Annotated in this window: 104 protein-coding genes, 8 pseudogenes and 1 other annotated feature; of the genes and pseudogenes, 52 read left to right on the plus strand and 60 right to left on the minus strand. The window is 65.9% G+C overall.

Annotated elements, in window-relative coordinates:
* Positions 1 to 156 precede the first annotated feature (156 nt).
* Positions 157 to 1,386 (plus strand): annotated as a pseudogene (locus tag BLU62_RS04250) (Nramp family divalent metal transporter).
* Here the strand turns inward: BLU62_RS04250 and BLU62_RS33665 are convergent.
* Together BLU62_RS33665 and BLU62_RS04260 are read right to left on the minus strand one after the other, a co-directional pair.
* Positions 1,376 to 1,753 (minus strand): signal peptidase II, encoded by a 378-nt coding sequence (locus BLU62_RS33665; protein ID WP_244278063.1) that lies wholly within the window; start codon positions 1,751 to 1,753, stop codon positions 1,376 to 1,378. The pseudogene BLU62_RS04250 and the gene BLU62_RS33665 overlap by 11 nt on opposite strands.
* Before the next feature lie 151 nt (positions 1,754 to 1,904).
* Positions 1,905 to 2,308 (minus strand): annotated as a pseudogene (locus tag BLU62_RS04260) (ArsR/SmtB family transcription factor).
* 56 nt (positions 2,309 to 2,364) lie between these two features.
* Here BLU62_RS04260 and BLU62_RS33670 point away from each other — a divergent pair.
* The 5 genes and pseudogenes from BLU62_RS33670 to BLU62_RS04280 all read left to right on the plus strand — a co-directional run.
* A pseudogene (locus tag BLU62_RS33670) lies at positions 2,365 to 2,682 on the plus strand (class I SAM-dependent methyltransferase); the annotation flags it as partial.
* A 62-nt stretch (positions 2,683 to 2,744) separates the two neighbouring features.
* Entirely contained in the window at positions 2,745 to 3,089 is a 345-nt protein-coding gene (locus BLU62_RS33675) for a class I SAM-dependent methyltransferase (protein ID WP_244278067.1), read from the plus strand.
* Between the two features lie 172 nt (positions 3,090 to 3,261).
* Positions 3,262 to 4,434, plus strand: a complete 1,173-nt coding sequence (locus BLU62_RS04270) for a L,D-transpeptidase (RefSeq protein ID WP_011161128.1) — start codon at positions 3,262 to 3,264, stop codon at positions 4,432 to 4,434.
* 115 nt (positions 4,435 to 4,549) lie between these two features.
* A complete protein-coding gene (locus BLU62_RS04275) occupies positions 4,550 to 4,969 on the plus strand; it encodes an ArsR/SmtB family transcription factor (RefSeq protein WP_011161129.1) in 420 nt (139 codons plus the stop codon).
* Positions 4,962 to 7,154 (plus strand): heavy metal translocating P-type ATPase, encoded by a 2,193-nt coding sequence (locus BLU62_RS04280; RefSeq protein WP_011161130.1) that lies wholly within the window; start codon positions 4,962 to 4,964, stop codon positions 7,152 to 7,154. The genes BLU62_RS04275 and BLU62_RS04280 overlap by 8 nt, the downstream gene beginning before the upstream one ends.
* A gap of 15 nt (positions 7,155 to 7,169) precedes the next feature.
* On the opposite strand, the gene lnt (BLU62_RS04285) is transcribed toward BLU62_RS04280, so the two are convergent.
* Positions 7,170 to 8,672, minus strand: a complete 1,503-nt coding sequence (lnt, locus tag BLU62_RS04285) for an apolipoprotein N-acyltransferase (protein ID WP_011161131.1) — start codon at positions 8,670 to 8,672, stop codon at positions 7,170 to 7,172.
* A gap of 217 nt (positions 8,673 to 8,889) precedes the next feature.
* Here lnt (BLU62_RS04285) and BLU62_RS04290 point away from each other — a divergent pair, with 217 nt between their 5' ends.
* Both BLU62_RS04290 and BLU62_RS04295 read left to right on the plus strand, forming a co-directional pair.
* On the plus strand, positions 8,890 to 9,534 hold the full coding sequence (locus BLU62_RS04290) for a DsbA family protein (RefSeq protein WP_011161132.1): 645 nt from the start codon (positions 8,890 to 8,892) through the stop codon (positions 9,532 to 9,534).
* 65 nt (positions 9,535 to 9,599) lie between these two features.
* Positions 9,600 to 10,172 carry a vitamin K epoxide reductase family protein gene (locus tag BLU62_RS04295; RefSeq protein WP_011161133.1) on the plus strand — a complete coding sequence of 191 codons (573 nt, stop codon included), beginning with the start codon at positions 9,600 to 9,602 and terminating at the stop codon, positions 10,170 to 10,172.
* Between the two features lie 98 nt (positions 10,173 to 10,270).
* Here the strand turns inward: BLU62_RS04295 and BLU62_RS04300 are convergent, their stop codons facing one another.
* The 3 genes from BLU62_RS04300 to BLU62_RS04310 all read right to left on the minus strand — a co-directional run bounded on the left by BLU62_RS04300 (position 10,271) and on the right by BLU62_RS04310 (position 12,900).
* Entirely contained in the window at positions 10,271 to 11,212 is a 942-nt protein-coding gene (locus BLU62_RS04300; protein ID WP_011161134.1) for a cation diffusion facilitator family transporter, read from the minus strand.
* Positions 11,213 to 11,470: 258 nt separating this feature from the next.
* A complete protein-coding gene (locus BLU62_RS04305; RefSeq protein ID WP_011161135.1) occupies positions 11,471 to 12,283 on the minus strand; it encodes a cytochrome c biogenesis CcdA family protein in 813 nt (270 codons plus the stop codon).
* Positions 12,280 to 12,900, minus strand: coding sequence for a TlpA family protein disulfide reductase (locus BLU62_RS04310; RefSeq protein WP_082652992.1), 621 nt, complete (start codon positions 12,898 to 12,900; stop codon positions 12,280 to 12,282). The genes BLU62_RS04305 and BLU62_RS04310 overlap by 4 nt, the downstream gene beginning before the upstream one ends.
* A 391-nt stretch (positions 12,901 to 13,291) precedes the next feature.
* On the opposite strand from BLU62_RS04310, the gene BLU62_RS04315 reads away from it, so the two are divergent.
* The 3 genes from BLU62_RS04315 to BLU62_RS04325 all read left to right on the plus strand — a co-directional run bounded on the left by BLU62_RS04315 (position 13,292) and on the right by BLU62_RS04325 (position 16,516).
* Positions 13,292 to 14,224 (plus strand): M23 family metallopeptidase, encoded by a 933-nt coding sequence (locus BLU62_RS04315; RefSeq protein WP_058253290.1) that lies wholly within the window; start codon positions 13,292 to 13,294, stop codon positions 14,222 to 14,224.
* A 232-nt stretch (positions 14,225 to 14,456) separates the two neighbouring features.
* A complete protein-coding gene (ctaD, locus tag BLU62_RS04320; RefSeq protein WP_011161138.1) occupies positions 14,457 to 16,247 on the plus strand; it encodes an aa3-type cytochrome oxidase subunit I in 1,791 nt (596 codons plus the stop codon).
* Positions 16,244 to 16,516: a hypothetical protein gene (locus BLU62_RS04325; protein WP_011161139.1), complete on the plus strand. Its 273-nt coding sequence runs from the start codon at positions 16,244 to 16,246 to the stop codon at positions 16,514 to 16,516. The genes ctaD and BLU62_RS04325 overlap by 4 nt, the downstream gene beginning before the upstream one ends.
* A 381-nt stretch (positions 16,517 to 16,897) precedes the next feature.
* Here the strand turns inward: BLU62_RS04325 and BLU62_RS04330 are convergent, their stop codons facing one another.
* Together BLU62_RS04330 and BLU62_RS04335 are read right to left on the minus strand one after the other, a co-directional pair.
* The gene (locus BLU62_RS04330; protein WP_011161140.1) at positions 16,898 to 17,830 is read right to left on the minus strand and encodes a M56 family metallopeptidase; all 933 of its coding nucleotides are present in this window, start codon (positions 17,828 to 17,830) and stop codon (positions 16,898 to 16,900) included.
* A gap of 4 nt (positions 17,831 to 17,834) precedes the next feature.
* Positions 17,835 to 18,206: a BlaI/MecI/CopY family transcriptional regulator gene (locus BLU62_RS04335; protein ID WP_005199796.1), complete on the minus strand. Its 372-nt coding sequence runs from the start codon at positions 18,204 to 18,206 to the stop codon at positions 17,835 to 17,837.
* Between the two features lie 219 nt (positions 18,207 to 18,425).
* Here BLU62_RS04335 and BLU62_RS04340 point away from each other — a divergent pair, with 219 nt between their 5' ends.
* Both BLU62_RS04340 and BLU62_RS34495 read left to right on the plus strand, forming a co-directional pair.
* On the plus strand, positions 18,426 to 20,060 hold the full coding sequence (locus tag BLU62_RS04340; RefSeq protein WP_342028579.1) for a heavy metal translocating P-type ATPase: 1,635 nt from the start codon (positions 18,426 to 18,428) through the stop codon (positions 20,058 to 20,060).
* Positions 20,061 to 20,077: 17 nt separating this feature from the next.
* Complete coding sequence (locus BLU62_RS34495) at positions 20,078 to 20,614, plus strand: HAD-IC family P-type ATPase (RefSeq protein WP_342028581.1); 537 nt, start codon at positions 20,078 to 20,080, stop codon at positions 20,612 to 20,614.
* Here the strand turns inward: BLU62_RS34495 and BLU62_RS04345 are convergent.
* Positions 20,552 to 22,641: pseudogene (locus tag BLU62_RS04345) on the minus strand (cytochrome c oxidase assembly protein). The gene BLU62_RS34495 and the pseudogene BLU62_RS04345 overlap by 63 nt on opposite strands.
* A gap of 30 nt (positions 22,642 to 22,671) precedes the next feature.
* Between BLU62_RS04345 and BLU62_RS04350 the strand changes: the two are divergent.
* The gene (locus BLU62_RS04350) at positions 22,672 to 23,331 is read left to right on the plus strand and encodes a DUF5134 domain-containing protein (RefSeq protein ID WP_139179992.1); all 660 of its coding nucleotides are present in this window, start codon (positions 22,672 to 22,674) and stop codon (positions 23,329 to 23,331) included.
* A gap of 68 nt (positions 23,332 to 23,399) precedes the next feature.
* On the opposite strand, the gene BLU62_RS04355 is transcribed toward BLU62_RS04350, so the two are convergent.
* Together BLU62_RS04355 and BLU62_RS04360 are read right to left on the minus strand one after the other, a co-directional pair.
* Positions 23,400 to 23,768 (minus strand): DUF3703 domain-containing protein, encoded by a 369-nt coding sequence (locus BLU62_RS04355; protein ID WP_074848365.1) that lies wholly within the window; start codon positions 23,766 to 23,768, stop codon positions 23,400 to 23,402.
* On the minus strand, positions 23,755 to 24,105 hold the full coding sequence (locus tag BLU62_RS04360; protein ID WP_074848367.1) for an ArsR/SmtB family transcription factor: 351 nt from the start codon (positions 24,103 to 24,105) through the stop codon (positions 23,755 to 23,757). The genes BLU62_RS04355 and BLU62_RS04360 overlap by 14 nt, the downstream gene beginning before the upstream one ends.
* Before the next feature lie 237 nt (positions 24,106 to 24,342).
* On the opposite strand from BLU62_RS04360, the gene BLU62_RS04365 reads away from it, so the two are divergent.
* The 3 genes from BLU62_RS04365 (at position 24,343) to BLU62_RS04375 (ending at position 26,413) form a co-directional block, all read left to right on the plus strand.
* Positions 24,343 to 24,588: a hypothetical protein gene (locus BLU62_RS04365; protein ID WP_244278064.1), complete on the plus strand. Its 246-nt coding sequence runs from the start codon at positions 24,343 to 24,345 to the stop codon at positions 24,586 to 24,588.
* 125 nt (positions 24,589 to 24,713) lie between these two features.
* Complete coding sequence (locus BLU62_RS04370) at positions 24,714 to 25,382, plus strand: type IV toxin-antitoxin system AbiEi family antitoxin domain-containing protein (protein ID WP_011161147.1); 669 nt, start codon at positions 24,714 to 24,716, stop codon at positions 25,380 to 25,382.
* On the plus strand, positions 25,382 to 26,413 hold the full coding sequence (locus BLU62_RS04375) for a nucleotidyl transferase AbiEii/AbiGii toxin family protein (RefSeq protein WP_011161148.1): 1,032 nt from the start codon (positions 25,382 to 25,384) through the stop codon (positions 26,411 to 26,413). Before BLU62_RS04370 ends, BLU62_RS04375 begins: the two co-directional genes overlap by 1 nt.
* Positions 26,414 to 26,417: 4 nt before the next feature.
* On the opposite strand, the gene BLU62_RS04380 is transcribed toward BLU62_RS04375, so the two are convergent.
* On the minus strand, positions 26,418 to 26,909 hold the full coding sequence (locus BLU62_RS04380; RefSeq protein WP_011161149.1) for a hypothetical protein: 492 nt from the start codon (positions 26,907 to 26,909) through the stop codon (positions 26,418 to 26,420).
* A 31-nt stretch (positions 26,910 to 26,940) separates the two neighbouring features.
* The gene (locus BLU62_RS04385; protein ID WP_011161150.1) at positions 26,941 to 27,195 is read right to left on the minus strand and encodes a hypothetical protein; all 255 of its coding nucleotides are present in this window, start codon (positions 27,193 to 27,195) and stop codon (positions 26,941 to 26,943) included.
* A 118-nt stretch (positions 27,196 to 27,313) separates the two neighbouring features.
* Between BLU62_RS04385 and BLU62_RS04390 the strand changes: the two genes are divergently transcribed.
* The 7 genes from BLU62_RS04390 (at position 27,314) to BLU62_RS04420 (ending at position 30,610) form a co-directional block, all read left to right on the plus strand.
* Positions 27,314 to 27,988 (plus strand): DUF6349 family protein, encoded by a 675-nt coding sequence (locus BLU62_RS04390; RefSeq protein ID WP_139179993.1) that lies wholly within the window; start codon positions 27,314 to 27,316, stop codon positions 27,986 to 27,988.
* On the plus strand, positions 27,985 to 28,359 hold the full coding sequence (locus BLU62_RS04395) for a helix-turn-helix domain-containing protein (RefSeq protein ID WP_011161152.1): 375 nt from the start codon (positions 27,985 to 27,987) through the stop codon (positions 28,357 to 28,359). Before BLU62_RS04390 ends, BLU62_RS04395 begins: the two co-directional genes overlap by 4 nt.
* A gap of 305 nt (positions 28,360 to 28,664) precedes the next feature.
* The gene (nrdH, locus tag BLU62_RS04400) at positions 28,665 to 28,901 is read left to right on the plus strand and encodes a glutaredoxin-like protein NrdH (RefSeq protein WP_011161153.1); all 237 of its coding nucleotides are present in this window, start codon (positions 28,665 to 28,667) and stop codon (positions 28,899 to 28,901) included.
* Positions 28,902 to 28,979: 78 nt separating this feature from the next.
* Complete coding sequence (locus BLU62_RS04405; protein ID WP_011161154.1) at positions 28,980 to 29,393, plus strand: hypothetical protein; 414 nt, start codon at positions 28,980 to 28,982, stop codon at positions 29,391 to 29,393.
* A complete protein-coding gene (locus BLU62_RS04410; protein ID WP_011161155.1) occupies positions 29,390 to 29,812 on the plus strand; it encodes a hypothetical protein in 423 nt (140 codons plus the stop codon). The genes BLU62_RS04405 and BLU62_RS04410 overlap by 4 nt, the downstream gene beginning before the upstream one ends.
* A 3-nt stretch (positions 29,813 to 29,815) precedes the next feature.
* The gene (locus tag BLU62_RS04415; RefSeq protein ID WP_011161156.1) at positions 29,816 to 30,382 is read left to right on the plus strand and encodes a DnaB-like helicase N-terminal domain-containing protein; all 567 of its coding nucleotides are present in this window, start codon (positions 29,816 to 29,818) and stop codon (positions 30,380 to 30,382) included.
* 21 nt (positions 30,383 to 30,403) lie between these two features.
* Positions 30,404 to 30,610, plus strand: coding sequence for a hypothetical protein (locus BLU62_RS04420; RefSeq protein WP_011161157.1), 207 nt, complete (start codon positions 30,404 to 30,406; stop codon positions 30,608 to 30,610).
* A 154-nt stretch (positions 30,611 to 30,764) separates the two neighbouring features.
* Here the strand turns inward: BLU62_RS04420 and BLU62_RS04425 are convergent, their stop codons facing one another.
* The 4 genes from BLU62_RS04425 to BLU62_RS04440 form a co-directional block, all read right to left on the minus strand.
* Positions 30,765 to 31,304 carry a hypothetical protein gene (locus BLU62_RS04425; protein ID WP_011161158.1) on the minus strand — a complete coding sequence of 180 codons (540 nt, stop codon included), beginning with the start codon at positions 31,302 to 31,304 and terminating at the stop codon, positions 30,765 to 30,767.
* 128 nt (positions 31,305 to 31,432) lie between these two features.
* On the minus strand, positions 31,433 to 31,945 hold the full coding sequence (locus BLU62_RS04430; protein ID WP_011161159.1) for a hypothetical protein: 513 nt from the start codon (positions 31,943 to 31,945) through the stop codon (positions 31,433 to 31,435).
* A gap of 285 nt (positions 31,946 to 32,230) precedes the next feature.
* The gene (locus BLU62_RS04435) at positions 32,231 to 32,806 is read right to left on the minus strand and encodes a hypothetical protein (protein ID WP_011161160.1); all 576 of its coding nucleotides are present in this window, start codon (positions 32,804 to 32,806) and stop codon (positions 32,231 to 32,233) included.
* A gap of 17 nt (positions 32,807 to 32,823) precedes the next feature.
* On the minus strand, positions 32,824 to 33,228 hold the full coding sequence (locus tag BLU62_RS04440; RefSeq protein WP_074848371.1) for a hypothetical protein: 405 nt from the start codon (positions 33,226 to 33,228) through the stop codon (positions 32,824 to 32,826).
* A 331-nt stretch (positions 33,229 to 33,559) separates the two neighbouring features.
* Here BLU62_RS04440 and BLU62_RS04445 point away from each other — a divergent pair, with 331 nt between their 5' ends.
* The 4 genes from BLU62_RS04445 to BLU62_RS04460 all read left to right on the plus strand — a co-directional run bounded on the left by BLU62_RS04445 (position 33,560) and on the right by BLU62_RS04460 (position 41,005).
* On the plus strand, positions 33,560 to 33,901 hold the full coding sequence (locus BLU62_RS04445) for a hypothetical protein (RefSeq protein WP_244278065.1): 342 nt from the start codon (positions 33,560 to 33,562) through the stop codon (positions 33,899 to 33,901).
* Between the two features lie 5 nt (positions 33,902 to 33,906).
* Entirely contained in the window at positions 33,907 to 40,125 is a 6,219-nt protein-coding gene (gene mobF / locus BLU62_RS34320) for a MobF family relaxase (protein ID WP_011161163.1), read from the plus strand.
* Positions 40,126 to 40,226: 101 nt separating this feature from the next.
* Entirely contained in the window at positions 40,227 to 40,544 is a 318-nt protein-coding gene (locus BLU62_RS04455; protein WP_074848374.1) for a hypothetical protein, read from the plus strand.
* A 71-nt stretch (positions 40,545 to 40,615) separates the two neighbouring features.
* A complete protein-coding gene (locus BLU62_RS04460; protein WP_139179994.1) occupies positions 40,616 to 41,005 on the plus strand; it encodes a hypothetical protein in 390 nt (129 codons plus the stop codon).
* Between the two features lie 56 nt (positions 41,006 to 41,061).
* Here the strand turns inward: BLU62_RS04460 and BLU62_RS04465 are convergent, their stop codons facing one another.
* The 31 genes from BLU62_RS04465 to BLU62_RS04620 form a co-directional block, all read right to left on the minus strand.
* The gene (locus tag BLU62_RS04465) at positions 41,062 to 42,096 is read right to left on the minus strand and encodes a hypothetical protein (RefSeq protein WP_011161166.1); all 1,035 of its coding nucleotides are present in this window, start codon (positions 42,094 to 42,096) and stop codon (positions 41,062 to 41,064) included.
* An 84-nt stretch (positions 42,097 to 42,180) separates the two neighbouring features.
* Positions 42,181 to 43,005 carry a hypothetical protein gene (locus tag BLU62_RS04470; RefSeq protein ID WP_011161167.1) on the minus strand — a complete coding sequence of 275 codons (825 nt, stop codon included), beginning with the start codon at positions 43,003 to 43,005 and terminating at the stop codon, positions 42,181 to 42,183.
* 199 nt (positions 43,006 to 43,204) lie between these two features.
* The gene (locus BLU62_RS04475) at positions 43,205 to 43,588 is read right to left on the minus strand and encodes a PLD nuclease N-terminal domain-containing protein (protein WP_011161168.1); all 384 of its coding nucleotides are present in this window, start codon (positions 43,586 to 43,588) and stop codon (positions 43,205 to 43,207) included.
* Between the two features lie 25 nt (positions 43,589 to 43,613).
* A complete protein-coding gene (locus BLU62_RS04480) occupies positions 43,614 to 44,045 on the minus strand; it encodes a hypothetical protein (protein ID WP_011161169.1) in 432 nt (143 codons plus the stop codon).
* A 197-nt stretch (positions 44,046 to 44,242) separates the two neighbouring features.
* Complete coding sequence (locus tag BLU62_RS04485) at positions 44,243 to 44,659, minus strand: hypothetical protein (RefSeq protein WP_011161170.1); 417 nt, start codon at positions 44,657 to 44,659, stop codon at positions 44,243 to 44,245.
* A gap of 326 nt (positions 44,660 to 44,985) precedes the next feature.
* Positions 44,986 to 49,878, minus strand: a complete 4,893-nt coding sequence (locus BLU62_RS04490; RefSeq protein ID WP_011161171.1) for a helicase-related protein — start codon at positions 49,876 to 49,878, stop codon at positions 44,986 to 44,988.
* A 9-nt stretch (positions 49,879 to 49,887) separates the two neighbouring features.
* A protein-coding gene (locus BLU62_RS04495; protein ID WP_099047828.1) for an IS3 family transposase occupies positions 49,888 to 51,188 on the minus strand; the annotation gives its coding sequence in 2 pieces (ribosomal slippage) (positions 49,888 to 50,915 and positions 50,915 to 51,188; 1,302 coding nt in all).
* Positions 50,785 to 50,916, minus strand: a sequence feature (AL1L pseudoknot). It overlaps the preceding gene by 132 nt.
* Before the next feature lie 18 nt (positions 51,189 to 51,206).
* A complete protein-coding gene (locus tag BLU62_RS04505; protein WP_011161174.1) occupies positions 51,207 to 52,004 on the minus strand; it encodes a helicase in 798 nt (265 codons plus the stop codon).
* 128 nt (positions 52,005 to 52,132) lie between these two features.
* Positions 52,133 to 52,711, minus strand: coding sequence for a hypothetical protein (locus BLU62_RS04510; RefSeq protein ID WP_011161175.1), 579 nt, complete (start codon positions 52,709 to 52,711; stop codon positions 52,133 to 52,135).
* Between the two features lie 284 nt (positions 52,712 to 52,995).
* Positions 52,996 to 53,265 (minus strand): hypothetical protein, encoded by a 270-nt coding sequence (locus BLU62_RS04515; RefSeq protein ID WP_011161176.1) that lies wholly within the window; start codon positions 53,263 to 53,265, stop codon positions 52,996 to 52,998.
* A 119-nt stretch (positions 53,266 to 53,384) separates the two neighbouring features.
* Positions 53,385 to 54,302: a hypothetical protein gene (locus BLU62_RS04520; RefSeq protein ID WP_074848380.1), complete on the minus strand. Its 918-nt coding sequence runs from the start codon at positions 54,300 to 54,302 to the stop codon at positions 53,385 to 53,387.
* 106 nt (positions 54,303 to 54,408) lie between these two features.
* Positions 54,409 to 54,870, minus strand: coding sequence for a hypothetical protein (locus tag BLU62_RS04525; protein WP_011161178.1), 462 nt, complete (start codon positions 54,868 to 54,870; stop codon positions 54,409 to 54,411).
* A gap of 179 nt (positions 54,871 to 55,049) precedes the next feature.
* Positions 55,050 to 55,457: a DUF4913 domain-containing protein gene (locus tag BLU62_RS04530; protein WP_011161179.1), complete on the minus strand. Its 408-nt coding sequence runs from the start codon at positions 55,455 to 55,457 to the stop codon at positions 55,050 to 55,052.
* Positions 55,457 to 57,388, minus strand: coding sequence for a type IV secretory system conjugative DNA transfer family protein (locus BLU62_RS04535; protein ID WP_074848382.1), 1,932 nt, complete (start codon positions 57,386 to 57,388; stop codon positions 55,457 to 55,459). Before BLU62_RS04535 ends, BLU62_RS04530 begins: the two co-directional genes overlap by 1 nt.
* Positions 57,385 to 58,098, minus strand: a complete 714-nt coding sequence (locus BLU62_RS04540; protein WP_011161181.1) for a hypothetical protein — start codon at positions 58,096 to 58,098, stop codon at positions 57,385 to 57,387. Before BLU62_RS04540 ends, BLU62_RS04535 begins: the two co-directional genes overlap by 4 nt.
* 43 nt (positions 58,099 to 58,141) lie before the next feature.
* Positions 58,142 to 58,690, minus strand: a complete 549-nt coding sequence (locus BLU62_RS04545; RefSeq protein ID WP_011161182.1) for a hypothetical protein — start codon at positions 58,688 to 58,690, stop codon at positions 58,142 to 58,144.
* Positions 58,687 to 60,711 (minus strand): transglycosylase family protein, encoded by a 2,025-nt coding sequence (locus BLU62_RS34325; RefSeq protein WP_011161183.1) that lies wholly within the window; start codon positions 60,709 to 60,711, stop codon positions 58,687 to 58,689. The genes BLU62_RS04545 and BLU62_RS34325 overlap by 4 nt, the downstream gene beginning before the upstream one ends.
* Positions 60,704 to 61,102 (minus strand): hypothetical protein, encoded by a 399-nt coding sequence (locus tag BLU62_RS04555; protein WP_011161184.1) that lies wholly within the window; start codon positions 61,100 to 61,102, stop codon positions 60,704 to 60,706. Before BLU62_RS04555 ends, BLU62_RS34325 begins: the two co-directional genes overlap by 8 nt.
* Entirely contained in the window at positions 61,099 to 63,057 is a 1,959-nt protein-coding gene (locus tag BLU62_RS04560) for a hypothetical protein (protein WP_011161185.1), read from the minus strand. The genes BLU62_RS04555 and BLU62_RS04560 overlap by 4 nt, the downstream gene beginning before the upstream one ends.
* A gap of 19 nt (positions 63,058 to 63,076) precedes the next feature.
* The gene (locus BLU62_RS04565) at positions 63,077 to 64,135 is read right to left on the minus strand and encodes a hypothetical protein (protein ID WP_011161186.1); all 1,059 of its coding nucleotides are present in this window, start codon (positions 64,133 to 64,135) and stop codon (positions 63,077 to 63,079) included.
* 27 nt (positions 64,136 to 64,162) lie between these two features.
* On the minus strand, positions 64,163 to 65,659 hold the full coding sequence (locus tag BLU62_RS04570; protein WP_011161187.1) for an SCO6880 family protein: 1,497 nt from the start codon (positions 65,657 to 65,659) through the stop codon (positions 64,163 to 64,165).
* A 44-nt stretch (positions 65,660 to 65,703) separates the two neighbouring features.
* Positions 65,704 to 67,158: a TrbL/VirB6 family protein gene (locus BLU62_RS04575; RefSeq protein ID WP_139179995.1), complete on the minus strand. Its 1,455-nt coding sequence runs from the start codon at positions 67,156 to 67,158 to the stop codon at positions 65,704 to 65,706.
* Between the two features lie 53 nt (positions 67,159 to 67,211).
* A complete protein-coding gene (locus tag BLU62_RS04580; RefSeq protein WP_011161189.1) occupies positions 67,212 to 68,114 on the minus strand; it encodes a DUF8175 domain-containg protein in 903 nt (300 codons plus the stop codon).
* Positions 68,115 to 68,118: 4 nt separating this feature from the next.
* Positions 68,119 to 68,721: a DUF8175 domain-containg protein gene (locus BLU62_RS04585; RefSeq protein ID WP_139179996.1), complete on the minus strand. Its 603-nt coding sequence runs from the start codon at positions 68,719 to 68,721 to the stop codon at positions 68,119 to 68,121.
* A 29-nt stretch (positions 68,722 to 68,750) separates the two neighbouring features.
* The gene (locus BLU62_RS04590) at positions 68,751 to 69,020 is read right to left on the minus strand and encodes a hypothetical protein (RefSeq protein ID WP_011161191.1); all 270 of its coding nucleotides are present in this window, start codon (positions 69,018 to 69,020) and stop codon (positions 68,751 to 68,753) included.
* 25 nt (positions 69,021 to 69,045) lie between these two features.
* Positions 69,046 to 69,336, minus strand: a complete 291-nt coding sequence (locus BLU62_RS04595; RefSeq protein ID WP_011161192.1) for a hypothetical protein — start codon at positions 69,334 to 69,336, stop codon at positions 69,046 to 69,048.
* A 46-nt stretch (positions 69,337 to 69,382) separates the two neighbouring features.
* Complete coding sequence (locus BLU62_RS04600; protein ID WP_011161193.1) at positions 69,383 to 70,015, minus strand: hypothetical protein; 633 nt, start codon at positions 70,013 to 70,015, stop codon at positions 69,383 to 69,385.
* A 5-nt stretch (positions 70,016 to 70,020) separates the two neighbouring features.
* Positions 70,021 to 71,388, minus strand: coding sequence for a hypothetical protein (locus tag BLU62_RS04605; RefSeq protein ID WP_074848384.1), 1,368 nt, complete (start codon positions 71,386 to 71,388; stop codon positions 70,021 to 70,023).
* Positions 71,389 to 71,405: 17 nt separating this feature from the next.
* Positions 71,406 to 72,242, minus strand: coding sequence for a DUF8176 domain-containing protein (locus BLU62_RS04610; RefSeq protein WP_011161195.1), 837 nt, complete (start codon positions 72,240 to 72,242; stop codon positions 71,406 to 71,408).
* Positions 72,239 to 72,658: a hypothetical protein gene (locus BLU62_RS04615; RefSeq protein WP_074848386.1), complete on the minus strand. Its 420-nt coding sequence runs from the start codon at positions 72,656 to 72,658 to the stop codon at positions 72,239 to 72,241. Before BLU62_RS04615 ends, BLU62_RS04610 begins: the two co-directional genes overlap by 4 nt.
* A gap of 252 nt (positions 72,659 to 72,910) precedes the next feature.
* Positions 72,911 to 74,464, minus strand: a complete 1,554-nt coding sequence (locus BLU62_RS04620) for a cutinase family protein (protein ID WP_244278066.1) — start codon at positions 74,462 to 74,464, stop codon at positions 72,911 to 72,913.
* Positions 74,465 to 75,290: 826 nt separating this feature from the next.
* On the opposite strand from BLU62_RS04620, the gene BLU62_RS04625 reads away from it, so the two are divergent.
* Together BLU62_RS04625 and BLU62_RS04630 are read left to right on the plus strand one after the other, a co-directional pair.
* A complete protein-coding gene (locus BLU62_RS04625) occupies positions 75,291 to 75,698 on the plus strand; it encodes a helix-turn-helix domain-containing protein (RefSeq protein ID WP_342028580.1) in 408 nt (135 codons plus the stop codon).
* A gap of 291 nt (positions 75,699 to 75,989) precedes the next feature.
* Positions 75,990 to 76,670, plus strand: coding sequence for a helix-turn-helix domain-containing protein (locus tag BLU62_RS04630; protein ID WP_011161097.1), 681 nt, complete (start codon positions 75,990 to 75,992; stop codon positions 76,668 to 76,670).
* A 236-nt stretch (positions 76,671 to 76,906) separates the two neighbouring features.
* Here BLU62_RS04630 and BLU62_RS04635 read toward each other — a convergent pair.
* Positions 76,907 to 78,051 (minus strand): IS3 family transposase gene (locus BLU62_RS04635; RefSeq protein ID WP_099047829.1). Its coding sequence is split into 2 segments (ribosomal slippage): positions 76,907 to 77,784 and positions 77,784 to 78,051, totalling 1,146 coding nucleotides; the frame shifts between segments, so codons are not numbered across the junction.
* Positions 78,052 to 78,139: 88 nt separating this feature from the next.
* On the opposite strand from BLU62_RS04635, the gene BLU62_RS04645 reads away from it, so the two are divergent.
* Positions 78,140 to 78,406 carry a hypothetical protein gene (locus BLU62_RS04645; RefSeq protein WP_011161099.1) on the plus strand — a complete coding sequence of 89 codons (267 nt, stop codon included), beginning with the start codon at positions 78,140 to 78,142 and terminating at the stop codon, positions 78,404 to 78,406.
* Here BLU62_RS04645 and BLU62_RS04650 read toward each other — a convergent pair.
* A complete protein-coding gene (locus BLU62_RS04650; RefSeq protein WP_011161100.1) occupies positions 78,389 to 79,582 on the minus strand; it encodes a DUF6545 domain-containing protein in 1,194 nt (397 codons plus the stop codon). The two genes, BLU62_RS04645 and BLU62_RS04650, sit on opposite strands and share 18 nt — an antisense overlap.
* A complete protein-coding gene (locus BLU62_RS04655) occupies positions 79,579 to 80,109 on the minus strand; it encodes an ImmA/IrrE family metallo-endopeptidase (RefSeq protein ID WP_011161101.1) in 531 nt (176 codons plus the stop codon). Before BLU62_RS04655 ends, BLU62_RS04650 begins: the two co-directional genes overlap by 4 nt.
* A 106-nt stretch (positions 80,110 to 80,215) precedes the next feature.
* Here BLU62_RS04655 and BLU62_RS04660 point away from each other — a divergent pair, with 106 nt between their 5' ends.
* From BLU62_RS04660 to BLU62_RS04700, 8 genes are all read left to right on the plus strand, one after another.
* Complete coding sequence (locus BLU62_RS04660) at positions 80,216 to 81,061, plus strand: alpha/beta fold hydrolase (protein WP_011161102.1); 846 nt, start codon at positions 80,216 to 80,218, stop codon at positions 81,059 to 81,061.
* Between the two features lie 490 nt (positions 81,062 to 81,551).
* Positions 81,552 to 83,591, plus strand: a complete 2,040-nt coding sequence (locus BLU62_RS04670; RefSeq protein WP_011161104.1) for a hypothetical protein — start codon at positions 81,552 to 81,554, stop codon at positions 83,589 to 83,591.
* Positions 83,592 to 84,029: 438 nt separating this feature from the next.
* Positions 84,030 to 84,743 (plus strand): ParA family protein, encoded by a 714-nt coding sequence (locus BLU62_RS04675; RefSeq protein ID WP_011161105.1) that lies wholly within the window; start codon positions 84,030 to 84,032, stop codon positions 84,741 to 84,743.
* Positions 84,740 to 85,228, plus strand: a complete 489-nt coding sequence (locus BLU62_RS04680; RefSeq protein WP_074848390.1) for a hypothetical protein — start codon at positions 84,740 to 84,742, stop codon at positions 85,226 to 85,228. The genes BLU62_RS04675 and BLU62_RS04680 overlap by 4 nt, the downstream gene beginning before the upstream one ends.
* A 193-nt stretch (positions 85,229 to 85,421) precedes the next feature.
* Positions 85,422 to 86,240, plus strand: a complete 819-nt coding sequence (locus tag BLU62_RS04685; RefSeq protein ID WP_223213833.1) for a DUF2637 domain-containing protein — start codon at positions 85,422 to 85,424, stop codon at positions 86,238 to 86,240.
* Between the two features lie 192 nt (positions 86,241 to 86,432).
* Entirely contained in the window at positions 86,433 to 86,759 is a 327-nt protein-coding gene (locus tag BLU62_RS04690) for a hypothetical protein (RefSeq protein ID WP_011161108.1), read from the plus strand.
* Positions 86,756 to 86,962 (plus strand): hypothetical protein, encoded by a 207-nt coding sequence (locus BLU62_RS04695; RefSeq protein WP_011161109.1) that lies wholly within the window; start codon positions 86,756 to 86,758, stop codon positions 86,960 to 86,962. The genes BLU62_RS04690 and BLU62_RS04695 overlap by 4 nt, the downstream gene beginning before the upstream one ends.
* 86 nt (positions 86,963 to 87,048) lie before the next feature.
* Positions 87,049 to 87,699, plus strand: coding sequence for a hypothetical protein (locus BLU62_RS04700; protein ID WP_011161110.1), 651 nt, complete (start codon positions 87,049 to 87,051; stop codon positions 87,697 to 87,699).
* 315 nt (positions 87,700 to 88,014) lie between these two features.
* Here BLU62_RS04700 and BLU62_RS04705 read toward each other — a convergent pair whose 3' ends face one another.
* The gene (locus BLU62_RS04705; protein WP_011161111.1) at positions 88,015 to 88,248 is read right to left on the minus strand and encodes a hypothetical protein; all 234 of its coding nucleotides are present in this window, start codon (positions 88,246 to 88,248) and stop codon (positions 88,015 to 88,017) included.
* 486 nt (positions 88,249 to 88,734) lie between these two features.
* On the opposite strand from BLU62_RS04705, the gene BLU62_RS04710 reads away from it, so the two are divergent.
* From BLU62_RS04710 to BLU62_RS04720, 3 genes and pseudogenes are all read left to right on the plus strand, one after another.
* Positions 88,735 to 89,085, plus strand: a complete 351-nt coding sequence (locus tag BLU62_RS04710) for a M15 family metallopeptidase (RefSeq protein ID WP_223213834.1) — start codon at positions 88,735 to 88,737, stop codon at positions 89,083 to 89,085.
* Positions 89,086 to 89,394: 309 nt separating this feature from the next.
* Positions 89,395 to 89,664 carry a hypothetical protein gene (locus BLU62_RS04715; RefSeq protein ID WP_011161113.1) on the plus strand — a complete coding sequence of 90 codons (270 nt, stop codon included), beginning with the start codon at positions 89,395 to 89,397 and terminating at the stop codon, positions 89,662 to 89,664.
* 84 nt (positions 89,665 to 89,748) lie between these two features.
* Positions 89,749 to 91,090 (plus strand): annotated as a pseudogene (locus BLU62_RS04720) (IS256 family transposase).
* Positions 91,091 to 91,214: 124 nt separating this feature from the next.
* Here BLU62_RS04720 and BLU62_RS34845 read toward each other — a convergent pair.
* Positions 91,215 to 91,595, minus strand: coding sequence for a DUF2690 domain-containing protein (locus BLU62_RS34845; protein ID WP_223213835.1), 381 nt, complete (start codon positions 91,593 to 91,595; stop codon positions 91,215 to 91,217).
* On the opposite strand from BLU62_RS34845, the gene BLU62_RS34850 reads away from it, so the two are divergent.
* From BLU62_RS34850 to BLU62_RS04735, 3 genes are all read left to right on the plus strand, one after another.
* Positions 91,596 to 92,039 (plus strand): hypothetical protein, encoded by a 444-nt coding sequence (locus BLU62_RS34850; protein ID WP_176453429.1) that lies wholly within the window; start codon positions 91,596 to 91,598, stop codon positions 92,037 to 92,039.
* Between the two features lie 245 nt (positions 92,040 to 92,284).
* The gene (locus BLU62_RS33185; RefSeq protein WP_011161116.1) at positions 92,285 to 92,719 is read left to right on the plus strand and encodes a hypothetical protein; all 435 of its coding nucleotides are present in this window, start codon (positions 92,285 to 92,287) and stop codon (positions 92,717 to 92,719) included.
* Positions 92,720 to 92,978: 259 nt separating this feature from the next.
* A complete protein-coding gene (locus BLU62_RS04735; RefSeq protein ID WP_011161117.1) occupies positions 92,979 to 94,154 on the plus strand; it encodes a HEPN-associated N-terminal domain-containing protein in 1,176 nt (391 codons plus the stop codon).
* A gap of 90 nt (positions 94,155 to 94,244) precedes the next feature.
* Here BLU62_RS04735 and BLU62_RS33190 read toward each other — a convergent pair whose 3' ends face one another.
* Positions 94,245 to 94,802, minus strand: a complete 558-nt coding sequence (locus BLU62_RS33190) for a hypothetical protein (protein WP_011161118.1) — start codon at positions 94,800 to 94,802, stop codon at positions 94,245 to 94,247.
* A gap of 277 nt (positions 94,803 to 95,079) precedes the next feature.
* On the opposite strand from BLU62_RS33190, the gene BLU62_RS04745 reads away from it, so the two are divergent.
* Positions 95,080 to 95,739, plus strand: a complete 660-nt coding sequence (locus tag BLU62_RS04745) for a hypothetical protein (protein WP_011161119.1) — start codon at positions 95,080 to 95,082, stop codon at positions 95,737 to 95,739.
* Positions 95,740 to 95,868: 129 nt separating this feature from the next.
* On the opposite strand, the gene BLU62_RS04750 is transcribed toward BLU62_RS04745, so the two are convergent.
* On the minus strand, positions 95,869 to 96,837 hold the full coding sequence (locus BLU62_RS04750) for an endonuclease/exonuclease/phosphatase family protein (RefSeq protein ID WP_011161120.1): 969 nt from the start codon (positions 96,835 to 96,837) through the stop codon (positions 95,869 to 95,871).
* 901 nt (positions 96,838 to 97,738) lie between these two features.
* Here BLU62_RS04750 and BLU62_RS04755 point away from each other — a divergent pair.
* Positions 97,739 to 98,404, plus strand: coding sequence for a M23 family metallopeptidase (locus BLU62_RS04755; RefSeq protein ID WP_099047831.1), 666 nt, complete (start codon positions 97,739 to 97,741; stop codon positions 98,402 to 98,404).
* A gap of 275 nt (positions 98,405 to 98,679) precedes the next feature.
* Here BLU62_RS04755 and BLU62_RS04760 read toward each other — a convergent pair whose 3' ends face one another.
* A complete protein-coding gene (locus BLU62_RS04760) occupies positions 98,680 to 98,994 on the minus strand; it encodes a DUF4229 domain-containing protein (RefSeq protein ID WP_011161122.1) in 315 nt (104 codons plus the stop codon).
* Positions 98,995 to 99,117: 123 nt separating this feature from the next.
* Positions 99,118 to 100,770 carry a cytochrome c biogenesis protein ResB gene (gene resB / locus BLU62_RS04765; protein ID WP_370659211.1) on the minus strand — a complete coding sequence of 551 codons (1,653 nt, stop codon included), beginning with the start codon at positions 100,768 to 100,770 and terminating at the stop codon, positions 99,118 to 99,120.
* Between the two features lie 378 nt (positions 100,771 to 101,148).
* Here resB and BLU62_RS04770 point away from each other — a divergent pair.
* Positions 101,149 to 102,392, plus strand: a pseudogene (locus tag BLU62_RS04770) (Nramp family divalent metal transporter).
* Positions 102,393 to 102,418: 26 nt separating this feature from the next.
* On the opposite strand, the gene lspA reads toward BLU62_RS04770, so the two are convergent.
* Together lspA and BLU62_RS04780 are read right to left on the minus strand one after the other, a co-directional pair.
* On the minus strand, positions 102,419 to 102,862 hold the full coding sequence (lspA, locus tag BLU62_RS04775; RefSeq protein ID WP_084811730.1) for a signal peptidase II: 444 nt from the start codon (positions 102,860 to 102,862) through the stop codon (positions 102,419 to 102,421).
* Positions 102,863 to 102,912: 50 nt separating this feature from the next.
* Positions 102,913 to 103,317 carry an ArsR/SmtB family transcription factor gene (locus tag BLU62_RS04780; RefSeq protein ID WP_074848398.1) on the minus strand — a complete coding sequence of 135 codons (405 nt, stop codon included), beginning with the start codon at positions 103,315 to 103,317 and terminating at the stop codon, positions 102,913 to 102,915.
* Between the two features lie 56 nt (positions 103,318 to 103,373).
* Between BLU62_RS04780 and BLU62_RS04785 the strand changes: the two genes are divergently transcribed.
* From BLU62_RS04785 to BLU62_RS04800, 4 genes and pseudogenes are all read left to right on the plus strand, one after another.
* Positions 103,374 to 103,988, plus strand: coding sequence for a class I SAM-dependent methyltransferase (locus BLU62_RS04785; protein WP_203235850.1), 615 nt, complete (start codon positions 103,374 to 103,376; stop codon positions 103,986 to 103,988).
* Positions 103,989 to 104,272: 284 nt separating this feature from the next.
* The gene (locus BLU62_RS04790; RefSeq protein WP_011161128.1) at positions 104,273 to 105,445 is read left to right on the plus strand and encodes a L,D-transpeptidase; all 1,173 of its coding nucleotides are present in this window, start codon (positions 104,273 to 104,275) and stop codon (positions 105,443 to 105,445) included.
* Between the two features lie 115 nt (positions 105,446 to 105,560).
* On the plus strand, positions 105,561 to 105,980 hold the full coding sequence (locus tag BLU62_RS04795) for an ArsR/SmtB family transcription factor (RefSeq protein WP_011161129.1): 420 nt from the start codon (positions 105,561 to 105,563) through the stop codon (positions 105,978 to 105,980).
* Positions 105,973 to 108,164 (plus strand): annotated as a pseudogene (locus BLU62_RS04800) (heavy metal translocating P-type ATPase). Before BLU62_RS04795 ends, BLU62_RS04800 begins: the two are co-directional and overlap by 8 nt.
* Before the next feature lie 15 nt (positions 108,165 to 108,179).
* On the opposite strand, the pseudogene lnt (BLU62_RS04805) reads toward BLU62_RS04800, so the two are convergent.
* Positions 108,180 to 108,969, minus strand: a pseudogene (lnt, locus tag BLU62_RS04805) (apolipoprotein N-acyltransferase); the annotation flags it as partial.

Below are 108,969 nucleotides of genomic sequence, written 5' to 3' on the forward strand. Positions count from 1 at the left end.
GCTGCGGCGCACTCGCACTTACAGGCCGTCGAAGACCTCGCCCCACCAACCAAGCTCCCCAAGTCTCGTCATGTGCCGACCCATGAACTACGGTGTATCGAATAGTTTTATTCGTAGACCGAACTTTGTGATTGAGGGGCGGCAATGCGAGAGGTCATGGCTTCGGCTCGTCCGCGGCTCGCGCGAGCTCGGTCTGGGTCCCTACTGCTTGGTCCGGCCTTCGTCGCAGCCATCGCCTATGTTGATCCCGGCAATGTCGCGTCCAATATCAGCGCCGGCGCCCAGTTCGGCTACCTCCTCGTGTGGGTGATCGTGGTTGCGAACGTGATGGCGGGTTGGTGGGCAGTTCCTTTCTGCCAAGCTCGGGGTGGTCACGGGCAGGTCATTGCCGGAGACGGTGCGTCTGCGCGCGTCGCGGACCGCCAGGCTCTCCTACTGGGTGCAGGCTGAGATTGTCGCTATGGCAACCGATCTCGCCGAAGTGGTCGGCGGAGCTATCGCGCTGAATCTGCTCTTCGACCTGCCGTTGCTCATCGGTGGCGTCATCACAGGTTCGGTGTCGATGGTCTTGCTTCTTGTCCAAGACCGCAGAGGGCAGCAACCGTTCGAGCGGGTGATCATTGGCTTGCTGGCTGTCATTGCCATCGGTTTCTGACAAGCACCGTGGTGGCACCACCTCCCCCGGGGCTGTCGTGGGGGGCCTCTTGCCGCGGTTCGATGGCACGGAAAGCGTGCTGATCGCGGCCGCCATGTTGGGTGCGACGGTGATGCCTCACGCGGTGTATCTGCATTCAGGTCTGGTGCGGGATCGACACGGCCATCAACCGGAGGGGCCGATCCGGTCGCGGCTGTTGCGTGTGACGAAGATCGATGTCGGTCTGGCGATGCTGCTGGCGGGCGCGGTCAACCTGTCCATGCTGCTGGTGGCAGCAACCACTTTGCGTGGCCGTGAAGGGGTCGATTCGATCGACGGAGCGCATGCGGCGGTCGCCGACACCTTGGGGCAAGTGGTGGCGTTGCTGTTCGCGCTGGGGCTTCTTGCCTCGGGGCTGGCATCAACCTCGTCGGGGCGTACGCCGGCGCGATGATCATGGACGGGCTGTTGCAGCGCAGGATCCCGCTCATACTCCGACGCCTGATCACCCTGATACCTGCCATCACAGTGTTGGCCATCGGAATCGATCCAGCCGAGCTCTGATTGTCTCGCAGGTCGTTCTGTCCTTCGGCATCCCCTTCGCACTGGTTCCGTTAGTGCGTTTCACCAGCGACAGGATGCTGATGGGCGAGGATGTGAACAATCGACTCACCACGTCGCTGGCCTGGCTGACTGCAGCGGTCATCATCGTGCTCAACGTCGCCTTGATCTACCTGACAGTCACCGGTTAAGCGAGTCCGCGCGACGGTTCGATCCCCTAGGCGTCGCGCGGAGCTGACCATTCTTGCGCAACACATCTAGCACGATCAGGACGACGCCGATGGTGATGAATGTGTCCGCGAGGTTGAACGTGGGGAACCAGCCGGTATGGAAGTAGTCGGTGACGACGCCGTCGGCGGCGCGGTCGATCAGGTTGGTGAGTGCGCCGCCGAGGACTGCAGCAAATCCGATCCGGCCGGCGACCCCCGCGTCGGGTGCGACGTGCACTGCGTAGCCGGCCAGTGCGAGGGTGATTAACCCGGCCACGGCGAGTATGGCCCAGCTGGGCAGCTGATCACCGAGGCTGAATGCAACACCGGGGTTGAACGCTAACCGCAATTGGAGCACTCCCAGATCGGCCGTACTGCCTCGGTGAGTCGGCTGACAACGAAGGAGTTGACTGCCAGCCCGACGGAGGTCACCACGACAACCAGGACCAAGAGAACGCCTCGGGGGTGGAGTGTTTTCGTCACTGCCGGCGTCGCGTCGGTCACGTAAATGCTCCAGCCGGGGTAGAACTCGCTGACGCTGCGGCGGCGTCGCCGGCATAGTTCGGGCACAGCGCTACCGCGCTACCAGTGGCCGCCAGCAGGGTCTCCGCGAGGCCAGCAGATCCATCAACTCGGGCCGAGTGAGGCGGTAGAACACCTGCCTACCCTGTGGGCGTCCCTCAACGAGCCCGCAGTCGCGCAGACATGCCACATGCGCCGACACTGTCGACTGCGCCAAACCCAACTCCCCTACCAGGTCGGCGACCCTGACCTCCCCGCCGGCAAGACGACGCACAATCGACAAACGGGTGCTATCGGACAGGCTGTGAAACAACGCCACCGCCGCGTCCACATTCGTTCCGGCTCTCGACGTGGGACACCCATCCATGCTATTGATCGTCACCAGACGATAATAAGCGGTCTCCGCCGATGAATGAGGGAGGGTGGTCAACAATGTTGATGAACCGCGTGGAGACTGTTCTGGTGAACTCGCCGCCCCGGCGGTGGCTGCAGCGCTACGAGGCGCGTGTATTGACCGCGTTGGGCGGACGGACCCCGGGAGCGCACGTTGCTGAGCTGGGGTGCGGGTCGGGTTACGGCACCCGGCTGATCCTCGACGAGTTCGGCGCCGCGCGCGTCGACGCGGTAGACCTCGATCCGGCGATGATTTCTCGCGCTCGCCACCGCCTGCGCCGACACACCGGCAGGGCACACCTCGCCCGAGGTAGCGCAACGGACCTGCGTTCAGCATTTCACGACGTCGGCGGAGGGCAGAACGGTACTTATGACGCAGTCTTCGACTTCGCGATCATTCACCACATCCCGAACTGGCGGAAGCCTTGGACGAGGTGGCCCGCGTACTCAAACCGGGTGGGCGGTTCTTCTTTGACGAGGTCACCGCGACCGCCCTTGCTCGGCCGACCTACCAAGTGCTGTTTGACCATCCGAGCGAGGATCGGTTCACCGCCGGTGAATTCCTGCACGAGTTGTCCCACCACGGTCTCGACGTCGGCGAGCGGTGGCAAACACGCATCGGCGGGATTACCTGTTGGGTGTCGCCACACGGCAATAGTGAGGTCGACGTGGTGGCTCGGCGGTGGCCCACCACGAAGACGTTTCGAACCTTCTCTCACGCGGTGCAGCGGGTAAAGGAGCGCACAGCCTTCAACTACTATCGTGGTTAGTAAAGCTAGTCCAGCGCCGAGTGGGAGGGTTCGACAATCGATGGGCCGCGTAAGAGGGACTCGAGCTACCGAAGAGCCACGTGATCGCCGATCGACTCACGGTGGGCAGCCGCAGTGCTCGGGCTCTCGTGAATGCCGCGGGTCGGTCCGGTCCGGTATCCCGCGACTGCTGATGCTCGCAACGCTGACGGCGGTGGTGATGGTGTTGACCTCGTGCAGCTCGACCGGAGGTGCCGTCTACAGCAACGAGATTCGGGCCGTTGACAGCTTCGCCGACATCACACACCCTTCCATCGCTGTGGCCACTGAAGGTGGCGGGCGACTTGCGCCCAACGCGGTTGTCGAACCTGGGCTTCCTATTGTTGTCACGGCCAGTCGCGGCGCGTTGACTAACGTCCGTATTCCCACAGCCAGCGGCCGTCCCTTGGCGGGCTCCCTGAGCGAGGACGGCTCAACGTGGACAAGCACCCAGCCCCTGGGGTATTCGAAGCGATACGTGGTTCAAGCCGAGGCCGTGGGCGTGGGCGGTCGATCGGTCGTCTCGCAGCGTTTCACCACGACCTCACCGGAATCGTTGACCAGCGCGGCCATTCTCGGCGAGAAAACCGTCGGGATCGCCCACACGATCGGCGTGCGGTTCGCCGATCCCATCCCTGACCGAAAGAAGGCACAGGCGGCGATCACCGTGTCGTCTGACCCCCAGATGCAGGGTGCGTTCTATTGGATCAGCGACTCTGAGGTCCGGTGGAGGCCCGAACGCTTCTGGACACCGGGCACCAAAGTCAGTGTCGCCGTCAACATTTACGGAGTCGATCTCGGCGACGGGCTCTACGGCGACGAGAACTTGTCCTACGACTTCACGATTGGCCGAGCTCAGGAAATCGTTGCCGACGACAACACCAAAACGATCGTCGTCAAACGAGACGGCAAGGTCATCCGCACGATGCCGACCTCGTTCGGCAAAGACAGCACTCCGACGCCCCGCGGCATCTACATGATCGGAGATCGCGTCGAGCACATCATCATGGACTCGTCCACCTACGGAGTGCCTGTCGAGTCCGCAGCGGGATACCGCACACCCGTTCAATGGGCGGTGCAAATGTCCTACAGCGGCATTTACATGCACGGCGCACCGTGGTCGATGTCGGCGCAAGGCAACAGCAACGTCAGCAACGGTTGCCCAAACCTGAGTCCCGCAGACGCGGAATGGCTCGTGAAGAACACCCTGCGCGGTGACCCCGTCACGGTCAAGAACACCAACGCCGACACGCTCTCGGGAGTCGATGGACTCGGCGACTGGAACATCCCGTGGTCACAGTGGAAGAAGGGCAACACCGACACCTAGGCGCCCCCCGCCGGGCTGGAGCTTGTCGACGCCAACTCGCCATATCGATGGGTGTTGAGGTATTCGCGCCGGCGCGCCTACAATGGGCCATATCAATGAACGTAAGGATGTTGATATGACTCAGGAGTCGGTGGACACATGCGACCTGCTGTGCCTCGATCTGCCGCACGCAGAAACTATCCGGACTGCGCTACCCGAGGTGACCGCGGTCGACCGTGCCGCCGCCGGAGCTCGCGCACTCGGTGATCCCACCCGGCTACGTGTAGCGACGGCGTTGCTGTCGGGCGAGGAATTATGCGTCTGCGACCTCGCGTGGGTGGTAGGCCTGGCGCAGAACCTTGTCTCGCACCATCTGCGCTTACTCAAGGGCGCCGGCCTGGTGACCGGGCGCCGGCACGGACGGTTGGTGATGTACGCGTTGACCCCCTCCGGCCACGCTCTCGTGACAGCCGTTCTAGCGATTGCATGTGTCTCCGTACCAGCCACGACGACGTCATCGGCGGCGGCCACAGTGCAGGGGCGAGCTCATGGCTGACGCATGCTGCGGACCATCAGATCCCGCCGACCTCGACGCCGAGGTCGATCAGGGCCCGGTTCGGTTGTGGCAGGTGCGCGAGCTGCGTTTCGCCGCCGCCGCAGCAGTGTTCCTCGCGCTCGGCTGGATCATCGGAGGCTCTCTGTCAGAGACCGCGGGCATCGTCGTGGAACTGGTCGCGGTCGTCGTCGCTGCCTCAACGTTCGTGCCGTCGACGCTGAGGTCGCTGCGCCACGGGCGCATCGGTGTCGGAACGCTGATGACGATCGCCGCGATCGGGGCTGTGGCGCTGGGCCAAATACCCGAGGCTGCGCTGCTGGGAATCTTGTTCTCGGTCGCTGAAGGACTCGAGCATTACGCGGTCACCAAGACCCGGCGCGGGCTGCGGGCACTGCTCGCGCTGGTTCCACCGACCGCGTCGGTGATTCGTGAGGGTCGCGAGATCACCGTGTCCCCTGATGAGTTGATCATCGGCGATGTGCTGGTGGTGCGTCCCGGTGAGCGCGCGTCGACCGACGGGACGATCACCGCGGGCACTACCAGCGTGGATATGTCGGCGATCACCGGCGAATCTGTTCCGGTGGAGGCGGGTCCGGGCGACTTGCTCTACGCCGGCGCCATCAACGGTGGCGGTGCGATCGAAGTCCGCGTGACCGCCCGCGCCGCGGATAGTTCCCTGGCCCGCATCGTTCACATCGTCGAGCAAGCGCAGGAACGCAAAGGCGCCGGCCAACGTCTCGCCGACCGCATCGCCCGCCCCCTGGTCCCCGCCATCATGGTGCTCGCGGCGCTCGTGGCAGGTATCGGTGCGCTGCTCGGTGATCCCCTGCTGTGGCTCGAACGCGGCCTGGTAGTCCTCGTTGCCGCGTCCCCGTGTGCGTTAGCGATCGCGGTGCCGCTGACGGTGGTCGCCGCGATCGGCGCCGCCAGCCGCCATGGCGCACTGGTCAAAGGCGGTGCTGCACTAGAGGAGTTGGGACGGGTCCGCGTCGTCGCACTGGACAAGACCGGCACCTTGACCCGCGGCACTCCGGAGGTCATCGCCGTGGTGAGCACACCCGAGATCACCCGCGAAGACGCGTTGTCCTATGCCGCCGCGCTCGAGGCACGCAGCGAGCACCCGCTGGCGAGCGCCATTCTCGCGGCCGCACCTGCCCTGGACTCACCTGCCGAGGACGTCACCGCGATCGCCGGTCACGGACTCACCGGCCAGATACGCGGACAGCAACTGCGCCTGGGCAAACCCGGGTGGCTCGATCCTGGCGCGCTCGCCGGCGAGGTCACCCGGTTGCAGAGCGACGGTGCCACCGTCGTGCTGATCGAACGCGATGGCACCGTCGTCGCCGCCATCGCCGTCCGCGATGAGCTTCGCCCCGAGGCCGCTGAAACGGTCGCTCAGCTGACGGCGCTGGGTGTCAACTCGGTCATGCTGACCGGGGACAACGATCGCACCGCACACGCCTTGGCCACGGCGGCCGGAATCAGCACCGTCCATTCCGAACTGCTTCCCGAAGACAAAGCCGACTTGCTGCCCACGCTGGCGCGCGGGCGGGCGATCGCCATGGTCGGCGACGGCGTCAACGACGCCCCAGCGTTGGCCACCGCCGATGTCGGAATCGCAATGGGAGCGATGGGTACCGACGTCGCCATCGAAACCGCCGATGTGGCGTTGATGGGCGAAGATCTCCGCCATCTCCCCCACGTGCTGTCCCACGCTCGGCGCGCACGCCGAATCATGGTGCAGAACATAGGATTCTCTCTGGCCATCATCGGTGTGCTGATTCCGCTGGCCGCCACGGGCGTCCTCGGCCTGGCCACGGTGGTCTTCGTCCACGAACTCGCAGAAGTGCTGGTGATCGCCAACGCGATTCGCGCTGCCCGGACGAAAGCACTGCCAGGCACCGGTGCCATGCCCCGGGTAACCCCCGGCAAGCTCAACATCTCGGTGGCGCCCTACAACGACACAGGCGACGCCTGCTGCGCCCCGGTATCCGCCACCACCACCGATCAGCCACGGCCGGTGCCCGAGGTGCCCCTGCTGCCGACTCCACGATTACGCGGCGCGGCGACCAGCACGAGTTGTGCTGCCACTACAGAACCAGGGTGCAGCTGCTGTTCGAGCCCGTCGGATGACGCCGATGACGCACCGAGTAGCTCACCAACGCCCCATCGCGAACGCCACTGAAGCAACCACGCCGCGTCAGGTGCGTTGGCGTGATCTCCACGTGCGTACAACCAGTGCCGCCAGGACCGCGGCAGCACAGATCCCTTCTCCTGCTGCTCCGATCCGCGTCGCCAGAGTCGTCGTTGTCCCCAGCGGCACCCGCGCGATGAGGACATCAGGGGTGAACAGCGCTGTGCGTTGTGCAACGGTCCCATCAGGCTCGATGATCGCGCTCACCCCACTGGTTGCTGCGATGACCACCGCCCTACCGTGCTCGACTGCCCGCACCCGCGACATCGCGAGTTGCTGGTAGGTCATCTCGGTGCGCCCGAACGTCGCGTTGTTGGTCGGTACGGCGATCAGTTGCGCGCCGGCGCGCACCGAGTCGGTCACCAGATCGTCGAACGCGACTTCGTAGCAGGTCGCCACCGCCACCGGTACACCTGCAAGATCGACGACACCATTGCCCGTGCCAGGAACGAAGTTGCCGGCCCGGCTGGCGTAGGACGACAGCTGTGTCATCAGTTCCCGCAGCGGCAAGTACTCCCCGAACGGCACCAGCTGACGTTTGTCGTGCTCCTGACCAGGACCGGTAACCGGATCCCACACCACCAACGTGTTGCGGGACGTGCCGTTGCTCCCGGCGATCACCGCTCCCACCAGGATCGGCACCCCGATCGCCCGCGCGGCACGATCAATCTGCGCCGCAGCATCGCGGTTACCGAACGGGTCGATGTCGGATGAGTTCTCCGGCCACACCACCACATCGGGACGCACGACCCGCCCAGAGCGGACCTGCTCTGCCAGGTCGAGGGTGCGTTGGACATGATTGTCGAGCACTGCGCGCCGCTGAGCATTGAAATCCAACCCCAGCCGCGGCACATTGCCCTGCACCACTGCCACCGTCACCGACCGCTCCCCCGCGTCATCGCCTCCCCCCGCGGGCGTCATCGTCCACACCAGCAGTCCAATCACGGCAACCGTGGCCGCAGGCCCGGCCAACGTTTGAGGCTGCCGGCGGACCACCGCCCCCGCCGCCGCGGCCAGGGCCGCGCCGAGCAGCACCACAACGAACGACAACCCCGGCGCGCCGGCCAGCGCCGCCAACGGCAGGAGCAACCCGTCGGGTTGACCGAATGCGATTCGGCCCCAAGGGAAACCGCCAAACGGTATCCGGGAACGAACAGCTTCGACTGCCACCCAGGCGCCTGCCAACCACACCGGCGCGCCGCGCCATCTGCCCAGTGCCGCTGCCAACACCCCGAAGACCCCGAACGCCACCGCCTGGACTGCTGCCAAGACCAGCCACGGCACCGCACCCACATAGATGCCGACCCACGGCAGCAAAGGCACGAAAAACCCCAGCCCAGCCAGATAGCCATAGCCGGATGCCGCCCACAACGACCGCCCCCGCAGCGTCACCACCAGAACCGCGATAGCCAACGGGGCCAGGAACCACAGCTGACGCGGAGGGAAACTCACATACAGCATGCCGCCGGCGCCGACCGCAGCAGCGCTGCGCAACACCGGATGAAGCATCGGTGGAAACGACGCACCGGCCCGCCGAGCACCCGAAGAACTCACCACCGCGCACCGCACCCCTCACCGAAGTTTGTCGAGCGCACCGATCCGCCCGCGGGCGCCCGGCCGGGGCCGCGCGCCTGTAAACTACTAGCTAACGTAGTAGTAGTTTGACGGGAGTGAACATCGTGGCAGGTCAAGCGCTGAAGGTTCGACTCGAGTCGAGGGTGCCCCGGTGAGCCGCAACGTCAAGATCTCACTCGCCGTGGTGATCGTGTTCTGCCTGGCGCTGACAGTGGTGTTCGTGGTGTCCCGGGCCGGCGACAGCGAACAGGCCGACGCCCAGGCGAGCATGACGGTACGGGATGATTCCCCACGTCTATCGACTCCGACCGAGTCCAAGGCAACATTCGTGGAATTCCTGGACTTCGAATGTGAAGGGTGCGGGGCGGCATACCCGGCGGTGGAGCAGCTTCGCCAAACATACGGCGATCAGGTCACGTTCGTGGTCCGCTACTTCCCGCTCCCCGGGCATTTCAACGCTGACCGCGCGGCACGGGCCGTTGCCGCCGCGGCCGAGCAAGGCCAGTTCGAACCGATGTACCGCAAGATGTTCGACACCCAACGCAGCTGGGGTGAGCAGCGGGTACCGCTGGACGATCTGTTCTTCTCCTATGCCCAGGAGCTCGGTCTGGACATGGATCGATTCGCCGCCGACTACAACTCGCAGGCCACCCGCGAACTCATCGACCGCGATGTCGCTGACGGCAAAGCGCTAGGTGTCACCGGCACACCCACCTTCTTCATCAACGACGAACTCATCAAACCCGAGAGCTATGACGATCTGAGCTCGGCGCTCGAATCCGCACTACGCCAGTGACCGTCCCACCACCACCCCGCCAGGCCTCGCCATCCTCGCCCACGGCGGCAGCTACACGATTCCCAGTGTCTCCGCGACTGCTCGCGTGGATCCTTGCGGTCTGCGGAAGTATCGGGCTCATCGCTGCGTTCACGCTGACGGTTGAAAAGTTCGAACTGGCAACCGATCCGGCGTACACACCGACCTGCAGTATCAACCCGATCGTCAATTGCGGATCGGTGATGGACACCCCCCAGGCGGTCGTCTTCGGGTTTCCCAACTCACTGATCGGAATTGCCGGCTTCTCCGCGCTGATTGCTGTCGCGGTCCTGATGGGGAGCCGGCCGCCCACCTGGGTCATGATCGGGCTGCAGAGTGGGTTGACGGGTGCGGTGGTGTTCGTCCATTGGCTGATCTTCCAGAGCCTGTACCGAATCAACGCGCTCTGTCCGTACTGCATGGCCGTGTGGGTGGTTGTCGTGGTTGCCTTTTGGTATGTGAGCCTGCGCAATGCCGACCATTTCTGCCCACCCGGGACAGCGCGCCGAGCCCTCGATGCGATCCTCACGGTGCACACCGTGGTACCGCTGGTGTGGGTGCTGGCAGTGATCGCCCTGATCGCCCACCGTTTCTGGTGGTACTGGTCGACGCTGATGTGACACCTCCGGGGCAGCGCCCGGCCCGAGACGGCAGACTCGCGTAGCAGAGATCCGCACTCGCGCAGACCGCAGGTGTGGTGTGACGCCGATGTGATCCCTCACGGGTGATGGGTGGCTAACGCTTCCTCGTGGTGGCGCTGGGCGCTGGTCTCGAGCTGGAAGGTGGAATGCTCGAAGGAGATGGCGAAGTGGGTCGCCACGCAGGTCCGGATGTCATCCAACATGGTGGGGGCGTGGCCGTCCTGGAAGCAGTCGTCATCGACCACAATGTGAGCGCTGATGATCGGTAGGCCCGTGGCCACCGTCGATGCGTGAAGGTCGTGCACGTCGTGCACACGGTCCATCTCGAGGATGTGGGCCCTGACGTCGTCGAGATCGATCCCTTTCGGGGTGAATTCCATCAGCACCCGCGTCGTCTCGGCCATGAGTTTGAGGGCGCGGGGTGCGATGAGCGCGGCGATGAACAACCCGGCCAGCGCGTCAGCTTGTTGGAAACCGGTGGTAGCGATGACGATTGCGGCGACGATCACACCCAGCGATCCCAGTGCGTCGTTGAGGACCTCCAGAAACGCCGCTCGCATGTTGAAGTTGGCGCCGCGTCCCGAGGCGAGCACGAGCATGGCGACGATGTTCGCCACGAGTCCGATGACTCCGAAGAGCAGGAGTTCGGTCGAGGGCACCTCGGGTGGCGAGAACAGTCGTCGTACGCCTTCGACAGCAGCGTAGAGGCCCACAGCGAGCAGCAGCGAGGCCTGCCCCAGAGCGGCGATGACCTCGATGCGCCGCAGTCCCCAGGTGCGGGTTTTGTTGACCGGGCGGTGCATCACGGTTGCTGCGACGAGCGCGACCGCTAAACCGATCGCATCTGTCGCGGCGTGCGCGGTGTCGGTCAGTAGCGCCAGACTTCCCGTGATCACCGACCCGACAAGCTGGGCCACGACAATGATCCCCGTCAGAGCAAACGCGATCGCCAACCGGACACGCAGCGACGAGTCGCTGGATGCGGGGTCGGTTGGTCCGTGATTGTGTCCGGCTCCCATGCGTCGTACTCCCTCTCATCCACACCCAGATAGCTACGCTGTCCACATATATCAATACATGCGCATGTGACTATATGACAGACCGGGGCGGAACGGAACCGGCGGATCACGTCACGACTGAATCGGGATGTGCTGAGATGGCCCGACGTCGGCGGCGTGACGCCGGTGGTGTTGGGTCTCGTGACGGTGCGGTGACCGGAAGCCGGTGGTGTTGGGTCCGTCGAACCGGCGCCGCCACTACAGGCCTCAGATGGGTAGTCAGATGGGTAGTTGGGTATCGGTGATGAACGCGTCGCGGACCCACACGATGAATTGATCCCACAGGCCGGTGATCAAGGCGATACCTACCGCGATCATCATGGCGCCGCCGACGATCTGGATCATGCGGGCGTGGGTCCGCAACCAGCCGAGGCTGCGCAACGCCCATGCCGAGGAAAACGCAAGCACGACAAAAGGAATACCAAGGCCCGCGCAGTACGCCACGATCAGCGCGACGCCCTTGGCTGCGGTGGCACCTTCGGTGCCGCTGGCCGTCGCAATGACCGCCGCGAGCGTGGGCCCTAGGCATGGGGTCCACCCGAGTGCAAAGACCCCGCCGAGCAGCGGAGCGCCGGCGATGTTGGAGACGCGGCGGGGGGCGAACCGTCGTTCCTGTTGCAGTGCCGGCACCAGCCCGATGAACACCAGGCCCATGATGATGGTGACCACGCCGCCGATGCGTTGGAGGACTTCACGATTCACCACGAAAGTGGTGGTGACTCCGAGTACGGTGGCGGTCGCTGCCACGAAGACCACCGTGAAACCGAGGACGAACAGGCCTGCGGCGAGCGCCACGCGCGAACGACCCCGCTTGTTCGGCTCCCCCACCGACACCGCAGGCGCCTCGGCGCCGACCACGCCAGCCAGATACGACAGATACCCCGGAACGAGGGGGACCACGCACGGTGAGGCGAACGACACCAGCCCGGCGATCACACACGCAAGCAGCGCCAGCAGGAGCGGACCGCTGGCGACGAGGTCGGCAAACGTCTCGCCGACCGCAGCCTGCACTTCGACCGACTGCGGGGTCATTGGGGTTGTGCCACAGGCTCAGCGAGGACTCGCTGAACTGTTGACCCGAGTTCGTCGGCGGTAATGGCCTTGAGGAACACCGCGGCCGGACGGTGGTCGCGGTCGAGCACGATGGTGGTCGGCACCACCGACGTTGGGGTGGTCAGCGCAGCCAGGGTCAGACCGGCAAAGTCGTAGATCGAGGGAAAGGCGACCTTTCTGTCGATCATGAAGTCCTTCGCCGCTTGCCGGTTATCGCGCAGATTGATACCGAGGAACTCGACTCCCGAGGCCTTGTTCTGGGCGTAGACATGCTCGAGGTCGTCGGCTTCTCCCCGGCAGGGTCCACACCACGAACCCCAGACGTTGATGACGACGACTTTGCCTGCGAAGTCGTCGAGTCCGATGGTCTGGTCGGTCACCACGTCAGGGCCGGAGACGTCAGCGATCCGCTGACGGCTCGAGGGCGGATCGTAGGTGATGACCGTCTGCCCGCCGGGCGAGACGAACTGAAAGGTTCCCCCCTGCGCAACGGCGTCGTCGCCAGCGCTACCACAACCCGACGCTACCCACGGCACCACGCATATCAGCGCCAGGACCGCCGCCCGCACCGCGGATACCCTTCTCCCCTGCTGCACCAGCACTCCTCGACGTTGATCTACTACGCAGCGTGGTAGATCACCATTCGAATTGTCAACATGACCATAGTTTTTGTGACATCCACCGACCGGAACCCCACTTCTCGCGACGTGCATTTTGCGGCGTCACCTCGTGTAAGAGATGCGCTCACCTGCAATTACCCTGTGTTCAGGGCGAGTTTCCGGCTTGGCAGTCACTGCGCATCCGCAACTACATCACCTAGTAGTAGAGGCCCGCGATTGCGATGGGCACTCAATCAGATCGTGTTACTGCTGTGACCTGTGGGGCCTATGGTTCGAACGGAGGGCTGCCGATCGTGGCCTCATGTGCACCTGGCGTGTGGTGCTGAACGTCAGTGCGTCGCGCCCGTCTCCGGAAGGTCTCGCTGGCATGCCTATGTCGTCCCTCACCCGCCGCTGCGGCGCTCCACGGCCCTGTCTGAGACTGGGGGTCGCGGGAATCGTTGCTGCGGTTCTGCTGAGCTTCTCAATTGACGCTCGAGCGCGAGCCGACGCCGATGCCACCCACGTGACTCAGCAGTTCGCCCAACTGGTCGCCGAGACGATCTCGGCGACACTGGGCGGCCCGGCGATGGGAACCCTCGCCGACGAGATCCGAACAGTCAGCACATGTCTGGCCGATCGAGCGCGCCCAGTCGAGCCGCCAGTGCCAGCCGAGGATCCCATCACTGCGGTGGGATGCTTCGCCGCCGTGCTCGGCGCGGGACGAGCAGCCGCCGAACTGATTGTCGACGCGCTGCCGATCGGGCGGCTGCTGGCGCTTCTGGCTTTCGAGATGCGTCCCCACGATCCCGCGGCTGCGCACCCGGCACCAGCTGGTCCACCCGTCTATTCGTCGCCGTCGCCGGGGTCGGTGGTCGCTCCCACGAACGGCCGAGTGACCTCCACCTTCGGTGACGGCCGCGGCCATCAGGGTATGGACATCGGCAACGACCTGGGGGCACCGATTTTCGCGGTCACCGACGGCGAAGTGATCAACTCGGGGCCAGCTGAAGGCTTCGGGTTGTGGGTACGCATCCGGCATGCCGACGGAACAATCACGACCTACGGCCACAACGACGACAATCTCATCGACGCGGCAGCGCCGGTCACGGTCGGTCAACCCATTGCCACGGTGGGCAATCGCGGTAACTCGACCGGGCCTCATCTGCACTTCGAGGTTGCTGATGCATCCGGCGCCGCCCTCGACCCGGTGCGATGGCTCGCCGAACGCGGCGTCAGTCTGCCCTCCGACAGCGACGCCGAACCTACTATCACGCCCAACGAACCGTCGGGCACCGGAAGCGCAGACCTCTGGCGGTAAGGGTGGGCGCGGCGCACGGCCGCGGCGGACCGGTCGGGCCGATCTCAATGAGGGAGGCGACCTTTCGTCGCGGTCCTGTCGCCTCCCGGTTGCGACTCGGAATTCCAGTATCAACTATGCTACCTAGTAGTTAATCGACTACAGTCCGTAGTAACGGCCCGGGAAGTCGCACGCACGATGCGCGTGTTGCTTCGATCAGGGCCGCCATTTTTTCAAGTCAGATGGAGGCCTCATGACCGCGGTGTCCCCGCGCCCGCCCGAGGTGGTCGCCACGCGGCCCTATCCCGAGCGGCGAAAGGCCAAAGGGTCATTCATCTACACGATGCTGACCACGACCGATCACAAGCTGATCGGCATGATGTACATCGTCGCGTGCTTCGGGTTCTTCCTCATCGGCGGACTGATGGCGCTGCTGATGCGCGGAGAACTCACGACGCCGGGCATGCAATTCCTCTCGACCGAGCAGTACAACCAGCTGTTCACCATGCACGGCACGATCATGCTGCTGATGTATGCCACCCCCATCGTGATCGGCTTCGCCAACTTCGTACTGCCCCTGCAGATCGGCGCTCCCGACGTCGCCTTCCCGCGGCTCAACGCACTGGGTTTCTGGCTGTTCGTCTTCGGTTCGACCATCGCGATTGCCGGCTTCATCACCCCAGGTGGCGCCGCGGACTTCGGCTGGACCGCCTACACCCCGCTCAGCGACGCCATCCACTCACCCGGCGTCGGCTCCGACATGTGGTTCCTCGGACTGACCGTGTCTGGTCTGGGCACCATCCTGGGCGCGGTCAACATGGTCACCACGGTCATCTGTCTGCGCGCACCGGGAATGACGATGTTCCGTATGCCGATCTTCACGTGGAACATCCTGGTCACCAGTGTGCTGATCTTGCTGGTGTTCCCGCTGCTCACCGCGGCATTACTCGGCGCCGAAGTCGACCGCCAGTTCGGCGCGCATCTGTTCGATCCGGCCAACGGCGGCGCCATTCTCTGGCAGCACATGTTCTGGTTCTTCGGTCACCCCGAGGTGTACATCATCGCGCTGCCGTTCTTCGGCATCGTCTCCGAAATCTTCCCGGTCTTCAGCCGTAAACCGTTGTTCGGGTACTCAGGACTGGTCTACGCCACCCTCGCCATCGCCGCCCTGTCGGTCGCGGTGTGGGCACACCACATGTACGTCACTGGCGCCGTGCTGTTGCCGTTCTTCTCCTTCATGACCTTCCTGATCGCGGTACCCACGGGCGTGAAGTTCTTCAACTGGATCGGCACAATGTGGCGGGGCCACATGACCTTTGAAACCCCGATGCTGTTCTCGGTCGGCTTCATGGTCACCTTCCTGTTCGGCGGACTCACCGGTGTGCTCCTGGCCAGCCCGCCGATCGACTTCCAACTCTCCGACAGCTACTTCGTGGTCGCCCACTTCCACTACGTGCTGTTCGGCACGATCGTGTTCGCCACCTACGCCGGCATCTACTTCTGGTTCCCGAAGATGACCGGACGACTGCTCGACGAACGCTTGGGCAAAATCCATTTCTGGCTGACGTTCATTGGCTTTCACCTCACCTTCTTGGTGCAGCACTGGCTCGGAGCCGAAGGCATGCCCCGCCGATACGCCGACTACCTGCCCTCAGACGGCTTCACCACGCTCAACATCATCTCCACCGCCGGCGCGTTCGTCCTCGGCGTCTCGACACTGCCGTTCCTGTGGAACGTTTTCCGCAGCTACCGCTACGGCGAGGTCGTCACCGTCGACGATCCATGGGGCTTCGGCAACTCCCTGGAGTGGGCCACCAGCTGCCCGCCGCCGCGCCACAACTTCACCGAACTGCCCCGCATCCGGTCGGAGCGTCCGGCGTTCGAACTGCACTACCCGCATATGGTGGAGCGGCTGCGCGCCGAAGCCCACGTCGGCACACGGCACGGTGAACCCAGCGAGGCGGCCGAAGAAGTCCGCCGTGCGCCGCTGACCACCGGAGACCACGAAGCATCTACAGATCCCGACCCGGAGAGCCGACCGTGAGCAACTACCCCTACCCTGCCCTCGACCAGGCCGTCCCGCGAACGCGCCGCCCGCTGACCGTTCCGCGGTGGTTCGCCATCCTCGCAGTCGGCTACACCGCGGTGATGACCTTTGCGCTGACCCTGCTCGCAGGTTCTGTCCTCGCTCAGGGCACTCCCCTGCTGCTGTGGCTGATCGCGGCGACCGCGGCAACGTGTGCGGCCCGCGGTGCGGCCGCGGTCGCGACCCGCGCAATGCAACCAGCACGAGGCCGTGCGGCGCGGCCGTAGCCGAAGCACCTCACCACCGACCCCCGCGGCCGCGGAGAGACCCGTCGCTACGCCGCGTCAGGCGAGACCACGAGCCACCGGGCCTTTCCCAAGATCACCGGGCCTGACCGAGAGCGAATCGGCTGGTGGAGCAAGGGTTAGCGGTCCCGGTCGAGCATCGGTTGGCGCTGCTCAGCACCGCACACCATGTATTTGGTACCGAACACGCAGGGTGTCGCGATAGCGCGACTGACTGGGTGTGCCGCCCGCGCAGGCAGCTGCGATCGACACGCTGAGACGAGCACCCGGTGAACAGCCTCCGCTACCGGTGGCGCAGCCAGGCGCGACACCCACGGGCGTCGAGCCGCAGCCACTGAGGAGCGAACAGGGCGTGACCGGGACTTATGCGGTAAGCCCATGCACGAGAACCGACAACACCGGAAGTGCCGCAGCCGTACACAACGCAGCACCCAGGAGGGGCAACACGCTCGCCGCAGCGTAGGTCGACTTCGTCGGCTCGATCGCGCCGTTCTCGAGCATTAGCAATCGGTAGCGCGTCGAGTGCGGCATGGGGGTCCCGGGGCCTACACCCTGGCCGGTCACATGCGCGAGTGCGCTGCGCACGGCAGCCGTGCTGGTCACCCGAGCAGCCGACATGTCGGCATCTGCTTCGATCAAGGCCGCGACTGCCGTCGGCGCCCGGCGAAACAGCGGCACAAAGGGCAGAGCACGTGCCATCACATCGCAGACCGCCAGAACGCGGTCATGCCGCGACCTCAGATGGGCGAACTCGTGCGCCAGTACTGCGGCCCGCGCCTCGGCGGGCACGTCTGTGCGCAGCGCACTTGTTGCCACAACGAAACCACTGCGCCCGCCGACGCAGTACGCCATGGGGTGGGGATGATCGATCCAGAGCACGTCGGGGGTGTCGGGTTCGGTACTGCCCACCACAGCAACGACATCGCGATGAAGACGGTGCACGCGATGCACATCGCGGGTGTGACGAGCGCACGACATCGCGGTGCGAGCGACCGCGGCGATCACCACCACGGCCACGGCAATGCCATACACCTGGCTGAAATCGTCGCGCACCGCGTGCAGGACAGCTCCCGCGCACCGAGCCAAGGTGTCAACGAAGCGTTCGGCCGGCGGCGGATCCGGCCACAACGCCGACAGCGCCGACAGAATCAACAATCCCACCGCCGTGGCGATACTGCTGACCCAGGCGGTGATCAGTACCCGCGGTGACCATCGCTGGGGCAATCGGTCGAGAACGTAGGGACCCAACACGCCCAGCACGGCCGCGCCCACCAGGTGGGCCAATGCGACGCTCACACTCTCAGCGCTTCCTCGGACGATCCGTCCGCGTCCGGGACAGGTGCTCGCTGAGGACCGCGCGCTCCTCGGGAGTAACCATCCGGGCGAAGTGCATCAGCACCGCCGTCGAATCGCCGCTGGCATCGAGCACCTGCCGCAGTGTCTGCGACGTCGCCTCCTCCCGCGACTGCAACGGGAAGTACCGATAGGCGCGGCTGATCTTCTCGCGACCCGCGAAGCCCTTCTTGTGCAGATTGGTGACCACGGTCAACACCGTCGTGTACGCCAAGTCGCGGTCGGCCAGCGCATCGACGATGTCGTGCACACTCATCGCCGCCGAAGCGCCCCACAGCACATCCATCACCGCGCGTTCCAACGAACCCAACTGAGTCACCGTCGCCTGCCTGATCGCCTCGTATTTGCTGCCAGTCTAGAACAAACTACCCTGCTTAGTAGCCGAAGCCTGGTTGCCTCAGCCCTGCTGCCACTGCCCCACGGGGGCCCTCGCATCTTGCGGTGCCGGACCCTCACCGCCTACTGAAAGCGCCCACCCGTGACCGACCTCGTTGACCACACGCACCCAACACGCCGCATCCAACTCGATGTGGGCGGGATGACCTGCGGTGCGTGCGCAGCTCGGGTGGAACGCAAACTCAACAAGCTCGACGGCGTGCGCGCCTCGGTCAACTACGCCACACGGCGAGCCACCGTGGAACTCGATACCCACGCACACGTCGCCGATGCTATCGACGCCGTGCACACAGCAGGGTATGCGGCTGCGGAACTGTCCGAGCAGGCCCCTGCCGTCAACGAAGATTCAGCGACTGCGAAGGCACTGTTCACCCGGCTGATCGTCGCGCTAGCCCTGTTCGTGCCCCTGGCCAACCTCTCCGTGGTGCTTGCTGTCGTCCCCGACCTTCGCTTTCCCGGCTGGCAAGCAGTGTTGGTGGCGCTTGCCGCGCCGGTGGTGACCTACTGCGCGTGGCCCTTCTACCGCACCGCGGTGCGCACGTTGCGGACCGGCGTGGCCACGATGGACACCCTCGTCTCGCTGGGAGTGCTGGCCGCGACCGCACTGTCGGTGTACTCGATGTTCTCGGCCGAAGCGACCTCGACCGCAGGCCAGGGGGTGTGGTCGGCAATCTTTTCCAGCGACTCCATCTATCTCGAAGTTGCAGCCGGTGTCACCGTCTTCGTGCTGGCAGGACGCTACTACGAGGCGCGTGCCCGGGCACAAGCTGTTCAAGCACTGACGGCGCTGGCCGCTCTGCGTGCCACCGACGCCCGAGTCGAGTGCGCAGGGGACACGACCATGCTCATACCCCTCGCGGAACTCAAAGTGGGGCAACGACTCATCGTGCTGCCGGGAGAGACCATTCCATCAGATGGGCAGGTGATCGAGGGCGCCGCCAGTGTGGACCTCAGCGCCATGACCGGTGAGACGACGCCGGTTCAGGTGTCAGCCGAGCAAGGCTCCACCGCCGTCGGGGGCACGACGTGCCTCGACGGGCGACTACGCGTCGAAGTCACCGCAGTCGGTGACGACACCCGCCTGGCCGAGATGATCGCGCTGGTCGACAGCGCGCAGACAGCCAAGGCTCGCGCTCAACGCGTCGCCGACCGTATCGCCGCGATCTTCGTTCCGTGTGTCATCGCCCTAGCCGCAGCCACTCTCGTGGGTTGGTCGCTCACCGGGGCGTCATGGGAGCACGCCGTGAGTGCCGCGGTGGCCGTGCTGATTATCGCCTGTCCGTGCGCCCTGGGCCTGGCCATGCCCATGGCGTTGGTGATCGCTACCGGGCGAGGCGCTCAACTGGGCATCTTCCTCAAAGGACACGCCGCGTTGGAACTGTCCGGGACGATCGATGTGGTGGTCTTCGACAAGACCGGCACCCTCACCAACGGGCAGCCACACGTCACCGGCGTGTACACCGTCGACGACGACAGTGCCGAGCTGATCCTGGACTGGGCGGCGACACTCGAGCAGCACACCAGCCACCCCATCGCCACCGCTATCGCTGCCGCGGCCGGTTCGCAGTCGCTTGCCGCACCGGTCGACGAGGTGGTCACCGACGTTGGTAGCGGCGTGCGAGGGGTGATCGACGGTGTGAAGGTGCAGGTGGGTTCCCCGGCATGGATCGCCAGTAGCGCCGCGGTGCCCGCCGTGATCGACGCGCGGCGCGCTGACATCGAGCGCTCTGGGGCACCGCGGTCTATGTCGCAGCCGATGATGCAGTCCGGGGCCTGATCGACATTCGGGATGGCATCAAACCCTCTGCCCGCCAGGCGGTCGATGAGTTGCACCGCATGGGAATTCGCACGTTCCTGGTCACCGGTGATAACGCCGGCGCAGCGCAGCGCACCGCGGAGCAGGTCGGCATCGACGACGTGATCGCCGGGGTGCTCCCGGCCGAGAAAGTGGCCATCATCGACAACGTGCGCAGTAGTGGCGCCGGTGTGGCGATGGTCGGCGACGGCATCAACGACGGGCCTGCACTCGCCTCGGCTGATCTGGGCATTGCGATCGGACGCGGCACCGATGTTGCTATCGGCGCCGCCGACATCGTGTTAGTGCGCGATGACCTCACCGCCGTCGCTCTGGCGCTGCAACTCGCCTCGGCCACACGACGCACGATGCGCACCAATCTGGCATGGGCGTTCGGCTACAACCTCGCCGCGCTGCCGCTGGCTGCCGCTGGACTGCTCAATCCTCTGATCGCCGGGGCCGCAATGGCTTTGTCATCGTTCTTCGTCGTCTCCAACAGCCTGCGTTTGCAGAACTTCGCGCGTATAGACCGCTGAGGGTGACAGAGGCTGGGGCTGGGCCAACTGCGAGACCATCGCAGCGACGGTGTGGGAGGTGCCGGCATCAATGGCCGCGGACTCGGACCGATCGGGTCGGCGTTCGGCACGCACCCACTGCGCCGACAGCACCACGCAAACCAGCACCATCGGAATCTCACTGATCACCGCAGCCACCACACCACCCACCCATTGCGTGCGAGCTAGATCGGGATTCCACGGCAGCTGCAACTGACTGTAGAAGGACTCCCGATCACCGTGGTGGAGGTCATCACCGCGATACCAAAGAAGGCATGAAAAGGCATCACGGCGAACAGCAGACCAAGCCGCGCCAGAAATGGTAACCGCCTGGGTCCAGGATCGATCCCCACAGTCACCCAGAAAAACAGGTAGCCGGTGGCCAGGAACACCACGCTCATCACGACGTGCCCCCAGTGGTAGCGGACGAGGACGTCGAACACCGGTGTGAAGTACACCAGATACGACGAGCCCACGAACAACGCGAACGCGGCAACCGGATTGAGCACCAGCTGCAGGCCCCGCGAGCTGAGCACGATCAGCAGCGCCCGCCGGCACGCCGCGCCACCGGTGGTTCCGGTCGTCGGCAGCACCCTCAACAGCAAAGTGATCGGTGCACCACCCACCAGCAGGACGGGCGCGATCATGGTCAAAGCCGTGTGTTCGGCCATGTGCACACTGAACAGCGCGTTGCCGTAGGCTTTCAGCCCCGAGCTGGTGGACACCACCACCACAGCGCACCCCACCACCCACGACACCGTTCGCCGGATCGGCCACCGGTGTCCACTTGCCCGCTCCCGCCGGGCGGCGACGACATACCCCACGGCACCCACCACCGCCGCCACACCCACCACGAGATCAACACGCCACAGCGAAACCAGCGATACGACATCAGGCGGGCCAGGAAGGGAATAACCCAGGTAGACATCCCACGCCGTGAATGGGTGGGCAATCAACCCGGGTGCGACCCTGGTGTCCATCACCGCCCAGCAGGCCACGGCCACCAGTGCGGTCCCCGCGGCAAGGACAGAAGCAGTTACCGGCGTCACCACACCCCGGCGCAAACGCACAAGGTCGGCAATCACCAGCACCGTCAGTACAGCCACCAACAGGCCCGCGGCGCGACCGAACGCCGACGACCACACATCGGGAGTCCGCAGCAGCAGCGTCACAGCCACCGCGCCCGCCAGTGCCGTCACATCGGCGCCCAGGACGACGCCACCAACACGTCGGTCGGCCGCCTCGTCGATGGTCGCCGACCCCAGACCGCGAACCCGGTACCGGTCAGCCCACCGCAGCCCCACCGACAACGCCAAGCTCACCGCGAAGACGATCACCGCGCCGGTCGTGTAATCGTGGTCAGGTCCCTGCGCGGCATTGCCGACCACGGGCAGGGCGAGCACACAAACCGCCGCGGGAACCACCAGCGCCACCTGGGCCGACCACCGCAGCGACACCGAACCGATCAGCACCACAACACCCGCTGTCGCCACCACCAGCCACGCCAGCGCCGGCAAACTCACACTGAACGCGTAACCGACCTTGCCGCTCGAGACCATCGCGCCCACGGACACACCAGTGGTGTCCGCGGCCGCGGTGAAAGCCATGAATAGCGCAACAACCACAGAGCACCCCGCGGCGCGACGGACGCGGCGAAACACCGGATACACCGCAGCGTCGATAAACCCCTGCGAGTCAGGTACAGCGGTGAGCACCACCGAGACCAGTTCCCCGAGCACCACCGCAGCCAATGCAAAGCCAACAAAATTGCCCACCACATCGGCCACAGCTGTGCCCACCCCAGGATATGGATCCGCACTCTCGACGTAGCGACCGGCGCCGGACACCCAGGCATAGACCGCCAACAACAGCATCAGCCCACCGAACAGCAACGGCGCCACCACCACCCGAAGAGAAATTGCGCGTTGCGGTCGCGACTCGATTGACGGGGTAACCGCCTCCGTCAACGCCTTTGATTCACCCACCAACCGTATGCTACTACTGCGCATAGTAGTTAACTCGTGAGGATCGAGGACCCGGTGATCGACGACGTACTGCTGCGGTGGATCGTCACCGCCCTTTTCGCGGTGGGCGCTATCGACAGCATCCGCACCCTAGCCGCCCGTCGCACCGAGCTGAGACTGTCGATCACGCACTGCCTCATGCTCCTGATGTCACTGGCGATGATCGTCATGGCGTGGCCACAAGGCAATCAGCTACCACTCCTACCGCTGCAGCTGCTCTTCGCTCTCGGCACTGTGACCGCGGTCGTCTTCGCGATGCGGGGGACGGACGACCGCCTACTCCACGTCTATACCGCAGTGATGATGGCCTCCATGGTCTGGATGTACGCGGTGATGGGCTGGCACACTGCCACCTCCGCAGCTCCTGCTACCGCTACCCCCGCCCACCACGGCAGCCCGCCGGGAACCGATGCCCTCAGCGACATGGCGCAGATGCACGGCGCCTCATCAAATCCCATGTGGATGGGGTCGGTCACGCTGCTACTTGTGCTCGGTTTCCTCGCGCTCACCATTTACTGCGCAGCCCGGTCGGTTCAGCTGCCACGCACCGCGGCCCCAGCGCCACCAATGTCCAACGCTGTAACGACACTTCGCCGCCCCCGTCTCAGATCCCCGTGGATATGCCACGCATTGACCGCCGGTGGAACAGGCATCATGTTCGCAGCTCTGCTTTAGCAGGCCGCCCGAGCCTCAGTGGTGAGCCGCCATTCCCGGTACCACTGCCGCCAACGCGCAGCGCGAGCTCAGCCTTGCTGTGTCTGCGTAGGCGACGGCGACCGCAACGCAGAAGCGATATCGCCGGGAATCGGCATCGGGCGCATCAGACCGACGGAAACCCGTCCCGTGTTGCCCTCGGGGTAACGTCCGCTCAACGACCCCGGAGCGGCGACGATGATGCGCACCACCTGGCCGAGTGCTTCGCGCCGATCATGCTGGCGCACAGCGAACCTGAACATGGCAATGTGATTCTGGGTGTGTAACCACGGGTCGGGTTGGGACACGATGTGCGCGCGTTCAAGGTGGCGCCAGCGCTGCTCGGCCACCCCAGTGACAGCTGCCGCTGCCATCTCTGCCCGGTAAAGGTCACGGGCTGCCTCACTAATGCGCGCCATCGCAAGCCTCCTCGGAGCAGCACGGAGCATCCAACGCAAGTACCAGCCCGAGTAGATCGTCGAGCGCATGACCAATCCGGCTGTCAGCCAGTTCATACCGACTCCGACGGCCCTCAGGTATCGCAACCACCAGACCGCATCCCCTTAGGCAGGCCAGGTGATTCGACAACGTCTGCCGCGACACCCCCATCGCCTCAGCTAAATCTGCCGGATAGGCCCCACCATGGCGCAACCGCACCAACACCTGCGTGCGCGTCGAGTCGGATAGTGCGTGTCCAAACCTCGTCAATGCGTCATGCTGCGCCTCAACCACTATGTCCACATCCGAACAGTACATGAACTGATGTATTCAAGGAAGGCTGAACAGTCGATGCAATACGACCGCTCGACAACCTCGGTGTGCGCCAGCTCGGGCATCGCTTGCTCGACCAGCCCGACAAGGGCGGCCGCCGCGTCATGTTCAGCGTCGACACTGCCTGCGAGGCCGCAGGCTCGGCGCCACTGCTCGATGCTTGCGGCGATCGCTCGCGATGAACGCGCATCGGTGTTGCCACGCAGGTGGTTTCGGTGGTCGTTGCCTCACTGGCGCGACGCCCTCGCCGACATCCCGCTCGATGAGTGCTTCTTCCGCATGATGACCCCGCACGAGGTCGGCCGCGGCTGCGGATTCGATCCCGACTTCGGCGACCACAAAGGCACCTTCACCGTCTGGGGCAAAGGCCGCGACCAGATCGACGGCTACGGCAACGCCGTCACCCCACCCGTCCCGCTGTGGATCGGCACCCGCCTACGCGAAGTTCTCCACCCCACCAGCGGATGACGACGTCGACCGCCCCGGCACACCGTGACCACCGTGCCGGGGCACGCGGCCCAGCCCGCACGAACGGGCCGCGCTCGGACAGCTCGGAAAGCCCCACCGATCACTCACGTTGCTATTATTGCTGCATGATCGACGCTGACCGGTGGGGCGCGATCCGCGGGCTGGCGGATCGCCAGTTCGGGCTGTTCACCACCGCCCAGGCCCGCAACCTCGGCGTCGCACCGTACGTCCTGGCCCGCCTCGCTGCCCGTGAGGCCATCGTCCGGATCCACCACGGCGTCTACGAGCTCCCCGAGTCCTCGGCCTGGACGACCCTCGGTGACTGGGCGGCACAGTGGTTGGCGCTACACCCCGACGCCGATATCGACGAACGCCGCACCCACCCTGACAGCGTGGTGAGCCACGCCGCCGCCGCCCAGGTGCTTCGATTGGGAACGATCACCGCATCCGGTCTCGAGCTGAGCAGCCCGCACCGCATCAACGTCCGCGACCCCTCGGTGCGCACCTGGCGCCGGCCGATCGGTGACCGCGGCCGCGACTGGCACCTCGTCGACGGACTGCCGGTGACCACCCCCGCACGCACCGTGGCCGACCTGCTGCTCACCCACGGCGACGGCGGGCACATCGGGACCGCGCTACACACCTGCCTGACCGAATCGCTGGTCGACGCCGACGAGCTGATCGCGGCATGTGATCGGGCCGCACCGCGCTGGAACTACGCTTCGGGCGTCGAGCTGTTCACCTCGTTGCTCGATCAGGCCCAGATGCCGGCCGAACCGGTGCTGGTCGGCTGATGCCGTATGCATCCGAAGAAGCGTTCCGCGCCGGGCTGAAAGCCCGCCTGTCCGCTCAAGCGCGGACGAGCAGGTTCAGTCGCGACGAGCTCGCTCAGACCGTGACCCTCCAGTTGTTCCTGGCCCGGCTGTTCCGCTCCCCCGACGCCGAGCAGTGGATCCTCACCGGCGGCAGCGCCCTGCAATTCCGGGCGCCGACCCAGGCCCGCCCCACCACCGACGCCGACCTGGCCACCCGCCTCGACGCCGAACACATGCACCACTCGCTGCGCCAGGCCGCCCACCCCGGACCCGGCGACTTCGGCGAGTTCGACATCACGATCACCGCGACCCGCAGCCCGGGCTTGTTCGCCGGGCGTATCCGTTACAACATTGCCGGACAACGCTTCTCCGATGCCACGCTCGACATCGCCACCCACCGGGAGATGCTGCTACCGCCCGAGACGATCAGCCCGCGCCCGGTGCTGGCGCTCGACGAACTCGACCCCATGCCCGTGATCCGGATGCAGGCCGCCGCCGAAGCAGTCGCCGACAAAGTCGCCGCCCTCTACGAGCTGCACGGCACCCACGGCGACAGCCCCTCCACTCGCGCCCACGATTTGGTCGACCTCGTCATCCTCGCCCGCACCCAGAACTTCGACGCCGAGCAGCTTCATGCTGCGATCCGCCACCAGGAACAGCGCCGCGACCTGACGATCCCGGTGCCGCTGGTGCTGCCCAACCCGACCTGGGAGCGCGACTACCCAGAGCGCGCCGCGCACAGCGGCTTGCCGGCGCACCTGCACCAGGCCGACGCCGCGCTCGCGGCCGCCAACAGCCTCATCGAACCGATCCTGACGGACGCGACCGAGAACGGTCAGTGGAACCCCGTCGACGGTGCGTGGACCTCGCAGAGAACGCGCTCGATCGGAGAACTGCTCGGTGACACCCGCGCCCCACGCTCGGCGCCGAGCACACCCGTACCCGAGACATCCAGTGGGACGTCGGCACCGAGGGTGGAACGTTCCCGGGATCACGGACCCGAGTTGTAGGCCGTTAGGGCTCCTGGCGGTAGATCGGGCAGCCGCACGAGGTGTTGCAGGCGAAGCTCCAGGTGGGGTGGGCGGCGTGGGTGTGTACTCCCCAGGGGTGCCCGCATTCGCAGTCGGGGAAGAACTGGCGGTCCCAGCGGTCGCAGAGGTCGTCGACGGTGAGCGTGCTTGACGGGTAGCCCACGGCGCCTCGGAAGCCGACGCACTGGTATGTCGACCAGGTGGGGTCGACCTCGACCGGGCAGCCGAGGTAGCCCAGGTCGTGGTTGATGACCAGCCCGTAGTCGAAGGTGTTCTGCCCGCAGCGGCCACACCAGTCCTCGCCGGTCGGTACGGGTTGGCCGTCGGGTCGACCGGCGCGACGTTGCTCCCACAGCTGGCGCAGGGTCGCGATTTCGGCTTCGAGGCGACGTTGCTGCTCGATGCGCTCGGCGGTGCCGTCGAGCAGATCGAGCAGGTCGATGTCGTCGTGGTCGGACGATGTGCGGCGCGTCATGGGGTGTCCTCTCAGATGACGTCGTGGGGCGTCAGTTGGCGGCGTAGATCGGGGTGCGGGTCAGGAACAGGCATTCGCGGTTCTCGTCATCGGCCACGATGATCCCGATACCGGTGGTGAGGATTTCGGCGAGACCGAGCGCCCACTGGGACCAGGTCAGATCGACCATGGCGTGCACGTGCTCGATGGGTACCAACTCAGGATGTCCGCTCTGGAGCACGTTGGTGGCGCGGATGATCTCGCGTGCGCTCGGGCTGGCGGCGATGTTGCTGTAGCTCCACGACATGCGAGGCTCCCTTTGTGTCGAATGTTGCTGTGGTGGTGCATGTTCTGAGCGTCTTACCCACCAGAGTGCTGCACCTTATAGGGTTCACATTATGCACCCTATGGGGTACAGTCAAGTCATGACCACAACCACTCTCCCGATGAAGCCGACCGCGCCGTCCTCGCACGGCCTGCAGCTCGACATGTTCGCCGAGGCGGCACGCGATGAGCGTGCGCACGCTGAACGCACGACCGGTGTCCCTCGCTTGTATGCGTTGCGGTGCAACACGATTGCCGACTACGAGCACGCGATGACGCAGTGGAGGAAGGCGTGGCCTGATCTCGCCTGCCTGCGCGACTCGCACGGCTGGCACGTCGCGATCGGTGAGTACGCGAGCAGCCGCGAACCGACCGACACGTGCATCCCGATCACCCTGCAAACCGACCTCCGATGCAACCGGACCTCGCACCGCGGTTGCCTGTGCGTGGGTGATCTGGTCTCGCGCAGCTTCTGCCGAGGCTGCGGCTGGCATTCGGAGGTTGTCGGCGACGACACCGACGCTGCGTTGCTGGGCCTGGATCACTGCTTCCCGGGATGGCGCGACGACCCGATCGTGCCCTCGGCGCCCTACGACGACGGACCCAAGCGCCGCACCCGCCGCAATTGGGAAACCACTGTCACCGAGCTACACGGCACCGAACGGCCCCAGGGCTACCCGATGATCACCCGACGGGGACCGCACGGGTGGCGGGCGGTGCCAGGCCGATCGCTGTGGGGCGGCTACGACGTCGCCGCCGAAACGCTCGGCCGATGACCGACACCACCGATCGAGCCGTGCCCGGCCTGCGTGCCGGGCACGGCACGCACTCGTCTTCGGTCGGCTCTGGCAAGCTCGACACCACACAACCACCCACCGCCCCCGAGAGGCCCGAATCCATGTCGAGCGACCCGTCCGCCATCAGCGTCGACGAGACCGCCGTCATGACCGCCGTCGGAGCAGCGATCATCGCCCGCCGCACCGAACTCAAGATCAGCCAGCAAGCCCTGGCCCGCACCGTCGGCACCAGCCGGACCTTCCTGCGCGGCATCGAGGCCGGTGAGCGCGCGCCGACCGTGGTCACCCTCACCCGGATCGCTCGCGCCCTGCACACCACACCCAGCGCACTGATCACCACCATCCGCTGACCCGACCCTGCCACTCTCTGGCGCCGCCAGCAGCCATCTAACGAGGGCCAGAGCCCTCTTGCCTACCGGCGCAACCACGCAACCCCCTGCAATTCCGAAGGTATTCGGTGCGCGTTTCTGTGGAGATTTCCGAACGCACAAAAAGAATCCCGGAATAGACGAGGTGGAGGGCATTCAAAGGACCCCTAACAGCAGGTCGCGGGGTATTTCCTTAGACCCTGAAATATGTTGCAGCCCTTGCATATACAGACCATTAGGTCTAGAATAGAAGAAAGCAAACAACCACCGAAAGAAAGGTCTTAGAAATGACGATCACCGTGTACACCAAGCCCGCGTGCGTCCAGTGCCACGCCACCTACAAAGCGTTGGACAAGCAGGGCCTGACCTATCAGGTGGTCGACATCAGCGCCGACGACGAGGCCCGCGACTACGTGATGAGCCTGGGTTACCAGCAGGCTCCGGTCGTGGTGATTGACGACGGTCAGCAGTCATGGAGCGGGTTCCGCCCCGACCGAGTCAAGGCGCTCGCCACCGCCGCTTGACCCGCAAGCCCCCCCATCGGGTGTCGCACTTGCCGTCGACGACACCCACCCCCGCAACGCCGACCAAGGAGACCCAGGATGAGCCGTCCATCCACCACCCGCGCCACCAGCGACCACACCCAGTGGACCTTCGGTGGCCTCGTGATCGCCGCCGACAACGCCTCACTGTGGGCAACCCAAGCCGCAGCGGATCCCGCCGACACCTCCGCACCTCAGGTGCAGGCCACGCTCGCCGACGTCGAGGGCGACCTTGTCGTCAGGATCGCCGTTCCCGCCGGCCTCACCTTCGTGGCCAACTTCGACGACGGCGTCATCCAGATCACCATGGCCAACATCCATTCGGACTGCTGCCAGAGGTGCGGGGAACACTTCAGCGATCCGCACGCACCGGAATGCGAGATCGGCGCCGCCGAGGAGGCCGCACGCGCCGCCCAGGACGACACCGCCATGCTCGCCGCTCTCGAGGCCCGCGCCGAACGGCGACTGCGATGAGCTACACCCTCGACGCCGCTCTCGCCGACATCACGGCCACCACCGGGTTGGTGTTCACCCGCGCCACCTTCGGCCCGCAGCGCAGCGGGCACCTCGCCTACACCCGCACGCGCGACGCCGTGGTGATGATCGACAACGACTGGCAGGCACTCATCGACAACGGCGCCGGTGTCTTCGCGCCGAGCAACCCGCGATGGACGCCCGTCCACCCGATCGTCATCGCCGTCTACAGAGACGGTGACCTTACCGGCCTCCCGCTCACGGAGGTGTCCACCCGCCGCGCCGACATTGCTGTGCTTCCCCACCTGCTCGACCAGGCTCTCGAACTGGCCGAGCGCGCCCGCCCGGAGTACCGCCACTTCCTCGGCTACGACTACGACTGCCGCGGCGACACCGAACGACGCCGCCAGGTGATCTGACCCATGCCCGCCGAGACCCCACCCGACCCGTCGGTGACCGCCGCCGCCCACGACGACGTGGCGCTCGCTGATGGTCACGGGTGGGCCAGCGACACCGGCCACGCCGAGGTCCTGTTCCTCTCGGCGCTGCTGTGGGCGACACCCTCCCACCACGACGACCTCGCCGCCATCGTCGGCCTGGTCCGCGCTAAGGACTTCTACGTGCCCGCCCACGGCGCACTGTTCACGATCATCGCCGAACTCATCGCCGACGGCGCCCACCGCGCGCACGACGCCACCACCGTCGCCCACGAACTACGCCGCCAGGGACGTGCGGCCACCCTCGGCGCCGAGCACCTCACCCGTGCGCTCGTCGCGGCGACCTCCGCCGGCGCCGACGGTATCCAGGCCCGCCACTACGCGGCGATGGTCGTCGCCGACGCCTACCGCCGCCGCTACCGCGCCGCCGGAGACGGCATCACCCACGCCGCCGACCACCTCCCCGAAGCCGAACTGTGGGACTACATGTGCGCCCACGGCATCGCACTACGCGAGCACCGCACCCGCCTGTCCACCCTGCGCCCGAACTGACACACCGAAAGGAACACCGCCATGACCGTCGACATTCGATACCTGGCCGCCGATCTGGCCAAGCTCCACGCCGACGCCTACACCCTGCGCCACGTCGACAACCTCACCTGGGACCAAGTTGCCACCGCACTCGACGAACCCGTCGCCGTGGTCAAGGACTGGGCACAGACCTACATCGACCGCACCGACGCCGCCGCCGCCGAACAGCAAATGTCGCTGTTCGGCTGACCCCTCGGCCACCAACTTTCACCAGCCGCAGATGGCGCGGCCCGGCCACAGCCGCGTCGACGCAGCGATCCGGTACCAGCACGCGGGAGATCGTGCGGAATTGGCTCGGCGCGCATGGCACGGTAACGGCATTACCGCGACGCGTGAGGCGCGTTCACTCGCCCTCCATCACGGGCTCGGGCTGCTCGCCGTGCCGCCGCCTCCAGACGTCGCCCATGTCGTCGGCGAACTGGATGTCGGCGCGGACCTCGGCGGCCCCGGGGGCGCTGTAGGCGACCTCGGCCGATTGATCCCTCCGAATTACGCTCGGGTAGCTCTCGACCATCTGTTGCTGCAAATTCCGCATGAATGCCGAGAATCCAGGGGCCGAGCCGGCGTACCCCGCCAACGCGCCGCCATACGAGCCGAGGTTTGACGGCACCCCCATTACCAGCCCGGAGCCGTACATAGACTGGGCCTGGTCGCCGATTGCGTCGAGCATTCCTCCGAAGGCCCCGGTCAGCCCCTCCTTGATTATCTGCTCAAGCGAGATCTCGCCCTTGGCCGGCCGGCAACGGTCCGGTAGCCGGTTGCCCTTGGCGTCGACCCCGTAGACGTCGACCGTTAGGTCGGTGATCGGCCCCGAACTTGCGTTATCCACGGTGACCGACCACAGGTCCTTGCCGATCGGAATGGGCTTGGTCGAGGCCGTCACCGCGCGGATTCGACCACCGCTGTTGCCGGTCTCCGTGGCTCCCACAGAGTAGTAAGTGTTGTTATCCCGGCCCACGATGACGTTCTTCTGGGTCGAGGTGAGCGAATGCGCGGAAGCAGACGGATCGCCTACTGCTCCCGCGCCCGTGCGGGGTGGGGCGGCCCCTGGGGGGCGCGCGCCGCGACGCCGCTGATCCGCAGGTCCCCGCCAGCCGCCACGTCCTCGGCCAGGACGCCCGTCCCGCCGTCGACCGCGACGTCCACCACCTCGATATCCCCACCGACTGATGCGCGCCAGATCTTCACGCCGATGGTGGCCGGGAGCTCAGGGGCGTCCTGCTCGACGGCCGCGAGCAGCGCCCGCGACAGCTCCACCAGTTCGCCGTCGGCGTCCGCGCCAGCCTGGCCCAGCTTCTTGCCAAGCAGCTGGCGGCGTAGTTCCTCGTCGGGCTCACGCTCGAGCGCCTCAACCTCGGCGCTGACTGAGCCAAACCGGTTCGAGATCCGGCGCTTGATCGCCTCGTAGCCGTCGGCAATCGCCGTCTTGGTCGTCTCCCGCACACCGTCCGACGCGCCCAGCGCGATCGCAGCGACTATTAACGTGACAGGGTCCATCAACTGCCTCCAGTCCAGGTCCTGCACAGCGCCGGACCGCCAAGAATCTATCGCCCAACTCAGACATTGCTCATCGCCGCGGAGACCTGTCCGGCGTTGATTCCCTATGCCAGGCTTGCCCGTATGTCCCACACCGCAGAGCAGCTAGGCGAGGGGTCACCACGCAGCCAGTCGAACCGTGCCTGACGGATTCCAGCAACGCCGAGAAGCTCGTCGCACAGGTCGAGGACGTAGTGCTCGTCGGAGGCTCTGCGGTCGGCCACGATGCGATTCTGCACTCGCCAGCCACTAACACAAGGCGGTCTTGCTGTTTCAGAACAGGCCGAGTTGGTCTGCGGGTGTGGACGGCACGGGTTGGAACAGCCGGTGTGCTTGTTCGGGGTCGCCGCCGTCGCGTAGGTAGGTGCGCAGCATCACTGAGCGTGCGGCGCGGTCGATGGCGGTGGTTGGTCGTGATCCGCGGTGGCGGCCGAGGCCGACTGCGTAGGTGAGGTTGTTGGTCTGGGTGCCGATGCGCACGTGTGCGGAATCGACACGGACGCACAGCGGTTCGTTGCAGTAGTGCTCGCCGATGTCGGCGGCGTCGGCACCGAGGTCGGGGTGCACCAGCAGCAGCGCGAGACGGTGCGCGCTGATCGCTCGCTGACGGTTGTTGCGGCGGAAGGTGAATCGGCCGTACCCGTCGGGGGAGCTGATCGCACCGATCCAGTACCAGCAGCCACGCGGTGTGAGGACGACGTGCTGCCAGAAGTGTTGCTCGGCGCGAGCATCGGGCATCAGCGTTGGGTCGGTGACCACACCCGGCACCGGTGTCGCGGTGCCGACCGCCAGGTGGGTGGCCGGCACCGCGAACAGGCCGAGTTGATCGTGGTCAGGGTCGACACTCATGGCCGAACCGTAGAACCCTAGGCCGACATCACCGCGGGATCGGATGGTTCGGTGTGGCTCTCATCGGTGGCCGCGTCGGGGGTGGCTGGGGCCGGTGTCGACTCCTGGCTCGAGGCGGCCTTCTTCGTCGCGACGGACAGGCCCGCCTCGCGCAGCAGCGTCTTGGCTTTCGCGGCACTGATCTCCACGAGATCGGCCGCGCCACTAACACTTCCTACTCGCTCGGCGATCGCGGCGAGCGCGGTGGCTTTCGCCTTCGCTGACCGCTCGGTGATCACTCGCAACTCTGCTTCGGCAGCGGCGAGTTCGGAGTCGGCTTGCAGGAACTCGGCGATGTTGGCCTCGTTGGCTTCCATCACCCGCAACTCAGCTTCGAGTCTGCGTTCGAGTTTCTCGCGTTCCGCGGCTCGGCGCGTCTCCAACGCCCCGAGCGTTCGTTTGCGCGCAGCAGCGCGCGCCTGACTGGCAGTGAGTTTTGAATTGTTCGACGGCATACCCGACACGATAACGCCGGCCAACGCCCACTCGCCACCGCCACACGCGGCTTCTCCGTGAGCATTTCACTGCCACTTCCCTTCCAATCGCCCTCCGTTCCCGCCTCCCCATTCCGTTCATCCCCACCCTCACCTGCACCAACGCCCCCGAACTACTCCCGCACCACACCTCACCCCATGAACCCGAAACACCTTTAACTTCCACACACCTCTTGCATACTGGATTCGTCCGACGAAATTAATGTGTCAGAATGCAGCCATGGCCGGTGCCGGGGCGTGCGATCACTGCGGTGGCGTGCTGCCCGGAGACGGCTCGCCGCGGCGCGGGCGGCCGCGGCGATGGTGCTCGACGGACTGCCGTCGCGCGGCGTGGGTCCGCCGCCACGACCGGCCCGCCGCGACTGGGATGACCGCCCAGGATGCGGTCGCCCAGGTGCTGGACTCCCCTACCGCCACAGCCGAACTCCTCGCGGGGTTGACCGCGCGGATCGAGGGCGGCGACGAGGTTGCCAGCGGAGTCATCGCCGAGCTGGTCCGGGCGCACCGCGCGAGCGTCACTGCGGTGGCCCGGGCCAACGAGCTGCGTCCGTTCCGGCGGTGACCTGAGTGACCGCGACCATCCACAAACTGACCGCCGGCGACGGGTATGAGTACCTGACGAAATCCGTTGCGGCGATGGACGCCACCGACAAAGGCCGGGTCTCGCTGGCCGACTACTACAGCGCCAAAGGTGACTCGCCGGGGCAGTGGATCGGCTCCGGCTTGGCCGGATTGGCGGACGTCGGTTCGGGTCTGGACGTCGCTGATGAGCTCGCCGAGGCGCGCACCGTGGAGGCCGGGTCGATGGTGTCGGCGGCGCAGATGAAGGCCCTGTTCGGTGAGGGGCGCCACCCCAACGCGACCGCGATCGAGCAGCACGCCGTGGCGTCCTCGGACTGCCGAACGGCCGAGGCGTTGGCGGCGACGAAACTGGGCAACGCCTACGCCGTCTACAACGAATTCCCGGAGTTTCTACAGGAACTCGCGGTGGTGTTCCGTGACCACAACCTCGCTCGCGGCGAGCGGTGGGATGCGGTCATCGACGACGACACCCGGGCGGCGTTGCGCACGGAGTTGGGCCGCGAGCGATTCACGAAAACCTACCGTCGGCCGCCGCGGGATTCGCGTGAGCTGTCGGGTTTCATCGCGCAGGAAAGCCGTCGGCGTCAGTCGGCGGTTGCCGGTTACGACATGACGTTCAGCCCGGTGAAATCGGTGTCGGCGTTGTGGGCCGTCGCCCCGCTGCCGATGGCCGAGAAGATCGAGGCCGCCCACCGTCAGGCGGTCGCTGATGCACTGGCGTTCATCGAACGCGAAGCGTGCCTGTCGCGGTTGGGAACCGACGGCATCGCCCAGGTCGACACCGACGGTCTGATCGCAGCAGCGTTCACCCACCGCGACTCCCGCGCCGGGGACCCGGACCTGCACACCCACGTCGCCATCTCCAACAAAGTGCGGGTGCGTGACGCCGCCGGGATCACCCGGTGGATGGCCCTGGACGGTACCCCGTTGTTCAAGGCCACCGTGTCGGCCTCGGAGGTGTACAACTCGCGCATCGAGCTGTACCTCCAACGCGATTTGGGGGTGTCGTTCAGCGAACGGTTCTCAGCCGATGTGCGCAAGCGACCTGTCCGCGAGATCGACGGTGTGTCCGCCGAACTGATGGCCCGGTGGTCGTCGCGGCGCGCGGCGATCGAGGAACGGATCGATGAACTGTCGAAGCAGTTCCTCGCCGATCACGGCCGCGAACCCACCACCGGTGAGGCGTTCGATCTGGCCCAGCAAGCCACCCTGGACACCCGCGAAGCCAAACACGAACCACGCTCCTATGCCGAGCAGCGCCAGGCGTGGCGGGCCGATGCACGACGCATCCTCGGCGGCGATCGGGCGATCAGCGACCTCGTGCACGAGGCCACCCATCCTCGCCCCCGCACCCGTGAACATCCGGAGTTCACCGACGAGTTGTGCACCGAGCTCGCCGCCAATTGCATCGAGAACATCTCGGCCACGCGCGCCCGCTGGCAGCGTCCGCATCTGCGTGCCGAAGCCGAACGCCAACTGCGCGCACGCGACTTCGCCGGCATCACCGACACCGACGAACTCGCCGCCGCCGTGGAGCGCATCGTCGACACCGCACTGGCCGCCGACACCAGCGTCGCGGTGTCCTCTGACGCCCTCGACGGCGACCTCAACGAACCCGAGGTGTTGCGTCGCGCGAACGGCGAATCAGTGTTCGTGCGCCACGACGTCGCCCTGCACACCAGCACCGACATCCTCGCCGCCGAACACCGCATCGTGGCCGCCGCCAAACGCACCGACGGCCGCCGACTCGACGAGACCACCGTCGACATCGCATTGCTCGAGCAAGCCGCCAACGGCCGCGAACTCAACGCCGGCCAAGCCGCCATGGTTCGCGAACTGGCCACCTCCGGGCGCCGTGTGCAACTGGTCCTGGCGCCCGCCGGTACCGGCAAAACCACCGCCATGCGCACCCTCGCACGAGCGTGGACCGACAGCGGCGGCACCCTCATCGGCCTGGCCCCCACCGCTGCCGCCGCGGCAGTGCTGCGCGACGAACTCGACACCACCACCGACACTGCCGCCAAACTCGTCCAACTCGCCACCGCGGAACGCGAACTCGCCCAGACCCGCGCCCTGGCCGCCACACCACGCTGGCGCACCATCGGTAAACCCGAGCTCGCCAACAAGGTCGCCGCCGCCAAGAAAACGCTGGCCGACCCGACATATCAAAACCTCACACTGCCCGACTGGTACACCCAGATCGGCCCCGACACCCTCGTCGTGGTCGACGAAGCCGGGATGGCCTCGACCTCCGATCTCGACGAGGTCATTCGGTGCGTGGCCGCCCGCGGTGGCAGTGTGCGTCTGGTCGGCGACGACCAACAGCTCGCCTCGATCTCGGCCGGCGGTGTGCTGCGCGACGTCGCGCACGAGACCGGCGCGCTGACCCTGAGCCAGGTGGTGCGGTTCTCCGATGCCGCCGAAGGTGCGGCGTCGCTGGCGCTGCGTGACGGTGACCCCGCCGCCCTCGGTTTCTACGCCGACCACGGCCGCATCCACGTCGAATCCGATGCTGCCGCCGCAGATGACGCCTACCGGGCATGGGCACGTGACCGCGCACAGGGCCGCGACACCGTGATGATCGCCGCCACCCGCGACACCGTCAACGCTCTCAACGAACGCGCCCGCGCCGACCGCCTGGCCGCCATCGACCCACACCTGCACGGGCCGGAACTGCGGCTGTCGGACGGGTTGTCGGCCAGCGTCGGCGACATCATCAGCACCCGCAGCAACCGCCGGGACCTACGCGTGTCGGCCACCGACTGGGTCCGCAACGGCGACCGGTGGCGGGTCACCCACATCGGCGCCGACGGCACCCTGACCGCCCAGCACCTCGATCTCAACCGGCACGTGCAGCTACCCGCTGACTACGTCGCCGAACACACCACCCTCGGCTACGCCTCCACCATCCACGCCGCCCAGGGCATGACCGCCGACACCTGCCACGTCATCGGCTCCGACGCCCTGGACCGACAGCTGCTCTACGTCGCGATGACCCGCGGCCGCCACGGCAACCACATCTACCTGCCCACCACCGAAACCGACCCGCACAACGCCACCACCCCCAAGGCCCGCCACCCCCAGACGGGGCTGGAAACCCTGGCGGCGATCCTCGGCCGCGACGGCGCCCAACAGTCGGCGACCACCGCTCAACGCGATGCCGTCGACCCGTTCCTGCGTCTGTCCCGGGCCGCGGCCGCCTACGACCACGCACTGGGTGCCGCCGCCGAACACACCCTCGGCGCCAAAGCGCTGCGCGACCTCGAACACGACGCTGACGCCCTCTACAGCACCCACACCGGCACCCCCGCGGGCACGCTCACCGCGTGCGCGGCCTGGCCCACCCTGCGCACCCACCTCGCCACGCTGGCCCTCGGTGGCGACGACCCGATCGCGCGGCTGCAGGCCGCGATCACCCACCGCGAACTGGCCACCGCCGCCGACCCGGCCGCCGTGCTCGACTGGCGACTGGACCCCACCCAGCAACACTCCGCAGGCGGCGGGCCCCTACCCTGGCTGCCGCGGGTCCCCGCCGGGTTCGACGACCCCCAGTGGGCGCCCTACCTCACCCGCCGCGACGCCCTCGTCACCGACCTCGCCGCCGCTGTCACCGAACGCGCCACCGCCTGGGACGCCACCACCGCCCCGATGTGGGCGCGTCCGCTGCTGCTGGCTGACCCCGACCGCGGCCGCGAACTCGTCGCCGAACTCGCCGTGTTCCGCGCCGCCCGCGGCGTCGACGACACCGACCGACGTCCCGCCGGACCGCGCCCGGATTCCATCGCCCTGGCACGGCGCCACGCCGCGCTGACCGAACGTGCCGACGCGCTCATCACCACCACCGCCGAGGCCGCCCGCTACGCCGACCTCGCCCGCGACCTCGACCCCCACCTCCTCGCCGACCCGTACTGGCCTGAACTCGCCGACCACCTGTCCCTGGCCGCCCGCGCCGGCCTCGACGTCGACGCCCTGGCCCGCGACGCCCTCGCCGACAACCCGCTGCCCACCGAAATGCCCGCCGCCGCACTGTGGTGGCGCCTGTCCGGACAGCTGGCGCCCGCCGCGGCCGAAGCGACCAACACCGGACTGCGCCCCGACTGGGCTGACGCACTCGTCGGGATCGTCGGTGACCGCGCCGCCGAAGCGATCCTCACCGACCGGGCCTGGCCCGCACTCGTGGCCGCGGTCAACGCCGCCGACCCCGCCCAGTGGACCCCCCACAACCTGCTCGACCTCGCCGACACCCTGCTCCACCACGGCGCCGACGACGACCACACCGTCCGCCTCGACGAATACGCCCGCCTGCTCACCTGGCGCGTCGAACTACTCGTCACCCACAGCAGCCACGCCACCGACCTCGCCCCACCGGCCGAGGCTCCCCCCACCCCCGAAGACGAAGCCGCCGCCGAAGCAGCAGCCGAAGCAGCCGGACTGTCCGACCCGTGGGCGCAGGTCCCTGCCAGCGGTCCCGTGGCCGACGCCGACCACGAGCTCGCCGGCGTCGACGAGGACTACCTCGCCGCGCTCACCGCCACCGAACCAGCCCCCGAACCCGGCGTCGACGACCTCGACGTCGAGGAGTTGGACCGCTACGAGGATCTGGCCTTCGCCGAGTTCGCCGCCGACGTGGTCGCCGCGCCCGATCGGTTCGCCGCGCCGAGCGATCTCGCCGAATGCATCGCGCTGCGTTACGAACTCACCGCCCAGCTCGCCGAGCTCGCCGCCGACATGATGCAGCTACGCGAAGCGATCAACGCTGGCACCAGCGCCCACCAGCAAGCCATGGCCCCGCACGTCCTGGCGTTACGCGCCGCTGCCGACCACCAGTTCGCCGCAGCCGCCGACACCGCAGGCCACCATCACGACCTGATGATGGCCGAACAACTCATCGAAGACCTCACCAACCAGGCAACCGCCCTGCGCCGCACCGCCGCCCAACTCCGCGCCACCGACACCACCGACCTCGACCCCCTCAGCGACGCCGAAGCACCCGACCTCGCCGCGCTACGCGCCGAGGCCGATGCCACCGCCCTGGAGTGGCGCATCACCGCCGCGACCGCCGACCGCGACGCCCTCACCGCCGTCTACGACGAGGCGAACGCCCGCCTCGAGTCCGCGATCGCCCAATCCGGCGGCGTCCGCGTCACCGACACCGACGTCGAACTCATGCGCCTACAAGCCAGCGAACTCGACGAACTCAACCTCGCCGACCTACGCGCCCGCCGCGCCGACCTCACCACCCGCATCTACCGAATCGACAACCGCCTCAACCACGTCCACGCCCTCACCCACACCGCCCACCACCACCGCGACACCTACCTCATGCCCACCACCGCCACCGGACCCGTCGCCACACCCGACCCGGTCGCACCGTCTGCAACCCACCCCGCCACCGAAGCCACTGCCACCGCGGTCGTTGAAGATGTCGATGCCGAGCTGCGCGACTGGCTGCGCGCGGACCCACTCCGTGCCATGAGCGACGACCAGCTCACCACGCACCTACGCACCCTCACCCGCCGCCACACCCTCGCCGTCGACGACCTGAGAACCAGCCGACCAGCGCCCGAGCGGACGCCGCGGGTGCGCGCCGAGCACGCCGAACTCGCCGACACCGTCGACCGCATCGCCACAGCCCGCACAGCGGGACGCGCTCTCGCAGACGCCGCTACCCGTGTCGCCGGCGCGCGCGCCGAGCTGGCGGGACTGCCGCCTGCCGGGCGTGGCCGCAAAGCGCGCGTCGAGCACGACCAGCATCACCAGCGCCTCGCAGAGGCGGTCGCCGCGGCTGAGCGTCAGCACCAGTATCTCGCCGCCGCCCACGAGCAGACCCGTCGGGACGTCGGCGTCCCCGAACACCAATGGGACGATCTGAGCGCTCGCGCCGCCGACACCGCCACGCTCGCAGGCGAACTCGCAGCCGCCGAGCAGACCGACGCCCGAGCTCGCCAGCTCCACCAGACGGCCATCGACGACCGCGACGCCGCCGCCGCCGCCATCGCCGCAACCCGAGCCGAAGTGGCCCGCCGTCACGACCTCCCCGGCAGGGCCCGGGCCGTCGAAGACTCCATCCGCGCGACACTCGACGACACCGGAACCCAAGCTGAACCTGCGACCGTCACTTCCGCGTCGGCCGCGCTGTCACCCCGCACCAACGATCTACCGCCGGACACTGCACCACGCCGAGACTCCGGATACGACATCTGATCTGAGCCTCCTGCTGGTATCGCTGTCGCGTCGCGTACACGCGCCGTGTCTGCCCCCCCAGCTAACCTCTCGGGCAGCCGATGCACCCGAAGGAGCGCACAATGACCGAATCCATGCCCGCACCCGTTCTCAACGATGGAGGCGACTGGTGGATGCTGATCGAGGTCGGCTACACCGACAATCCGGACCCCGTGCTGAACTACTGCAAAGTGCTGCAATGGGAACGCACAGTCGACACGCATGGCGAACCGATGATGGCCGCCTGGCTGGCCGGCTCCCCGCCAGTTCGATCTGACCTCGACGTCGCACCGGGCAGGACGGGTGTGCGATACATCCACAGGGGACAGTTCGTCCGCCTCACCCGAGACGACATCGATCGACTCATCCAAACCAACAAATGGCACACTTTCACGTTCTGAATTTGCCCTGCGTAGAGGGTTGCGCTCGATGTCCGCAGGGGTGAGCGCAAGTGGTGCTTACGATGACTGACATGAGTTCGGACTCGTTGCCGCAGATCGCGATCGCAAAAGTTGAAGTCGAAGAGGGTGTGCCGTACTCCGCGGAGCGCGAACTGACCCCTTGGTTCAACCACCCACCGCACCTGCTGTGGGGACACTTCTACCGCGCAGCGTGTACCGAAACGCTCGGCGACGACTGGAAAGGTGCGGGGTTCGCGGTGTGTGAACCAAGCGAGGTGGAGCGTGTTGAGCGAGTCCTTAGGGATGCTGCCCAATCGGCCAACCAAGCATTCGCAGACCACGTGGATCGACTCCCGGACCCAGAGGTAACCAAGGTGCTGGAGGGCATCACAGCGGCGTCTAATCCGCTCGACGACGGTCCGTACGCCCTCCCTCCCGGTCCGCCCACTCGACTCGATTGACGTCAGGCGAGGTCTCGCGCACACACGACCCGAAAGCGGTGCCCCATGGCCTGGGTTTAGAGCTTCTTGAAGTGCTGGAGTATCCGCACGGTGTAGTAGCCGTCGATGAGCATGTACCGCCGACCATAACCCGGCTGCTGCGCGTACACGCTCAGCATCTTGGCCACGGGCGCGGTGATCCGGTGGCAATGCTGCACAACGAGGAGACCCGCCTCAGTATCAGCGAGGCGACTGATCTGATCCCCGTTTTTCCCCAGGTCCGCAATCTTCATGGGGTGAAACTTTGCAGGGCCTTTGAGTAGGAACGCCGACTGGAAACGGACTCCGTCCACGGTGACGCGATCAGTCCAGATATCGAACTGTTCACCGCCCCAATCCTTATCCTCATCGGGATCACCCAGTATCTCCAGGAGTGCCTTCTTGGTGTCGGCCTCAGAAAAATGCCTCAACAAATTGAGTTCACTCCGGCTCGGCTTGCTCGAAAAGTCCACACCCTCGAACTGATCGACTTGTTCGGGCCAGATCCTGCGGTTGGTGTCGACAAAATCGGCATGGTGGCGCTTTCCGCGGTGCGCGATGATCACCGGCCGCAGACCGACGTCAGTATCTGTGACCCGGGTGACATAACCGAGAATGAACACAGTCTCCCTGCGAGTCAGGACCGACAAGCTCGTTGTCGAGGTCAGGTGCGAGGCATTGAAATGCCCTGCCACCTTCACATTTCGACCGACATCAACCTTCCAGTGAAACTTCGCTCCCTCGGGGTCATCCCCAGCCTCGTATGCGCGGGCGACGTCCTTGAACCACACATCGTCCTCGAACCATACGAGGTCGCCAACCTTGATCTCACCAGAGGCGATCAACGCCACACCGCTGGGCACCTTCTGCCGGGAGATCACCTCCCACACGGCCTCGGTCAACGCAGCGTCGTTGGCCGCCTGCGCAATTGAACTACCACCGGGATGCCATGGGATGCGGCCACTCCTCTCGGTGCCGATCACTCCCAACGCGAGCTTGCGGTGCAAAAACCACTCAATCAGAGTGGAGTCATCAGACAACGGCGCCCGGCGGCCGGTTGAGGTCGTGGTCATGTCGTCCGTGCCCCTGTCAGTGAGATCGAGCTTTCAATACCCCGGCTCAGCAAAGCTCGCACAGACCCGACGTCCGGCGCCGGATTACGGGCGCGGTTGAGTCGCCAACACCCCGCGAACCCGGGACACACTGTGCACCGCGATATGGGCGTTGATGTTGATCGCTCGGATCACATACATCGCGTCCCGATGCCGGTCGGTGTGGCGAACTCGGAAGGTCTGTTCGTGATGTCCCACCCGGTTGCGAAGTCGACGCAACCGTTCCAGTGCAGCAGCCAGCGCATACCCCGGTGCGACTGCCTCGGGTACTGGGGTGTGCGGTGGGTACTTGGCCCACCGCCGGTTCCCGCATACCTGGTCCAGGTTGGGGAACGCTGTCTTCGTAGCGTTGAGCCACAACTGCTCATGCTTGGTATAGCCCGAACGCAGTGACTTTCGCTTCTCCTCGCTGGGCGGATCGTTAGGTAGCAGGTGCACCAAATTGCCGAACGTCAGCTGCGCGACCAGATCGTCATGAACCACCTCGTGACCACTGCGGGGATGTACACCGAAGTCCGGGTCGTGCTCCGACCGCTGATCGCTGGCTTTGCCGGCCTCGTAGGCGACCCGTTTGAGCGTGCGCGACCCCAAGACTCCGCTGAGCGGTGTCGCTGGCTTACGTAGCCAATCAGGGCCGCATCCCGGCTGCGCGGCGTTCCACTTGCGCAGCTCGGTGTCGAGGCTATGGCGTACCGCCATCTCGGTGAACGCCAGCACCTCGTACCAGGCAGCACTCATGCCGACCTGCCATAAGTACAGTGCTGCGATCGCCGCCTCACTGCCGGCCACGCCGCCCGACTGCGCAGTCCAGTGGTCCCGATACGGCTGCAACCGGGCGGGCGACACAACAGCGGTGATTCTCTGCGGCACCCACCGACCATACAAAAGCAAAGCGCCCCAGCCCTGCGGCTGAGGCGCTTGCACAATAACGACCGATCCTGTCGGCACGTTTTCCAGTAGTAGAATAACACGGCTGACTTTCCCGAAACCACAAACCCAGGCCACGCTGGGCCGACTTTGCGAAATCGGGCACACGTTGGGTTGCTCCGCTCTTGAACGCTGATCGGTTCTAGCCGGGACCGTTGTCGTCTGGGCGGTCAGATCGGTCGGCGGCGCGTTGCTGTTCGCGGGCGGTCTGGCGTTGCTGTTCGGCGCGATCTCGCAACTGCTGGAGGAACTCTCGGTCTGCCTCGGGGTCTTGCGGGATGTAGCGGCCAGGGTGGTCGTATTCCGGGAACTCGCTGGCCGCACCCGCATGCTGCCGGTGTGGTCGTTCATCGCCTACGGGCCGCCCGACTGCCAGCCACACCAGCGCGCCGACCAACGGCAGCATCACCACCAGGATTACCCAGGCGAACTTGGGCAGCCCCCGCACGGCGGCGTCGTCGGTTTTGATGATGTCGATCAGCGCGATGACCAGGATCACCAGGTAGATCAACCCGAGATACGGCACGTCTGCTCCTTCGTCGGTGAGTCGGTCACCAGACCTGCTGTATCCACAGCGGATGTCCGTTCAGGCTCTTGGTTCGATCAACGTAGACCGCGATCACGACCCGCCCGCCCGGGTGGGCGGCGGCCTCGGAGATGACCTGGTGGCCGGTCACGTCATTCCAGCTGGCGGCCTTGTCCGGACGGTAGTACGCCCCGGCGCGATAGCGGGAGTCGGTTTCCAGGATGACGCCCCAGTAGTCGTTGCCCAGAACAGCGTTGATGACCCGACCGGCGCCGAGGTGGGCGGCGGCCACGGTGTCGGCGTGGCTGAGTTCGATCACCACCACACCCGGTTGCGACGTCTCGACGATCCGCGCGGCCTGCGCCGGCGGACTGGACAGCACCGCCCCGCCGGTAGCTATCGCGAGACTGAGCGCCGCACCCGCGACCCCCGCGCGTATCCCCGACCTCGTCAGCATCGTGTATTCCCTTTCGTAACCCCAGCCTTTGCCATCGAGAATGGTAGTGCCAGGACGTCTACCTCGTCGGCGCCTCAGTCGGAACGCGGTGAACGTCACTGTTGGCCAGCACCGCCAGGCCCGACAGCGCCGGTCCGCCCGATCGCACCGAACGGCAAAGGGTCGCACAGGCACTTCCTGCGCGACCCTTTGTGTGCTCAGCGGACTTTACGTAGGTAGACGTCGCCGGTGGGAACGCCTCCGGCGAACAGAACACCTTTGTAGCCGTGTGGTGTCTTGCGTAGTTCGATGCGGGAGTACCAGTGCGCGACTGGGTCACCGGCGATCGAGACGATGCCGCCGTTGCGGGTCTGGGTGATGTGGCTGTTGGTGGCATTCCACGGTCCGACGCCGTAGATGTCTTGGAACAGACGGTTGCCGATCACTCGCGCGTTGGATTCCGGGTAGGGGATGACGCCGTACATGACCAGCTGGTACTTATATCGGCCGTCGTCGATCTTCGCGTGCGCTTGCCCACTACCGAGGCCGAGGCCAGTGGCGAGGCCGGCGGTGATGAGAAGTCCGGCGACGATGGTTTTGACGGCGGTGGAGAGTCGAGCTGTGTGCAAAGGCATGAAGTCACGTCCTGTTCGGTATCGGTTGCTGGTGATGGGTGCGCGGGTGTGGCGGTTCGCTTCTATCACGAACCAGGGACAGGCGATGCTGGTCGCGCGTGGCGAGCCACGCCTGTCCGGTGGGTCACCGCCGCGGGGCGGGCTTCTGGGGGCCAGGCGATCTTGACGTGGCAGGTTCTTGTGCGCGGTTGCCCCTTGTCGAGTCAGGTCCGAGGCGGCCTGCTTGACCTGCACGCCGGCCGGGCCGAGAACCGCATCGGAGGTGCGACAGCGAGCTCGCACCCGCCAACGCCTCCGCCTGAGCGCGGTGAACGTCCCTGTTGCGCTCACAAGTCCAGGTCCGGGTCGCGTTGGGCCTGTGTCCCGTCATCGAGCGGGTCGTGTGGCGGGGGCTGCGATCCGGTGTTCTCGGTGCGTTCTGCTTCTGGTGGGGGTCGGGTGTCGGCGAGCAGTGTCCCGATTCCCGGTTCTGCTGTGGTGGTGTCCTTTTCGGCTTGGTGGAGCTCCGCTTGGTGTTGGTGGGAGCGTTTCATCACGGCGATGTAGTCGGCGGCATGGTCGAGTCCGGCTTCTTCGACCATGACCGGTGTCGGGTTGAGTTCCAGACTCCAGCCGGGTTCACGACCGGCACTTCGCATCCGTTCCTCAGCGGCCTGGCGGGCTGCGACGGCTTCCTCGGATTGCTGGGCGCGTTCGATCTCCATCCGCAGTTGTCGCAGCCGAACCTGTTTGGTCTGCAACTCATCCGCCTGGGTGAACGGTGCGTCGATACGCGGCGCGTTGACCTCGACTTCGCGGCGGTAGCTGGCGATGTCGGCGACCAGTTGAGCACGGGTGTCGTCGAGGCCGGTGTACAGGTTCTCCAGACGGGTGGCGAGCCCGGACGCGGTGGCGGTGCGCCGCTCGGCAGTGGTGAACACCTGGGAGGCGTCGAGAGTGAACCCGGGTCGCCCCGGGCAATCGAGCCACACGTGAATCTTGTCCTGGGCGAACTCGCGCGAGGCGTGCGCCTGGAGCCCCGACGGTATCGACGCGATCGGCATGGACTGCTTCATGCCGGCACCTTTGAGCTCGTGGTAGACCGCGGTCACCCGCCGCAACAGCACCTCGGACCGCTCCGGACGCTTCGATAGCGGACGGGCACCGGTGACGACGAACTCCTTGCCGGCGTCAATCCACTCCTGATGACCGGCCAACAGAAGATCCAGTTTCTCGATGCTGCCTTCCAACCGTGGAATGGCCCGGTCCGCGGCGGCCACGACCCGCCGCGCATGAGAGCGGGAGTCGGCGTGCGCGCTGGCCAGTGCGGACAGGCTTTTCACCTCGTCTTCCAGGGTGGCCATTTCGAGGAACCGTTCGTCGCCGGTCGCGGCGGCTTTGGTCGCCGCAGCCGCCTCAGACATTGAGTCGTCGGCGATGTCGTCGACTTCGGCGACGTCGTCGAGCTGGCCGCGTTTGGCCTGTTCGATGAACGCCGCCTTGGATTCGACTTTCGACCACATGACGGTGTCGGTGGTGCCTGCGGTGACGTAGTTCAGAATCTCGATCCGCGGATTCTGGTTGCCCTGCCGGATGATCCGGCCTTCGCGTTGCTCGAGATCGGCGGGCCGCCACGGCACGTCCATGTGGTGCAGACCGATGAGGCGGCCTTGGACGTTCATGCCGGTGCCCATCTTCGAGGTCGACCCGACCAGCACCGCGATCCGACCGGCACGGCAGTCGGCCTGCAACGCCAGTTTCTGCGACGGCGACTTGGCGTCGTGGATGAACGCGACCTTCTCCGCGGGCACCTGATATTGCTCGACGAGAAGGTCTTTGAGGTTGGAGTACACCGACGGGCCGTCGGGTCGCGGGGTGCCACGATCGCAGAACACCAGCTGCAACGCCCCGCGGATCGGGGACCGCTCCCCTTCCTCGGTGAGATATTCGTTGTCGGCGGTGGCGTGGTAGATGCGGGCGACCTGTTCGGCCACGGCATCGGCGCGGGTGTTTCCCGGATCCGGGTCGAGGTTGGCCAGCGCCGGGTCGAGCGCAACGTTGCGGCCGTCGTTGAGGATCTTGAGCACGTTGTCGATGTCGGCGCGGCGCGGGTCGAGATGGTCGGCCCGGTAGTCCAGGTCGGCGATGAAATCGCGCCGCTCCTGACCGGGTGTGCTGGTGATGATCTGCCTCCCGTCATGGACGGGGAGGTTCGCTGGGACCTGTTCACGGACAACGACGTCGGTGTACTGGGCGGCCATGGCGAACATCTCTTTCGGGTTCGCGAACGCCGACACCTTCGACACCACCCGCAGTTTGGTGCCGGTGGCGTTGGGGATCGTCTCGGAGCGGGTCGCGGTGAACGACGCCGCCCAGTCGGTGATCGAGCGAACCCCGGCCACCTCCAGCACATCCGGGCGTAGGTATTGCTGCATCACCCACGACTCGGCGAGCGAGTTCGCGATCGGGGTGCCGGTGGCGAAGGTGGCGACCCGCTCGGCGCCCGGGGTGATGATCCGCCCGGCCGCGGCCGCCTGGTGTTGGCGGCGTTCACGCAGGTAGTCCAGCTTCATCGACAGGTCTTCGGCCTTGTTCGACCCGGTCAGTGACAGGGAGTCGATCGTGCACTGGCGGCCCTTGTTCTTGTACTCGTGGGCCTCGTCGACGAATAGATAGTCCGCGCCGGTGTCTTCGAACAACACCCCGTGGTCCTTGGTGGCCTGCTCGGTCGCGGTGGCGAGGCGGTCCTCGAGCTCCTTCTTCGCGCGTTCGACTTTCTTGACTGTCGCCTGGGTCATGTCGCCTGCGCTCGCGGACAATTCGGCGTCGAGTTCGGCGACCTGGCCGGCGATGTAGTCAGCGCGTCGTTGCGGATGCACCCGGATCGCGGAGAATACCGACGCCGGGATGATGACCATGTCCCAGTCGCTGGTCGCGGTCTGTGCGGCGAACACGCGACGGTCCTCAGGCGACATGCCTTTGCGTCCCACGAGCACGTTGGCCGCGGGGTACCACATCTTCACTTCGCGGCCGAACTGCTCGATGAGGTGGGTGGGCACCACGATCCACGGCTGAGTGACCAGGCCGCGGCGTTTGGCCTCCATCGCCGACATGAACATCGTGCCGGTCTTCCCGGCGCCGACCACGTGATCGAGCAGCACGGTCGGCTCGGCGAGAATCCGCGCTACCGCATCGCGTTGGTAGGGGTGCGGCTCGAACACCGGGGACAGACCGGGCAGTGCCAACCGTGATCCGTCGTGTTCGGGCCGGACCCAGGTGTTGAAGCGGCGATTCCACTCAGCGACGAGGCGGTCGCGGCGCTCATCATCCGACCACAGCCACGACCGGAACTCGGTGGTGATCTTCTCAGCTTGGACCTGGGCGAGGATGGTGGCCTGGGCATCGACTTCCGGCGCCCCCTCCTCCTGCGCTGGCTTGGAGTTCTTGACCACGATCGAGCGCTGGTTGAGCAGCATCTCGGTGAGGTCGACCGCATCGAGCGCCTTGTTCTTCCTGTCGGCATTGTCGGCGCCGTACTCGGTGCGCATCAGCGCGCTATTGCGTTCAAACGGTGGGACTTCGACCAACCACGTGCCCGCCGCACGTGACACCTGCACGCTGTCGGCGCCGAAGGTCTCGCGCACGAACGCCTCGTAGTCGCGCGGCTCGATCCAGGTCGGTCCGAGTTTGACCGACCCGATCTGGGAGGGCTGCTTGTCGGCCGGAATCACCTGCGCCAGTGCTTGTGTTAGCTCTGCCCAGTCCCGGTTCCCGGGGTCGGTGCTGGCGGCTTCGGCGGCGCGGGCGTGTTTGGCACGTACGTTGCCCGACAACGCGGTCGCCGCGGGTATCAGGTCCTCTGGCATGTCGGGGTCGGGGTAGACCAGACCGCGGATCGACTCGCGTGCGTGCGTGGTGGGTTGGTCGAGCAGTTCGGCGACGCGGTCGAGATCGACCCGTCCGCGTTCACCGAGACTGATCGCGACAGCTTCGGCCGGGGTATCCGCGCGCGACACCGGGACCGGCGCCACGACAACGTCGCGGGAGAACACTGCGTTCTTGCTGACGGTGCCGGTCTGGTCGTCGTAGCGTTCCAACGCCAGCACGCCGGCCATCCCCGGATCATCGCGTACCGCATCGAGATGGGTTTGGCGCCGCGAGGGTGCGCTGACCTGCCATGCCTTCTCATCGAGCTCGGCCGCCACATCCTCAGGCAGCGGGCCGGGATAGTCGGCGCCGTCGGCGTCGCGGTGGGCAGTACGCCACTTGGCTTCGAGTTCTGCGAACTTCTTCGCGGCCTGCTCGGCGGTGCGTTCCTTGCCGCCCACCAGCTTCGACCGGTTCACCGGGCCGTAGGTGTTCAGATACGCGTCGTAGACCTCGTTGAGGTCCGCGCGCAGCGCGTCACGCTCGGCGCGGCTGCTCTGGGTGCGTTGGGCGGCGATCGTGGCCGCGAACAGGTCACGCAGCCGCAACAGGTGTCGGGTCTCGGTGGTGCGGGTCGCGGGCACCTTCATCGGTTCGTCGCCGTCGATCCCGCGGCGGGTGAACACCCCGGTGGTCTCGTCGTAGCTGACGTGCCCGATCGGGATGTCCTCGCCGTAGAGGGCGTCGGCGTCGAGGGCGCCGGCGGTGAACTCCATCCCGGCGGCCGTGGTGGTGTCGTCGGCGAGAAACAGTCCGTCGCCGCGTTCCAGGGCGGCGTCGACGATGCCGGTCAGCCGGTCGTCGAGGTCGGCGGCGACATCGTTGCCGGGTTCGGCGGCCACGACGAGCATCCCGTCGCGGTAGAGCCCGCGATCGACCCGCATCGTGCCCAGCACGTGCTCGGGGTGGGTGGTGAAGTAGCGGTTCACGCCGATCTCGGTGGTCTCGCCGGTTCGGTCAGGGAGGGCGACGAGGTCAGAGTGCAGCCACTCGGCGTCCGCAGGGGCGGCGGCGTCGGGTTCCCGGCGGCGGAACACCAGCACGTCGGTGACGACCTGGGTGCCGGCGACCCGTTCGAATGCGGTCGAGGGCAACCGCACCGCGCCCACGAGGTCGGCGACGGCGTGCATGTCGCGGCGCGCCTTGTCCGAGGCGGCATCGAGTGTTCCGGCGGTGGTGATCGCCATGACGTAGCCGCCGGGAGCGGTGAGGTTGAGCGACTTGAGAAGGAAGTGGTTGTGGATGCGGTGGCGGGCCGGATTGTGGATCGGGTCGTGCACCGTGAACCCACCGAACGGAACGTTGCCGATCACCGCAGTGAATCACCCTAGGTTTTGTGCCGCCTCCAATGTGGGCTGGTCCTCGGGGCCGAGGCCAGCGTAGTGGAGCGTTTCGAACTCGGTCGGGGGAATCTGGCCAATACTCGAGTGCAACCTGCTGTTGTTGTACCAGTCGACCCAACCAGCGGTCGCGAACTCGACGTCGGAGATCGTCCGGTACGGGCCGGAGTGGAAGATCGTGGTCCGGATGCACTCGGTCTTGTACAAGCCGTTCACCGACTCGGCCAGCGCGTTGTCGTAGGCGTCCCCGACCGATCCGATCGACGCTGCGATGTCTTCGAGTCGCAGACGCTCAGTCAGTGTAACCGATGTGTACTGACTTCCGGCATCCGAATGATGAATAAGCTCAGCAGCTTTCACCGGATGCCCTTCCCGATTGCGCTGCCACAGTGCCATCCGAAGCGGGACTGTCACCAACTCCACCGACTTCGATGTCGAGGCATGCCATGCCACGATTCGACGGGAGAACACGTCGATGATGAACACCACATACACCCACCCAGCCCAGGTCCGGCAGTAGGTGAAATCGGTCACCCAAACCCGGTTCGGTTCGGCAGCACTGAACTGTCGGTTCAACAGATCCTCCGCGCGGACACCATCAGCGGATCTGACGGTCGTTCGGACTCCCTTCGACCGTCGAATTCCTTGGTGGCCTAACACTTTCATCGCTCGATCAACGGCGCCATAGGACACCCCAGGCAGAGTTGTGCGATGCAGATGGGCGCGCATCTTCACCCGCCCGTAGAGGCCCTCGGGAGTCATCTTCCGCCGGCCGTCGTCACCGGTGCGCCAGACGACAGTGCGCACCGCATCGACGACGTGGGCATCAGAGACCGTCCGTGCGGCAGGCGTGCGTGATCGCCATGCCCGGTAGGTTCGTGCGGCAATCTGGCAGCCCTGCCCACGCAGGACCCGGCAGATCGACTCGACCGCAAACCCGTTGGCGCGCATTTGATCTATGAACGCCACGATCATCGGTTGCGGGGGTCGAGTTCCCCCGCGAAGAAAGTTGTCGCTGCTTTCAGAATGGCAACGTCTTCTCGTAACTGCTTGTTCTCGGCCTTGAGGCGCTTGATCTCGGCGGACTCCTTCGTAGTGGTCCCGGAGCGGGCGCCGGCATCGATCTGGGCTTGTACGGCCCATCGACGTACCGTCTCCCCGCCGACACCGACCTGCTTGGCGATCGCTTCGGCCGCGGCAGTCAACGACGTGTACTCGCCGCCGTGGGTCTCCAGCAACCGCAAGGCCCTCGAACGGACCTCCGGGTCGATTTTCTTAGGCATGTGCTCATCCTTCCTGACTCAGAAGGAAGCGGTATCAAACCTGGGGTGATTCACAGCGAACGATCCGTCCGGGACGCGGGTGGTCTCGAAACCCTCCAACCGCACCTGGGCGTCGGGGTAGAGCAGATGGGCGATCTGAGCGGTCGTCGGGTCGAGCTCCACCCCCACCATCTGCGCGCCGGGCGGTGCCAGACCAATGAACGTGCCGCTGCCACAACCCGGTTCGAGCACCAGCCCGTTGTCGAACCCGGCGCGAGTCATCGCCGACCACATCGTCTGGGCGATCGCCGGATCGGTGTAATGGGCGTTGAGGGTGGAGGCCTTCGCTTGGCGCCACTGCTCAGAATCCAACAGGGCACGCAGCTGCTCGCGTTCAGGTGCCCACTCGGATTTGGACTCGTCGAAGATGTCGGCCGCGGCACCCCACCCCGACCACCGCGCCAGGACCTCATGCTCGGCCGCCGTCGCCGACCGACCGGTGCGGGAGGTCTCAGTGAGGACCTCGAGTGCGGCGATGTTGGCGCGGGCGCGCGACTTGGCGCCAGAGGGCACCAGCACCGTTCCCGGATGCGTGAACCGGGCCGCCGAACCTGGCTCGTCGGCCGCCGTGGTGGACGTGGTGGTGTCCTCGTCGACGACGGCGGGGGTGCTGGCTGGTTCCTGCGAATCGGGGTCGGCCGGGGTGGGGTCGGGTTCGAGGCCGGCCACCACATGGTCGGCCTTGATGTAGACGACCGAGCCGTCCGGGCGGCGGGCCGGGGCGACTCGGGTGCTCGCCCACGCGGTCAGCGGCAACCCGGCCTCGGATTGCGGCACCTGTGGCAGCGTGTCGTCGGCCTTCGGCGGCAGCGGTGTCCCGCCGGGGTCGACGACGGCGGGGTCAGTCGGGATCCGCAGATCGTCCAGAGACTCAAACAGCAGTCGCTGGCCGTCGTCGACTACCTCTACGCGCGCTCGGCGGCGGCGCGAGCCCGATCGGCCAGCGCTGCGTCCACCGTCGCGGTCAGCTCCGCGACCAGCGGATGCTCCGGCCCGTCGGGCACCGCCAGCCCGTCGGTCAGACGTGCTTGCAGCAGCTGTTCGGCGTACACCTGAAACCGCGGCGTCTGATCCGGCCACACCTGCTCGGTCAGTCGTTCGGTCTCCGGGGTCGCCTCGATCGCCCACTGCGTCAGCCACCGCTGCATCCCGGTCATCGTGTCCGGGTTCGGCTCGTCGTCCGGCTGGTCGTCGTCCTCGGGACTGCTGAATCCCTCCCACAGCGTCGCCAGCACCGTCTCCTCCGCCGAGTACCGGGCCTGCTGATACAGCCGCTGCGTCGTCAGCACGTCCGGGTCGTTGCCCCCGTGCTGGTCCTTCCACGCCGCGATCGTGGCCAGCTCGGTCTGTGACTGCGTCTGAGCGATCTCGGCCTGCAGCCGTGTCACTTCCGCGGTCAGGAAGTCCTCGAACTGCGTGCGGTCCATCTGCGTCAGTTCCTGGGCGTACCGCTCTGTCAGTGCCGTGCGCAGATCGTGAAACATTGGTGTCCTCCTCGGTGTGGGTATCCATAGTGCTCTGCGGTGCCGACATCCGCTGCCCGGATGGGTCGGTGTCGGCGAGTAGATCGAACAGATTGGGGGTGTTGTCCTCAGGGGTGGCGTTGCGTGCCATACGTCGAGCTCCTACCAAAGTGAGGTCCACTCCCCGCCCTGGGCTACGCCGGGGCGAGGGTGGGTGGCTATCGTTTCTCACTGGTCAGAGGCTCGATCTCTGACCGATCAGTGCCCTGGCAGGTGTGTCCAGCACCTGCCAGGGCCTGAATCAGTCAGATGGTCTCGCCCCAGAAGTACCACCGGTTATCCGGCGCGGACCAGAAGCACCGTGAGACCCGGATGTAGGCGCCCTTGTGGTTGTCGCACAGCGATTGCGAGGCGAACGGCCCGACGCGGTAGTTGGGCCAGTCCGGGCTGTCTCCGGACACCGGGGGCAGGGCTTCGGCGGCGCCGGCTCCTACGAGTGAGCCCAGGGCAATTGAGGCCCCGGCGCCCACCGCAACGGTCGCCGCGACGAAGCGGGTCGTCATGTTCTTGGTCATGGTGTCTCCAATCGGTAGCTGGTGAATTGTTCTGTGTTGGTGCCGTTGGCGGTGGATCACTCGTCGTGGGCGGTGCACGCGAATCAAGATGCACAACAGGCATTCCCGTCTCGACTTGATCAGTCAACGCGATGCCCATTGGCCGTCTCAGTTCTTAGCGGTTGCTCCCCCTTGACGTGATCGTCGGAATCGGAGCCGCCGGACGTCCCCGAACCGCCTGCGGACGTGCCGCTCGAGTTGCCGTCCGCCCCGTGTCCGGCAAGCCCACCTGAGGAACCACCACCGGCTGTTCCGTCTGAGGTTCTGCCTGCTACGCCCCCGGTAGCGACGCGGCCGGACATCGTCACCGAGCCTGCGGCGCAGCCGCGCACACGAACGTCGCGGTCGAGATCGGCGGTCGCGTAGCTTTCGTAGTCGGCGGCCGGGAGGTACCGAGCGACGTTGACCGTCCGGTAATTCAGACGCCCACGGTGACGGCCTCGCATGCGGGGTGCGCAGACGATGGCCAGTGAGACCACCGCCGCCACGTACAACCATGGCCGCGCGGAGCGAAGGTCGGCGCTGATGTCAGCAGACAGCGCTGGTGTGTGATCGTTGACCAACGCAGACAGAGAACTGGACAGCCACCACGAGGTCGCCGGAAGCGCTTGCCCGACACCAATGAACGCAGCCACGGCACCGGCGGCGGCGAGGGCGACCGCGACGGCTCCGACCAGTCGCGAACACTGGCCTTTCGCAGTCTCGACACACCAGATCACCGCGTAGGCAACGGGTACGGGTAGAACGAGCATCTGTGCGAACCACACAGTCAACGCCGCGATGGTGTTGAGCAGAGCCCCGTCGGATTGCAGATTGTCGGGGGTGACCGAGAAGTAGCTGGCCGCCACAACTGCCAGCAGCGCACCTGCGACGACGGCGCCACTCCAATGCAGTAGCCATCCCTTCTTCGCTCGACCGCGGGTGTCGTCGGTGACGTCGTCGCGGCCGGCCAGTTGCAGAGTCGGGCCCGAAAGGGCGCCGCACCCGCCTACAGACAATGGGGAAAGAACGAACATGGGTATCGGTCCTGTCAGTGGGCGCCGGCGTCCACGATCGGCCCGTGAAGCAGGGTGGGTTGGGATTGGCGAGATGCTGTCGTGGCCATTACTGGTCTCCTTCGGGTGCTTCGAGCTGGATGACGGTCAGCGGGTGCGGCGGGTTGGCCAGCGCCGTCGCCGTTTCGGTGCCGATGAGGAGGTGGGAGCTTGCCGGGGTGAGGTCGATGGTGAGTTGGTCGCCGTGGGGGCGGACCGCGACGACGTGGCCGACCACCTCCATCCCGTCGACGGCTGCCTCGGTCACGCCGAGGATCTTCACGGTCGCGCCGGGGCGTAACCCGGCGGGTGCGCGCACAGCGGACACGGGCACCGGGATCACGCCATCCACGGCCGCTTCCGCCGTCGCCGTCGCCGTCGGTGAGGGCGATGTACTCGCTTCGGTCGTGGTGGTACAGCCCAGGAGCAGTGGTGTCGCGATGGCGGCCGCCGCTGCTCCGCACACGACTCGGTAGATGGTGCGGCGTGGGGCGGTCGACTTGTGATTAGTGGTCTTGTGGTCGGTGGTCATGGTGTGGTCCTTCGCGTTCTGGTTGGTGGTGGTGGTCTGGTGGTCGTGGTCGGCGGCGTTGGCGGAGGGCGGCTTTGGTGATGACGATGACGCCGGTGATGGACAGGGCCACCAGCAGCACGACGCAGCCGACGAGCGCTATGTGGATGAGTGGTGGCATGAGCTGGCTTTCGTGGGGGTTATGCGGCGGTGGTGTGGTCGGTGGGTGGGTCGAACCATCCCGGCGGTGGTGGGGTGCTTGAGACGGTGAGTGTGTCTGTGGTGGTGTGTTTTTCGGGTGTGCAGAGGTAGAGCGGCCCGTTTTCGGCGGTGAGGGTGCGCCAGTGGGCGTCGAGGTGGGCGGTCCACCACGACGACAGTGCGGCGGGGTCTTCGCTCAGGCGGGCGGTCTCCCACGCCTTCCACAGCTCCTCGAGGCGGATGACGACTTCGTCGTGGCGCCACCATTGCGCGCACCAGCGGGTGTCGCGGTCGAAGCGCCCGGCTTTGATGTGGCTGAGCCAGTTGGTGAACCAGTCGGCGCCGGAGGTGAACCGCCAGTGCGCGCGGGGGTCGTCATCGGAGGTGTCGGTGTCGGGGGTGGTCATCAGAAGGTCCTTTCCCGGGTGGCGGCGGTGAGGGGTGCGGAGCTGGGTGTGGCTGCCTGCTGGGCTGCGCGTTCGGTCGCGCAGGCCTTCTTGGAGGCGTCGATCAGCTCGGCGTAGGGGCCGAGCCAGTAGGAGTTCTTGGTGGTGACGACGGTGCGGTTCCCGGAGGTGGCCAGTACTGCTCGTTCGGCGGGGAGCGCTTTGAGGTCGTCGATTCCGAGGATGGGTTCGCTGGACCAGGATTCGCTGGTGCTGGTTGATCCCATACCGGAGTTGGAGTGTGAGCGGCTGCGGCGGCGGACGTCGCGTTGGCCGATCATGCGGCTCAGGCCCGATAGGTAGGACTCGTTGTTCGATGATCCGGCGTAGATGTAGACGTTCGAGGAGTCCACGAGCATGTCGAGTTTGTCCTTGGACCACACTTTCGCGGCCTGGGCCAGCGATTGCAGCATGGTGACGATGACGATGCCCTGGCTGCCGAAGTGGGAGTACCAGTCGGGCAGTTCGGGCAGCTTGCACACGTTGGCGGCTTCGTCGAGCACTGCCACGACCGGTACCGGCAGACGTCCCCCGTTGCGTCGTGCTTGGGCGACGGCGGCTTTGAAGATGGTGTCGGCCAGGGCGGTGGTCAACGCGGTGGCCGCGCCGGCACCTTCCATCGACAGGGCGTACATGGTGTCGGTGGAGGTGACGAATGCTTGCGGATCGAATTTGGGCAGGTCGTGGCGGATGTCGTTGCTGCCGACGGTGTTGTCGCCGTCGAACCGCACGCGTTGGGGCGGGAGGACCGATCGGGCGTAGGCGGGTACGGTCATGACGTTGATGAACCGTCGCGCCATGTCGTAGAGACCGTCTTGCTGGCGGGGGTTGAGGTTGGCGGCGGTGTCGATCTTGGCCGCGGCGTCGTGGTGGCCGTGGCGAGTCAACACCTGGCGGGCGACTTTGAGTTTGGGGTCGGTGAGCCAGCCGTCGACGTGTTTGAGGTCTCCCCCACCGACGGATGCGGCCAGAATGTGCAGGGCCAGCAGTTCTTTGGCGCCGCCGTCGAAGTAGGCGTCCAGGCGTGACCCTTCGGCGGTTTCTGCTCCAGCGAAGATCGCGGCGAGCTCGCGGGCGTCGGAGAGCTCGTGCACGCACCACAGCGGGTCCCACCACCACTGCTGGCCCTGGTTGCCGGCGATGTGTTGCAGGTCCGAGAGCCAGATGGTGCCGCGGGTGCGTGGTGGTTCGCGCCGCTGGGTGCGGTAGGCCCACAGTGCGCGCAGCCCGTGTCGGGTGGTGTCGGCCTTGGCCGGGTGGGTGGTGAGGTCGTCGCGGTCACGGACCCAGCGGGTGGCGTCGTAGATGTCGGGTTTGTTGGAGGTGGCGAACACGGCGCCGGGTGCCTGGCAGATCATCGGGATGGCGTAGCCGGTGGTCTTGCCGCATCGGGGTCCGCCGATGATGAGTCCGACCCATTCCCAGCTCATGTAGAGCGCGGAGGTGCCCGCGCCGATCAGCGATCCCAGCGCTAGCCCGTAGTCGAGGTGTCCGGTGATGGCGTCGCGGCCGCGGAGGCGCTGCGCGGAACGCTTGGCGTCGCGGGCGGTGATGGCGTGCAGTTCCCGGGGACGGGGAAGGAACTGTGCGGCCTGGTCGAACTCGCGCAGCACGGCGGTGGCGGTGCGATGACGCGCCACCATGACGACGACCACGGCGGCGGCGATGAGCGCGACCACCAGGAGCACGGTGGAGGCCACCGGCCAGTGGAAGGTGCCGTCGACGGCGGCGGTGGCCGGGTTGATCAGGACCGGGCCGGGCTGGCCGGTGAGCCAGCAGCCGGCCCGCCAGCACACATAGATGATCCCCAGCAGCGCGAACACGGCTGCGGCGAGGTTGTAGCCGACCATGGATTCGTGTTGGCCTCGGTCGCGGCGATGGGTGGTGCTCACAGCTGCGCTCCGGTGTCGAGGGTGACGCTGGCCCCGATCTCGGGGACCGGGGTGGTCTGCCAGGCGCTGTCGCCGGCGGCGATCAACGCGGCTTCGGGGGCGGGTTCGGTGTCGGCGATGAGTTCACTCATCGAGCGGTGCCCGGCCCCGGCCCCGGCCCCGGCTGCTGCGTCGTCGACGTCGATGGCGTAGTGCGCGGCCGCGGTCGACACCTGGTCGAGCAGATCGGTGTCGGCGACCTCGCCGAGGTCCTGGTCGCGGTCACGGCCGCCGATGCTGTCGGGGTCGACGCCGGCCTCACGCAGCCGCTCATCCCAGGCGTGCGCCCACTGCTCGGCGCGCTGCGCGGTGGCCGTGGTCTGGGCTTGCCGGGCGGTGTCACCGTCGCGGGCGGCCTCGGACGCGGCTTCGCGGGCCAGGTCGGCTGCGGCGTGCGCCCCGGCCCAGCGGGCCATCAAATCCGGTGTCAGCGGGTGGCGTTCGGCGCTGGTGTCGGTATAGCGGGGCTGGCGGGCACCGGTGTGGCGCGCGGAGTTCAGGCGCTGCTGGGCGCGGGTCTGCCGGGCACGTCGTTTGTGCTGCTGGTTGCGGACCGTACGCAGCGCTTCGTCGGCGCGACGGCGGGAGTGCCGCATGATCGTGCGGATTTCGTCGAAGATGTCGTCGACTTCGCGGCTGTTGTCCTGGGCGACGTTGTGTGGGTCGAGCATGGTGGGTGCCTTCCTTCGAGGGGGGACGGTGAGGGGAGGTGGGTCAGGTGTCGACGCGGGGGTAGGTGGCGACCTTCCACTGGCCGTCGACGCGGACGAGTTCGGCGGTGACAGTGAACTTCCGGAACGAGGTCACCGTGGCGTCGATGCCGAGCACGGTTTGGATGACGGTGCCGCGCGCGCTGGCCTTGTCCGGTGAGATCAGCACCGCTGAGGCGCCCTCGACGCGGGCGGTGACGACGTCGAGGGACTGCTTCCACGCGCCCCACTGCGCGCTGGGACGCACCGCCGCCGAACTGTCGGCGGAGGCCAATGCCTGGCCGGTGAGGGTGGCACGGGTGCGGCGCAGCGCATCGGTGGGTGAGGTGTCGGTGGCGGGTTGCCAGCTGAACATGGTGGTGACCGTGGTGGTGAACACCCCGATCGGTTCGACGCGATCGGGCAATCCTGGTGGGCTGCTGTAGTGCTCGCCGTGGTCATGGTCGTGTGCGGGTTCGGTGGTGTCGTCGCTACTGGAGCATCCGGCCAGTGCGGCGATCAGCACGATCGCGAGGACGACCAGCACGTGGTGGCGGTGGCGGTGGTGGTTCATCGGTTCTTCTCCGGAAGCCCTTGATCGGCGAATTGTGTGGCGTAGGCGATGACTTTCTGGCCGTACGGGCGGGTCTGGGTGTCGTAGTCGCCGCCGGTGGGTGTTCCGCCGGCGTTGAGGACCGCGCCGACTCCGGCGTTGTAGGCGTAGGCGTAGAGAATTTCGCGGCCTTCGGCGGGTTCTTTCACTCGCCCGGAGGCGATCGCGGTGTCGATCTGTGTGGCGTTGGCGCAGGAGAACCGTCCGGCGGCCATGACGGCGTCACCGATGTCGGTGGCCGAGGCGCGGCCGTTGCCGTCGTCGTCTTTGGCCCAGGACGGGTAGGTGTAGTCCATGAACTGCATCGGTCCTTTCGCGCCTGCCGGGGACACCAGGGATGCGTTGAACCCGGTCTCTTGCTTGCCGATTCCGGCGAGGAATGCTGAGCTGATCTGGGGGCAGAGCACCCCGGCTTTGCGGAACCACGGTTCGTAGGCCGGCGGGACTCGTCCGGCGGCGAGGTTGTCGACTCCCCCGCCGTGCTGGTCCTCGACCGGGCCGCAGTCGGCGCTCTCGTCGGCGCTGATCCCGCCGGTGATCCCGGGTGCGGTGTAGACCTCATTGCCGCGGGGCATGCCGTGGCCTTCGACGGTGGCGTGGACGTGGTCGAAGTGGTTCTGGGTGGGGTCGCCGCGGTCGTTCATGATGTTGGACTTGCCGACCACCGGGTAGTAGGTCTGGCGCCAGATCGTGTACTCGAGCTTGAAGTGCTTCTTGTTGTCGAGGATGTATTTGTTGACGGCGTTGCCGAGCGCGATCCCTTGCGCGGAGGTGTAGTTGGGGATCATGACGTCGACGGCGCGACCCGACGGGTGGTCGTTGAAACCGCCGCCGTCGGCGCGCCAGCCGCCGATGGTCTGGATCTGGGGGAACTTGGCGGCGATCGCGCGCGCGAGGCGGATGCTGTCGACCTGGAAGTGCGCTTCGGAGCCCTTGGACTTGGGCAGCGGCGGCAGCGGACCCGACGGCGCCGATGGTGCGGGCGGCCCACTGGGGGCGCCCGCGGGCGGGGGCACCGCGGCGGCGTTGAGGAACGTGCCTGCGGGTGCGGGTTTCTTGCCGGTGACCCCGGCGGTCTTGGAAGTGGTCGGCCAGGCGCCCCAGCCCTGGGAACCCAGGACGCGGTTGGCGACCTCCATCTGCTGTTCGCGGGTGGCCTTGTCGGCGGTCGGCGCATACTGGCCGCCGCCGGCGCCGGTCCAGGTCGACGCCGAGAACTGCAACCCGCCGTAGTAGCCGTTGCCGGTGTTGATCTTCCAGTTGCCGCCGGATTCGTGCTTGGCCACAGCATCCCAGTCGGCGGCGGTGACCACGTCGGCGGCGGGGATCACCCGGGGTGCGGTGAGCACCCGCGGTCCGCCCGGTTGAGCCGGAGCTCGCCCGGCCGGGGCGGCACCGGGTTCGGGGCTGGTGGACACCCATCCGGCCGGATCGACCGAGTGGCCGCCGGTGAAGTCGCGGTGCCCGCCATCCCACACCTCAAAATGCAGGTGGGGGCCGGTGGATTGGCCGTCGTTGCCGAGCTTGGCGATGTGTTGTCCGGCGGTGACTTTCTGACCGGCTTTGACCAGCACGCCGTCGGCGAACATGTGCCCGTACACCGTGGACCACACGTGGCCGTTGATGTTGTGAGTGAGCACGATCCAGTGCCCGAACCCCGAGGCGGTCCCGGCGGCGGTGACGGTGCCGTCGGCGGCAGCGTAGATCGGCGCACCCAGTGCCCCGGCGAGGTCGATACCTTCGTGCATCGCGCCGTCGCGCGGGCCGTAGCCCGACGTGATCTGAAAGTCGGTGACTTTCATCGGCTTGACCTTGGCGCCGGGTGAGAGGGACGCATCGGCGGGTTGGTCGACACCGCCGGTCAGCGGCAGGCAGGAGTCGTCGTCGCCGGCCACGGAGATGATGAGGGTGCACGAGGCGAAGAACCCCATGACCAGTGCCAGCAGCGGCACCAGCAGTTTGGAGGCGTTGCCCTCACCCACGAGGCAGGTCCCGGTCGGCGGCGGTGTCGCGGTCGAGGTCGCGGACGTGTTCGGTCAGCGCCTTGTTCATCGAGCGCACGACCTCGAGGCGGGTGGCCCATTCGCGGTCTCGGGCGGTGACGTCGCGGCCGACCCCGGCCGCCCGGCACCACCGCATGACGCTGTTGGTGCCGGCGCCGATGCTGGCGGCGACGTCGGCGGCTGCGGCGGTCAGCGACAGCGAGGTGCGAGCGAGCAGCTCGGCCACCGCGCGCACCGCCAACCGCCGGACTTCCTCGGGGTGGGCGGTGCGGCGCGGGTTGGGTTCGACAACCCAGTCCTGCACCTGTTCCCAGGCGCTGGGTAGCGGGTCGAGCGGGGTGGCTGTGCCCGGGTCGCTGTCGGTGCTCATGCCGCGGCTCCGGACTTGGCGCCGCGGCCGCGGTGGAAGCGCTTGTTGGTGTTGTGCATCTCGGTGGCGCGCTCGGTGGCGGTCAACCGCATCTGCACCGGGATACCGGGCTGCTCACCCTCTTTGATCAGGAATTTGCCCATACCCGGCGGTACGGTGTTGGTTTCGGTGCCGGTGGCGCGGACCCCGTCGGCCCAGTCGGTTTCGTTGATCTCGGAGACGACCGGGTCGTCGATGCCGCGGGGGGTGGTGGCCCACTCGGCGAGGGTGGCGGCTTCTTTGTCGTTGAGGTTGACCTTGCCTTCCATCAGCGAGGCTTCGTCCTCGGGGAGCGGGAAGCACACCTTGACCCGGGCGCGGTCGAGGAAGCCCATGGCGCGCTGGCGATCTTCCATCGAGTCGAACGCTTGGAGGTCTTTGACGGTGTGGGTGGTGAACAGGCTGCCGGTGCCCTGTTCGCGCTGGACGCGGGTGACTTCGTCGACCCGCCACACGATGCCGTTGCCGACACCGAGCACCAGCGAGAACTCGTCGCACACCAGGTCGTAGTTGCGGGGCTCTTGCAGGCCGTGATCGGAGAGCAGATGGGAGGCTTCGACGGCGGAGAATCCGTCGGACCAGCACGCCAGGAGTACCGCGGCGCGCAGCTTGCGGGCGTTGGCCGGTAGCCGGGACATGTCCACGCACACCCCGAGGGCGTCGATGTCGATGGGTTCTTTGGTGGGAGCGTTGAAGATCTCACCGAACTGCCCCGACACCAGCTGATCGAGCGACTGGCGCAGGTTCTCGGTCAGCAACAGGTAGCGGTCGACGGCGATCGCGTCATGGGGTCGACGCCCCAGGGCGCCGGAGGCATCGAGGAGGTCCTGGTGGGCGCGACGCAACTCCGGATTGGTGTCGGCGTCGCGGGCGGTGGCGTCGATGAGAGTTTGCGGGACCTGGCGCAGCAGGTTGAGCACATCGCCGGGCAGGGGCGCATTGGTCAGGGTGAACTCGTTGGCCGTGCCGTAGAGCACCCGCAACGCGGTGGTCAGCAGCGTCTCCTCGTGCGGGGCGATCGGCCGTCCGGAGCTGATCTCGAGGAGCCCGGTCGCGGCGGTGACCTGGCGGGCCCGCATTTCACGTTCGGCGAGTTGGCGTGCGGCGGTGGGCAACCGGGCGATGAGATTGCCGAAGGTGCCCACGGCGAGGGGGTTCATCGGCGAGTCGAACCCGACGCTGGTGACCTGCGGGGTGACCGGCGTGATGCCGTCCTCGCGGTACTGCACCCGGCCGTCGCTGTCGTGGAGGACCATCTGGCGCATCATGGTGACGAAGTCGGGGCGGTGATCGCCCATGATGAGCGGCCGGACCCCGGTGGCCAGGTCGTGGCACACGATGCGCCGGTTGAGGGTGCTTTTGCCGAAGCCGTTGAGCCCGAACACCATCGCTGAGGGTGCGGTGATCTGGCCGGCCTCGAACCAGCCGATCTGGTCGAACCCGACGGGTTGTCCGGTGTCGAGGTGCGAGCCGACGGGGGCGCCGTCCAGAGGTGCCGAGGCGCCGATGGGAAACGGGTAGAACCCCGGCACGTGCGCGGTGGTGCCGCGCAGCTCGTTGGGGCGGCGCACGTGGGCGACGCGGCCGCCGCCACGCCCGTCGAAGCCCCGGTTGGTGCGGATCAGGGTGGGCACGTCGAACTGGATGGGCCGGGCGACGGCGGCTTCGTGGCGTTCCCGGCGGCGGGTGTCGTTGTCGAGCTTCTGGCGGGCGAGGTAGCCGCTGATCCCACCGCTGCGGGCGGTGTCGAGCAGGTCCTCGCGGGTGTCGTCGTCGTAGAACGTGGTCGGCTTCGTCGAGCGTTCTTTGGTGCTCGGCCGGGTGGCCGAGGCCGCACCAGCATTGAGGCGCAACGTCGACGGCGTCGTGTCGCCGCCGGTGGCGGTGGCGGTTTTGTGGAGGTCAGTGACAGTCATGGTGGCGTCTCGCAATCGGTTAGCGGTGGCGGTGGCGCAGGGCTTCGTCGGTGATGTCGCCGTGTTCGGGCAGCAGCACCCCCAGCCCGGTTCCGGCGGCGAACAGTTCGGCATGGCGGTCGTAGCCGTTGCGCACGCCGAGGCGGGCGAACAGCGGCAACCGGGCTCGTAGGGCGTCCACCGACGGCGTGCGGGGACGCGGCTCGGTGATCGTCAGCGTGGCGCCGAAGCGCTGCAGCACGGGCTCGAAGGTGAGCCGAATCGGGTCGTCGGGGTGAATGGTGTCGGCGATGCAGGTCGCCCGCCAGGTGATCGCCAGCCGGGTGCGCGGGGTGGTCGGGTCACGCTCGAGAAGCTGGGCCAGGACCGACCCCATCGCGTGGGGCGGTTCCAGCACGTGCGGGGCGATCACCCACGTCGCCGACAGCAGATCGTTGTGGCAGAACACATCCCGCACCCGGTGTGGTGTCGAGTCCGGTGCGATGTCGGCGAACGTGGGCGAGGCGTCATCGGCCAGGCCGCCGCGGTAGGCCCGTACCCCGACGGCGGCGACCTGCGCTGCGGTCAGCGGCGTGGTGTCCAGCCCGGCGGCGTGCAGGGACCCGATCAGAGTGTGCAGGCGCCGGCCCACCTCCACGGCCATCTCGTCGGGAGTGGTCTTCATTGCCGAGGTGGCCGCGACGAAGGTGACCGCGAGATAGGTGTCGGTGGCGAGGTCGGCGACGTCGAGGTGGTGATGGCCCTCGGGGGCCATCCACTGTCGGTGGGCGATGTCGGTGCGGGGGAAGGTGTCGGCGACGGCGGTGACCGCGACGACATCCCAGGCGTCGGCGCCGAAGTCGATGCGGGTGTAGTCGCACAGTTGTTGCCAGTCGCGCAGTGTCGCGCCGGTCGCGGTGAGGATCACCGTGTAGTGGCCGGTGGCGTGGGCGCGGATCAGGCCGTAGTCGTGGCCGCCGGCCGAGCGGTGTTCGGTGATCGACAGGACGGTGCTGATCTGGGGCAGGGATGCCGCCGAGGAGGACAGGCGGGCGCGGGAGCGTTGCAGCAGCGAGGTCAGGGCGGGAAGCGTCGGCATCGCAGAGTGGTCCTTTCTGGCCCGGGTTTAGGCGGCGAGCTTGTCGGAGACGGTGCTCTCTTCGGAGAGCACGACACCGAAACCCATTCCGGCGCAGAAGGTGACGAGTTGTTCGTCGCGGGCCGGTTCGAGTGGGGTGGCCGCTGAGAGGCCCAGATCGGTGACGAGGGTGTCGATCTTCTGGGTGTCGGCACCGATGGGGCAGGTGGCGGTCACGATCATCGACACCCGGGTCACGCCGGCGCCGCGGGCCTGTTCCTGGCGGGCGCCTTCGGCGCTGTCGAGGCGCACGAGTGCGCGTTCGGGCAGTTTGCCGACGTTGGTGCGTACGGCCTGGCGGGCATCGTTGTGGTCCTTGTTGACGATGGTGGTGGCTTGGGCCGGGGTGTAGGGCTGGTAGACGAAGGTGACGCGTTTGCGGGGTACGTCGCTGTGCGGGGACAACAGGTCGACGAGCACGTTGGAGTCGAACGGTGCCTCGGGTTCGTTGCGCATCGTCCACGACATCGACTGCGCCGCATCGTGAAGGAAACGGCCATGCTGGTCAGAGGCTGAGGTGGGTCCGCAGTCTTCCCACCGCAGGCGCATCGGTTCACCGCTCATCAGGCCGATTTCGAGGTCGAGTTCGTCGGCTGGGGAGAAACTGCGGCGGGCGATGGCGCAGATTTCGCGTTCGAGCATCGGCCGTACCCGCAGACCGGCGGCGTGGCAGTAGTCCCGAATCCGGCCGAGTCGTCGTGCGAGCTCGTTGCCCATGTCGGTGGCGTCGCGTTTGCGGTGCATGGTGTCCGCGCGCCAGGTCAACCCGATCCTGGCTTCCAGACGTACTTCGGCGGTCGGTACCGCTTCGGTGGCCTCGATGATGATCTTGCGGGCCAACGCTGGCGCGGTGTCTTTGAGTCGCGACCGCACGATGCTGGAGGCCCGCATCCCCGACTCGGGCAGGGTTTCCATGGTGACCGTGGCGGCCACGAAGTCTGGTGATTGCCCGAGAAAGGTGAGCATGTCGCCGAGGCGGGCGACCCAGCGGTCGCGCACAGGCTGGTCATTCCACTCCCCGCCCTGGGGCCAGGTCCGCAGGACCAGGGTGTAGAAGTTCTTCGACGACAACTTGATCAGGCCGAACGGCGCCGATCCATCGCCGGGTGAGAAGTTGAACGTCTCAGCGGTGGCCAACGGCCCCGGTGGTGGGGTGCCGTCGGGGATCATGGTGAACGGCCCGGACCGCACCAGGGTCTCACCGGCACGGCGCGACTTCGACACCGAGCGGGCACCCATGCCCAGCTCCCAGGCTGAGCGGCCGCGCAGCGACACGACCAGTGGCACGAACAGCACAGCCAGGGTGAACGGCAGCCCGAAGAACTTGATCACCCCAGGCAACGGCAGCATCAGCCCGACGACGGCGATGAACAAGAAACCGAGCAGCACCATCGTCGAGAACATGGTGAACCCGAATGCGCCGGAGGACCGGAACGCCGCCGCAGGGCGGTACAGCAGTCGGCGGGTGCCGGCTTTATCGGTCATGACAACCTCTTTCGACAGTCAGAGACGATGGGTCAGTGGTGCGGCTAGTGCGCCATGGCGTGTTCGTTCCAGCCCGAACGCATCGGCGGTGGGCTACTCAGCGACGGGTCAGCACTGGTGGTGGCTTCGACTTCGGATTCGACGCTGTCGCTGACGGTCTGCATGGCTGCCCCGGCGAGTCCGCCGGCCGACCCCATTGCGTCACCCAAACCGGAGGTGGGACCGCCGCCTCCTCCCCCGCCACCGGAGCTGGCCTGGCCGCCCTGGCCACCGGAGAGAGCGGGTTGAGCGCCGGGCCCGCCGCCACCCGACGGTGGTGGCGGTGACGGCGATGAGGCCGTGGAGATACCGCCCGAGGGCCCGCCGCCGCCGCGACCGGCGATCGAGGACATCCCGCCCGCACTCGCGCCGCCGCTGGCCCCGGCGGTCGCCCCACCCGAGGCGGCCGCGGCCGCGACCTTGCCTGCCGCGACACCGGCACCGATCGCCGCGCCGGCCGCGGCGGCACCTGATCCGCCGCCGCCCATGCTCGCCACGGCGGGGGCGATCAGGCGCATGAGCGCGGGTAACACGAACGCGCACAGCATCATCAGCACCATGCCCAGGACCACCTGCTGGGCGTTGTCTTTGGACGCTCCGGCGCGAAACGCCACGAAGTAGGTCAGCGCGCCGACGGGTTTGAACAGCAGGAACGACACCGACCACGTGACGAGCCGCTGGTAGCTCTGCGACCCGGGGCCGGTGCCGGAGAAGGCAGCGGCTATAGGTAGCGCGGCGACGACCAGCAGCAGCATCGCCTCGCGCACCACCAGCAACGCCAACTGCAAAAAGGCGCCTAGAAACCCGACAAGGGCGAAGATGCCGATGGCGGTGGTGCCCAACCCGGAATTGGTCAGCAGATTCAGTTTGAGGAAGTTCTTGATGACGTCGCCGTTGCCGCCGCCGGCCATCACCGATTCGCTGACCAGCCAGGTGGAGATGCCATCAGCGATGCGGCCGCCCACGGTCAGTACCAGCGGGATCGCGGCGGTGGCCATCGCCGAGCGGAAGATCAGTTTGAAGCCCTCTTCGGCGTCATCGGCCAAAGATCGTTTGCGGTCGATCATCATCCGTAGCCCGAAGAACATCAGCGAGAACGTCAAACCAACGATTTGGATTTGCAGGGTGTGATCGCGCACTTCCTGCATGAGGGAAGACTTGTTGTCCAACTGGGGGTTCGGCAGTTTGATCCACCACGCCATCGCCCACGTCAGAACGGTCTGGTAGCCCTCGAGTAGCGAGTTGACGATCTTCTCGAATGTTCCGCCGACCACGCTGCCAGCCACATTGCTCGCGGCGTTGCCCGCGGCGCCGCAGACGGTCCGCGTCAACGGTCCCAGGGCGTCGCACAGCGGGTTCGCTGCGGCCGTGCCCGCACCGGCCCACGAGGACACCGTCGCGGCGATCAGCGCCACCACGACCGCGGCGTGGGTGCGTCGGCCGGTCAGGGCAGCGCGCACACGCCCCAGTCGGCCGGAACGCGCTTCCCGGAGGTGAGAGTCGTTGCGGTGGTTCACCATGGAGTCCACCCATCGCCGGTGGTCGAGATGAGCAGTCGGCTCGGTTCGTTGCCGGGTTCGGGGACCACCCACTTCCACTGACCGTCGCGCCAGACCATGTCGACGCCGACCGAGATGGCGGTGAACCCGTCGTCGCGGGTAAGAGGTTGGGCGAACTCGACGTGGGCGAAGTCGGTGGAGTATGTGGTGACGCGGACCGCGACCGGCACATCCCGGATCTGCGCGGGCAACTCAGGGTTTCCGGCATAGACCTGCGCGCCGTTGGTGCGCAGGTTGTCGGCCTCGGGACGGGCGGCCTCGGAGACCACGGCCGCGCGATCGAGTAGAGCGACGTTCTGGTCATCGGGTGCCCAGGTAGCGCGCTGGCCGATCTGCCAGGCCGCCAGCGCCGCGCCCTGCGGGGTGTGGGCAAATCCGGTGGGTACACCGTCGGCGCTGATCGCGGTCGGACCATCCGAGGTGGAGAACGGGATGGTCGCGCCATATACGCGCTGCCACATCAACCCCCGCGGCGGCGGGAGCACAGCCTCAGGATCATCGGTGTCGGAGGGATCGGTGGTCTGCGGGAGAACCTGGCCGAGCGGGTTGGTCGGGGTTTCCACCCGGCGGCCGCGGGTGTCGGTGGTGGGCACCCCGAACGCGTCGTCGGGCAGCCGGGTGACCGGGGTTTGCGGCGGCAGCGACGTCGGTGTGTCCGTGGCGGTGACCTGTGGCGGCGGTGCTGACGAATCGCCATCATCGCCGCGGATGGCGACCAGCACGGCCGCGCCGATGACCATGGTCAACACCAGCAGCGACAGCACCAGCGTGGTGCCCTTGTAGCCACCGGACTGGCGCAGTGAGTGCACCGCTGCCAGTCGGCCGAGGTCGTCGTCGCGAGGATCGGGGGTGCTCATGGGGTTACGCTCCTGTCAGTGCGACCATGTCGGTCGGCGTCGCCGAGATCGCATCCACCGGTGAGGCACCCGCCGCGGCGTCGGGCAGCAGCAGCCGCCAATCACCGAATGCCGGTGCCCACACGACCGTGGTGTGATTGACCGTCATCGAGCGGTCCGGCAGCCGGGTGTAGATGTCGACGGATGCCTTGTCGGGGGTGAACGCGGTCAGTTTCCAGCCCTGCACCTGCGGCGCCTGACCGGCTGGCACGCCGGACGTGGTCGACAGCTGAATGCGGTTGGTGATGAAGTCATCTCGCGCTTGTCCCGGCGCGAGGAGTTCACGAACAACCTGGGGCCACTGGTCATCGAGCGCGACCGAGAGACGCACGATGGCATTGACCGCCGCCAACCCAGCGCCCGGAGGGGTGCGGTCAAACCCTCCCGGGGCGATGACATCGGACATCTCGTGGGGGCCCTCGGCGGCTTGGGGAAGGCGCATCCCGTTGAACTGCACCCACCGCAAATCGGTGGGCGGCGCGGTCAGCGGAATCTGTTGCGGCGTCGACGGCGTGGCAGTGTCGGGCTCTGATCCGCACCCGGCCAGCAGGCCGATCACCGTGCACACCAGGCCGAGGAGGGTGATCGGTGTGGTGATCAGCCGAAAACCAGCACCGCGGCCGCGATGTTGCCGGCGATCGCGACCACCCACACCCCGAAGATGATCTTGGTGAACCACTCCCCCGCGGGGATCTGGGAGAACGGATGCTCGCGCACCTTGTCGAAGGCGATCGAGGCACCCAGAAAAACCAGGTGCAGCAGTGCGAGCATGTTGGCTACGAACACGAACCAGCCGCCGATCAGGGTGATGTTGCTCATCACCTCGGGGGGTAGTTTCGCGTAGGCCACTGTCATGGTGGTGTTCATCGCTGTAGCTTTCGGTCCGCACAGCTCACTGCCCGCCCGCGGCCTGCAGGATCGTGGCGCCCGTCGCGATCACCATCGTCCCGACGATCGCGCCGATCGCGATCTTCACGCCCTTGCTGTCGCCGCGATCGGTGATCTTGTCCCATGCGATGAAGCCGCCGCCGACGACGATCGCCACCGCGCAAGCGAAGTAGGCCAGGAAGGTGGCCCACCCGCCGAAGGTGTTGAGCCGATCAGACAGACCGGGAATCGGGATGGGGTTGAACGCCACGTAGGTGGTGGTGGCTGTGGCCGAGGCCAGCGTGGACTGGAGCATGATCTGTTCCTTCTCGTGAGGTGTGGAGGGTTGTGCAGTTGTGCCGTTACGGGGTTGTGCGGTTGTCGTTCGACATCACCGCGACCGCGGCGTCTCGCAGGCCCTGGCCGACGGCGGCAACGTCCGGGGCGACGACGGTGCGCGGATCGGCCCGCCGCGCCGCCGGCGCGGGATCGGGGCCGGTCGAGGGCAGCTCGTTGAGCGGGGTGTCGACGAGGAAGTCGTGCCAGGAGATGTGCCACACGTTCGCGAAAAGGCCCGACCCGACCAGCAATTCACGATCGCGGCGGAGCCGGGCGGTCGGCTTTCCCTTCCGCCCGGCTACCAGCACCAAACCCAGCAACTGCACATGGGCTGGCGCATTGTTCGTCGCGTACTGGCGCGCGGCCAGCGACGCCGCGGCCAGGCCGCGCGCCGATTCCCGCGCAACGAGTACCGCGAACGGTGGCTCGTCGGCCCGCCCGGGCCACAACTGGCCGGAATCGCCGACATGCTCGAGCTGGGCCGCGAGCGTGGATACACCAGCACCGCCGTGGCAGCCCACGGCCGCCACCAGATGCGCCGGTAACCGGGTCGTGCGCCGCCCCAACATCTCCGATGCGCTCGGCGGCAAAATCGACGCACCCCGAATCGCTCCGGCGTTCTGCGCCGCCGACACCGTCTCCACACTCGCGGCCATCGTTGTTATGCCCCCTTCGGCGTGAGCTGCGGGAAGGTGACCTTCAGACCCGGGACGGCCTTCTCGGCGTGCCGGGAGAGGTCGACAGCGGCGTCGGTGACGGTCGTGCGCACCTGATCGGCGGCACCGCCCAGAGCCTTGTAGGGGGCTTCGGCCTGCTCAGCGGTCCAGTTCGCGGCGTAGGTCTGTCCACCAATGGTGGTCTCGGCGTTGACATCTCCACCGACGTTGACCTGGTAATGCACCGCCGGCAGACCAGCCTTGGTCGCCTGGTCGGCAGGCAGGTGCAGCTCGAACTGGTTAGCGCCGGGGTTGGGCAGCGGAGCCGGTTGCGGGCGCGGTGGCTGCGGGGCGCGTCGGTTCGGGTCGGGCTGGCCGGGCAGTCCGGGCTGACGCGGGTTCGCACCCGGATCTCCGGCGCCCAGGGCGTGCGCGAGGAGTCCACCGGCCGTTCCGCCGGCCACACCACCGACGATCGCCGCGGGGATACCCAGGGCCGCAGCACCGATCGCCGCACCCGCGGCCGCACCGATCGCCGCACCCGGGCCGGTGTTCGCGCCGGGGAAGGGCACCACCATCGCCGAGCCGATGGCCGCGCCCACCCCGGTGCCGATCAGCGCACCACCGACACCGCCGGTCACCGCCGCAGGAACGCCCAGTGCGACCGCACCCGCGGTGCCACCGAGAGCCACACCGATGATGGTGGCCGCGGCCTGACGGGACGCTTCGTCTTCGGGCACGCCAACCGAGATGAGGCCCTGGGCGATCTTCGCTTCGCCATAGGCCGACCACTCGTTGATCGAGACCCGCTGACGGTCGGTCAGCCAGGGAGCATCCCGTTTGAGCTGGTCTTCCTCGACGAGGAAGTTGCCCACGCGCAACGTCTTCGGGGGCGGGGCGATCGGGCGGACGGGCGCGACCGGGCGAGGCAAGGTGTAGGCCCGCGGCGGTGCCGGGTTGTACACGGTGTCGTAGTTGGGCTGGTTGTACGCCTGCGGATCGGAGTAGGGCCGATACGGCGCTTCCCGGGGCGGTGCCGGAATTGCGCCCGGGCCGGGGTTGTAGTTGTAGCTCGGCGCAGTCTGCTGCGGAGGTGCGACCGGTGGGGTTGCGTCGTCGCCACCGCCGCCGACGCCGCCCTGCTCGAAGCCATCGTCGGTCTCGCCCTGGTCGACACCGCCCTGTTCGTAAGCCGCGGCCGGGCTGTCAACCAGGAGTGTGGCGCCGAAGGAACCGGAAACCATCAGTGCGGCGAGCACTGTCCCGACGAACGGGATGGCCGGTGGGGCGGTGCGGTGCCGGCGTTGTGCCCGCGACCGCCGCGGCGGGGTGTCGAACCGCGGAGACGTGACCGCTGGTGAGGTGAGGTACATGGGAGGGGGTGACCTTTCTATTTCTTGTTTCGTGTGACAGACGCGATGTAGGTGCGTTCGCCGATCTGGGTGGTGGTGATGTTCTGGACATCGGGGTCGGGGTCGCGGGTGCCGTCGGGCAGGATCAACGTGACCTCTGTGCGGTAGGTGTTGGCGCCGGTCTCGGTGATCGACAGGCAGTACCGCGCTTGGGGATTGAGCGTGTCGATGCTCGACTGCAAATCGACGGCGCTGCCGATGCCCTCAACGGTGGATGAGGCCAGTGCCCGCGCGGCCGGGCCGGAACGCCAGTGGAAGTAGGCGTAGTTGAACGCTTTGATCACGTTCGGCCCCGAGGTCAGGTCACCCGGGTCGCGGCCGGTGGTGGTGGGCCCTTCGGTGGTCGAGGGGCATTCCACTGCATCGGAGAACGGGTCCGGGGTGTTCATCGCGGCGACCGGATCGGTGATGCCGTCGCCTCCCCCGCCGCCAACGACGGCTTTGATCGAGAACACGATCACCAGCACCGCTGCGACGATCACGCCCACTGAGGCGCCCACGATCAGCAACCACCTGCGTTGCCCCCGTGCCGGTGTCGTCGGAGGTGGAGTGCTTCGAGCGACAGTCGGTGTGGGATAAACAGTCCCGACGTAAGGGTCGTCCGCGACGTCCTCAAAGTCGGCGACCTGGGGCTCCGCGTGGGCGGCGTAGCTGTAGCGGTTGTCGTCGAGGGTGTCGACGTCATCGATGGGTGCGGTGATGTCCTGCTCAGCAGGCGTCGGCTCGTCGGTCCACTCGGTGGGCTGGTCCGGGTGAGGTTCGGCGGTGTGCAGCCAGGACTGCACACTCGGATCGTTCTGCCAACCGGTACTCATCCGAACCTCACCTCGCCCCCGGGGCGGTATGCGCGGGTCCAGCGATCGCAGGCGGCGAGGTGCCAGTGCAGAGGGTGTTCATCGCCGAACACGCCGCGGCGGACCGCGGTCAGCGAGAACGGGTCGATGGTGTGCAGGGTGTTGTCGAACACGTCGCGGTAGGTGGCGCCGACCAGAAGTTCTTCCGGCAACGATCCGTTCGAACCAGCCACCAGCACAACGCTGTTCGCGTCGAGGCGGTAGCCGCGATCACCGGGCAGCACGCACCGAGCCCGTTCGTCGTACGCTTCTTTGAGACGCGTGATGTTGTGGCCGTTGCCCATCCCCCATCGAGTCGACGCGCAGCCGTTCTCATCGGTCAAAATCACCGAGATGGCCGGGTCGGTGACTGCGGTGACCAGATCGACGGGACTCAACCACGCCGGCTCACCTGCATGCGGGCTGATAGGACGATCCGAATAGTCGGGGTGGTGAGAAGCATGCCCCCGAGCGGGGGCCGGAGTGCACTGTCACTGAACATGTACTCGCTCCTTCCGGAGTGATTCGCTGAGTGCGTGAGTGGAAGAGGGAAAGGGTCTAGCTGGCGGTGGTGGTTCGACCACCACCACAAGCGCGGCACAACCCGTGCCCGCACACGCGGGAAGGGTTGGCCGAGAGGACGATCAGGCTCATTGCGACGCCCCGCTGAGGAACGGTGGCAGGCCGGAGGTGCCGCCGGGCGGTGTGGTTTGTGGGACCGGTGAGGACGCCGAAGGGGCTGTCTCGGACGGAGCCGAGGGTGACGAGGTGTCGAGCTCCCACGGATACTGCGGTTCCGACGTCGCGGCGCTCGGCGGCAACGACGTCGTGGTCAATGACGGAAGCGTCGACGAACCAGCGGACCCGTCGCCGAACAGCCACGAGAAGTCGCCGCCGCCGCCGCTGCCGCTATCGGGCGAGTTCGACGACCCGCCGTCCTTGCCGGCGATGTCGCGTGCGGCCGCCACAATCCAGTCCCCGATCAACTTCGTCGGGGGCTGGCCTGTCGGTGTCGCCGAGACCTCCGAGTACGAGGCGTGCTGCTTGGCCGCATCCCAGTACTTCAACAGCGAGGACACCTTGAACAGATCGGAGTTCGCTTGGAACTCGGACTTGAACGCGGTAAACGCCTCAGAGACAAGACGTTCCTGGGTTGCCGGTGGGACCAACGTGACCGCTGCCTGGCCCAGCTTCGCGCCCAGAATGCCGACGATGGCCAGCGGATTCGCAGCACCCGCCGTAGCGATCGCAGCGATGGTGCCGGGGGTGGCGACCGTCTGCACAACGGTCTTCACAGCGTTGAACCCGATCGTGCCCACCTTGATGACCGCCGACAGCGCGTCCTGCACACTCGGCAATGGCGTACGAGGGTCTGAGGCCACCGCCAACCGCTCCGACAAGGTCTGGCGCGGTTGGTAACTCAGGGATTCGAGGTTGTTCTCCGACGCCTGGACATCTTCATTGACCACCGGCACCGCGGTCTTCACTGCGGTCAGTGCCAGTGCTTCGGCGATCGTCGACAACGACCCGATCGGATCGTCCGGGTTGAGTTCCGACTGGCCGGCGATGTTGGTGACCAACCGCGCCAGCGGAGCATTGGCCGGGGCATCGCAGGCGAGATCGCCAGGCGTGCACGCGGACAGATAGCGCCCCGCGATGGCCTGGTATGACGTGTCCTCGACGTCGCCGACCGGGGCGATACCGCCGCCCGGCGCGTTGGTCGTCGACACCGCCACGACCTTGGATACATTCGCGCCGCTGGTCCCCGGCACCGGATCAGGAGAGGTTTGTCCCGGCTTACCGGGGAACAACGGTGCACCCTCAGGTCGGCCGGGATCGCCGAGATTGGCCAACAGAGCCAGCTTGTCGGCGCCGATCGCTGCTTTGCCACCGACGATGTCGTTCAACACGATCCGGGTGACGTGAGCGCCCTGAGAGTAACCAACCAGCCCGAACTTAGTGTCCGGGCACGCAGCCGCTTTGTCCTTGATCCAGGACAAGGTCTTGGCGACCGCGCCCTGAACGGACTGCTCGTACGGAACCTTCCCCCCAGCTACAGCACCACCGAAGCCGGCGTCGTAGGGCACATATGCGCGATCCATATCCCCGCGTGCGGCCGTGATCGCCGGATGCAGGACCTGGGACAGAAAGCCCGCGTCCTTCGATGGATCGGCGTCTGGCGAGGACTGGCCAGTGCCCTGCACCGCGTACACCATCAGACCCGGGCAACCCCCGGCTGCGCCGGCGCCGCCGACACGTTCCCGACCCCGACACTGGCCATGGCAATAACGGCCGTAGCCATCACCGCCAAGGCCGCCACCCAGGGCGAGCGTCGCGAGTCCTGTCCACCCCTCTGGACAGGACGATGCATCTCTACACTGGTCACCGGGCCACCTCCCCATCGACAGATGGGGAGCTGACCCCTCCGGCGACCACACGCGAGCCGTTCGACGGCAAATCAATCGCGCTCGTGCGTAGTCGCCAACCACCGCTCCGGAGAGGGACTGTTCGACGGCAATCTGACCGTCCCTCTCCGGAGCCCAGGACATTCACTGTCGAACGCAAGCCGACAGCGAGACGCCCAGACCAATCTGACCCACGAGGACCGGGCTCTAGAAGGTTCCTCACGCGAATTCCTTCACTCCAAGGGTTTCCTCGAAGCCGTAGGAGCAGTCACCCAGACGCGCGTTGTCAGCGCATACCCGCAGGTACACTGGGCAACGCCCGCCTCGATGCCGGCTCTTACCGCATCGAGCTGGTATTCACCCGGTCCGGACGCCGTTCGAGTCGCCAAACTTCGCAGCGTCCGGGCTGGGGTCGATCCTTCGTCCTAGGTAACTACTCCGTTCGGTCCACAACCTTTGGGAATAGTCGAGGCGTGTAGTGGTCCCTAGGTGTCTGTACTATAACACGGTCTATACTCACACCTTGTGATGATTGCCCAAGGGGTCCTGCACAGTGTCTAGGTATGAGCGCGCGAGGAATCTCTCTGTGAGCCGTCGTGTTATGCGGGGCTTCTCCCCTGGTCGGTTGAACCAGCTTCGAGTGGACCGCAACTTTTCTCTCTCGGACCTCGCGCGGCTCGCGAACATTGGAAGAAGCACACTTCACCACTGGGAGACCGGGCACGCGACGCCTCAAGTTGACCTGCTGGCCCGGGCCGCTGACACCCTGGGCGTATCGATCGGCGACCTCGTCCATATCCCCGAACATGAGCGGTTTCCAGGCGATCTGCGCATCCTGCGGGGCCTGACTCAGCCGCAACTTGGTCGTGAAGCCGAGGTCCCCACCGCCACGGTTGGAGCAATTGAGCGCGGTGAAGTGGCCCTCACTGAGGAGTACGCACAGCGTTTGGCGGCCGCTTTGGATGTTCCGATCGAGATGTACCGCGCGGCTTACGAGCGCTCGCGACGCCGGCCTCCCGGTACGCCCGCTTAGGCCAGCGCGCGTCATAAAGCTCGGATGCGGTTGCCGCTCGCCACGTTCGCCACGTTCGCCACGTTCGCCTCGTTCGACGAGCAGCGGGAGGCGCCGAGGCGAGGAAAGGTGCGCTCGATCGACAGGTACGAGTAACTTACGCATAACATCGCCGTACGTTACCTCTAGATGTGCAGATCCGCTACGCTAACCTTGACCAAAGCGTAAGAGTTTCCGGCTATGAGACGGGGTTCATTGTCAAGCGCGACCTCGTTGCGAAGACACCGCACAAAACCGAATAGGGTGCGGGGTGTGGCCAACAACCAGCGCTTCGGACGGCTCGTCGAGGCTCGGCGCCGAGAGCTCGGCATGTCTCAATCCGCCGTCCGCGAGGCTGGCGGACCAAGCAGCTTGACGGTGCGGAGGCTCGAGCACGGTGAGATAGCGCAGCCGGACTTCGTTACCTTCGGAAAGCTTGATCAAGCGCTCCAGTGGATGCCCGGCAGCGCGGGCAGGGCCTTCGAGGGCGGTGAGCCGACTCCAATCACAGGAAATGTTGGTTCCAACGCGTCTGCACGGGAAGAGCCAACCGACCCTCGACGAGCCAGGCCAGCCCAGCCGGTTACGGCCTTCGAGCACGGCGTGGTTCTGCGTACCGACGCGCTGGCCGAACTCACCCGCAACGGCCGGGCGCTCGACGCGCTACCTGTTGATCTGGCTGACGACGTCCAAGCGGGCATCTCCGAACTGCGGTACACAATCGACCGGCTCACCCGAGCTTGGATTATCCGCCTTGCCGAAAGCTTCCGTAGAGAAGGCAACCTCGCCGATCTCGTGATCGCCCTGGATGATCACCTTCGGTCGAACCCCAGTCAGGGAACCGCTGAGGATATTGACGACCTTCGGTACCTTCGGTGGCTAGCCGGCTACTACCAGACCCCCTCAGACGAAGAGCGTGAGCGGTACGAACGCCGATTTGCGCGCAGTCAGTGAAGGCAGGAAATGTGATCCCACCTCTGAGCGAGCGCATCAGCAGACTTGTCACTTTTGGGCATAGCCGGCATGAACCGGCACTCACCGACCGTCAGATAGCGGACAAGGTATCCACGGCGGTAAACGCTCCAGTGCCCGAAGACCTAATCCGCGGGCTACGAGAAGGTACAGAGAAGGTGGCAGGTCCCCGATAACCGGTCCAGTCGGTCCTAGAGCCAGTTCTTTCTTGCGGTCGGTCAGTCGATCTCGCAGCCCACGGGGTGGTGCTGGTGGGTGCATCGGGCAGCGTACTCGGCCGGGGTCTTGTAGCCCAGCGCTGAGTGGCGGTGTCGGTGGTTGTGGTCGTCTTTGAAGTCTTCGATGACCATGCGGGCCTCCAACAGGGTGGGCCAGCAGTTGCGGTTCAAACACTCGTCGCGCAACCGGTTGTTGAACGACTCGATGAACCCGTTGTTCCACGGCGTGCCAGGCGGAATGTAGGAGATCCCCACCGACCCTGCACAGAACGTCTGGAGGGCCTCAGAGATGAACTCAGGGCCGTTGTCCATGCGCAGCACCTTCGGTGGGCCACCCCAGATCGCGAAGGTCTTCTTCAACTCCTCGATCAACCGGTCGGCGGCGATCGAGCGATCCACAATGTTGAGCAGCGACATCCGGGTGTGTTCATCGACCATGGACGCGATCTTGATCTTGTGTCCGTCGACAGTGGAGTCGAACTGAAAGTCCAATGCCCACACCACTTTCGGTGCGTCCGCGGTGACAATCGGCACCGACGACTGGCCGGCCCGTTTACGCCGCGGCGCCCGGCGCACCTGCAATCCTTCTTCCTTCCACAGCCGGTGGACCTTCTTCTTGTTCACGGTGTCGCCTTCGTCGAAACGTAGCCAGGCCCACGCCCGACGGAACCCGTGGCGTGGGTTCTGACGGGCGTAGGTTCGTAGCTGCTGGCGCAGGCCAGCATCCGGGTCAGCCGGGGTGTGCGCTTGCGGCAGTTGACGATACGCTGAACGAGCAAGCCCAACAACCTTGCACGCCTTGCGTTCTGACATGTTCATCACGTCTTTGAGCATGTCGATGGCGGCGCGTTTGGCGGTTGGGCTCAGAATTTTCCCTTGGCGATCTCCCGTAGCGCGTCCTTCTCCAACTCGGCATCGGCGAGCAGCCGCTTGAGCCGGCCGTTCTGCTCACGCAGCTCCTTGAGCTCCTTGGCCGCGTCACCGTCCATGCCGCCGTACTGGCGGCGCCAGTTGTACAACGTCGCTGCCGACACCTCGAGGTCGGCGGCGATCTCCTCGCCGGTCTTGCCCTGCGCCGCCAACTCGTCAGCCCGGCGCAACTTGCGCACAATGTCCTCTGCCGAGTGGCGCTTGCGTCCTGCCATGATCCTCATCGTCCCTTCTCTGCCCTCAACAGGGCAATCAGGACTCTAAAACAGACCGGACCGGTTCACGGGGGACACGCCAAAGGCCGTGCCCACCGACTTGGTCGCTCCATTGGCTGCCGTGTTCGGCCTCTTCGACATCGCTTACCTTGCCCCAGAACATGCCTCGCTCTCCTCCGACGAGGTCGACCGAATCCTCCTCATGCACGAGAGACTCGAACTTCTCAGTGAAGCTCGCGATCTGGGTGTTCAGCACATAGCCACACGGGACGTTGATCAGGATCCGCAGCTCATCTCTAAGCTCAAAGCCGCCCTAAACGCTATGACGAAAAAGAACTCACCCGACGCCAATTAGGCGAGTGGCAGGCCGCTGGGCGGCCCAGGCATTCGCAACGGCCTCAAGCTCTGCATCATCGGTAGCCCAACTGGGCCGCGCCGCTGATACCAGCATCCTCGATTCCGGGGAAGAGCCGCCGCCAGCGGTCGTCTGATGCTCCGCGAACTTCTGGCACGCCTCGCCTAAGACATGGGCGCGTCCGTCGGGAGTGTCCGGCCACGCGGTACCTGGCGGTAAGTACCGAGAGACCGCAAAGATGATTTCCTCCAGCTCAATACGCATCCTGAATTCGCGTTCAGCCTCACTGGGCAAGCCGTCGTCAGGTCCGAGTTCGGCGAGACGATACGCGGGCGCGACAGCGGTCAGGTCGCTCCACAAGGGCCGCAGCTGAGCCATTCGATCCGCAGGACCACGGTTCAATCCGAGCCTACGACGGATGTCCACCACCACCGCCGGGATACCGACTGGTATCCACGGCAAAAGCGTCGGATACAGCGCAAGGTCGTTGCGCACCATGGAGCGGGGCTCGGTGAGCGGACCATCGACGCCAGCACTCATTAGCCAGCCTGCTCCCATCACGAGGAGCAGATTGAAGGCGCTAAACGCAATCGCCAGGGACAGCAACGTCACCAACAGGCGGCGCGCGCTGGTCGTCGATTTCGCCATCTGCCAGAGGGTTGCAACAACCACGAGCTCAGCTGGAATGAACAGGAAGCTGTGCAGAGTGAGATAGGCCCCGGTGCGCCAGGAGCCATCCAGCTCTTCGACGGCTAGGCCGGTCTTACGGACCGGCTCGTGGATGATCAGCAGAGCGATGCAGACCACGGTGACCCCCGCGATTAAAGCCGGACGCACCCACTTTCGGACGTCGCCGGTCCGTGATCGCCAGCACAGGCCAAGAAGAAGAAGCGCAGCAGCCGAACACACCTGGAGCATCGCTCCGATGAGCCGGACATCGCCCAGCGTTATGTGCAGATGGGCAATGACCCAATCGTGGACAACTCCGATCCGAAGGGCGGCGTAGACACCAATGAACAGCGCATACCAGTGTGCTGCGGTCGTCGTCGGTCGGCGGTCGCGGATGACGAGCATTCTGTACGCGATAAGTAACAGCCCGAAACCAACTCCAGTACCGACTATCTCAAGCGGGACAGCGGTCGTGGTCTGGTCAATGAGGGTCTGGCTCGGAGTCATCGCTTTACAGGCTCGAAGAACGCACTAGCGATCCGATCGAACCGACCGTCACCGCGTTGCATGCGACTGAGCACTGCCAAGCGCGTACCAACGAGTTCAGCGGCGATCTCCTCGGCCGAGTCAAACACGCTGCGGTGTAGCACGCGCTCGACCATCGCGAGGTCGAGGCCTTCGGCCAAACCCTTCATCGCCTCGGGGTTCCATGAGTCGCCGCGGTGGTCGCACAGAATGTGCCCGATCTCGTGGAAGATCTGCTGTCGCTGATGCCGTTCGCTGCGTGTGTCGTCGTAGTTAATAATGAACGCGTCTCGAGTGACCCAGAGCAATCCGCATGAACCCGGTTCGCCGGCCTCGGGAGCCTCGGTTTGCCAAGGCGACAACTTGATCTCGCGGTCGTAGCGTTCCTCTACCCAGGCGCAGAACTCATCGACCGTCCACGGTGGGATCAATGGAATCTGGGCCAGCACCTGCTCGATGTGGCCGGACGACGCGGCCGCGCCACGTCGCCGCAAAAAAGTTCCGGTCATAGCTTCATACCCCTAGACCCGCTATCGACCATTACACACAACGTCTGACAGTCTGGGGTGCGCTTGCCCCGCCAGAGGCCCCCGTTCGGAGAGGACCCAAACACCAGTGCATACCTTCACCTCGGATTCACTGACGCTACAGGTTACCGAACACGGCTCTGAGGACGGCGAGCCGATAGTGCTGCTGCACGGCTTCCCACAGGATTCGACCTCATGGACGGCTGTCGCTGAGATCCTGGCCGAAACCGGCTTCCGTGTGCTTGCCCCGAATCTGCGCGGTTATTCTCCAGGCGCCCGTCCGTCGGGCCGGGCGGCGTACGGCTCCAACCAGCTGGTGAGCGATGTCGTTGCTCTCCTCGATGCGAAAGGCCTGGATACGGCCCACGTCGTTGGTCATGACTGGGGTGGGGCGCTCCTGTGGACACTGCGCAAAACCCATCCTCACCGGATCGCCTCAGCAACTGTGATCTCCACTCCCCACCCGGCCGCCCTTGCCTGGTCATTCACGCACTCCACTCAGGCGCTGCGGAGCTGGTACATCGCTGCGATCGCGCTTCCTGCGGTTCCCGAGCTCTTCCTTCGCCATCGACTTGCCCAATTCATTGGCTCAACGGGCCTACCCGCCGACCGAGCGCAGTACTACCAGAACCGAATGCAAGAGCCAGGCGCTGCTACCGCCACGCTGAACTGGTACCGGCAGATGATGATCGAGCAGATACGTCCACCTAAGCGGCCGGTTCGGGCAGGAAAGACAGGCCCGCCCCCTACTGCTTACGTGTGGGGAAGTAGCGACGCGTTCTATACGCGCGCGGTCGCCGAACGCACGTCGCATGTAGTTCGTGATCTCACGTTCTCCCAAGAGATCGAGGGAGGGCACTGGCTGCCTGAGACTCATCCCTCCGAGCTAGCGGAGGCCATCCGTCGACAAGTCGAGTCGGCGTCTTCGAGGTAGTCCACCTCAGCAGCGAGGTTTAAGCGAGGTTTGTCGTAGGGTTAGCGATAGGTCGCACACCTACGGCGTGTCGATGACGCGATTTCTATTTCTGCGCGGAAGAATGGCCGTCATGGCCGGCCGACCGCGTAAAGACCCCTCGGGCAAGTCCTTGGTGACGTTGAGTCTGTCTCCAACGGAAGCATTGAAGACCACGATCCAGTCGGCCGCCAAGGCGCGCGGGATGCATGTTGTCGACTACCTGGGCGCCCTCGTGGCGAACGATCTAGGCCAACCCATTCCCGGCGTACCACCTTTGAAGGAGGTTCTACCGCTGCGTGATAGCGCATAACTGAAACGACGAACGCCCCCGGCGGGAACCGAGGGCGTTCGTGAAGTTTGTGAGTGTGAGCCGGGAATCTCGCACTCAATGACCCCGAAGGGACAGTCTGTGTCGGACTGGTCTCAGGGTAGCGCGTACCCTTTTGTTCGCGCTAGTTCTGATGGACGCGTGTCGGATCACGACTCGGTTACTGAGTCGCGGTGGTCCGAGGTGTACCGGTTGCTGCCCGCTCCCGGTGGCGAGGCGTTCGCATTGGCGGGCACTGCGACGGCGAACAAGGCACGCCGGGAGCGCAGTGGCACTCCGATCGAACTGATCACAGAGGCCGAGCGGGCCGGCGGCGGGAAAGCCATCTGGGCGGTTGTGGCCCCGATTCGCAGCGATTTGCTTGTGATCGACCTCGACCGCTGCGCTGAGCAGGTGTGGCCACGCCTCCGCGACGTGCTCGGCGACTACTCCGCGACTACCGCTTACCTGGCTCGCTCCGGTAGCCCGGACTCGCTGCACGTGATCCTTAAGTGCGCCTCCCCTGACTCGGATCGCGGCATCCGCGAGTTCCTCGCAGATCTGCGCCGCCACCTCAACTTGTCGGCTCGCCGCATCGACGTGCTGAGCCCAGGACATCTGCTCCGTCTGCCGGGCAGCGCCTCGCTGAAACCCGGCGGGCACCACTGCACACCGGTCAACGACGACCTCACACCCATCACCGCTGTCCGGACCGCCGAGAGGCTGCGCACCGCCTTAGGTAGCGATGAGCCCGGGCCGGTGCAGGCCGCCTTCGCCCGCCACGACGACGGGTGGTGCGTGCAGCTCGATGCCGAGGTATACCGCCCAGGACTCGAGGTAGAGGTCCACCGCCGCGACGGTCGGGTCAAGCGGGTGCGTATCGGCGCCGTCGTCGCCCATGCCGGCGACCGGGTACGCGCCGCCATCGCCGACGACCTCACCCCCCACTCCCCCACCCCGGTTCCCACGATCGCGCTGTCCGCGGCCGCGCAGATGCACGAGCTCGCCCCTGACACCGATGGTGCGGAGGAGTTGCAGTGGCAGGCACCACGAGCCTGGCGGCGGCGCACGCCCATCTCGGCGCAGCAGTGGCGCATCCTCAACGACACCGGAGGTGACGATCGCTCAGCGGCGGCGACGGCCGCGGCGTGGGTGTTGTGGGACGTCGGTTTGCGTTCGTTCGCGGCGGTGCGCTGGTTCTACGCCCACTGTCCAGCCTTTGCGAAGTTCCGCGACCGCGACGGTGACCGCCGGCGCGCCCGCTCTGCGTGTGCCGCGCACTGGCAGAGCATCACTGCGCGGGCCAGTACCCATCGGCCGCCGCTGGACCCCGCCGACCAAGCACTTGTCGACGACGCGCTGGCCGAGGTCGCCACCTGGGACGAACCTGACCTCGTTGCGGCCGCGGTCGCGGTCATCACTCACCGGTTCACCGACGGCCACGGCCTCGTCGATCGCCCGATCGCCAAACGGTGCCTCGCGACCTGGATGTCGGTGTGTGACAGCCGCGCGTACGTACACCTCCAACGCCTCCAGGAGCGTGGCCTGCTCGTTCGCACCCGTGATTGGCAGGATGGGCCAGCTAACGAGGCTGCCCTGTACGCGCTACGGGTGCCAGACACTTTTTACCGGGGAGATGGTGACCATGACGTCACAGACCACCAACGCCTCCACCCCCTGTGGGGGCAACTAGGCCACCATGCACACGCCCTGTGGTCTTCGCTGTCCACCCAAGAAAGTGCGGTCACCACCCCCGAGGTGGCGGCTAAGTCCCCCCTGCCCTCCGGCGGTACCGGATGGGGCGTCCTGGGCCTGCTCAACACCCTCGGTTCGTTGGGGCTGGTCACCCGGATCGGCACGGGGAAGGGAACCCGCTGGACAGTCACCCCCGCTCAGTCAGATCAAGGAGCTGTCGACTCCGCGGCTACCTCTAGCGGTGCGTTCGAACGAGCGAAACAACTCCGGGCGCGCATCATCGGCGAACGCAAGGCCTATCACGCCGAAGGGCCAGGTGAGAGGGCTCGCATGCGGAGCGGGCTCAAGGTTCTTCGGGACCGTCTAACCCACACCGATATTGCCGGACGGGAGCAAGGCAGCCTGTTCGTCACCGTGGCAGCCGAGACGTCTGGTGGCAGCCACTACCGGTGGGCCGGTGCGCGGCCTGGGCCGCCACCCGAGACGGCGACTCCGCCCGATAGTTAAAAACCCAGTCCCCCTCTGGGCCCTCACCTCGTCGATGCTGCTTCGTGATCGTCTCCACCTCCATCGAGAGGCAGCGCTGACGAGCGTTGTAACGCTACAACTGCGAAAAACCTAAACATTAGAGCTTGGGAACGTTAGGCGATGGAAACGTTAGACGCTGGGAACGTTGTAGGCGTGTAACGTTGTCACGTGGGAACGTTGTGTAGTTAAATACTTCCAGTGCTACGTAGCTACAGCCCTACAAAGTTGCGGCAACGTAACGAGATAACGTTTCAACATGGCAACTGCCAAACGTTGCACGGGTCAAAGGTTTCAGATTTACAACGTTGCACCGTTGTGCCGCTACAAATCTGAAACGGCAGAACGCTCCGGCGTTGAAGCGCCGGGATAAGTTTCGAGCATTGTGCAGTCACAACGTTTCAACGATGGAGGATCGCAATGGCAAAGATCGTCGTGCACCACTCCCGGAAAGGCGGGGTGGGGAAGAGCACGGGAGCCTACGAGCTCGCTCACCTACTCGATGCGGTCCTAGTCGACTTCGAGCATGACGGTGGGGGAGTGACCGGCAAGTGGGGGTATCGGCCGTTGGACCGGCTCCGCATCCCCATTCTCGATGCACTCCAAAGCGGCCGCACCCCGCGTCCGTTGAAGGGCCACGGCAAACCACGTCTCGTTCCCGGCCACCCCGACCTCTACGACCAGATGCCGCAGCACGACGTCGTGGCCGACGCCCTTGAACGATGGGCGGGGGAGTGGGACACCGAATGGGTCATCGTCGACACCCACCCCGGGATCTCCCCAGCTGCGGCTGGCGCCCTCAGCGTCGCTCACGCCGTCATCGTGCCAACTCCACTTCGAAACCTGGACCTGACGGCCACGGAGGAACTGATCAACGACATGCCGGACTATCCGCTCATCATCTCGCCCACGATGATCCCGCCTGTTCCGCCTGAGGCGGAACTCAGAAGGCTCGCGAGGGCCGTCGAAGGCACCCCGGTCCAGGTTGGCCCCCCGATTCCACGAGCAGTTGCGGTGGAACGACGGACAAAGAGGATCGCCATCACTTCAGAGAACCCGCCGGCAAAGGCGCTGCAGCCTGTCGCCGAGGCATACGAAAAGACCGCGAAGTTCGTCCAGGAGTACGTCCGATGAGTGGACTCGATGACATGGCCCAGGCCCGACAGAAGCGCGCGAGGGCACGTTCAATGCCACCACCGCGGCACACAGCCCCCGCTGTCTCTGCCGCACCGGCTACGGCGCCGGAGCCCGCACCCGAGCAGCCTGACACCGCAGCCAACGCCCCAGCGGCCGTGCAGGCCTCTTCGCCTACCAAGAAGAAGCAGCCTGCGACTCCCGCATCCGCACCGAGCACGGCGAGTGCGGCGACCGCGGCGAGTACGACGGGACGCACTGTCGGCCCGAGCACGATCTACTTCGATGAGCCGACCGACGACTGGCTGGAAGAGGTGAGCATTGCCGGCCGCCGCACCAAGCCCCGAATCGACTCTCGCAGCGCTATCGCACGATATGCCGTCCGCAAGCTCATGAACGAGATGACACCGGAGCAGGTCATCGAGGCAATCCGCGCCGAGAGTGCCGCAACCGCACACGCGAAGCCAGGCCGACCGCGCCACTGACGTTGTAACGGCACAACTGCACAACGTTTGATCCTTGGCGGGCCTGCCGCCTGACTGGGTGAGTTAAAGAGGTCCTGGTGGTGATTGGAGCACCACCAGGACCGGCGACCAACAGAAATGGAGCTGTTGATCTATGTCCGACCCTACTTCGCGCGCGCCCCAGCGAGGCAGCAGTGCCACCAGTACCGCGAGCGTGGCCACAGCAGTTGTTCTCAGCCTCATCGTGGTTGGCGCCTCGTTCACGCTGAGCTTCAACGCACTAGCCGACCTCGGGCGAAGGTCAGGCGCAATTCCCGACTCGCTGACAGCGTTGCTGCCAGTCGTCATCGACGTCTTCATCCTGCAAGCCACCTGGTGCGTCTATGTCGCCACCCGGCGTCGCGACGATGCCGGCAAGCGCTACCACTTTTCGATGCTGGCCATCTTCAGCACGGTCAGCGTTGCCGGTAACGCGGGCCACGCGTACCTCGCCGCCGGCGACCAGGGCGTCGCACACGGACTCATGGCGGTGGCCATCGCCATGGTCGCACCGTTGGCTCTTTTGGCGAGCATCCACGGACTCGTGATGCACGTCTGGGCCGGTGGGGGAGAACCGATGCCATCGCGAACCGACCACGCTCACGAACCAGGCGAAGTTCAGCTCGAATCCTCGGACCGTGCACACGCCGATCCCTCCGCTGGTGCATCCCATGCACAACCCCAGGTCAGCCGGGCAAGCGTGGACGAAACGGACGCCTCGGACCAGTCATACACGCTCCCGATTGACATGGACGTGCACGTCACCGGTGACGACCTCCAACTCGCCCGTCTCGTCCGCAGCAGGGGTCGGGTCCAGAGCGACGAGGCCACTGTTGCGCGCGTGCTCGTCCGCGAACGAAACGGCGCTTCGCGCGAGGAGACGGCCAGGATCGTCGGCGTGCACAGGACCACGATCAGTCGTTGGATTGATATCGCGGACGAGTGCCGATCCGCTCATCCGGTGCACACCCAGTCGCTCCAGGACGTCGTATGACGCGCACCCTCATGTGCATGTACGCAGCGCCGGAGCGCGGCGCGTGAGCAGAAACGGGGGAGTTCCATGCGCTCTCGGTGGGAGGTCAAGCCACAAAGGGGCGCGGACCCCGGCTCGTGCTGCGGCTTCCCTCCGCGTTCCTAACCGGACGTCCGCGCCCGTGCAACCCACCCTACAGCTAGACTCGAATAGATGTTCGAGGAGTGGTCTGATCGGAGGACGCTACGGGTATTCGACCCGCCACGGCCAGTGTGGATCGACATGACCGCGGCGGGCATGACCGGCGGTTTCACCCCGGCCAATACGGTGCCGCTGCGGGTGAGGACCGGTGGAGCACGCCTTGAACAACGCATGCAGGGTTGGCAGCACGCATGGCTCCAGAGCAGCCAGGGCAGATGGTGGGCGGTGGTCTCGGTTCGGGTGGCCAGCGCCAACGAGCAATCACACGCCTCGATCCCGCTCACGGTCGCCGCGGGCGCGATCCGACCTGCCGAGCCTGTGACGAAGGATGAGCCATGACCGAGAACATCGAAACCGCCGGCGGAATCAGCGACCGCCGCGCTCCCAAACGTGCACGAGCCGACCTCTCCGACCTCACCCTGATCGTGCGCCCACCCGGTCGGCCACAACAGACCCGCGCGTTCACTGACGCCGAACACGCCGAGGCGCACGCCTACGCGAGCGAGAACGGCGCGACCGTCGATGTCCTCGGCACGGGATAGGGGCCGCGATCATGCTGAGAGATGTCACTGCCCCTGGATAAGGTGAGGCACGACGCGCTGTTGGGCTGTGAACGGAGGACCGTGTGATGCGCGGCTATCCACGTGACAAGGTCGTGTCTCAGGGCACCGCGGCCGATCACGCCCTCTATGCTGAGCTTCACGCTGCGCGCGCCCGAATCGCCTCACTCGAGTCGACGCTGGGGACGCTGAACCACTCACTCGGCCAGCTCGCCACCTCCACCGATCGTGTCACCGGCATCGCTGATCGTCTTGCCCGCGACAACGACGACCTCCGCGCACGAGCCTCACGCCGCACGTTGATCGAGTGGTTCAACGCCGCCATCGCCGACCTGGCAACACGCCAGCAGCTAGCGTTCCAGGACAGCGTTATTCGGCTAGACGACCGCGCTGCGGCCTATCACCGCGGCCAAGGAACCGCCATTTCCGAGCGGATACGGTCGCTGGTGGCCGGAGCCGAAACATGCCGCCGAAACCTCGGCGCCCTCAGTGAGTGGATTCGGTCCGAGCAGTCGGACTGGAAGCAGCGCCTCGTCGACCCTCCTGTTGTTGCAGGCCCGGTCAATCCTGGGCAACTTCACACACGAGACGGTTGGATCTCCGAAGTGAGCACCCACCTCCAGTGTCTGGAGGAGCTGGTCGCCCTGACACAGAGCACGCCGGGCTTACCCTCTCCGACCGACCCGACTTCCGTGCGTCAGCAGTCACCGCCCTCGTAGACCTCCGGAGAGAATCAGCCGACCGGCGGATCCCAATCGTCGATAGTCGCCCATTCGGCCCGCGGGTCATCCTCTGTTGTCTGCTGAAAATGTGGCGCCTGGATCAGCACATGATCGCAGTCGTCGTTTCGTCGTTCCTCGGTATCGGCATCACGTCTCGTCGCCAACCGGGCGGGCCAGTCGACGGAGTCGTCACCAGGACACTGAGGACACGGGTACAGCATGTTCTCCGGTGACCAACGTGCCCATATCGCCATCGTTCAATCTCCTTGAAGCTAGTGGTGTTGTCGACCAGGACTACCGAGAAATGCCCACTTATCGTCCCTCTGCTTCGGGCGCATACACAAAGCGAAATTCGGTATAGCTCTCCGGATCGTCCATCCGACCCAGCGCAATCCATAACCCTGTGTGGTCCGGCTCGGCGCTCACACCCTCGATACGCCAGCCGTCCGGCTCGGCAGAAATCGGAGTCGGGGACAACGCATCATCCAGAAGCCTCGCAATGAATCTGTTCAGCTCGGGAGCGTCGAGCTCACGGGGATCAGCCATGACGCTTCATCCTTCCTTCTCGTGTCGCGGACCACTGTAACGCCCCGCGCAGAGCGAACTGCCTCTCACACAACGCCATACGTGTTCTCACCTTCAACGACCTGGACCTGTTAACAGGCGAGCTGGTGGGGACAGGCGCGTTCGATGTAGCTGCAAAAGCAGGGGCGTGGCCCGTCGGATACCGGGATGGGCGCTCTGCGCAGGTAGGATGTCCAAAGGTCCTCTTTGTCAAATCCGTGCTGGTTGCCGTCAGTCCGGACCTTTGCCGAGAACCCAACACCAACAATCGAATCGAAAGGCTGACTGATGCCGTCCAGTCACTCTCACTCCATGCTGCCTTCCCGCAGCCTCCGCACTCATCTCCTGGTCGCCGGTTCGGCGCTGGTTGTCGGGTGCGCATCAATCCTTGGTGCCGGCTCTGCCTCCGCCGGGACCTCCCAGAATGGGTACCCTCTCATCGCTCAGGCCCAGACCACCCAGTGGGCCGTGAACGGGGTCAACTTCTGGACCGCCCCAGGTAAGCCCACCGAACTGCTCCGCGAGTTCGTCACCTGGTTTGACGCCAACGTCGAGCCAATCACTCTCGGTAACGGCGACGACTGGTCTTGGGCCGAACCGGCACTCGTCCCGCCGACGAATGCAACTTATTCCAATCACAGCAGCGGCACCGCAGTGGACCTCAACCTGGAAATTCATGGAGGTCAAGGCTTCTCGGGTACCTTCACGCCCGAGCAAACCGCCAAGATTCGCGCCAAGCTCGCCAGCATGGGCGGCCAGATCGTCTGGGGTGGGGAATGGTCCACCCTCCCGGACGATCCGCACTTCGAGGTCAGGTAGCGGCTCCAGCGCAGGACTGAGCGTTGCGGGCGCGGGTTTCTCGTCAGAGCGCGGACATTGGCGCCTGCGCGGCGCCAATCGGGTTCGTCCGCTGACAAACACTGCGTCCTAGCCAAAGCCGATGGGCGCCGTCCGACCCGCACGTGGTCGAGCGAGGGCGAGCATTGAGGGTCACTACCTCGCCCCCCCCATTTTTCGTCTTAGGCGCACCTGCGTCCCGCTGTTCTCGAAGCCTGCCTGACTGACTCAGCAGCTACCGACACCAATCACTTTGTGTAGCAATCACACACATTCCAAGAAGAGATCACTATGAACATCACGAAGAGAATCCGCGCCGCCCTGCTCACCTGTGCCGTCGCCGCCGGAATCGGTACATCCGCGATCGTTGGCGGGCTCGCTGCGGCACCCGCGCAGGCGAACACCTACACCTACAACGGTTTCGTGGAATGCACCGCGTGGCGCAACACGGTCCTCACGCAGAACCCCAACCTTGGCGCTACGGCCTGTGCCCAGGGCTTCAAGGGCTGGCAGTTCGACAGCTACCAGGCTCCGACGAAACAGCCGCAGCTCACCTGGTGACTGATGTGCACTGCGCGGGACTGTCGCTGATTCGGTGTAAGTGGTTTTGATCGCCCCCGGCGTGGGGCAGGAGGAATCACGACGATGACCGACACAATCGGGGGCGTGGATGCCCCGGTGGCAGGGCCGGTTCAGACCGGTCAGGAACACGATGTCACCACCGCGGATGCGGTGCGTGAGCTCTCGAAGGCCGAGCAGGCCCTGGTGAGCGATCTAGTACGTAGCTCCCGCGCTCAGGGAGTGGCACTGACCGGTCCTGACGGGCTGCTCAAAGCATTGACCAAGAGCGTGCTCGAAGCCGCGCTCGATGAGGAGATGACCGAACATCTTGGCTACGACAAACATGACGTGGCCGGCCGCAACACCGGCAATTCGCGCAACGGCACGCGCACGAAACGGGTCCTGACTGACGCGTGCGGGCAGGTGCCGATCGAGGTCCCCCGCGACCGCAACGGCACCTTCGACCCGGTGATTGTCGGTAAGAGCAAACGTCGCGTCACCGATGTGGATCGGGTGGTGCTATCGCTGTATGCCAAAGGCCTCACGACCGGAGAGATCTCGGCGCATTTCGCCGATGTCTACGGTGCGTCGGTGTCGAAAGACACCATCTCCCGCATCACTGATCGGGTCATCGAGGAGATGGTGGGTTGGTGGGCACGCCCGCTGGAGAAGGTGTACGCGGCGGTGTTCATCGACGCGATCATGGTAAAGATCCGAGACGGGCAGGTGCGTAACCGGCCGATCTACGCCGCGATCGGTGTTGATCTCGACGGGCACAAAGACATCCTCGGCATGTGGGCTGGCAACGGGGGCGGCGAGTCGGCCAGGTTCTGGTTGGCGGTGCTCACCGACCTCAAGAACAGGGGTGTCCGCGACATCTTCTTCGTTGTCTGTGACGGATTGAAAGGGTTGCCCGACAGTGTATCTGCGGCGTTCCCGTTGGCCACGGTACAGACGTGCATCATCCATCTGATCCGCAACACCTTCAAGTACGCCTCCCGCAAGTACTGGGACAAGATCAGCGCCGATCTCAAACCGATCTACACCGCGTCGACCGCCGCTGAGGCCCGGCTGCGGTGGGAGGAATTCGCCGAAAGGTGGGGCACGCCGTACCCAGCGATCGTGACACTGTGGGAGAGCGCGTGGGAGGAGTTCATTCCGTTCCTTGACTACGACGTCGAGATTCGGCGAGTGTTGTGCTCTACCAATGCGATCGAAAGTCTCAACGCCCGCTACCGGCGCGCGGTGCGCGCTCGCGGACACTTCCCGAACGAGCAGTCCGCACTCAAAACGCTCTACCTGGTCACCCGGTCACTGGACCCGAAGGGTACCGGTCAGACGAAGTGGGCCGTACGCTCCGAAGCCAGCGCTCAACGCCCTGGCAATCACGTTCGCCGATCGTATGCCCGCAGCCGAAGAACGCTGACCCGCCGAGCAATCGGAAAACCGCCGCTTACACCGAATATCGGACAGACCCCACTGCGCCCCCGCCAACTGCATCGGTTGGCGGGGGCGCAGTCGTACGGAGCCACTGAGGAGGCCGATGAATGTCAGATACATAGGGGAGTGGGGCTGGCGGTGCGCTGGCCGTCGATGGTCGCCCACCCAGTGACACAGAGCCGGTCGGTGGGGTTGTCCCGGACGAGGAGAGTGCTCAAAGCTGAGTGGGTATCGGGTTCGGTGGCTGGCTGGCGTGATGGCCCGCGAGGGTCCGTTCTGCGGTAGATGGTGACCGACAGGATGTTGTTGGTGTCGGCGCCGGCCAAACGGGTGATCCGACCCCACCCAGCATCGCAGCTCGGAGAGAAGATCAACTCGAGCAGAAAGGCCGGGTTGTCGGTGCTACTCGCGGCGGGGCGTGCGTCTGTCAAGCAGACGGTCTCGATCGGGTTGTCACCCGTGCGAACGGCAGGCGGCGACGGTGTCGACATGTGGCGGGTGATGCTGAATGTGGCGGCGTTGCTGCCGATCAGAACGGCGACTATCGCGACGATGAGCAGCCACCGCCGCCGCTGCTGCTGGCGCCGGCCGAGGTGGTCGCCGGTAGTGGGTGGCGCTGTTGGTCCGAGCGGAGGCGGAGGCGGGGACGCAGATGTTGTGAGATCGGCGAGACGCTGCTGCCAGCTAGCCACCTCGGCCGGATCATCTGTCAACGCCATCACCATGGCGGTCAGCGTGCGCATCGTGGGCAGGGGCCGATCACCGCGGGTCGCGTCATTCAGGGTGGTCTTGCCGACACCGAGGTGTGGATGATGTCGGGCCACGGCCTTCTCCAACGCTTCGAAGCTGGAGTTCGGATGCCCTTTACGGAACGCGTTGAGTTCGGTCTTAAACGCTGCCGCGGCTGCGCGGTGATCGCTATCGGTCTCCGTTGAGGCAGGGGACTGGGCGGGGAGTTCGTCGCGCGCTGATGACGTCATCGCCACATCACACGGTCCTTCCGAGGCGCAGTCGGGTGCCGATCATTCGAATCCTGCCCCTCCGCGCGGCTGCGGCACCCGGAACTGGACTGAACGACGCACGCGGTTCATCCGAGCTTGTCCGTCCAGGTGCGGACGGACGGCCGGACGTCTCAGATCGAGAAGGCACACACCATCCACTCCCTGAACGGAACACGCACATGTCATCGCAAACACCCTCCCCTCTGGGGCCGCGCCGCATCCTCGCGCCCACGGCCACCATCGTAATTTCCCTGCTCCTAGGGCTGGTTATGACCTTCGCCGCCAACTCCTCGGCCACGGCCCAGCCTGCGCCGACCCCACCCGCAGCAACGGCATCCGCGACCGAACTGGCCCCCACCCACGCACAGCCGAGTCCACTGCTGGCCGGAGCTGCCTCAGGTCGCCACCAGGTGAGTGTCGCCGGCGATACTGCACGCTTCGCCGGCTGCCTGGGGGGATTCGGAGTCGCTGCTGCACCGATCGTCATCGGCTTCACCTTCGGCGGCCCCTCGGGTGCCATCTCGGCGGCCAAAGCGTGGATTCCGCGGCTGGGACCCGTCGGGGCCGGAGTGATGAAGTGGTGCATGCAAGCCATCTTCGGAATCCGCATGTAACCAACCCTCTCCCTGGACACCCGCGCCGTGCGACCACCCGCCATGAACGGGGTGACGCACGGCGCGGCCGTGTACCTCCCGATGCCGAGCAGGGCTTCATCCCCGGTCGTCAGTGGTGCAGAGCGATCGCCGAGCGCTCGTCACACCCTGTCCTTCCACCGCTCCATTCGCCCACTGCCATGTCATCCCCGCTGCAGGTACGGGTCCGGCCCCGACGTTGTCGTTCGCGCGAAACGAAGGGCCGCGAGATAGTGATGCCATGGGTATGGCGAAGCGCATGATGATGCAGGCCGAGGAGCAGGGCTGGTCCTACTCCGATGCGGTTGTCTGTTCGCAGTGCCTCGACGAACCGATCCTCAAGCAGGCAGTCCATCAGGCCGCTGACACCTCGCTCGGACCGTGCAAGTTCTGCGGAGGGCGACCCGCCGCGTCGCTCGACGTCGTCCTCGAGCTGATCGTCGATGGGCTGAGGACGGAGCACGACGACCCGATCAACGTGGCGTACTACGACTCCCGCGAGGACGGGTATCAGGCCGCGATGCAAGACACCGAGGAACTGCTCTACGAGAACGACGTCAGCAGCGACCACGCCGTCATTGAGGCGATCGCGTGCAGCATCCACACCACCGAGTGGTGCGACCGCGATCTGGCCGTGCCGCCGGTGGGCATGGGCCTCGCATGGAGCTGGGACCGGTTTCGTGAGGAGGTTCGCACGCGGCGCCGCTACACGTTCCTGCTGCCCGATCCTGCCGAGGAAGACGAGCCGGGGATGCATCTGGTGCACGAGGTTCCCGCCGCCGTCACCAGAGCCGTCCAACTCGCCGATCTGGTCATCGACCTGCCCGCCGGCGACACCTGGTGGCGCGCGAGGGTCGGCAAAGCGGGGGAGACGTTCTCCACCGCCTCCGAGATCGGCCCACCGCCGTCGGCGTACGCCCGCAGTAACCGGATGACGGCGGCGGGGATCAGCGCGTTCTACGGCGCCTCAACCCGTGCCGGTGCCGTCGGGGAGGTGAGCAAGTACGCCGACCCCGGAAGCGGGCTCAGCGTCGGCGAGTTCGCTCTCCACCGTGGAGTGCGGGTACTCGATCTGCGTACCCCGCCGCCCGTGCCGTCCCTGTTCAACGCAGCCGACAGGGACCGGAGACCGGCCACTGTGTTTCTGCGGGAGTTCATCAAGTCCATCGGTGAACCCACCCGCCCTGGTGGCTCCGATGAGGTCACCTACATCCCGACCCAGATCATCACCGAATTCCTGCGCTACGGCCTCCCAGGCGGTCCCGTGGACGGCATACTTTGGCGGTCAACAGCAGTCGCTGACGTCGACTGCTGCGTGCTGTTCGCGACCCCTGAGGAGTGTGCGGACCGCGGGAGCGAGACACTGGACACCCGGCTCGTACTCGACCACCGGACGATCACCCATCAAACAGTCTGACGACCGAATCGCGCGGGAACCCAACGAACGTCGGCTCCGGTCATGCCCATTGACGTGGGTGTCCCGATCAGATTCATCCGGCAGTAGTACTCACGTGCGAGCTTTCCAACGCTCATTGGCGGACTGCCGTGTCATCCCGGCTGCAGCTCCGATGTCGGCCCACGAGCGGCCCAGTCGGCGAGCCTTGGCCACTGCGGCGTCGAGGCGCGCGTCGGCGTCCCTGCGGGCATCTGCGGCGGCCTGGATCTCGTAGTCGACGTCGATCGGGTCGAGATGCTCACGCCGCCACACCGCGCGTGCAACCTCCGCGACCTCAGGCCGCACGTTGACGTCGAGGTCGGTATCGGGGGCAAACACGCGATGGCCGACGAGGTCCTCCAGCGACGCTGAGGGCACCCGCGCCCACTGGACCGGATCGGTCCAGGTCGACACATCGGAGCTGGTTCGCCGGGCGCAATCGCAGCGCAACACCCAGCCAGCAATCTCGGCCGACGGCCGCAAACCATCCTTGCCGCGACGCCCGGGGTCGATGAGCTCGTAGTCCACACCGCCAACCATGGTTGACCCGCGACTCTCGGTCCCATCCTCGAACACCGCCACCAGCGCCGCCTCGTGGAAGTGTGTGTCGCTCTCGTGCGTCCAACCCATGCAGATAGGGTAGACCCGTGACTGTCAGGATTACCAAACATCTGCATTAGCTATGACAGGTTTACCTGACATAACATACGTTATCGGCACATTAAAACAGCTGGGGGACAGGAACTTTTGCTAGAAAGTGACATAACTTGGACTGAGGTCGGGCACGCACTGGGGCTGTTCCACACCTGCTCCAACGACCTGATGGCAGATAATGACGGGGCCCGCGAAACGTCCTACACACCCACCGGCTCACCCGCGACCTGTACCACAACAAGTGGGGATTCTGATGACCCACCACCGAGCAACACGACCGGCGGCCCTCACGCTCGGCATCGCCGGCATCCTCGCCGCTGCCACCCTGGCCGCGTGCGGCGAACAAACCGTCAATGAGGGCATCCCACCCCTCGAATCGGCCACGGCCACCTCGACCGCCCATGCGGACTCGATCACCGACACCTCTGACTTACGTAATCTGATGGCGATCTCCACACACGTCTTCACCGGCCGTGTCGAATCAGCTGCTGGCGCCAAGGCGCTCGGGCGGCTCCCCGAAACTCAGTACAGCGTGCTCACCAAAACAGCGATCAAGGGCGAAGTCTTCGAGAGCGTGGTAGTCAACCAGCAAGGCGGAGTCAAAGACGGTGTCTACATTTCCGTCAACGGCGACACACCCCTCAAGGTCGGCCAGTGGTACCTGTTCGCCACCCGCTACCTCGAGTCCGAAGAGTGGTACACCCTCATCCCGGTTGACGGCCGCAAACCGGTGACCGAACAACAAGCCCGCGACAGAGCCTCCGCGCCCCTGGCCGGGGCTGAGGCCGCGGTGCGCGCCAACCCCCAAAGCCGGCTCGCACCACCGGACCCACCGAGCCCGTCGATGACCTTCCCGATACCCCAACCCGGCGACCGCAACCCACCTCCACCCTCACCGGCGCCACCCGGCTGAATCATGAAGTAGCGAGTGGCGGCATATGGAAAGCGTTGGGGGAGATATCTTGCCAGGCTCGATCGAGTTGACATAAGGCTGTCGGTCACGAACCGAGGTGTTCCGATGGTTCGAGATTACTCGGGGACGTCATCCTTCGCTGAGCCGGATGCTCGCGAGTACCCCGTGATGATCGGAGCCCGGCAGATCGATCCGCCGGAACGATGTCGGTGTCGGGCCATTGCGTGTCAGCACCCGGTCGAGCGCAAGCAGCGACGGGTAGGGCCGGCCGGCAGGATAGGTCGCGACGACGCCCGATCCGAGATGCTCGGCGGCGTCGGTCAGCTGGGGCGAATCCGGCGGTCCCGACAGTAGCTGCCGGAAGGAGCGGTGATCGTAGGTCGAGTTCGCATCGGCGCCGATGATCAGTGGATCTGTGTCGGCGAAGAGGATCGAGCGCAACTCGCGGAGCTCGGCATCCCAGCGCCACGACGGTTCGGGATACGGCGGCAATGGGTGCAGTGCATAGATCGAGATGGGCGTGCGGTTCGGAAGAAGCAGTCGCGCACGAAGATTCGACAATTCGAACCCACGCAAGAGTTGCCCGTCGGTCAGCGGGGCCCGCGCATAGATGCCAGCTCCACCTCCACCGTCTCGGGGACGAAGAAACACGAACGGCAAGGCTTGGCGCAACCCGGCGCGCTCGAGGGCTCCCACCGCCTCAGACGTCAGCTCGACCACCGTCAGGACGTCAACGCCTGAGTCGCGCACCCGCGACACTAGCGCGTCCGGATCAGCCTGCCCGAGATAGATATTGGCCTGCATCACGGTCAGGTCCGAGTCCGAGACCTGTTCGTCCGCCCCCCGATACAGCGGGGCCTGCGCCGTCACGCCCACGGCGATGACGAGCACAGCTCCTGCCGCGGAGAGCCAGGCGCGCGCAGCGAGCAACAGCAGCAGACCGACGACGCCGACGATGATCAGCACCGGCGTGAACGCCGCCAGCCGGGACGCGAGATTGCTGACCAGGCCAGAATAGTGGGCAGCAATCCCGGCAGTAGCGGCGAGGACCGCACCCCACCCGAGCGCTCGTAGCAGTCCACGCATGCGGCCGATCATGCCAGGACCGCCGTCACGCTCTCTGGCGGGTGATCGTCGAGTGCAGGCTGTCGGCGACAGGGGCTGTCAGCCTAGCCCCCAGTCGTTTCGATCTATGGTGACCGTTACGAGCCGGACGCTTCGTTGCCGACGCAGTTGCCCAGGCGGGAACTGGCGAACGCATGGACGCCGACCCGTAGTCGGCCACAACGTACCCGCTGGTCAACCAAACGCACCATCGGAGCTTCGCAGAGCCCGAAGGATCGATCCTGGGGCCAACGGGGAGAAACTAACCGGGATAGTAGTAACCTGTCTGTGGCTCGTTCGATATCGAACTGTTTCCATCCGGACTGACGCTTGGACTGAAGGACTCCCCTTGGCACGGCATCGCAAAGCTGATCCCAGCCCGCCCTCCGCTGGTATCTCTGCGTTCCGGCGCGACGCATCAGCGAGCCTCACCCCTGGACTCGCACGGCCCGAGCATGCACACGTCGTGCATGCGGCCGGGCGACACCGAATGCCTCTCCAACCCGAGGTGCCGGCCGGGTTCACTCGGCCCATCATCTCGGGCGCCCCGGTGCCCTCCTACTCGCCGCATGCTCGATCGACGACGGCGCCCGGGGCGGCGCCGCCATACCCACCTCGCAGTGGCCGTCCATACACCGCGCGCTCGCGCACCGCCCTACCCCGCCAAGCCGGGCGTGCCCATCGATCTTTCGGGCCGCCTCGCTCGCAGCGCCCGCTCGACCTCGGCAGGCATTCATCGGCAGCACCTACCGCACCGTGGGAGCGGGCGTTGTGTGTCGTTGAACCTCAGTCCAGCGAGCAAGCTCAGTCAGGCTTCTTCGAGGTTCTTGACGGCGAAGAGGTCTCGGACACCTCCACTCGGTCGGCGGCCGCTGCCGGGTTGAGTGGATCACTCATGGCCGCGGTGGTTCTATGCGCTGCCGGCGGGACCGCGGCCACCGCGCTCGCCGATCAACACAACCCAACGATCACTCCCCTGACCCAGACTGGCGTGCCCGTCGACGTCCAGTCCGCAGCAGCCCCACGATCTGTAACCGTCGGATCGGTGGACGCACAGCGAAACCGCACGTCGGCAGGGGCATCGTCACGCGATGAGCTGACCTCGGTTATGCGAGAACTGGCACAGCCAGATCGCGCGCGGCCCTCTGAACCCCCGGTGCCACAACGGCCACGGTCGGCGGCACCGACCTACGGCACCGTGACCTCGAGTTACGGAGCGCGCTGGAGTACCACGCACTATGGCCTCGATATCGCCAACACGATTGGCACACCGGTGGTCTCGACCAGCGACGGGCAGGTTATCGAATCCGGTCCGGCTGATGGGTTCGGGCTGTGGATACGAGTGCTGCAAGACGACGGCACGATCGGCGTGTATGGGCACATCAACGAGACACTGGTGAGCGTCGGGCAGCGAGTCCAGGCCGGCGAGCAAATCGCAACGGTAGGAAACCGCGGCTACTCCACCGGCCCACACCTGCACTACGAGGTCTGGCAGCAAGATGGACCCAAACTCGATCCTGCACAGTGGCTGAGAACCCGGGGCGTCTACGTCGTCGGATGACCCGCCGTATCGGCGCGGGAGGTATGAGGACGAGTTGGTCCCGCTCAGGTGTCGCGAGCTCTCGAGACGAGACTAGGTCGGGCCAAATCCGCGCGGGCCAGTGATCGGTTCGACGGCCACACAGTTGACGCCTAGCCCGATCGATTGAGAGGAACGGTGCGGGTCGGTGGTCATCGAGGGTGAACTGCGCTGGTTTCACCGATCCGGCAGACCGCACTGCATGTTCGGCAGGACAGTCGGGCCTGGCTGATCATGTTTGCTGGCCTGATGCCAACTCATGTCGCGTCCGGTCTGGCGAGTCCCTTCTTGGTTGCTCGGCGGGAGTCCATTGCTTCGGCCCGGTAATTGATACGAGTTCGTAGGGGTTTGAGGGCGATCATCGAGACTGGACTACTGAGAATCACGGCGAGCACGACGGTTACGAAGAACGGGACGTCCACGTCAATTAGGTAGGCGACCAGCAGAATTAGTCCAGTTAGCGCAGCAGCGAGTGCTAGGCGCGCGATGTTGTACAGCAGCGCGATGGCGATGAGGGATCTGGCCGAAGAGGCCGGCGTGGTGGCGGCGCCGTGAGAAGTGTTTCTGCGCATGGTCTATGGGCCTCCGTGTGGCGTGAATGCGATCGGGATGGATTGTGACGTGACAGTTGGTTCGGTGCCGCGTCCTGCAGGGGGGGCGGTTCAATGAGATGAGATCTGTACGGATGTGAGATCTCATGGCTGATGTGCGCGCCGTGGTCGGCGGTTTGTCGGCCCTGGCTGGGTCAGCCATCGCCGCGCCTGCTGGTCGAAGTCTTCGCCCCACCCGGCCTGATCGGTGCGGGCCAGACCTGCGATTGTTACTGCGGTGCGTTGGCCGTCGACTCCGACGGGCACTAGCCGCACCCAGATTCGGCGACGCCGGATAAATAGAGACACAAGTAACCCAGACAGCATCACGGTCGCCGACAACAGAACCCAGTTCTGTGCCGGCCCGTGTGATACCTGCATGGACACGAAGCGTTCATACCCATCAAAGCGCACCACGGTGCCATCGGCGATGGTGTGAGTCTGTCCCGGGCTGAGATTGACCTGTGCCCGCTGCTGGAGCCGACCCTGCTCGATGAGCGCTCGGTTCAAGGAGTACGCATTCTGCGGGCGACCGGTATCCAGTCCGGTGTCGCCTTGGTAGATCCTGATCGCCACATACGGATCATTCGGCACGGGAAACGATGAGGTGAGCAGGGTTCCTTGGAATGCTGCGGTGGGCGCGAATAGGCCCTCGATCGCGATCTGTCGATTGCGACGTTCGTCTGGGTCGGGGTAGAGGCCGGCTGGGGTATCGAAACGGGCCGCGCCGGAGGACAGCATCGTCTGCAAGTTGTCGGGAATGAACAGTACTGTCTGAGTGCGTTGCTCACCGTTGGGGAACGTCACAGTGAACGTCGGTGCGAAGCCGTTGCCGAGGACATAGACGCGGTCGCCTGCTACTCGCAGCGGTTCGTTCACTCGGACGCGTGCGGTGCTCCACGTATCGGGATCGGACTGTCGCACGTCCCCGGTGTAGGTGACGTCGGCTTCGTACATGTCGGGCTGACCGCTCGGCAGGAACCGGGCATCGAAGCCCTCGACGCGGACACAGAATGGTGAGAGATCGGTGCCATCGACGAGGCTGCCTGCGCGGAATGAGTCATAAACCGCGGTCGAGGTGTTGCACAACCCTTGTGTGCCATCGGCGACGAGACTGCGGGTGCCTTCGTAGCCGTAAAGTTTGTCGGCCGCGATCGATATCAGCAAGGCGAGTAGGGCGAAGTGGAACACGAGGTTGCCCCACTCGCGGAGGTAACCCTTTTCCGCGGAGATCTCTACGGCTGCGGTGGGTCGGTGCGTAGTCGCTGGTCGTGTGGTGGTGGCTCGGCGCCAGCCCCGGAGGTTGGCGTTGATGAGGGCAACAACCTCTTCGGGTGTTCCTTCTACGGTGTCCTCGAGGTGCCGCGGCAGGCGGGTGAGGTTGCGCGGCGCGGGAACTGGACGGGCTCGGACCGCGCGCAGATGCTCGAGGATTCGGGGAGTGAGGCATCCCACAAGTGACACGAACAGCAGGACGTAGATCGCGGTGAACCACGAGCTGGCGAAGACGTCGAAGAGCTGCAGTCTGTCCATCCACGTGCCGAGGGCGCCGCGGTCGACAATGTACTGGGTTGTTTTCTGTTCGTTGAGTGGGCGCTGCGGCAGCAGAGCGCCCGGGATTGCCGCCGCGGCCAACAGGAACAGCAGCATGAGTGCTGTTTTCATCGACGTCAGCGAGCGCCACAATCTGGGTAGGGGGCTAAGCCGGCGGCGTGGTCGTCGCGGCGTCGGCGCTTCGATGGTGTCGGTGTGCATCATCGTCGTCGTATGGGTAACGCCGCACCCGGGAGGTCGTCATCCCTCGCGAGAGAACAGAGTGCGCGGTCGGCGACGTGATCCTGAGCTGTCTGCCAGTCGACTCCCAGCACCATCGGCCGCCGGGACTTCCTCGCCCGCATCGCCATCCGGGTCCCACCTGCTCTTCCTGCCCACATTGAAATACTACGTAGCGTAGTATTTCGGCACGCAGATGACAAGCAGTGATGCGCCCCGCTGCGGCGCACTCGCACTTACAGGCCGTCGAAGACCTCGCCCCACCAACCAAGCTCCCCAAGTCTCGTCATGTGCCGACCCATGAACTACGGTGTATCGAATAGTTTTATTCGGTAGACCGAACTTTGTGATTGAGGGGCGGCAATGCGAGAGGTCATGGCTTCGGCTCGTCCGCGGCTCGCGCGAGCTCGGTCTGGGTCCCTACTGCTTGGTCCGGCCTTCGTCGCAGCCATCGCCTATGTTGATCCCGGCAATGTCGCGTCCAATATCAGCGCCGGCGCCCAGTTCGGCTACCTCCTCGTGTGGGTGATCGTGGTTGCGAACGTGATGGCGGGGTTGGTGCAGTTCCTTTCTGCCAAGCTCGGGGTGGTCACGGGCAGGTCATTGCCGGAGACGGTGCGTCTGCGCGCGTCGCGGACCGCCAGGCTCTCCTACTGGGTGCAGGCTGAGATTGTCGCTATGGCAACCGATCTCGCCGAAGTGGTCGGCGGAGCTATCGCGCTGAATCTGCTCTTCGACCTGCCGTTGCTCATCGGTGGCGTCATCACAGGTTCGGTGTCGATGGTCTTGCTTCTTGTCCAAGACCGCAGAGGGCAGCAACCGTTCGAGCGGGTGATCATTGGCTTGCTGGCTGTCATTGCCATCGGTTTTCTGACAAGCACCGTGGTGGCACCACCTCCCCCCGGGGCTGTCGTGGGGGCCTCTTGCCGCGGTTCGATGGCACGGAAAGCGTGCTGATCGCGGCCGCCATGTTGGGTGCGACGGTGATGCCTCACGCGGTGTATCTGCATTCAGGTCTGGTGCGGGATCGACACGGCCATCAACCGGAGGGGCCGATCCGGTCGCGGCTGTTGCGTGTGACGAAGATCGATGTCGGTCTGGCGATGCTGCTGGCGGGCGCGGTCAACCTGTCCATGCTGCTGGTGGCAGCAACCACTTTGCGTGGCCGTGAAGGGGTCGATTCGATCGACGGAGCGCATGCGGCGGTCGCCGACACCTTGGGGCAAGTGGTGGCGTTGCTGTTCGCGCTGGGGCTTCTTGCCTCGGGGCTGGCATCAACCTCGGTCGGGGCGTACGCCGGCGCGATGATCATGGACGGGCTGTTGCAGCGCAGGATCCCGCTCATACTCCGACGCCTGATCACCCTGATACCTGCCATCACAGTGTTGGCCATCGGAATCGATCCCAGCCGAGCTCTGATTGTCTCGCAGGTCGTTCTGTCCTTCGGCATCCCCTTCGCACTGGTTCCGTTAGTGCGTTTCACCAGCGACAGGATGCTGATGGGCGAGGATGTGAACAATCGACTCACCACGTCGCTGGCCTGGCTGACTGCAGCGGTCATCATCGTGCTCAACGTCGCCTTGATCTACCTGACAGTCACCGGTTAAGCGAGTCCGCGCGACGGTTCGATCCCCTAGGCGTCGCGCGGAGCTGACCATTCTTGCCGCAACACATCTAGCACGATCAGGACGACGCCGATGGTGATGAATGTGTCCGCGAGGTTGAACGTGGGGAACCAGCCGGTATGGAAGTAGTCGGTGACGACGCCGTCGGCGGCGCGGTCGATCAGGTTGGTGAGTGCGCCGCCGAGGACTGCAGCAAATCCGATCCGGCCGGCGACCCCCGCGTCGGGTGCGACGTGCACTGCGTAGCCGGCCAGTGCGAGGGTGATTAACCCGGCCACGGCGAGTATGGCCCAGCTGGGCAGCTGATCACCGAGGCTGAATGCAACACCGGGGTTGAACGCTAACCGCAATTGGAGCACTCCCAGATCGGCCGTACTGCCCTCGGTGAGTCGGCTGACAACGAAGGAGTTGACTGCCAGCCCGACGGAGGTCACCACGACAACCAGGACCAAGAGAACGCCTCGGGGGTGGAGTGTTTTCGTCACTGCCGGCGTCGCGTCGGTCACGTAAATGCTCCAGCCGGGGTAGAACTCGCTGACGCTGCGGCGGCGTCGCCGGCATAGTTCGGGCACAGCGCTACCGCGCTACCAGTGGCCGCCAGCAGGGTCTCCGCCGAGGCCAGCAGATCCATCAACTCGGGCCGAGTGAGGCGGTAGAACACCTGCCTACCCTGTGGGCGTCCCTCAACGAGCCCGCAGTCGCGCAGACATGCCACATGCGCCGACACTGTCGACTGCGCCAAACCCAACTCCCCTACCAGGTCGGCGACCCTGACCTCCCCGCCGGCAAGACGACGCACAATCGACAAACGGGTGCTATCGGACAGGCTGTGAAACAACGCCACCGCCGCGTCCACATTCGTTCCGGCTCTCGACGTGGGACACCCATCCATGCTATTGATCGTCACCAGACGATAATAAGCGGTCTCCGCCGATGAATGAGGGAGGGTGGTCAACAATGTTGATGAACCGCGTGGAGACTGTTCTGGTGAACTCGCCGCCCCGGCGGTGGCTGCAGCGCTACGAGGCGCGTGTATTGACCGCGTTGGGCGGACGGACCCCGGGAGCGCACGTTGCTGAGCTGGGGTGCGGGTCGGGTTACGGCACCCGGCTGATCCTCGACGAGTTCGGCGCCGCGCGCGTCGACGCGGTAGACCTCGATCCGGCGATGATTTCTCGCGCTCGCCACCGCCTGCGCCGACACACCGGCAGGGCACACCTCGCCCGAGGTAGCGCAACGGACCTGCGTTCAGCATTTCACGACGTCGGCGGAGGGCAGAACGGTACTTATGACGCAGTCTTCGACTTCGCGATCATTCACCACATCCCGAACTGGCGGGAAGCCTTGGACGAGGTGGCCCGCGTACTCAAACCGGGTGGGCGGTTCTTCTTTGACGAGGTCACCGCGACCGCCCTTGCTCGGCCGACCTACCAAGTGCTGTTTGACCATCCGAGCGAGGATCGGTTCACCGCCGGTGAATTCCTGCACGAGTTGTCCCACCACGGTCTCGACGTCGGCGAGCGGTGGCAAACACGCATCGGCGGGGATTACCTGTTGGGTGTCGCCACACGGCAATAGTGAGGTCGACGTGGTGGCTCGGCGGTGGCCCACCACGAAGACGTTTCGAACCTTCTCTCACGCGGTGCAGCGGGTAAAGGAGCGCACAGCCTTCAACTACTATCGTGGTTAGTAAAGCTAGTCCAGCGCCGAGTGGGAGGGTTCGACAATCGATGGGCCGCGTAAGAGGGACTCGAGCTACCGAAGAGCCACGTGATCGCCGATCGACTCACGGTGGGCAGCCGCAGTGCTCGGGCTCTCGTGAATGCCGCGGGTCGGTCCGGTCCGGTATCCCGCGACTGCTGATGCTCGCAACGCTGACGGCGGTGGTGATGGTGTTGACCTCGTGCAGCTCGACCGGAGGTGCCGTCTACAGCAACGAGATTCGGGCCGTTGACAGCTTCGCCGACATCACACACCCTTCCATCGCTGTGGCCACTGAAGGTGGCGGGCGACTTGCGCCCAACGCGGTTGTCGAACCTGGGCTTCCTATTGTTGTCACGGCCAGTCGCGGCGCGTTGACTAACGTCCGTATTCCCACAGCCAGCGGCCGTCCCTTGGCGGGCTCCCTGAGCGAGGACGGCTCAACGTGGACAAGCACCCAGCCCCTGGGGTATTCGAAGCGATACGTGGTTCAAGCCGAGGCCGTGGGCGTGGGCGGTCGATCGGTCGTCTCGCAGCGTTTCACCACGACCTCACCGGAATCGTTGACCAGCGCGGCCATTCTCGGCGAGAAAACCGTCGGGATCGCCCACACGATCGGCGTGCGGTTCGCCGATCCCATCCCTGACCGAAAGAAGGCACAGGCGGCGATCACCGTGTCGTCTGACCCCCAGATGCAGGGTGCGTTCTATTGGATCAGCGACTCTGAGGTCCGGTGGAGGCCCGAACGCTTCTGGACACCGGGCACCAAAGTCAGTGTCGCCGTCAACATTTACGGAGTCGATCTCGGCGACGGGCTCTACGGCGACGAGAACTTGTCCTACGACTTCACGATTGGCCGAGCTCAGGAAATCGTTGCCGACGACAACACCAAAACGATCGTCGTCAAACGAGACGGCAAGGTCATCCGCACGATGCCGACCTCGTTCGGCAAAGACAGCACTCCGACGCCCCGCGGCATCTACATGATCGGAGATCGCGTCGAGCACATCATCATGGACTCGTCCACCTACGGAGTGCCTGTCGAGTCCGCAGCGGGATACCGCACACCCGTTCAATGGGCGGTGCAAATGTCCTACAGCGGCATTTACATGCACGGCGCACCGTGGTCGATGTCGGCGCAAGGCAACAGCAACGTCAGCAACGGTTGCCCAAACCTGAGTCCCGCAGACGCGGAATGGCTCGTGAAGAACACCCTGCGCGGTGACCCCGTCACGGTCAAGAACACCAACGCCGACACGCTCTCGGGAGTCGATGGACTCGGCGACTGGAACATCCCGTGGTCACAGTGGAAGAAGGGCAACACCGACACCTAGGCGCCCCCCGCCGGGCTGGAGCTTGTCGACGCCAACTCGCCATATCGATGGGTGTTGAGGTATTCGCGCCGGCGCGCCTACAATGGGCCATATCAATGAACGTAAGGATGTTGATATGACTCAGGAGTCGGTGGACACATGCGACCTGCTGTGCCTCGATCTGCCGCACGCAGAAACTATCCGGACTGCGCTACCCGAGGTGACCGCGGTCGACCGTGCCGCCGCCGGAGCTCGCGCACTCGGTGATCCCACCCGGCTACGTGTAGCGACGGCGTTGCTGTCGGGCGAGGAATTATGCGTCTGCGACCTCGCGTGGGTGGTAGGCCTGGCGCAGAACCTTGTCTCGCACCATCTGCGCTTACTCAAGGGCGCCGGCCTGGTGACCGGGCGCCGGCACGGACGGTTGGTGATGTACGCGTTGACCCCCTCCGGCCACGCTCTCGTGACAGCCGTTCTAGCGATTGCATGTGTCTCCGTACCAGCCACGACGACGTCATCGGCGGCGGCCACAGTGCAGGGGCGAGCTCATGGCTGACGCATGCTGCGGACCATCAGATCCCGCCGACCTCGACGCCGAGGTCGATCAGGGCCCGGTTCGGTTGTGGCAGGTGCGCGAGCTGCGTTTCGCCGCCGCCGCAGCAGTGTTCCTCGCGCTCGGCTGGATCATCGGAGGCTCTCTGTCAGAGACCGCGGGCATCGTCGTGGAACTGGTCGCGGTCGTCGTCGCTGCCTCAACGTTCGTGCCGTCGACGCTGAGGTCGCTGCGCCACGGGCGCATCGGTGTCGGAACGCTGATGACGATCGCCGCGATCGGGGCTGTGGCGCTGGGCCAAATACCCGAGGCTGCGCTGCTGGGAATCTTGTTCTCGGTCGCTGAAGGACTCGAGCATTACGCGGTCACCAAGACCCGGCGCGGGCTGCGGGCACTGCTCGCGCTGGTTCCACCGACCGCGTCGGTGATTCGTGAGGGTCGCGAGATCACCGTGTCCCCTGATGAGTTGATCATCGGCGATGTGCTGGTGGTGCGTCCCGGTGAGCGCGCGTCGACCGACGGGACGATCACCGCGGGCACTACCAGCGTGGATATGTCGGCGATCACCGGCGAATCTGTTCCGGTGGAGGCGGGTCCGGGCGACTTGCTCTACGCCGGCGCCATCAACGGTGGCGGTGCGATCGAAGTCCGCGTGACCGCCCGCGCCGCGGATAGTTCCCTGGCCCGCATCGTTCACATCGTCGAGCAAGCGCAGGAACGCAAAGGCGCCGGCCAACGTCTCGCCGACCGCATCGCCCGCCCCTGGTCCCCGCCATCATGGTGCTCGCGGCGCTCGTGGCAGGTATCGGTGCGCTGCTCGGTGATCCCCTGCTGTGGCTCGAACGCGGCCTGGTAGTCCTCGTTGCCGCGTCCCCGTGTGCGTTAGCGATCGCGGTGCCGCTGACGGTGGTCGCCGCGATCGGCGCCGCCAGCCGCCATGGCGCACTGGTCAAAGGCGGTGCTGCACTAGAGGAGTTGGGACGGGTCCGCGTCGTCGCACTGGACAAGACCGGCACCTTGACCCGCGGCACTCCGGAGGTCATCGCCGTGGTGAGCACACCCGAGATCACCCGCGAAGACGCGTTGTCCTATGCCGCCGCGCTCGAGGCACGCAGCGAGCACCCGCTGGCGAGCGCCATTCTCGCGGCCGCACCTGCCCTGGACTCACCTGCCGAGGACGTCACCGCGATCGCCGGTCACGGACTCACCGGCCAGATACGCGGACAGCAACTGCGCCTGGGCAAACCCGGGTGGCTCGATCCTGGCGCGCTCGCCGGCGAGGTCACCCGGTTGCAGAGCGACGGTGCCACCGTCGTGCTGATCGAACGCGATGGCACCGTCGTCGCCGCCATCGCCGTCCGCGATGAGCTTCGCCCCGAGGCCGCTGAAACGGTCGCTCAGCTGACGGCGCTGGGTGTCAACTCGGTCATGCTGACCGGGGACAACGATCGCACCGCACACGCCTTGGCCACGGCGGCCGGAATCAGCACCGTCCATTCCGAACTGCTTCCCGAAGACAAAGCCGACTTGCTGCCCACGCTGGCGCGCGGGCGGGCGATCGCCATGGTCGGCGACGGCGTCAACGACGCCCCAGCGTTGGCCACCGCCGATGTCGGAATCGCAATGGGAGCGATGGGTACCGACGTCGCCATCGAAACCGCCGATGTGGCGTTGATGGGCGAAGATCTCCGCCATCTCCCCCACGTGCTGTCCCACGCTCGGCGCGCACGCCGAATCATGGTGCAGAACATAGGATTCTCTCTGGCCATCATCGGTGTGCTGATTCCGCTGGCCGCCACGGGCGTCCTCGGCCTGGCCACGGTGGTCTTCGTCCACGAACTCGCAGAAGTGCTGGTGATCGCCAACGCGATTCGCGCTGCCCGGACGAAAGCACTGCCAGGCACCGGTGCCATGCCCCGGGTAACCCCCGGCAAGCTCAACATCTCGGTGGCGCCCTACAACGACACAGGCGACGCCTGCTGCGCCCCGGTATCCGCCACCACCACCGATCAGCCACGGCCGGTGCCCGAGGTGCCCCTGCTGCCGACTCCACGATTACGCGGCGCGGCGACCAGCACGAGTTGTGCTGCCACTACAGAACCAGGGTGCAGCTGCTGTTCGAGCCCGTCGGATGACGCCGATGACGCACCGAGTAGCTCACCAACGCCCCATCGCGAACGCCACTGAAGCAACCACGCCGCGTCAGGTGCGTTGGCGTGATCTCCACGTGCGTACAACCAGTGCCGCCAGGACCGCGGCAGCACAGATCCCTTCTCCTGCTGCTCCGATCCGCGTCGCCAGAGTCGTCGTTGTCCCCAGCGGCACCCGCGCGATGAGGACATCAGGGTGAACAGCGCTGTGCGTTGTGCAACGGTCCCATCAGGCTCGATGATCGCGCTCACCCCACTGGTTGCTGCGATGACCACCGCCCTACCGTGCTCGACTGCCCGCACCCGCGACATCGCGAGTTGCTGGTAGGTCATCTCGGTGCGCCCGAACGTCGCGTTGTTGGTCGGTACGGCGATCAGTTGCGCGCCGGCGCGCACCGAGTCGGTCACCAGATCGTCGAACGCGACTTCGTAGCAGGTCGCCACCGCCACCGGTACACCTGCAAGATCGACGACACCATTGCCCGTGCCAGGAACGAAGTTGCCGGCCCGGCTGGCGTAGGACGACAGCTGTGTCATCAGTTCCCGCAGCGGCAAGTTACTCCCCGAACGGCACCAGCTGACGTTTGTCGTGCTCCTGACCAGGACCGGTAACCGGATCCCACACCACCAACGTGTTGCGGGACGTGCCGTTGCTCCCGCGATCACCGCTCCCACCAGGATCGGCACCCCGATCGCCGCGCGGCACGATCAATCTGCGCCGCAGCATCGCGGTTACCGAACGGGTCGATGTCGGATGAGTTCTCCGGCCACACCACCACATCGGGACGCACGACCCGCCCAGAGCGGACCTGCTCTGCCAGGTCGAGGGTGCGTTGGACATG

It is taken from the genome of Gordonia westfalica (genome assembly GCF_900105725.1).
Lineage (GTDB): Bacteria > Actinomycetota > Actinomycetes > Mycobacteriales > Mycobacteriaceae > Gordonia > Gordonia westfalica.

Bases quoted from the DNA above. Each gene is read 5' to 3' on its own strand.
- BLU62_RS04270 (WP_011161128.1), top strand. From the start codon at position 3,262: ATGCTCGCAACGCTGACGGCGGTGGTGATGGTGTTGACCTCGTGCAGC.
- BLU62_RS04275 (WP_011161129.1), top strand. From the start codon at position 4,550: ATGACTCAGGAGTCGGTGGACACATGCGACCTGCTGTGCCTCGATCTG.
- BLU62_RS04280 (WP_011161130.1), top strand. From the start codon at position 4,962: ATGGCTGACGCATGCTGCGGACCATCAGATCCCGCCGACCTCGACGCC.
- lnt (WP_011161131.1), bottom strand. From the start codon at position 8,672: ATGCTTCATCCGGTGTTGCGCAGCGCTGCTGCGGTCGGCGCCGGCGGC.
- BLU62_RS04300 (WP_011161134.1), bottom strand. From the start codon at position 11,212: ATGGGAGCCGGACACAATCACGGACCAACCGACCCCGCATCCAGCGAC.
- BLU62_RS04305 (WP_011161135.1), bottom strand. From the start codon at position 12,283: ATGACCCCGCAGTCGGTCGAAGTGCAGGCTGCGGTCGGCGAGACGTTT.
- BLU62_RS04315 (WP_058253290.1), top strand. From the start codon at position 13,292: ATGCCTATGTCGTCCCTCACCCGCCGCTGCGGCGCTCCACGGCCCTGT.
- ctaD (WP_011161138.1), top strand. From the start codon at position 14,457: ATGACCGCGGTGTCCCCGCGCCCGCCCGAGGTGGTCGCCACGCGGCCC.
- BLU62_RS04340 (WP_342028579.1), top strand. From the start codon at position 18,426: ATGACCTGCGGTGCGTGCGCAGCTCGGGTGGAACGCAAACTCAACAAG.
- BLU62_RS04355 (WP_074848365.1), bottom strand. From the start codon at position 23,768: ATGGCGCGCATTAGTGAGGCAGCCCGTGACCTTTACCGGGCAGAGATG.
- BLU62_RS04360 (WP_074848367.1), bottom strand. From the start codon at position 24,105: ATGTACTGTTCGGATGTGGACATAGTGGTTGAGGCGCAGCATGACGCA.
- BLU62_RS04370 (WP_011161147.1), top strand. From the start codon at position 24,714: ATGATCGACGCTGACCGGTGGGGCGCGATCCGCGGGCTGGCGGATCGC.
- BLU62_RS04375 (WP_011161148.1), top strand. From the start codon at position 25,382: ATGCCGTATGCATCCGAAGAAGCGTTCCGCGCCGGGCTGAAAGCCCGC.
- BLU62_RS04380 (WP_011161149.1), bottom strand. From the start codon at position 26,909: ATGACGCGCCGCACATCGTCCGACCACGACGACATCGACCTGCTCGAT.
- BLU62_RS04385 (WP_011161150.1), bottom strand. From the start codon at position 27,195: ATGTCGTGGAGCTACAGCAACATCGCCGCCAGCCCGAGCGCACGCGAG.
- BLU62_RS04390 (WP_139179993.1), top strand. From the start codon at position 27,314: ATGACCACAACCACTCTCCCGATGAAGCCGACCGCGCCGTCCTCGCAC.
- BLU62_RS04395 (WP_011161152.1), top strand. From the start codon at position 27,985: ATGACCGACACCACCGATCGAGCCGTGCCCGGCCTGCGTGCCGGGCAC.
- nrdH (WP_011161153.1), top strand. From the start codon at position 28,665: ATGACGATCACCGTGTACACCAAGCCCGCGTGCGTCCAGTGCCACGCC.
- BLU62_RS04405 (WP_011161154.1), top strand. From the start codon at position 28,980: ATGAGCCGTCCATCCACCACCCGCGCCACCAGCGACCACACCCAGTGG.
- BLU62_RS04410 (WP_011161155.1), top strand. From the start codon at position 29,390: ATGAGCTACACCCTCGACGCCGCTCTCGCCGACATCACGGCCACCACC.
- BLU62_RS04415 (WP_011161156.1), top strand. From the start codon at position 29,816: ATGCCCGCCGAGACCCCACCCGACCCGTCGGTGACCGCCGCCGCCCAC.
- BLU62_RS04420 (WP_011161157.1), top strand. From the start codon at position 30,404: ATGACCGTCGACATTCGATACCTGGCCGCCGATCTGGCCAAGCTCCAC.
- BLU62_RS04435 (WP_011161160.1), bottom strand. From the start codon at position 32,806: ATGAGTGTCGACCCTGACCACGATCAACTCGGCCTGTTCGCGGTGCCG.
- BLU62_RS04445 (WP_244278065.1), top strand. From the start codon at position 33,560: ATGGCCGGTGCCGGGGCGTGCGATCACTGCGGTGGCGTGCTGCCCGGA.
- BLU62_RS04455 (WP_074848374.1), top strand. From the start codon at position 40,227: ATGACCGAATCCATGCCCGCACCCGTTCTCAACGATGGAGGCGACTGG.
- BLU62_RS04460 (WP_139179994.1), top strand. From the start codon at position 40,616: ATGAGTTCGGACTCGTTGCCGCAGATCGCGATCGCAAAAGTTGAAGTC.
- BLU62_RS04465 (WP_011161166.1), bottom strand. From the start codon at position 42,096: ATGACCACGACCTCAACCGGCCGCCGGGCGCCGTTGTCTGATGACTCC.
- BLU62_RS04480 (WP_011161169.1), bottom strand. From the start codon at position 44,045: ATGCTGACGAGGTCGGGGATACGCGCGGGGGTCGCGGGTGCGGCGCTC.
- BLU62_RS04485 (WP_011161170.1), bottom strand. From the start codon at position 44,659: ATGCCTTTGCACACAGCTCGACTCTCCACCGCCGTCAAAACCATCGTC.
- BLU62_RS04510 (WP_011161175.1), bottom strand. From the start codon at position 52,711: ATGTTTCACGATCTGCGCACGGCACTGACAGAGCGGTACGCCCAGGAA.
- BLU62_RS04515 (WP_011161176.1), bottom strand. From the start codon at position 53,265: ATGACCAAGAACATGACGACCCGCTTCGTCGCGGCGACCGTTGCGGTG.
- BLU62_RS04525 (WP_011161178.1), bottom strand. From the start codon at position 54,870: ATGACCACCGACCACAAGACCACTAATCACAAGTCGACCGCCCCACGC.
- BLU62_RS04530 (WP_011161179.1), bottom strand. From the start codon at position 55,457: ATGACCACCCCCGACACCGACACCTCCGATGACGACCCCCGCGCGCAC.
- BLU62_RS04540 (WP_011161181.1), bottom strand. From the start codon at position 58,098: ATGCTCGACCCACACAACGTCGCCCAGGACAACAGCCGCGAAGTCGAC.
- BLU62_RS04545 (WP_011161182.1), bottom strand. From the start codon at position 58,690: ATGAACCACCACCGCCACCGCCACCACGTGCTGGTCGTCCTCGCGATC.
- BLU62_RS04555 (WP_011161184.1), bottom strand. From the start codon at position 61,102: ATGAGCACCGACAGCGACCCGGGCACAGCCACCCCGCTCGACCCGCTA.
- BLU62_RS04560 (WP_011161185.1), bottom strand. From the start codon at position 63,057: ATGACTGTCACTGACCTCCACAAAACCGCCACCGCCACCGGCGGCGAC.
- BLU62_RS04565 (WP_011161186.1), bottom strand. From the start codon at position 64,135: ATGCCGACGCTTCCCGCCCTGACCTCGCTGCTGCAACGCTCCCGCGCC.
- BLU62_RS04570 (WP_011161187.1), bottom strand. From the start codon at position 65,659: ATGACCGATAAAGCCGGCACCCGCCGACTGCTGTACCGCCCTGCGGCG.
- BLU62_RS04580 (WP_011161189.1), bottom strand. From the start codon at position 68,114: ATGAGCACCCCCGATCCTCGCGACGACGACCTCGGCCGACTGGCAGCG.
- BLU62_RS04590 (WP_011161191.1), bottom strand. From the start codon at position 69,020: ATGAACACCACCATGACAGTGGCCTACGCGAAACTACCCCCCGAGGTG.
- BLU62_RS04595 (WP_011161192.1), bottom strand. From the start codon at position 69,336: ATGCTCCAGTCCACGCTGGCCTCGGCCACAGCCACCACCACCTACGTG.
- BLU62_RS04600 (WP_011161193.1), bottom strand. From the start codon at position 70,015: ATGGCCGCGAGTGTGGAGACGGTGTCGGCGGCGCAGAACGCCGGAGCG.
- BLU62_RS04605 (WP_074848384.1), bottom strand. From the start codon at position 71,388: ATGTACCTCACCTCACCAGCGGTCACGTCTCCGCGGTTCGACACCCCG.
- BLU62_RS04610 (WP_011161195.1), bottom strand. From the start codon at position 72,242: ATGAGTACCGGTTGGCAGAACGATCCGAGTGTGCAGTCCTGGCTGCAC.
- BLU62_RS04650 (WP_011161100.1), bottom strand. From the start codon at position 79,582: ATGACTCCGAGCCAGACCCTCATTGACCAGACCACGACCGCTGTCCCG.
- BLU62_RS04655 (WP_011161101.1), bottom strand. From the start codon at position 80,109: ATGACCGGAACTTTTTTGCGGCGACGTGGCGCGGCCGCGTCGTCCGGC.
- BLU62_RS04675 (WP_011161105.1), top strand. From the start codon at position 84,030: ATGGCAAAGATCGTCGTGCACCACTCCCGGAAAGGCGGGGTGGGGAAG.
- BLU62_RS04680 (WP_074848390.1), top strand. From the start codon at position 84,740: ATGAGTGGACTCGATGACATGGCCCAGGCCCGACAGAAGCGCGCGAGG.
- BLU62_RS04690 (WP_011161108.1), top strand. From the start codon at position 86,433: ATGTTCGAGGAGTGGTCTGATCGGAGGACGCTACGGGTATTCGACCCG.
- BLU62_RS04695 (WP_011161109.1), top strand. From the start codon at position 86,756: ATGACCGAGAACATCGAAACCGCCGGCGGAATCAGCGACCGCCGCGCT.
- BLU62_RS04700 (WP_011161110.1), top strand. From the start codon at position 87,049: ATGCGCGGCTATCCACGTGACAAGGTCGTGTCTCAGGGCACCGCGGCC.
- BLU62_RS04705 (WP_011161111.1), bottom strand. From the start codon at position 88,248: ATGGCTGATCCCCGTGAGCTCGACGCTCCCGAGCTGAACAGATTCATT.
- BLU62_RS04715 (WP_011161113.1), top strand. From the start codon at position 89,395: ATGAACATCACGAAGAGAATCCGCGCCGCCCTGCTCACCTGTGCCGTC.
- BLU62_RS34845 (WP_223213835.1), bottom strand. From the start codon at position 91,595: ATGTCGACACCGTCGCCGCCTGCCGTTCGCACGGGTGACAACCCGATC.
- BLU62_RS33185 (WP_011161116.1), top strand. From the start codon at position 92,285: ATGTCATCGCAAACACCCTCCCCTCTGGGGCCGCGCCGCATCCTCGCG.
- BLU62_RS04735 (WP_011161117.1), top strand. From the start codon at position 92,979: ATGGGTATGGCGAAGCGCATGATGATGCAGGCCGAGGAGCAGGGCTGG.
- BLU62_RS33190 (WP_011161118.1), bottom strand. From the start codon at position 94,802: ATGGGTTGGACGCACGAGAGCGACACACACTTCCACGAGGCGGCGCTG.
- BLU62_RS04745 (WP_011161119.1), top strand. From the start codon at position 95,080: ATGACCCACCACCGAGCAACACGACCGGCGGCCCTCACGCTCGGCATC.
- BLU62_RS04750 (WP_011161120.1), bottom strand. From the start codon at position 96,837: ATGATCGGCCGCATGCGTGGACTGCTACGAGCGCTCGGGTGGGGTGCG.
- BLU62_RS04755 (WP_099047831.1), top strand. From the start codon at position 97,739: ATGGCCGCGGTGGTTCTATGCGCTGCCGGCGGGACCGCGGCCACCGCG.
- BLU62_RS04760 (WP_011161122.1), bottom strand. From the start codon at position 98,994: ATGCGCAGAAACACTTCTCACGGCGCCGCCACCACGCCGGCCTCTTCG.
- resB (WP_370659211.1), bottom strand. From the start codon at position 100,770: ATGATGCACACCGACACCATCGAAGCGCCGACGCCGCGACGACCACGC.
- BLU62_RS04785 (WP_203235850.1), top strand. From the start codon at position 103,374: ATGAACCGCGTGGAGACTGTTCTGGTGAACTCGCCGCCCCGGCGGTGG.
- BLU62_RS04790 (WP_011161128.1), top strand. From the start codon at position 104,273: ATGCTCGCAACGCTGACGGCGGTGGTGATGGTGTTGACCTCGTGCAGC.
- BLU62_RS04795 (WP_011161129.1), top strand. From the start codon at position 105,561: ATGACTCAGGAGTCGGTGGACACATGCGACCTGCTGTGCCTCGATCTG.